The following is a 115,343-nucleotide window of genomic DNA, read 5'->3' as shown; positions in this document are numbered from 1 at the left end:
TTTTCCCGCACCGGTGTAGCTCGCGTTGGTACTGCTGAAGCGGTATATGATGCGAAAAATCGTGGTTTTATACCGTTTGTTGAGGGAAATGATTATGCTTTTGGCGTTTTACCTGCTCGGTATTCAGCCTACATCGCCGTGCAACTTAACGGAAACGAAGATGTTTTCGGACCGATGAACTTCAATTTCCGGCGCAAACGTCCCGAACTATTTGGACGGGGACAAGAAATTGACCAGAATCGTCAGTTTTGGGTACCCTTGCATAAAATTTTTGAAGGTGATGAGTGCATTCGTGGTTTAGATTTACATGTGAATCTTGAAGCGAATCATTTGAATGAAAAGTTACGCAGAGTACATTTAGAACTGAGAAAGAAAGGTCACGATACCGGTTGGAGCGAGCCTGATATCAATAATCCACCCTTTGTTTTTACCGAGAGAATTGCTGAATGGTCAAGTGACCCCGACTACGGTACGGGACTATTGATGCCTGTGGTACATGCTAATTTAGTTGAAGCAGCTACATATCAAAACAGACCTTTAACTTTTACAGTACCACCAAGTCCTGCTAATGGTTTTGCTCCCAGTTTATTAATTGAGTCCAATGGACCTTCCCGTCCCGCTCCCGAATACGTTCACGTCCGTCACTTAGTACGACCGGATGGTACGATTGTAGACTTAAACGACCAGGCGAATGTGGCAGAGGAAGTACGTCGGGGTGGTTACCAAGCCCAACATTATCTTGACTTTACTGCTGATGGTTGGATTGATGCGATCGTACCAGAATTAGCTAATGCATTTCCCCGGCAAATTCCAGCCTATTCTATGGTAACTGCTCCTGATTTTTATCCCAACTGCGATCAAAGAGAATTATTGGAATGGTGGTTACAAAGGGTTCCTAGTGCTTTGCGATCAAGTATTTGGGGACAGGTACCTCCGCTAACCCTTTCTGACGAACGTTTAGCTCCCAATTTACAGTTAGAAGGAGCAAACTTCAGAGCAGAAGATGATACAGTTACAACTATTGTCTCTTTACCTTCAAGGGGTTTTGTGCGACAAATGCCCTTAGAAGTTGCTCAAACTACGAGACATGCTTATCTTCCCGATGCTGCAGCCGGCGTGTTTGCTCCGGGATGGGATACGAGTGTAGATACCACGGACAATACAAATCATTTAGCTGCCTATGGACTTGGTAGTCCTTTCCCAGAAGATGCTAAACTATGTGCGGCTTTAAGTGCATTTTGGCCTGCTGTAGCTCCCGATACTGGGCGTAGTTTCTCTGCAACTTTTGCTACAGTTAGTCCGATGACAGATGCGGAAATTATTGATTTACCATGGGATGGAGTTGCAGGTCCGAAAGTTGTAGTTCGTAACAATCAAGAACTGGTTGAATATACTCGTTTTCAGCATGTTGACTATGTGGATAGCAGCTTAAATCAGAAGTTTTCTCTAGCTTTAACTGGACAAGTAGATGTAAACGAGTATACTTCCAGGGTATTAGCAATGGCGAGAGCATATCAAGCCATAGGAATTAGTAGCAATAGGGAAGCATTAGCTGTTCTATCATTCCGTGCAGTCGATCCTAATGAAGGGGAATTACAGGAAGCACAAGCTCAGACTGGAGTTCGTTTGCAGGGTAACTTATATCGTTTTGAATTCTACCGTCGCGGTAGAGAACTGCAACACGATAGCGACATAACCAAAGTTTACTATGAAATGCTCGATAGAATAGTCCTCTTTGTCGGCGCTCCACCGAGAATTATTGCTCGCGTCAATAATGGTGCTTGGCAAACTGTGAGAACGAATTAAAACAGTGAACAGTTATCAGTGAACAGTTAACAGTGAACTGGTAATCGGTAATTGGTAATCGGTAATTGGTAATCGGTAACTAATAACTGATAACTGATAACTGACACCTGACACCTGACACCTGATAACTGTAGCCCGCAAGGGCGTGGCGTTAGCCATAAACTGATAACTGATAACTGATAACTGATAAATGTCTCCAGACGTACTTATAATTGGTTGCGGACCTGCTGGTTCTGCTGCTGCAATTTCTTGCGCCCAGCGTGGTTTATCGACTGCGATCGTAGATAGTTTAAAGTTTCCCCGCGAGCGTCCTGGAGAAACTTTTCACCCTGGTATGGAACCTTTACTCAAACAGTTAGGGGTTGCAGAAAAAGTTAATATGGCTGGCTTCCTACGTCATGAAGGTAACTGGGTACAGTGGGAAGGTAAAGGTGAATTTGTTCCCTTTGGAACTGATGAATCGGGGAATTGGCAGGGTTTTCAGGCTTGGCGTGCTGATTTTGATGCTATATTACTTGATCGCGCTCGGGAGTTGGGAGTTAGAGTATTACAACCCTGTCAAGCAAAAGAAGCAATTATAGATAACAATCGAGTTGTTGGTGTAGAGACATCCAATGGTTCGATTTATGCTTCCGTTACAGTTGATGCTGCTGGCTCCCGACATTGGTTAGCTCGACAATTGGGGATGGAAATTATTCCTTACAGTCCTCGTTTAACGGCTTACTATGGTTATGCTCAAGGGGAATGTCCGGTTCGAGATGATATACCTGCGATCGTTGCTGATGATTTGGGTTGGACTTGGACTGCAAGGGTACGTCCCCAACTTTATCAGTGGACGAGATTATTTTTTCAAAAGTCACATTTAGAACCAAAAACAAAAGAATCAGGAACAGAGTTAAAAACTGAATTGAAATTAGAGAAAGATTGGATTCCTGCAGAGTTTGCTGGACTTGTTCCTCAGGGTAATATTCGTAGAGCAGATGTGACTTGGCGCAGTGTTGCAACTCCTGCGGGTGAAGGGTATTTCATTGTCGGTGATGCTGCAACAGTTCTCGATCCGGCTTCTTCACATGGGGTTCTTAAAGCGCTGATGTCGGGAATCATGACGGGACATTTAATTACTCAAGTTAAACAGGGTTATAAGGAAGGTTTGGCTGCTGAAGCATATTGTAAATGGGTTGGTGAGTGGTTTCAGCAAGATGTGAAGAGATTAAGAGAACTTTATGGGAAAATACCTCAGAAAGTAAGAAGTAAGGAGTAAGGAGTAAGCCGATTTCCTCTCTTTGCCAAAGTAGAATCAATCGGTCTAAATCAGTTAATAAAAGAGGAATTACTTGGGTAGAGCACATGATGTAACTTTTGAACTAACGGATGCAATATTATTAACCCGTAATGCCTACAGTTTGGCAGATTTATCCTTATCACCAGTATTTAGACGTAAGTGGCCGGTTATTGGTACTCCTCCTCGTTCACCCAAACCTCGTTGAAAGTCCCCTGGTTGGAAGACTGGACAACCACGTAAACGTAGAATTCGCTATGCAACAGTCAAAAAAACTACATTTAAGCCTCGCAAACAGCAACCAAAATCTGCTTAGAATACTCAATTTTCATGCAAACAAGTATATTTCTTTTCTACCCAGCATTTCTGGGTCATTTCTTGTTGCTTAGTCTAAACTCCAACTGATGAAGCTGCAGAACTTATTGGTGCGGGTAAGAAACAAAATAGATATGTTCGAATAACAAATAACGGTATAGATACATCCACAAAAAGTAAAACAGGTTTTATTGAATTAGAAGCCGAACAAATAGAAGAATTAAAAGTTTTACGTAGCCAAAAACCATTTCTCTTACCTGATTTGTTAGGAGAACTTGGTCGTGAAAAACTTAATAATTTAATTGCTGTATGGCAATGTTTGACGGTATTCAAAAATGTACGATTATCAGTATTTATTCTGTCGATATAGAAAATGAACGAGGTTAAAAAAGAAAAAATAGTAATTTATTTAATACAGGATTAATATTTGAAACTTGAAAAATAAGAAAGAGTTAATACATTACCATACAAAGATTTACTTTTGAGTTTATATATCAAACATCAAGTATATCCATATTTTTAAATATTATTAGGACTTACGCAACGATAGCGCCTAGCGGCTAGCGTATACCGTAGGTGTTACGTGTCGCATCACACTGCACTAATGCGTGTCCTAAGGACATAGATTTGTCATTGCGACGGTCACTACGTGCAGGGTTAGCGGATCGATCCGTAGGTAGCGCAGCTAGAGGCTTCGACCACGCCAAGGGCGTAAGCGAAACCATACCGTAAGATTTAACGCCGACGCTGCAGGCTCTAGCATCTCCGTTTAGGAGATAGCAATCTCACGGATTTTGGCGTTCTCCGACATATACGTCGCTGTCGCTAGCACGCAGCAAAGTTGTTAGCACAGCAAGCGTGAAGTTAGTCACACGTAATGACGCAATTACGTTTATTTTGCGTAAGTCCTGATTATATAAAAATTCAATTTTGATTTCTTATAAAAATAAATATAAAAATACTTATTTTATGGCTATAAAATTAGGAGAGCTAATTAATATAAGGGAATCTAGGAGAATCTTTAATCTACAAAAGAATAGAACATCAAAATTATCAAAATTTTTGATGGTGTTTGCCTTGTCTGGATGGGGATTATTATTGGTAAGTTATGGAATTTATTATAGATCCAATATTATTAAGCAACCCCTGATACAGTCTTCTTCCCTTTCTGCTCAAAAACTACTAATTCCTTCGAGGGTAGCTGCCTTAGGTTATTTAGAACCTAAAGGAGAAATCACCAAAATATCAGCCCCTACTTTTCAAGAAGGGGCAACAGTAACTCAATTAATGGTTCAACGGGGCGATCATGTCACCAAGGGTGACATCATTGCCATTCTGAATAATCGCGATCACCTACAAGCATCTTTACAACAAGCCAAAACCAAAGTAGCAGTTGCCCAAGCTAATTTAGCGAAAGTAAAAGCAGGGGCAAAACAAGGAGATATCACTGCTCAAAACGCCCGATTTACGGGTACTCAAGCCGAGTTAGATGGGCAAATTGCCATACACAGGGCTTCTATTGCTAGCCTAAAAGCCCAATTACTCGGAGAAAGAAATACCCAACAAGCTACTATTGAACGACTCAAGGCAGAACTCCTTAACAATACCACTGACTGTCAACGCTATAAAAAATTACACCAAAATGGAGCAATTTCGGCTCAGGAATATGATCGAATCTGTTTACAGCAAGAAATTATCCAAAAACAACTTCAAGAAGCTCAAATAAATCTTCAGCGTATTATTAATACCCTAACCAACCAAATTAGTGCAGCGAAAGCCGATCTTAATCGCACAATTACTACCCTTGAAACAAAAATTATGGAAAATAAAGCTATGCTCAATGCTATTAGTGAAGTGCGTCCTGTTGATCTTCAACTCGCTCAGAGCGAATTAGTCTCAGCTCAAGCTGCCGTCAAACAAGCTGAGACCAATTTGGCATTAGCTTATGTACGAGCTCCCAAAGACGGTCAAATTTTAAAAGTTCATACTTGGCCCGGGGAAATGATTGACAATCAGGGTATTGTTGAATTAGGAAATACTTCGCAAATGTATGTCACTGCAGAAGTTTATGAAAGCGATATCACAAGAGTCCGTCAGGGACAATCTGTTACTATTACTTCTGATGGAGTAGTCGAAGAATTACAAGGAACTGTAGAAGAAATTGGCCTAAAGGTTGAACGACAAAAGGTTTTAGGAACTAATCCCACAGCTGATGTTGATACTAGAGTAGTAGAAGTGATAATTCGCCTAAATTCCAAAGATAGTCAACGGGTTGCCCATTTAACAAACTTACAAGTCAACGCTATTATTGATTCTTATGAAAATCAATGAACTTATCCCACTAAAATATACGTTCTTTGCTTTCCGCTACATTTAAACATGGTCTTAACCTCCTTGAAATGATTACTGACGCGCTAAAATACAATGTCTCTGTTTTCCTTTCCTAAAATATATTAACTAGGTAGTTACATTTAACCTATAGACTAGTAAACAACCAGTAAAAATACCAGTAATTTTTATCAAGTATTTTTCGTAAAAAAAGGTATATTTCTAGTTAAATATCAGAGTTTTAATTAAAAAACATCTACTGGATTCGCTTCCTTCAATTTATTAGTAGCAATAACTCCAGAAACTATACAGATTAGAAGAATTAAAAATAGGATAAATATTGCGATATTAAAACTCATTAGAAATTTCATTTTAGTAACATCAGCTAGAGCATTATAAACAAAACAAGATATGATAAATCCGGGAATATAACCTGAAATAGCAAAAATCAAGACTTGTTCTAACACGATATTTACTAAAAACCTATGACTATAACCAAGTGCTTTTAAGGTGGCATATTCTTTAGTAAACCTGGAAATATTCTGAAACAGCACCTGATACAAAATAACAATACCAATGATAATTGAAAAAATCATTGCAAAGAGAAATACGATCCCCATTGGAGAACTATATTCTATAAATGTCTTATCTTCTTTAATAAGTTCTTTTTTTGACATTACTCTGACATCGTTAGGAAGATAAGCTTCCATACGAGATATCAAGCTTTGAACATCGACTCCAGGCTTTACATGTACTAAGCCAGCTATAATTTCTCCTGAGCCTAAACCAAAAGTATTCAAGAAAGTTGCTTCACTAGTAATTAGATTTCCATTGTAATAAGTACTTGCTCCCATCTCAAATAAACCGACAATATCAATTCTCTTTCTTTCAAAACCAAAAGAGGTTATTTCGGTACTCACTTTTCCATTATTTTTGACTTCCGTAATTAATGAAGATAATTCTGAGCGAGACCTTCTATCCAATAGAAAAAGGTTATTTCCTTTTAAACTATCTAAATTTTCTATCACCCCTGGCAAATCAATAACATTAGGCTTTAGAGGAAAAGCAATAACTTGAATAGATGCCATAAATTTGGGTTGCTTTTCTAACCGTTTTACTGAAGTCATTGTGGCATAAATTGGTGTTACTGCTTCCACTTCTTTAAAGGCTAAAGCCTGATTTAAACGGCGTTCTGAAAAAGGAACTGCGAAAGAAAATGAAATAGAAGAATTACTGATTAAGACAATATCACTTTGAAAACTAGCAGCAAATTGAGTACTGCTCTCTAAGAGTCCAATACGGAATCCAACCTGCATAAATAGCAAAACTACAGTAAATGCAATGCCAAGAATAGTAACAATTGTCTGTACTTTTTGGTGTAAAAGTTGTGCCCAGGCGATAGATAGTGTTCGCAACATAATTATTATTTATTACATCGGTTCCGTCAGATTTAACTAAATGTCGGTGCAGACTTACCATTTTATAAAGTTGTGGGATAAGTGCCCAACTAAATCCCCTTGGAAAAACCTGCTCAAATCAGCAGCTAGCGTACCGTACCGTAGGTATTGCGCCTATCTTGCCCGCACTGCGTGAACAGAGCCGATCCGGAGCACTACCCGTTAGGCAAGAGGACGCGCTGCGCGAACCGCTAGACGTTAATGCGGCGCGGGGGTTTGATATATTATGAAAATAGTTTTATGTATAAAAAGTAATGCGCATAATTTAAAAATAGTAATTTTACTGATTAGATTTGAGTAAAGCTAGATAGATTTGAGTAATTTTTATGAAACCCCACGTCTTTTAGCATGGGGAAAATGTCAACAAAACATTAAAACAAATAAAGTAATGTCATTAGAATTCACCATTGTCGCCAATCACCTAAACCACTATTACGGCTCAGGACATCTCCATCGTCAAATATTATTCGATATAAATCTTGAGATTAAGCCTGGAGAAATTGTCATTATGACTGGACCATCTGGTTCCGGCAAAACGACACTGTTAACACTGATAGGTGGATTACGGACGGTTCAAGAAGGCAACTTATATGTTTTAGGACAGAAAATGGCTGGTGTTAGCAGCAGTCGTTTAAAAAAAGTACGTCGTCAAATTGGTTTTATTTTTCAAGACCATAATCTATTAAGTTCCCTAAATGCCATCAAAAATGTTGAAATGGCAGCGGCACTATATCCAATATCAGCAAAGAAATCACAAGCAAAATCAAAGTCAGCCTTAGAGGCAGTAGGTTTAGGAAAATATTTACACTCACACCCATATCAACTATCTGTAGGACAAAAGCAACGGGTTGCCATTGCCCGTGCATTAGTTAATCAACCCCAAGTTATTTTGGCTGATGAACCCACAGCATCTCTTGATGGACAGACAGGACGTGAAATTGTAGAACTAATGCAAAAACTGGCTAAGCAACAAAGTTGCACAATTATTTTAGTAACTCATGATAACCGTATTCTAGATATTGCTGATCGGATTATTAGCTTAGAAGATGGACGTTTATCCACATCGAGAGGCGAACTGCTCCTAAATTTGAGTAATCTCACCTCGTTTATTGCTGATACAGATAGCGAGCAGATCAAAAACTTAGTCAACCAACTTTCTAGCACACAATTTTCAGAGTTTTTGGGTAAACTAAACCGTGAATTAAAACAGATGGTAAACACGATTAATTTATTAACTAATCGCTCCTTTGACTTGAAATTGCAGACTACACTCCAAGTGATTTCCCTAAAAATAGCTCAATTGCTACAAGCCGAACAAGTGACATTCTTCATTGTTGATCGAAAACATCAGATTTTATGGTCAAAAAATGCTAGAGGAAAAGATGGTGAATTAATTAGTATTGAAATTCCCATTGATGCTGGAATTGCAGGGTATGTTGCGACAACTGGTGAAACCCTCAACATTCCTGATCCTTACAATGATGCTCGGTTTAATCCCAAAATTGATCGTGATTCAGGATTTAGAAGCCGCAGCATTTTATGTTTACCAATTATCGATAGCCAAGGCGAGGTTTTTGCTGTTATTGAAGCACTGAACAAACAAGGTAATATCCCTTTTGATAAACGAGATGAAGAGCGGTTTTATGAACTAACTCAATCTTTAGAGTTTGCTGTCCAATCAAGTATCCTATATGCCCAAAGCCTTTACTCAAATATTTCTCAGACTTTAGGGATGGATATAACTGAATTAAAAGAAAAAGTTAAAACGCTATCTCTAAAAGGATTCATAGATTTTTTAAATAGTTTAAATCAGGAATTTAAACTATTAATCAGTTCCGGTTTGACATTCGAATCTCGTGAAGTTAGAGATAAGATTACAGATTTATTTCAAGTTATTTCTTATAAAATTAGTCAGGTACTTAGTGCTGAATTCATTACATTTTTTATTGTAAACCGAGAAAAGCAAACGTTGAGAACTGATTGTGCCTTAAGTCAAGAAGGCAAGCTTTGTACAATTGAAGTACCGATAAATGAAGGTATTCTTGGATATGTCGTCCATACTGGAGAGCCAATCATCATCAATAATCCTCACCATAATGAGTGCCTTTACTCAAAACTCTATCAAGATATTGGTTTTCAAGCACGTCATATTATGTCCTTGCCAATCTTCGACCCAGAAACTAAAGAAGTAGTTGCGGTCGTTTACGCAATCAATAAATTCATGAGCGATACCGGCTTCGATATTACCGATCAACAACAATTTTCTGAATTGATTGATGCATTGGGCACTGTACTACAAGTGAGTATCATTGCTTTACGGAGTAGTTTTATTTATACGGACGAAAAGTAGAGAGAGGGTGAAAACGGGTGGACGAAGTATAATTAGAGTTTTGATGCTCTCTTTACCATAATTAAGGAAATTAATAACATATTTAACAAGTGTTTTCAGCTTATGGCACTTTCTGCACAATTGCCACTTAAACCTCAAGACCCATTTTTTTGATATGTCTTTGAAATGATTGATGAACTTCAATGAATGTTGTTGAAATATATGGAATATCATACTTATCACATACATTCCTAACTATAGGACTTATCTTTTTTAATAAAATCGGCTTAAAAGATGGAAATAAATGGTGCTCTATATGATAATTGAAATATCCATAATGAAATTCTATAAAAGATAATATCCAATTAGTGGGATACCAATTCCCAGATGTTCTTACTTGAATTTCAGCCCATGAAAATTTATTGTGATAAGGATTTATATTTTCATTTAGTGATAATACATTATGAGTTTCCTCATGATTATTATAAAGTAATATAAAAGCGAAAAAAGAGAAAGATATCGAATATATAATCAATAGCATGAGAGCCTTCCAAATCCCATGTAAATATCCGCAGTAAAAAATAAGTGAAATAAATACAAATTTTGAGAAAAAATGTCCAATTATCTCGTATTTATAACGTATAAATTCTCTATTCTTAATTAACCAAATAGTACTCATTGGGAAAGCACGTAAATGATAAAATAATATCCCTATCCAAAAATAAAGATATTGATATTTATGATGCCCATTAGGTTTAACATACTTATGAATACGTATAGGGATATATTGGTTGGTTTGATAATCTATGGACGAATGAGGTTGATTGTGATGTGTTTGATGAACAATTTGCCATTCCAGCCAAGAAAATCCGCTTAGATCCATAAAATGTAAAGCAATAAATCCTAACAATTGATTTTTTGTGAATCCAAAATGAGCAACCATATGAGACATACTTGCTGACGCACAAACCATATGAAACCCTAATAATATTGATGATAAAACGGAACCATTCATCCAAGTGATATATGATAACGATAGAAAGATTATAGAATGATATAATAAGTACATTATTCCTTCTTTCAATGAATAATGTGTTAATTCATTATTGTCTATTAAATATTGTTTTACTCTACTCTTTAGCTCTAACCAAAATTTATCATTATTTAGTTTTTTATAAACTATCCTGTCTAAATATTTGTCATCATCATCTTTATGTAAATTGTCTTTATTTGTGCAAAGATACCCTACTAAATTAATATTATTGTCTTTCAAATAACGCTCGTTTTTAAGGAGATTTTCCACATTTACATGGATGTGTGCTGATGAGAATAAACCACTACAATCTGTCCCTAGAATTCCTCTAAATGTGTCACCAAAAGGGTGTTCATTAATAAAGCTTGTAACATCGTATACAATTCCATCAATTGCAATCCATCCATCCGAATATGTAGAATGTTTTTTTAATTCTTCATAGCTAATAAAATTCTTTTTTTCAAAATTATCATCATCATCAGTATTAGCGATTTCTAAAAATTCATAAGTAGTCATGACTTAAATCTTCAGTATTATTGCTGGGTATAATTAATTACTGGTAAAATTTTAAGCGAATCAACTGGGGTTTGTCATCATTATTCGGTAAACACAGTAGTGAAGAAGGCAGTCCCAATGAAAAATAAGTTACACCAGCAATAGATCGCATTAGTTTACTTAACAATCCTGTCATACGATCTCCCATTGGTCTTTTACGGATAAAAGAATCGTCAATCCCTCCTAAAATTTATATTTGCGGAGGGTTATACCCCGGTATAGAAGATGTAACTACAGTTCCGATTACTACAGAAGTATTACTTAATTGGATGGAGAAGGCTTTAGAGCAAGAATCACCAGATCGAAAGAAATATAACATTCACTGGGGAGAAATACATATCTGGGCGGTTAGAGCAAGAATTATTGATGAAACCCCTTTTGATAAAAGAAAGTCTTTTCGGTTGCGCACTTCCATCGGAGATTTTGAATATCCAGTCTTAAGAAGAAGAGATGGTCTTTGGGTCTACGGACCCAAAAATAGAGTATTTATAGGTAGACCACCTTTTACGATACAAGCATGGAGTAATTGTGGCGCTCATACAATTAAAATAAATATTTTATTGGACAGCATGGTACTATGCTTCCTCACCTGGTTACAATGCTCTTAAAGAAGCTGTTGGCAGAATTATCGACCAAGGGTGGGAATTAAGTGAAAATACGCCATTGATAGATCCGACATTTGCGTAAATCGTGCTTCTTGAGTCTGGGATGCAACTACATATTAATCGTGTAAATATTATTGATTAGTAATGGTAATTTGCTTGCAACTATTGTTAAAGAAAATGGTGTTTGGGTCCGGGTCAACTTTAGAAAACAGAATAAATATGTATGATTGCGGGCTTTTACAAGCAGGAGAAAAATAAATATACCTAGATTTTTGCGATGAAGAAGATATTGATAATATTACTGAAATAATTCGATGTTTGAAAGCATTGAAGGAATTAACAAAAATTGTACAGCCACTTGCTGTTTAATCTAGAGTGATGTGCCAAGATAGCGTTAGTTGACTTAACATTAATAGCATTTAAGTTCAAAAGTTTAAAGAAAAGACATCATAAAATTCACTAAAATAGTTTATTTTCACTGTCTCAATATCGCAAATATATGTCATTTAAAATATAGTTTCAGTTTTATATTCATTTTTGTACAAAGTCTGATGTATAACAATAATTAAACTAAACTTAACTAAAAAATATTTGTTTGTTAACCATGGTTTTTTAGTATTTTAATGGAAGGCTAAAAATATAAAGGTCCAAAATCAAATTTATAAAGCTTACAAAGACCTAAATTACCTATTAACGTATTTAAATTACCAAGAAATCAACTGTAGTTTTTTGGTAATTTTAGGCGTTATTTAGAGTAAGTTAATAATTGTCATAAGTGAATTTAAAAGCTTGCTAATAGAAAGTTTTATTAGTTAGTAGTTAATTTGATTTGGAGCTTTTGTTTGACTGCAAAATATAAATATGATGGCAAGAATTTTTTAAAAATTCTAATCTCTAATTTTTTTAATGTTAGTAATATAAATAAATTAATCAAACTGTAAAATTCTACATATTAAACTATTTTAGCTACTAAAAAATATATATTGAAATTCTATTTCATCAATATAGGTAGCTCAGATATTTTTGCATCTTTATGAGATAACTATTAACTGGGAGAACATTTTTAGTGGCTACTGTATTTATTAATGAGTTTCACTACGATAACTCTGGTACTGATAGTAATGAATTTATTGAGATTGCTGGTCCTGCTGATATTGACCTTAGGGGTTGGTCAATCGTTCTCTACAATGGAAATAATGGAGCACCCTATCGCACTATTAGTTTAAGTAGAATAATTCCCGATCTAGATAATGGTTTTGGTACGGTTGCTGTCGATCTATCTACCAATGGGATTCAAAATGGTTCTCCTGATGGTATTGCTTTGGTAGATAATGGCAATAATTTAATCCAATTTCTCAGCTACGAAGGAAGTTTTACTGCTGTTGGTGGTCCCGCAGATGGAATAACTAGTACTGATATTGGGATTTCTCAGTCGGGTTCGACTCCTGTAAATAGTTCTTTGCAATTACAAGGTACGGGTACAGAGGATTCGGATTTCAAATGGGTTGCGGTTGATGGTAGCAATACTAAGGGAAGTATCAACACATCGCAGACTTTTTCTGATTCTGTCGGAACTTCGATTACTAAAATCTACGAAATTCAAGGTGAAGGTCATACCTCGCCATTTTTAAGTCAGTCTGTAACTACTATCGGTATCGTTACTGCAGTAGATAGTAACGGTTTTTATCTCCAAGACCCTACAGGGGATGATAACAATGGAACCTCCGACGCTGTTTTTGTTTTCACTGGTTCCGCTCCTGGAGTTACGGTTGGTGATGATGTAGAGGTTAGCGGAACGGTTAGCGAATTTACTCCTGGTGGTTCTAGTAGTGGTAATCTCTCCACGACTCAAATTAGTGGAAGTCCTAGCGTAACTGTAAAATCGAGCGGAAATAATCTTCCCGCAGCAACCATAATTGGAAATGGTGGTAGGGTACCTCCTACTAAAAATATTGATGATGATGCTTTTGCAAGTTTTGATCCAGATACGGATGGGATAGATTTCTTTGAGTCCTTGGAGGGAATGCGGGTAACTGCAAAAGATGCGATCGCGATCGCACCGACAAATCGTTTTGGTGAAATTTTTACTGTTGTGGATAATGGTGAAAATGCAACAGGAATTAGCGAGCGCGGTACTCTGAATATTAGTCCTGATGACTTTAACCCTGAAAAAGTCCAAATAGATGCTGATTCTGATATCCTTCCCGGTTTTGAGTTTCCCGAGGTAAATACAGGTGCAAAATTAGGGGATGTGACAGGGGTTGTCTCCTATGGTTTTGGAAATTTTGAGATTAATCCTACTGAAGCTTTTACTGTTACTCCTTCGGAACTTCAACCGGATGCTACTAGCTTGAAGGGTGATGCAGATAAACTTACGGTAGCTAGTTATAATGTTCTCAATTTAGATCCTAACGATGGAGATGGAGATACGGATGTTGCTAACGGTCGGTTTGATGCGATCGCTAAGCAAATCATTAATAATTTAAATTCTCCAGACATTATTGGTTTGCAGGAAGTCCAGGATAATAATGGTTCGGACGATGGAGGGATAACAGCTGCTGATGAAACTTTACAAAAGTTAGTTGATGCGATTGCTGCAAATGGTGGTCCCAAATATAGCTTTATTGATAATACTTTTATCGGTAATGATACTAGTGGAGGTCAACCTGTTGGTAATATTCGTACGGCGTTTCTATATAATAGCGATCGCGCTAGTTTAAATGAAGGTTCGGTCGAATCGATTCAAAGTAGCGACCAACAAACTAATCCTGAAAATCCCTTTTTTGATAGCCGTTTACCATTAGTTGCTAAATTTACCTTTAATGGTGAGGAAGTTACTGTAGTTAATAATCACTTTTCTTCGAAGGGTGGTAGCAGTCCCATTTTAGGTGTGGAGCAACCCTTTGAAGCACGTCAAGAAGATATAACTGTTAATGGTAGCTTGGATGAGCGTCAAGACCAAGCTCAAGCGGTTAAGGGTTATGTTGATGGTGTTTTAGCTGCAGATCCTGAGGCTAAAGTAGTTGTATTGGGTGACTTAAACGAATTTGAGTTTGTCTCTCCGGTAGAAACTTTAGCGCAGAGTTTGACTAATTTAACGGAAACTCTACCGGAGGATGAACGTTACAGTTTTATTTTCCAAGGTAATTCACAATCTTTGGATCATATTTTAGTTAGTAATAACTTAGCGGATACAGCCAAATTTGATGCGGTACATGTCAACTCTGAGTTTGCTGAAACCGATGAAAGAGCAAGCGACCACGATCCATTAGTTGCGAGTTTATCAATTCCCAAAAAGAACTCAAACATGGATTCTCAGCAAATCGAACTTAGTAAAATTAGTACGTTTTCCAGTGAAGATGGTGCAGAAATTGTCGCTCACGATCCAACAACTCAGCGCTTATTTATTACCACTGGTGACACCGTTGAAGTTATTGATATTAGCGACCCCAAAAATCCAACTAAGGTAAGGGATATTGATATCAGTGCGATCGGTGGTGGTGCTAATAGTGTTGCAGTTAAGGATGGTATCGTTGCTGTAGCTGTTGAAGCTGAGACTAAGCAAGATAATGGTAAAGTTGCTTTCTACAATACCGAGGGCGAATTTCAGGGTTCTGTAACCGTAGGTGCGCTTCCCGATATGCTGACTTTTACCCCCGATGGAAACAAAATAATTGTAGCCAATGAAGGGGAACCCAATGATGACTATACTGTGGATCCGGAAGGTTCGATTAGTATTGTTGATATTTCCCATGGTGTTGCTAGTGCAACTGTAAAAACAGCCTCTTTCAATGGTTTTGACGACCAAAAGCAAGCTTTAATTAATAAGGGAGTGCGGATATTTGGTCCTGATGCAAGTGTTTCTGAAGATTTAGAACCAGAATACATTGCGGTTTCCCCCGATGGTGCGACAGCAATTGTCACCCTACAAGAAAATAATGCTATTGCAGTTGTAGATATTGAAACTGCGATTGTCCAAGATGTTTTACCTCTGGGTGTTAAAGACCACAGCAAAGGTCAACCAACGGTAACTAACTATGAAGTTCAAGGTTTGGGAGCGATCGCTAATGGTGATGGTGTACCTCTCAAAACTCCTTCCGGTCAAACCATTGATTTGGGAGGTCTGTCTGGTTTGTATTATGCAGGTCAGGATGGTGACAAAATTAAGTTTGTAACTGTTCCTGATCGCGGTCCCAACCCTGATACATTTACAGAGGATAAAAACGGCGATGGTACGGCTGATACTGTTCGTCCCTTAGCTTTACCCGATTATCAAGCCCGAATTGTTGAAATCGAACTGGATACTTCAACAGGGGTTGCTAGCGTTACCAATGAGGTTTTTCTTACCCGTAATGATAATGGTGTAAGTAAACCCATCACAGGTGCTCCCAACTTTGTTTTTGATACTGAGGGAAACCAAGTTGATGAATTCCCCGTAGATGCTGCTGGTAATCCGATAGAATTAGATCCCTTTGGTGGGGATATGGAAGGTATTGTGATCGATCCAGATGGGAATTATTGGACGGTTGATGAATATCGTCCTGCAATTTACCAGTTTGATAGCGATGGGGTGCTTTTAAATCGTTTTATTCCCGAAGGTACAGCAGCATCAGCAGGTGAATCGGAGGGTACATACGGAACGGAAACATTACCGGAAGAATATGCAAATCGTCGTCGCAATCGTGGTTTTGAAGCCGTAGCTCTGGATACTGATGAGGGAATTCTCTATACATTTATCCAAACTCCTTTAGCAAATCCAGACCGGGATGCTTCCGATAATTCCGATGTGATTCGGATTTTGGGGATTAATCCTGCAACTGGTGAACCTGTTTCCGAATATGTTTATTTACTGGAAGATCCAGCAGTACGTTCTGGAGGACGGGTTGATAAAATTGGTGACGCGACTTATGTTGGTGACGGTAAATTCCAAGTTATTGAGCGGGATTCAGCAGTTGGTGCAAATGCGAAGAAGTTTATCTTTGAAATTGACCTTAAAGGTGCAACCAATGTTCTCGATACCACTTCCCTCTTACCTGGAAAAACTCTAGAACAGCACACAGCAGATGAATTAGTCACCCAAGGTATTAACCCCGTTCACAAAACTAAAATTACCAACTTACCTTCCATTGGTTATGATGCCGGTGATAAGCCAGAAGGTTTAGCATTATTACCGGATGGTCGCTTAGCTGTAATTAACGATAATGACTTTGGACTATTAGATGAAACCATTCCCCAAGACGGTTCGGGAAAAGTTGTACTCAATCCCAATCCCACCAAAACAATATTGGGGTTAATTGAATTCCCAGAAGGTAATAAACTGGATGCGAGTAATGAAGATGATGGGATAAACCTCCAGAATCACCCAGTTTTTGGATTGTATCAGCCCGATGCGATCGATAGTTTTGTTGCTGATGGTAAGACCTACTACATCACTGCAAATGAAGGTGATGCTCGTATTCGTCCCGATGGCGATATTGAAGATAGTCAAGGTAATGTTTTAATCGAAGAAGGTGACATCTTTAATGAAGAACAACGGATAGGTAAAGCAACTTTAGATCCTGATGTCTTCCCCAATGCTGAAGAGCTACAAAAAGATGAAAATCTCGGTCGCTTAAAAATTACTAACACCTTGGGTGACTTGGATGGCGATGGCGATTTCGATCAATTATTTAGCTATGGTGGTCGTTCCTTCTCTGTCTGGGATGAATTTGGTAACTCGGTATTTGATAGCGGCGACCAAATAGCGAAAATTACCGCAGAACAAACCCCAGAACTCTTCAATGCTAACGACGGAGATCCAGCCGAATTCGACCAACGTTCCGACGATAAGGGTGCTGAACCCGAATCCGTAACCGTTGGTAAGATTAATGGTAAACCCTACGGTTTCATTGGTTTAGAACGCGCTGGAGGTGGAGTACTAGTTTATGACCTCAGCAAACCCACCGCACCTGAATTCGTTCAATATATTCGCACCGAAGGTGACATTGCTCCTGAAGGGTTAAAGTTTATTCCTGCTTCCGAAAGTCCTAATGGTAATCCGGTATTGGTGGTTGCAAATGAAGAAAGCAAAACCACTACCCTTTATGATATTGAAGTTAATGATACTAAAGCTTCTAACTACACCCTGCAACTTCTCCATGCTGCAGATCAAGAAGCAGGAATTCCCGCACTTGAAGATGCACCTAACTTTTCAGCAGTTCTCAACGCTCTGAAAAATGAAGATGCAAACCAAGATGGAAATCCAGATTATGAAAATACCCTGCTTCTATCTTCCGGTGATGCTTATATTCCTGGTATCTTCCTAGATGCAAGTGCTGACCCTGAATTAGCTCCTTTATTAGGTAAAGAAGGTAGAGGTCGCTCCGACATCATCATTCAAAACGAACTGGGATTTGAAGCAATTGCTTTAGGGAACCACGAATTCGATTTAGGTACTGAATTTGTAGCTTCCGTAGTTGCTCCCGATGGTGACTATCCCGGTGCAAATTTCCCCTATCTCAGTTCCAACTTAGACTTTAGTAACGATGAAAACCTCAAAGATTTAGTTACTGAAGACGGACAAGAAGCTAGTACTATTTCCGGTAAACTGGCTAAAAGTGCGATCGTTACAGTTAATGGTGAAAAAATTGGGGTTGTCGGTGCAACGACGCCAAATTTAGCTAGTATCTCCTCCACCGGTGACGTAGTAATTTCCCCGAAAAACCCCGATGATATTGCAGCTTTAGCAGCTGAAATTCAAACATCAGTTGATGCATTACTTGCAGATAATCCAGACCTTAACAAAGTAGTCTTGGTATCTCACATGCAGCAAATCTCCATTGAAGAAGAATTGGCTGGTTTGCTCAGAAATGTCGATATTATTATGGCTGGTGGTTCTAATACCCTTTTAGCGGATGAAACCGATCGCTTGCGGGATGGAGATGAAAGTGAAGGTGTTTATCCCATTCTTAAAACCGATGCTGATGGTAAACCAGTTGCGCTAATCAATACCGATGGAAACTATAAGTATGTTGGTCGCTTGGTTGTGGACTTCGACAGTGACGGTAATATTATTCCTGAAAGTATTGACCCCAATGTTAGCGGTGCTTACGCAACAGATGAAGCAGGTGTTACAGCAGTAAATGGTACTCCCGACCCAGAAATCGTCGAAATTACCAACGCTTTACGGGATGTCATCACTGACTTAGAAAGTAACTTCTTTGGAATCACCGATACATTTCTCAACGGTACCAGAGGTGACGTGCGCACCCAGGAAACCAACCTCGGTAACTTAACTGCTGATGCAAATCTGGCGATCGCTAAACAAACCGATCCCGAAGTAGTAATTTCCATTAAAAATGGCGGTGGAATTCGTGACAACATTGGTAGAGTATTCACACCTCCCGGTGCAACTGAATCTGAATTCTTACCACCAGCAGCAAACGAATTAGCCGGTAAACCAGAAGGTGGAATTTCTCAGGTTGATATCCAAAATGCTCTGAGATTCAACAACGGTCTAACTTTAGTAACCGTCACCGCTCAAGAATTACTTGATATTATCGAGCATGGAGTATCAGCAAGTGAAGATGGTGCGACACCCGGACGTTTTCCCCAAGTAAGCGGTTTACAATTCAGCTTTGACGATGACTCACCAGTTGGTGATAGGGTAGAATCCCTCGCAATTGTGGATGAAAATGGCGAAGTTACAGATGTCATAGCTCGGGATGGAGAACTACAAGGTGATGCTAATCGTACCTTCCGGGTTGTGACCTTAAATTTCCTTGCTGAGGGTGGTGATGGTTATTCCTTCCCTGACCGCGATGTAGTGCAGTTAACCCAAGCAGAAGATGCTCCTCGTACCGGTGAAGCAACCTTTGCACCCGATGGTTCCGAACAAGATGCTTTAGCTGAATTCTTAGAAGCAAACTTCTCCCAAGAAAACCCTTTTACTGTAGAAGATGTCGCACTAGCAGAAGATACCCGGATTCAAAACCTTGATTTCCGTCAAGATAACGTATTAGACGGAGCAACGAATGGAGGTAATGCAAACGGTGGAGAACCTCAAAACCCATCAGGTGGTACCAAAGATGCAGACCTATTTGTCGTTGGAGACAACTTAAAGAGCAGTGGTAACATCCTATTTGCTGGTGCTGGCGATGATGAAATCGATCTAACTGGTGGAAGCAGAAATCGCGTCAATGCTGGTCGTGGTGACGATTTTATTTTTGTTGGTCGCAAAGATCGGGTATTTGGTGGTCCTGGTAATGACGAATTCGATGCTACCGATGGTATAGGTGGTAATCGGATGTCTGGTGGGAAAGGTAACGATATCTTCTTCCTGGGTAAATCCGATCGCGCTCTTGGTGGTCGAGGAAACGACCAATTCTACGTCCAATCCGGCGGTGACAATATTATTTCTGGTGGTAAAGGTGCGGATCAATTCTGGATTTTCAATACAGAAACCCCCCAATCTCCTAACACCATCCTTGATTTTGAAGTTGGTACCGATGTCATTGGTGCTTTAGGTATTGATGCAGGAGCTTTAACACTTAATGAAATCAATGGTAACACCGAGGTTCTTTTAGGCGAGCAAACATTAGCAACCTTAAATGGTGTCACAGGTTTGGATCTAAATGACAACAATCAGTTTGTTTTTGTAGATTTTGGTTAATTCTGAAGGATTTTGATTGGTGTTTGAGGCGATCCATTGGGTCGTCTCGTTTCTTTTCTTAGCAGAAATCAGGGATGATTTTTTTATTGAAAGCCATCTAACAGCCCCCTAAATCCCCCAATGCTGGCGGACTTTGAAATTTTATTCGCTAATGAATACCCATGATAAAAGTACCTTCTGTGATAGAGACCATTTCTAGGGTGATTTCATTACCTAAATCTTCTACAAAGTATTTATTTTGTCCGCGCGATTGCTCAACTATTTGACCTTGGGAGTTTACTTTTACTACGTCAAATGTGAACTCCTTGATAATTGCTTCACGTTGTTGAATCATCTAAGGTCATTTATTTATTGGAAATCGCAAGCTATTCGTAAACCACAAAAATAATCACTGTAATCAAATCTACAACAAGAACGCTGAGCAGAGCGGCAACCAATAGGATTAACTCTCCAATCTCCACCGCGCAAAATGTTACAGTTTCTAAAATTTAACCAATAATCATCTCGATGACAAATAGTTTCTGGTCCACCTGGATAAACATCGTAACTATCTTGACACCATTCGCTAATATTGCCATGCATATCGAATAAGCCAAAGGTATTAGCAACTTGAAAGTATCCAACTTCAGTTGTTTCTCTTCGATGTATACCTTGAGATTCATTTTTATAACTAACGTTACCGTTGTAATTTGCCAGATCGGTCGTAATTGTTTCACCAAAGTGAAATGGTGTTGTTGTACCTGCACGACAAGCGTATTCCCACTCAGCTTCAGTGGGTAAACGATAAATTTTTCCCGTTTTCTCTGATAAACGATTACAGAATTCTACTGCTTCCAATAAATCAATAGAGTCAACAGGTCGATTTGCTCCTTTGAATTCAGAAGGGTCAGCTTTAAGTTCATGCTTAACTTTAGGAAAAGAAGTAACTACTCGCCATTGTGCTTGGGTAATTGGATACTTTCCTAAATAGAAAGGAGTTACCTTTACTTCATGCTGGGGAGTTTCTTGGATCTCTGAGCCTTCTTCTTTTTCAGGTGAACCCATGATAAAAGTACCTCCTGGGATGGAGACCATTTCTAGAATGACCTCATGAGTTAAATTTTCGAAAAAGTATTTATTTTGTGCGCGCGATCGCTCAACTATCTGACCTTGGGAGTTTACTTTTACTACGTCAAATGTAAAGTTTTTATCTGTCATAGTTATAGATAACTTAGGTAAGAATAATTTAGATAGGCAGGTAAGCTTCAACAGGGAAAGGATGACCTAAGAGTCGATAGAACATTGGGGCATCTCTTAAAGCAATTTCGTAATTTTTACCTTTGAAAGTCACGACTGTTTTTTCATCACTTATATTTATAATCTTTTCTACTTCTTTCCTAAAATTTTCTGCTCCCATTTTTTGCTGTACCCTTCGCAGTTGAGCTTGAAGTTCATCTGGAGTTAATTTAATTGGATTGATATCTCTATCTCTTAAGAAGTTAGAAAATGCATAAGGAATTTGTGCCCCATGCTGAATATCGGAAGCAGGAGTAGGAAATTCATATATAGAACCAGGTGGTAAGCTTTGACGATCAGGCAACTGAGGAATATTTTTACGCTCAGCAGCAAATGCCTCTATTAAAGCATTAAATAATTCCGGTTTTTTTCTAGCTATGTGGTTGATATCACCAATTTGGTTAATGCTACCATCTGGTGACAACATAGCTAAAAGATCAATGTCTGAACCTACCACTTTTCCTTCCCATTCAGGTAATATATTATGCTTTTCGTCAAGTATATTGCTTTCTTTCTCTAACCGATAAGTTTTTCCTCCATCCTCACTAACTGCAAAGTATTTGACGTTTTGATCCCCTTGATAGAGACTTGTCCCCACCAAACCTTTTTCCTTACTACCAAGACTTGTACTGACAGGTGGTGTTTTCTGCGATGATATTGATGTTGTAATATCTCCTTCTGGTAGAGAAATTATATCTTTGCTATTCTGTAATAGATTGAGATTATCTGCTGCTTTAAGCCGAGCTTGGTAAGCAGCTTCTGCAAGCTCAAGTTTGATTGAACCTCTATCGTCAACAAAGACAAATGTTTGCTTAGAACCATTAAGATTTATTTGAACATCGTAAAATCCATGTCTATTGACGCTAGGTCCAGTATTCTTCGCAAGGTCTTTGAGCTTCATAGAGCTTCCCTTTGGAACTACGATTGATGCTGTACCTGGTTTTGGTAAAGTAATTTGCCTAGTCCTTGTAGCGTGAGCAGGATTGCTAGGTCTCATCATTACAGCTAACTGATTTAATTCTGGATCTTGAGCAATGCGTTGCAATACTTCCTCTGGAATACCGTGTGTAGCGAGATTTTCTACATGTTTAGAATTGCTCAGATAGCGAGTATACTTACCTGCGAACCACTCATTTAGGAATCTGTTAACTTCTTGGGGATACTGTTTGCCGTATTCTTCTACTACTCCTGCCACATTTAGTCCTTCAGCTTGAATAGGATTATTGCTAGCCCATTTAACCCAATCATCAGTAGTTTTAGGTAAATTATCTATATTTTTGACAAGAGTGTTAAGGTCTTTTTCTGTGAAAGTTTTGAGTAGACTATTATAGTCTGTACTTGGCCACCCTTGGACTTTGGCTACTTCTTGCAGGCGCTGAAGATCTCGAACTACCTGAGAACCATCTTTGTTCACACCTACAACAATTCCTTTTATTCCTGCTGCTGTGGTAACTTCTTCATCCAACCTAGGTTTTCCTTTTTGATTGCGAATAAGGTCTTTGGTTTCAATAAATTCAAGTTCTCCACTGGCTAAAAGCACCCAAGGATTGATCCGCCCCTCAAGCCTAAACTTGCGATTCTTAACCCGAATCCGGAACGCCTTGAACCGCATCCTGTTAAGCAATTCCTGACCCAAACCTTGCAGCCGCTTAAACTGCTTACCAACAGCAGAACCAGAAATCCCTTTAAACAGAACCTTACCTTGCTCAATAATATATTTTGCACCTTTAATAACCGCCTGGGTCGCCTTTTGAGCCAATTTAACCCCACCTTTAGCAACCCTTGCAGCACCTTTCGCTGCAGCTCTCACACCTTTGAGAGCAGTTTCTCCCACCTTAAAGGTTAATGCAGAAACAATTTCAATCGCTCCCCCAGCAAGTCCTTTGGCTAAACTTTTTCCTCCACCGCTAATATCTCCAGCCCAACCTTTGACTAAATAATCTCGGATGTTTGCAGCAATATTAGCAACCGTCATCCCGTCAAACAGTGGTGCTACTACACTCATAATTGCTGGTAATGCTGCCGTTATTGCTCCACCAGTAATAATATTGAGACCAACAAATCCACCAATTGCTGCCGTAGTTCCACCGATAACTAAAGGCCAATTTTGCGACCACCATTTGGCAATTCCCTGTCTCATCATTTGCCATTTGATGTCTGCTCGCTGTCTCGGAGACAAACCATCATCTAGATTTTGGGCTTGTTGTTGTTCCTTATCGTCCTTATCTTGCTGTTGTTGAGAAGCTTCAGAAATAATCGACTCCATGGAACGGCTTTGGTCGTTGGATTGACCGAGCATCACAGAGCCATCACCATTAGTTTGCTCCATCAATTGGGCTGCTAACTCTGGAGAAAGTTCCATATTGTTCTCCACAGAATCAACTCCCACATTTTCAGTTGTCCAAGGTGGACTTGGTAAATCTGCTTTACCTGCTTGTGGGTTGGTTCCATCTTCAGTATTAGGAACCTTAATTCCCATTGCTGCAGCTTGGGATAATTCTCCATTGGAAAGGGGTTGGTCGAGATTTCCTCCCAGTAGTTCTTCTAAAGCTGCGGTTTCAAACTGAGGTGGTGCAGCTTGAGCGGCTGAAATTAGATCCTTAACTTTTGCAAGTAATTCCTTAATCTCACCATTGATTACCATCCCAATTGCAGTGAGGATTCCGTTATATAAGCTTTGTAGCAGTCCGAAGATTTGGTCTAGAAAACTTGCTAAGGAATCCAAAACCAAAGAAATACTTTTCTGCAATGAGTCTGCTATTGCATTAACGGCTTGGACTGCTTTATTAATTACTTGGTCAATCTTGGCTGTAATCTTCTGTGCGATCGCCCCAAATGCAAGAAAAGCAACTTTAACTAGGGCTTTAAGAATCGCGCCATAACTTTGAATTAAAGCAATAATTGCATTGCGTGCGAGGTCAATTGCAGCGTTAGCTAACTTCTTCGCTGCTTCAAAGATGGCTTTTACTACTTTGCGTAGGTTTTCATAAATAGAATTGACAGCTTGTTTAACGCCATCAATTAAAGCTTTAGCTGCTGATTTTACCCAACCAAAAAAACCACCAGATTCTTTTTGGGCTTGTTGTTTTTTCTCAGCAGTTTGGCGTTCGGCTTTGTGTTTTTCTGCTTCTGCTTTACGGGATGCGTCTTCTAAATGTTTTGCTGCTTCGGTTTCACCCTTAGTTTTTTCCCCACCAATTTTATTAAGTTGTTCCTGAGTGGCTTGTTGAGCTTTTTGTTGATAATCGATTTGTGCATTATCTAACTCAGTTTGCCATTCTTGTTTGTGTTGAGCTACTTCTAATTGTGCTGAGTGACGTTGTTCTAGTTGTTTTTGTTTGCTTTGTGCGGTTAACTCACTAATTTGGTTATCTGTATCTGCTCGAGCATTAGCCGAATCGAGGTCAAACTTAATTTTTACCAACTTGATATTTTTCCTGTTCGGGTCCAATTTTTTCTCTTAGATATGGAGTGAGGGATTGATCTAAACTACCAGCCACTTCACCTGGTAATAGGGGATTTGCACCACCTTTACCACCAACACCCCCAATTGCAGATAACTCTTTATTTGCTTTGATAACACCATTACTAGCTTGGGGAGAAATCCTACTCTCACCAAAATCACGATCGATACCTTGTGCTGCTTGATTTTTCCCACCTCGTACCTGTTGGGTCGACTGTGCGGTAGTCAAATCCATTTGTGATGGATCAGCTTCACCACTCATATCAACATGAGGGCTTTGGGGAGCATGGGTACTGATTCGACTGCTATTTAAATGTATTCCTGCTAAAGCATTTTGGGCGCTTTTACTCAAAGCAGGGTCGGACTCTCCTTTTTGTGCTCCCTCAGCCTTTTGACTTGCTAAATGGGTCGCTGTTATCGGTGGTGCAGGGGGTGATTCTGGTACTGGAATGTTATGTTTTGTCCCTGAATTGCTCAACCCTTTGGGAGTTGGTTTTGTTGCTCTTAGTTGTGGTTCGGGTATTTCTTTACTCGCAGCAGCTTGAGAAGCAACTTTTTCAGCAGCTTTTTGAGGTTGTGGTGATTCCGAAGCTGGTAAACCTGTTGGTATTGGAATCTGGGGTATGCTTTCTTGAAGTTGTTGTTTTTGATGCTCAAAGGCTTGAGTTGAAGCACTCTGGGCTTGAGCATAGGCTCCAACCACCTGAGTCGGTCGTGTATTTTTTAACTCCTCGAGAATCTCACCGGGACTATCTGCACTAATTGCAGCAGCCTTTTGCGTTCCTGGAGCAGTGCTTTTATCTCCACTAGCAATTCCCATTGAGGTATTAGCACCTGGGCTATTGGAAGCTTGTGTTAGATTTTGCGTATTAGTTTGTGCATTAGATGTTGCTTTTGAGGTTGTAGCTTCTGTGGGAGTTTGGGATTGATTTGTTGCTTGGGAAGTATTTCCTACTTGTGAATCATTTTGAACTTTAGCTTCTCCAGAACCTAGATCGATTTGTTTGGCTCTTAATTGTTCTGTGTGTGGTTCATTCCCAAATGTTTGGGTCTTATCTTTATTAGAGACTGCAATATTAGGGCTTGAAATATTAGGGCTTGCGATCGATGAATTATTATCGCCTGTTTGCTTTGCTTGTATAAATTCTTGTGGTGCTTTTTCCCCTGACAGTTGAATTATTTCTTTATTTGCACTAACTGCCTGAGGGTCTTTTTCTACTTGCTTGGCTGTTGGCGAGCGCTGTAATCTTACCTTACCCTTCTGCTGGATCGTATGGGTTAACTCATGAGCGGTCAATTCATCATTTCCTGGAGATTTTCCCCCAGAGTAGTAAATATCATTACCATGGGTAAATGCTTGGGCTCCTAACTCCTTATTCATCTGTATCGCCCTGGAGTCATTATGCACTCGCACATCACTAAAATCTGCCCCGAATCTTGGTTCCATGAAACCACTTACATTTGAAGGTAAAGGGCTACCTCCACCCTTTGAACTTTCCAGCCGACTTTCTAAACTGGGAGCAACTTTACTATTCTCACCCTTTCCTTTTCTTTGTATTCCTAGTTCTTGTTTTTCTCCCCTTTCCAAAAGTGGAGAAGGGTTAGGGGTGAGGTCTTTCCCTTGACTTTGTTCTGTCTCATCCGACATTTGGCGTTGTAGAGTTTCATCAGACATCGCCATTATAGAAGCTGCTGTTGCGTCTGCTTGAAGCTCGTATTTGTCCCCAGGTTTCCCTACTGTTAATTTGGTTTGAATTGATTTTTTTTCTAATTCTTCTTGACTATCTTCTGAGTCTAAATCCGGTGAAACTGTTTCCGACTCAGATTTTAAATTAACTTTTTCTTCTGTATCTTCCTTAGATGCGATCGCAGATTCATCAGACTTGAGGTTTATGTTTGGTTCTCGTTCTTGGATCGGCAAACTTTCTTCTGGGTTTTGGCTTGCTTGTTGTTCTTGGAGATAAGCATAGGGAATCACTGGTTGGGGTTTGTAATTTCGTTTTTTCTCCAACCATTTCTCTTTATCCGTTGCTTTCTTCTTTTGCTGCGCTTCCCACCAATTTTGTTCTTTAGCTGTGGAAGATTTCACAGACGCTTGTTTCCCCCATCCAGAAGACTTTCGTCTGATGAATTCTCCACCCACATTTTTACTCCCGCCAGAAGAAATATTTTTTCTAAGATACAGTAATTCTGTTGTTGTTAAGCGTAAAGTTGCTGGTAAGTAAATATGAATTTTATTCAAAGATTAGCCATTGTCCGTAACATCTAACTCCTCAAACCCAACCTGCAATTTCTGAATCTGTCAGGGTTCGATCTATTTTTGTATATTCGCTCTTTGTTGCAATTTTGATATGTTTCATCATTACTGGTTCTCCCAAGTCTGCTGCAATGAAGGCTGCATTCAGTGCAATATTACGAATATTACTCCCCGCCACATTTAACCTTGATAATTTTATATAATCCAGATCTTTAGTTGGTGTATTTTTGGGAAAAACCCGTCGCCAAATCTTTCTTCTTTGACTCGCATCGGGGAAGCGGTATTCAATAATAAAACGGATTCGACGCAAAAATGCTCTGTCAATGGAGCCTCTTAAATTGGTCGTGAGAATAGCTAATCCTTGGTATTCTTCCATACGCTGCAGGAGATAACTTACTTCCATATTGGCATAGCGATCGCGGGCGTCTTTGACGTCGGAACGTTTACCAAATAATGCATCGGCTTCATCAAATAATAAGATTGCTCCTGCACCTTCTGCTGCATCAAAAATTCGCCGTAAGTTCTTTTCTGTTTCCCCAATATATTTGCTAACAGTAGTACTTAAATCGATGCGATACAGATCCAAATTTAATGCATTAGCTAAGACTTCAGCAGACATGGTCTTACCAGTTCCGCTCGTTCCAGAAAATAAAGCACTAATACCTAAACCCCTTCCCCCTTTACCGGCAAATCCCCATTTCTGATAAACTTTTATCCGTTGGTCGATATGAGCGGCGATACTTTCTAAAGTCTGTAGCTGTGATTCGTTTAAAACTAGATCCTTCCAAGTCGCTTTGAGAGTCATGCGTTGTCCTAGTTCATCTAGTTTTGGTTGCGCTTGGGTACGACAACTATTCCATAACAAAGAAAAAGAAGGATATAAGGGATCTTTTTCTCCTTGTGCTTCTGACTCTTGATTCTTTGTTAGTTTGTTATTCTCTGTTAATTCTTCATTTATTAATAATTTTTGCTCTCGGGCAATTTTATCTGCATTTAATGCTCTAGTATATGCAGACTTAATTTCTGGTGCAGTTAGATTGAAGTGTGATACAAGGTCATCTATGGCTGCAGTGGCTTCTGTTAATTGGTCACTTAAGATATTTTCCCAGATTGTGTGTTGCTCTTGACTTGTGGGTTTGTAAACCTCAAAGGTAATTATACTTCGTTGTTTGGTAGATATTCTGTCGGTGCTACTAATAAGTAAGGGACTGTTTATTGATTCAATAGAGGATTTGAGAATATGTTCTCTATTTGGATCCCCTATATTAATGTCATCACAATCTAATAATAGAATTGATTCGCCCAAAAGGGTTTCTCGCTCCCACATGGTTAAAAATCGGTCGAGTTCCAAGGGGTCGCTTGGTATATTGTTGGCAGATAATACGTACAATTTGAGTTGTAAATTAGTAGCAACTGCTTGAGCGATCGCTCTTTTACTTGCAATTTCACTTCCATATAACTGAATTCCTTGGGAGCGGTTGGATGGTTGCTTCCAATTGGTGACTATCTCAAGTACGATTTTTTGATGGGAATCTACCAGTATGGGAATATCATGAGTCTGTTGTTCTTTGACTATACCGATCAACTTCTCGTTGAAACAATGGTTTCCTAAGATGTAATGGAATATTTGTTCGTCAATTCGCAATGGTGCGTCCATCAAAGCACGAGCGACACCAACTTCAAGCAAACTCCACTTGCGCAGAGGTGAGTCCACAGTTACTCCATTCCAGTCAAAGTTATCTAATACTTTGTGTGCTAAACCAAAAGTTGGATAATCCCGGCTTTCTTTATCCATTACCACAGCACATAAATCAGACCAACTACGGTCCAGTTCCATCCCTGCGCATAACAGCAACATGGACCGCTCAAAATCTGACAACCCAAAAATATTGCATAAACGTTCCAATCTATATTCTGGATTGATATAACCATTGTGGGATGAATTATTTTCCTTTACTACTTCAGTGCTTTGAGGGTTAATATAATTGGTGAGGGCTTGATGTATGGGAGTTAAAGCTCTCATCAGGTAGTCTAAATTGGTTTTTTGCCAATCTTTTGTTTGAGTTGTGACAACCACTTATAATTCTCCCACTAAAAGATTATTGTGAAAAAAAATCAGCCACTTATAGTACGTAAGCACTAATTAACCTTCAATTCGTGAAATCGCTTCACTTACTTCCACATTTGATTCAATTACCGCCATAATCCCTGGTAAATATTCATCCATCATGGTCACATTAGCGTAAACCATCTGCTTAATTAAGGCAAAACTGAGTCTATCCCCTTCTACATCAATGCTGGTTTTGTAGCGAATTTCTCCATTAGTAAAATCAAATTCAAAGTTTCCCATAATCATCCCACTATTGGCGCGGGTGATGAACTCTATGATTGCTAAACTCTTATCTGAGGGTACTTTAACAGGACAAACTGAATAAAAAACAAATTGGGACACTTCTTCTCGAGCCTTACCGTAGCAAGTCCATTGTCCGTTTCTACCCCCACATAATAAACGTAAAGTTGATGTTTGTGGTATCTTGACAAATTGCCAATTGTCTAATTCAAAAAAGTCAACTACCCTATTGAAAATTGATTGCTTTGTACTAATAAGTTCTTCTGTATTAGAGAAGTTTTCATCAACTAATTCTCCAAAAACGTTGCTAATTTCCTCAAGAAACTCTTTGGTCACATTTTGGGTTACTTCAGATAAATTGGCTTGAGTCCACTGTTGGAAAAAGTCAACAATTTGTTTGGAAATTTGTTCGCTTGTGGCTTCTGGATGGTTAATGGTGGAAGGATTTACATAATTCCAGAAGGTATTGTAACCAACTGAACCTTGTGGTTGTTGCTGTTTGACTCCTAAGCATAACCAACTTTCTGTATTGAGTAAGGGATTTTCAATTGCTTCTGTTTCTTGACGAGTTTTTTGAGAAAGTTGAAGTAGATAATTAGCAATTTCTTGTGCGGTGGAAGCTTTTTCTAATAAAGAAAGATGGGATTAAATCCGGTTGGAGGGTAGTTTCAATTTGAATGTCGCGCTCGGGTAGGAAGTTACCACCATTCATGGGTGCGCGTACTTCTGTTTTGAGGTTGAATAGTTTTTCTCGTTCTATACGTTGGTAAAGTTCCAGCCTGATGCTATGTGTAAGGCGACATTCGATGATTTTATCGTTTTGTTTGATGAGGGATAGGGAGGTTGTGTAAATGGTTAAGGGATTGGAGGAGTTGTTTAAAGTTAACTCTTGCTCAAAGGGGAAATTTTCAACATTGTTACTCATATTGCTGATAAACAAAAAAATAAATATCTGAATTATACTTTCACTTGTTTATGGTTGCTGAATATAGCATTTTGCTTGTGTATAGTCTTTAGAAATAAAAACTGTTAAAATCCCGAATTCACCTAATTCCATATGAAAGGGGTAGAAATTGGGTTGTAAATTGTTCCAATATCCTTCTTTAGGGGCTAATTGCAATAGTAGTAACCATTCTTCTGAGGTGAATTCTTCCGGTGGAGTAGTTAGTACTTCTATGTATATTGGTTGACCACCGGTTTTATTTCCTGCTAGTTCGGGCTTGGAAAACCTAAATCCCGTGTCATAATCCAAATCATTCATTGCATATCTTTCTTCAATAGGAATCGAATTTTCGTCTTCTACAGGATCTAATAAAACCCCGTACTCCTTATAAACAGGCTGACGAGCTTCATTTAATTCGTATATTGCAGGACCGGTAAATCCAGATACAAACTCGATTTCAGAATCATCATTTGTATATACACTTTCCGAAGTTTGAATTACTATTGCTGTGGCTTCATTATAAAGTGGTTCACTTTCCCCGCTAAAGAAAATATAAACCATCGTGTCATTACTATTAGGGAACAATTCTTGAGTAAGATAAATTTGCCCAAGAAACACCATTTGTTCCCTTGTTTCGGGATCCAATGGCCAGTATGGTTGATTAAACCATACTGGTTGTCCGCCAAATTTAGTAGTAGGTTGTGAAATTTCAGTTGAACTCTCGACAATTTGGAATTGAATTTTCAGTGACATTGAATAAACTTTGCGACCTTAACATTTTAAGGTTCCCATCAAAATCTAGTCATCAATATCAAGGTTTTCCAAAGTCAAATTAAGTATGTACTCTAAATCTTTCTACTGCTTTTATATTTATGTCAAGGTATTTACTAACACCTAAAGAAGGTTGAGGTAAAGTTTTCAGAAAATTTTATACAGATGTAAGATTAATTATCAAAAAACATTAATTACAACCTCAACAACTTTGAAATTAAATTATTTTACAAAAAAATAGTAAGAGATAACTAATTATTTAGAGTGATACCATCGACTAACTTAATAAAATAGAAATATCTCAAATGGATTCAATAAATAATTAGCTTTTATTAAAAATAAAAACCTATTCCTCTAAGACAGCTAAAGCATCTTTCGGATTTTTACCGCCATAAACTACACTCAAAAAACCAGGTATATATCTTTCCATTGTTTTTAAAGCTGGATAAGCATTATTCTTAATGTAGCCTTTTGTTAAAGTTTCTCCACCAAAATCTATACATGTTTTGTAGCGAACTTCTCCATCTTCATAATCCATTTCAAAATTTCCAACTCGTAAGCCATAATTTGCCCTTGTAATGAATTCAGATATTATATTGAGTGATTCTTCTGGTATTTTAAATGGCATCATGACATAAAATAAAAATTGCTCTAAATCTGTTAGGATTTGGGCGTAGGCAATTCCAATACCATGCTCACTTTTAAAATTAATTTTATAAGCTTCTTTTTCTTCAATAAATTGAGGATTCCATCCATCTTCTTGTAAGAAATCTCCTAAGGTCTTTAATGCCTGTGGAGCATTATTTTCATTTATACTTTGACTAGAGTCAGTGTTGTCAGTTATTTGCTTATTGTTCATAAAATTTAATGCCTAGGATAACATTTAATTTAACTAGAAGTTTAAAATTTTAGTTTTTTTATCTTATCAAGTTTTACCTTTCCTAAACTGGGAACATCCATTAGTTCTTTCTCATCAATATCATTTCTATTTCTTTTACGGTTTTTTTCAAGTAAGTCGCCAATTGTTCTTGCTGTTTTTTCTCCTACACCCTCTACCTTGGTTATATTTGTTACGATATCCTTTACAGAAGCATTTCCAAAGTCTACAGAAGGTAATTTACCCACAGCTAAATCAGGAGGAAGATTATGACTCATTGATGGAGTAATATCAATTTTATTCGTTTTTTTCCAGCTTGATGCTTGCTTAGGATCTTTTCCTGATTCAACTTTCATCTCCCAAAGTTTAAATTTTAAAGAAGTTGCTAAATGTGCTTCTTCCGGAATATTAACTCTACCTGAATGCCCTCCATAATCTACATCAACTTCATAACTAACTACTTTTTTTTCTCCCAAAACTTTATTTTTGACTACGCTCTCTACTTCCCGTTCCATTTTACTATTCAAAGCACCTGTGATGGGTGTTAAATTATTTTTAGAACCCGGACCATGGACATGATGATTAAGTAGATGACCTCGTATGTAAGTAGTAGTTTTGGCATTATTTCTTGTAGATACTTTTTTCCATAAAGATGATTCTTCATAAGGCTCACTACCTTGTAAACCTCCCGGATCTAAACTTAAAGGTTCAGCTTTCATAGATTTACCATCTTCACCTTGCTGCGTCCATTTGACCTTCGACGGTGGTATACTTTCATCTAATATTTGAATACTAGCAAGATTAGTCGCTATTTTGTCTAATTCTTTTGATATTTCTCCTCCTACTCTTTTCCCTATAGATTTATTTGATTTAAGCTTATCAATATTATTTGCACTTAATTTAATAGATTCTAAATTTTTATTATTATCAAATTTAACTTTATCATCTGATAGTTTTTCATTATTAGCTTTAAGTTCAGATAAATAACTATCTAATACTTTTGGTGTACTGGCTATCATTAATACAGCAGAACTTTCTTGACCTCTGAAGAATAGTGTATGAGATTCACTATCTTTAGCTTTAAATTTCTTTTTTAATTTCCACCACTCTAATAGAGAATTTACTTTATTTTTCCCTTCTCTCACTGTTTTCTTAAACAACCTACTAGCCTTCAACAAAATCCGATCAATCGCCCGATCAATCCTTGAGCGAACCCGACCAATAATCCTCTCAACCCTGTTAGCCAAACCACCAACACCGAGCAAGGAAGCAAAGAAACCGATCGCAACCGGTAAAGCTCTCGCTAAAGCATTCTCAACCAACTTCGCAGCACCACCAACAGCACCATTTGCAATCGCACCAACCGCATCCACAACAGCATTAACTAATTCCAAAACCTGACTACCACGATTGACAAAGAACATCACAATGTCATAAATCGCCATTGCTGCTCTAACAAAAGCTGATGCAGGATTTAACAAACTCAGAACCCACTTCACCCCAGCAGTTATCACCTGGGTCACCAGCATATTTTTGATCTCTTCAATCACCGTTTCTTTGAGGTCGCTAAACTGTGCTTGAAGCTGCTCCCACAGTCCCATTACTCCTTGCTCTCGTAAAATCTGGAAGATTTCAACACTTGATTCCATTCCTAAAACAGTTCTTTCACCAAACCGTTTCACTGCTTTGCGACGAATATTACTGTATGTCAAACCCAATACTTGGGCTACCAAACTGAAAACTCCTGGTAAACTGAAAACATTATCGGGTATTTGAATTCCCATTGGAGCCATGGTTCCGGTCAACCAACTAATAAAACCGGATTCCAGGTGAGTGACAATATTACCTGCAAAGTTTTGGAATCCTTGTTTGATACCAGTTATTAAATTACCCAGGAATTTCACTGGATCTTTGAGGATATTACCAATTACACCATTGGCTCGACCCAACACACCCAAGAGCATTTGTTTGATATTGTTAATGGTGCTGATGACTTGGGTAATTGCACTGAAAGCTTTATTAACTAAACCTTGGTTTGCAGCTTTTAGTTGGTCAATGCGACTATCAATTGCTTGAAGATTTTGGTTGTATTTATTTGCAAGAGTATCAACGAGTAAATCTTTTTTGCTATCAACGCTTTGTTCCAACTCATCAAATTGAGTTTGAATATCTGTTGCTGCTTGATGACCCAAAGCTCTGAGATTTTGGGGTAATCCTGCTAAATATTGTTGAATTGTTTTGCGACCATTGGCAATATGGGCTTTTGCATTACTTAAACCAGTTGCAATAATATTAACGATGCGGTCTAAAACCCCGTCCATTTGTTGGAGATAAAGCCTTCGTCCCTGTTGATAAAAACTATTTACAACCGGTGGTAAACCTAGAAGTTTATCTTTAAGCCAACGTCCCTTACCAACTACACCACTGTAACGCTCTTGCTTGTAAGCCTTCATCCGTTGGTCAACATAATTCTCAAAGCTATGTTTGGCTTGTGCTGCACCACCATCGAAGACTTGTTGAACCCTGGAATCTAAACTGCTAAGTGTAGTTTCAACTTTAGTTTTACTTTGGTGATAAATCTTCTGAATCTCAGATGCAACTTTAGCCCTTTGTTGCTCATCCTTACCTTTGGTTTGGACTTGCTGACCCACAACTTGAGATAACAATTGAGACCGGGAACCATGCATCCCTTGCAATTGTTGTTGAGCAGTTAGTGCAGCTTCTGTTTGGGCTTGGCTTAATTGGTTTTGCTCGAACTGACGATATTCGGTTGGAGCGATATCTGCATTTGCACTAGCTTGTTTCTTGGCTGACAAAGCAGCTTGGAATTGGGGTTCGTTAGAATTAGCTAACTGTGGTTCGGTAACATGAGCATCAGCCATTTCTCGGTCGATGCTTTCGGTAGTTGCTTTGAGGGGTAGTTCTACTTCACTTGCTGTCTTGGGTTTGGGTACTGCTTTTTGAGCGCCAATATTATCTGTTGCTGCTCCGGTCTGAGTCGGAGGTAAAGGAGTTATGGATTTTGGTTTGATACCACTTGGATCTGGAGCTTCCTTAGCTTTTTGTTCTAATGGTGTTTGAGATGCTTGTTGTTCTTGTTTAACTTGACTTTCCATCTCGTTTTTAACACCACCGAGATGATTTCTTTGTTTGAATTGATCTGCTTGCTCTAGAGTTTGGGGAGTTTCTTGTTGAATCCGCTCCATTAATTGAGCTTTGAAAGCAGCAGGATTAAAACCAGGAGTGGGAGCATTTTCCATCTCACCCACTTGCTTCCCTTGTGCTCTACTTTCTACCTCGTTTGCTGGACTTTGGGCTGCATTTTGAGCATCTTTTGCTTTTTTATCGGCGCTTTGATGTTGTTTTTCTCCAGAAGCTACTTGGGACGCTTTGTTAACAACTGCTTGAAAATCTGGGTCATTATTTGGTGAAGCAACACCATTACTTTGCGCTCCTTTTTGGGAAGACTGTTTGTTTGGTTTTTGAGTAACTTTTCCAGTTGGATCGCTTATATTCTTGGCTGGAATATTTACTCCTTCCCCACCTTGTACCTTAGGTGTTTTTGCTGGTTTACCTGGTTTATTCTTGGAAACGGAAGTTTTTCCTGCTGGGGGACGATCTTGGGAAGTTTGAGATGGTGCTGTCTGATGAGCACTTTTGTTTTGTGCTGTCTTGTGGTGTTCTCTACCCTTTGATTCGGGTTGTACTTGTGTTGGTGAAGTTGTTGATGCTGCTTGACTTGGAGAAACTTCTTTCCTTTGGATTACCCCAACAGCAGATGGTTGAATTTTATTTTCCTTATTCTGTTTTTTATTAATTAACTTGGGTTTAAGCTGCTTTCCACCCCTTTGCTGAATCGTGTGGGTTAACTCGTGAGCAGTTAGTTCATCATTTCCTGGAGATTTACCTCCAGAGTAGTAAATATCGTTACCATGGGTAAAGGCTTGGGCTCCTAACTCCTTATTCATCTGTATCGCCCTGGAGTCAGTATGCACTCGCACATCACTAAAATCTGCCCCGAATCTTGGTTCCATGAAACCACTTACATTTGAAGGTAAAGAGCTACCTCCACCCTTTGAACTTTCCAACCGACTTTCTAAACTGGGAGCAACTTTACTATTCTCACCCTTTGCTTTTCTTTGTATTCCTAGTTCTTGTTCTTCTCCCCTTTCCAAAAGTGGAGAAGGGTTAGGGGTGAGGTCTTTCCCTTGACTTTGTTCTGTCTCATCCGACATTTGGCGTTGTAGAGTTTCATCAGACATCGCCATTATAGAAGCTGCTGTTGCGTCTGCTTGAACCTCGTATTTGTCCCCTGGTTTCCCTACTGTTAATTTGGTTTGAATTGATTTTTTATCTAATTCTTCTTGACTATCTTCTGAGTCTAAATCCTGTGAAACTGTTTCCGACTCAGATTTTAGATTAACTTTTTCTTCTGTCTCTTCCTTAGATGCGATCGCAGATTCATCAGACTTGAGGCTTATGTTTGGTTCTTGTTCTTGAATCGGCGAACTTTCTTCTGAGTTTTGGCTTACTTGTTGTTCTTGGAGATAAGCATAGGGAATTACTGGTTGGGGTTTATAATTTCGTTTTTTCTCCAACCATTTCTCTTTATCCGTTGCTTTTTTCTTTGGCTCTGGTTCCCACCAATTTTGTTGTTTAGCAGTGGAAGATTTCACAGACGCTTGTTTTCCCCATCCAGAAGACTTTCGTCTGACGAATTCTCCACCCACTTTTTTACTCCAAGAGAATAAATATCTTTTCTAAGATACAGTAATTTCTTCGCTACTAAGCGTAAAGTTGCTTGCAAGTAAGTGTAAATATTGTTTAAAGACTCCTTGTTTGCAGTTTCCTTAATAATTTGTTCGCCAGCTTTTTAAATTAGAAAATTTTATTTTCTCTTACCTAGAAGCCCCAACAACCGATCCAATATTGACACTAGGACCAATAAACTGCTCGTTCGCATCCGTATCCAAAGAACTTTCAGCACCATCTATTTGTACCCGCACCAGATATTCTCCCCCTTTAACGTCACGAATGGGGAATTTAAGCAAATTACAATTCACGTTGTAATCCTCGAAAACTGCAACAAATATATATGATGCGGGATCGGCAAAAGACTTTTCATTTAAAAATAAGAACACCCGTTGTTGCGAATTAACTGTGACATCTACTTCTACATTGAGCTTACCCGAGTATAAATCATCTCCATCATCTTCTAACTCTTCGATGGTTACTTCCGTTGTTATAGTCGGACACAAGATAAAAGGAATTGCATTGGATACAATTACCCGCTCGGGCTCGATTAATGTTAGTTTAGGTGCCATTGAATAAACTATTTGTAAACTTTGTACCCCAGCAAGTAGTAAACTTTTTTCCTCTACCGTTAGGGATGCTAAATCTAAATCGATTTCATTTTCTGTGATGTTTTGTGGGGTAAGTCTGGCCTTGCCAATTTTTACTTGCGGTTGTATTCTCGCTAATGGTCTTTTGCGTCTATTAGTTCTCCGATCTAACTCTGGTAATTCTTCCTCATCAATATCAGGAGCCAATTGCTGTCCTTGAATTGTTAATTTACTGGCAAAGCTAACTGGCTGATTATTTTCTCCGTCTGAAATTATCTGTGAGATTATTGGTTGATTAGCTGTAGTATAAAAATCAACACGTTTTACCGGTAAGGCTCTAGCACTTGGTTTGTCACCTGCGATTAAAATAGTACTAGCCTGACAAGCAAAAGATAGTACATAGGGTGACTGAAAGAATACTGACCAAATTTTTGATAATTCTTCTGTATTCATATTACTGGGAACTACCGTTACTTGTTCCACCCGTTTATCCAGACGAGAATTAAGTCGATTGCTAAAGGATTGACTTAGGGTTTCTTGAATCATCTGGGGCGATAAAATCGGATTATCGATAATCGTACGTACGGTACTACCTAACAGACATTGGGGTTCAAACTCTACCTCATTACCGTAAAAAGTCATAATGTAATATAAATCTAATCCTGCTTGAGCGTGTTTAATTAAGTCTCCTTTGGGGCGACGAGTACGTAAATCTGCGTTCCGCCAAGCTCGATTAGGAATTACTTGATACAAATAAATATTGACTCCGAATTCTGGTATATTGCTGCTGTTGGATTCAGGTTTTACTGTTGTTACCCTTGCACCGGGCATTTCTAATTGAAGAGCATCTTGTAATATTTTTTGTAAAGTTGCAGTGACGGCTGCGATCGCTAAATAATTACTCATAGTTATTTGTTAATTTTAAGTTGTTTGTTAATTTTAATTTTTGACATTGATTGTACATATACAGTCAAATGCAAGTATATGTTTTACCGTGCAAAAACGAGCATTGTTGTTAGCTACGAGAAAAATTATCAATCAATACTGTGATCGCTGAGCACGCGCTGACATATTCAGCACAGTTGGGACTTACGCGGAACACCTCTGAGGGGTTTATCGCACCCAAACAAGTTATACCAATTCAATAAATCATTGCAACAGATTCTCCGGTAGAGACGTTGCATGCAACGTCTCTACAGAAATTCATCTGTCTCATTATTTTTCCAAATTGGTATTAGTAAAATCCTTAGACAATCGTCAATGGGTAGATTTTATAAACCAAAACAATCATTCAGAAAATGTTGACAACAAAAAAACACAATAATTTTAGGGCATATCAGGGTAATTACTTAACCCATGACAAATGAACTAATCAATTAGTAAGTAATGCTCGCTTCTACTATTTGAAGTCATTATTGCAATCCCTTAACTTTTGATGGGTAGTCTCCATTGATTTCTTGTTGCAAAATATTAAGTAGTAGTATCTGGAGAGCAATTAGTGGTCATTAATGCCCCTCGCCCCAAGCCGAGTAGTCAAGAAATGCCGAACGACAGGAGCCAGAACTCAGATAATTTTGTCACAAGACATATTGGACCTTCCCCTGAAGATATCCAACAAATGTTACATGTACTGGGACTTTCCAGCCTCAATGACCTGATCGAGCAAACAGTACCACCTTCAATTAGACAACATAATTCCTTAAAATTGCCAGCAGCCCAAAGTGAATATGCTGCGCTGGCTCAATTAAAAGAACTTGCAGGTAAAAACCAAGTTTTTCGCTCTTTTATTGGTATGGGTTACTACGATTGTATTACCCCACCAGTAATTCAACGTAATATTTTAGAAAATCCCGGTTGGTATACTGCATATACTCCCTATCAACCTGAAATCGCTCAAGGAAGATTGGAAGCACTGCTAAACTTCCAAACTATGACGATCGATTTGACTGGTTTAGAAATTGCTAATGCTTCCTTACTTGATGAAGCTACAGCAGCAGCCGAAGCCATGAGCATGAGCTACGGAGTATGTAAAAAGAAATCAGAAACCTACTTTGTTTCCCAAGATTGTCATCCCCAAACAGTCGCCGTGTTACAGACACGGGCCAGACCTTTAGGTATTAAAATCATTATTGGCGACCACAGAGAATTCGATTTTTCCCAGCCGATTTTTGGTGCTCTCCTACAGTATCCTGCCAGTGATGGTACTGTTTGTGATTACGCTAAATTTATTGAGCAAGCACACGAACAAAAAGCTTTAGTGACGGTCGCAGCCGATCTTCTCAGCTTAACCTTACTTAAACCACCAGGAGAATTTGGGGCTGATATCGTTGTCGGTAGTACCCAAAGATTTGGAATCCCCCTTGGTTATGGCGGACCCCATGCTGCTTATTTTGCAACTAAAGAGAAGTATAAGCGCCAAGTTCCGGGAAGAATTGTTGGTGTTTCTAAAGACGTTAATGGCAAAACTGCATTACGTTTAGCATTGCAAACCCGCGAGCAACACATTCGCCGAGAGAAAGCTACCAGTAATATTTGTACCGCTCAAGTATTATTAGCTGTAATGGCAAGCATGTATGCTGTCTATCATGGTTCTAAAGGTATAAAGCAAATTGCTGAAAATATCCACCAAAAAACCAAAATTTTAGCAGCAGGATTGCAAAAACTCGGTTATAAAATCGTTAACGAATATTTCTTCGATACTTTAAGAGTTGATTTAGGAAAAATTTCCTTAGAAAGTATTCTGGAAGCTTCCCAAACTCGTGAGGTCAACTTACGGGTATTTAATAATAATACTGTCGGTATTTCCTTAGACGAAACCACAACAAATCGAGATTTAATTGACTTATGGGAAATATTTTCCCGGGTGAGCGACTGCGAATCCTTCTCTTCTGAAGAATTACTTACTCATTCTTCAATTCAAAAGTTAAAGTCAGTTATTCCCCATAACTTAACTCGCACTACTCCATTTCTTACCCATCCAGTATTCAATAGTTACCATTCAGAAACAGAATTATTGCGTTACCTGCACAAGCTTGAAACTAAAGACTTGTCACTAACAACATCAATGATTCCTTTGGGATCATGTACGATGAAATTAAATGCGACGGCAGAAATGATACCTGTCACCTGGGCTGAATTTGGTAACATTCATCCATTTGCACCACAAACTCAAACTCGGGGTTACCAAGTTCTGTTTGCACAGCTAGAGGAATGGTTAGCAGAAATCACAGGTTTTGCCGGAATCTCGTTACAACCTAATTCTGGCGCTCAAGGTGAATATAGCGGTTTGCTAGCAATTCGCCAATATCATGAAAGTCGTGGCGAATCCCATCGTAAAATTTGTTTGATTCCCACATCCGCACATGGAACAAACCCTGCAAGTGCTGTTATGTGTGGGATGAAAGTGGTTGCGATCGCATGCGATTCTGAAGGTAATATTGATGTCACAGACCTGAAAACTAAAGCCGAAAAACATAGCCAAGAACTAGCGGCTTTAATGATTACCTATCCTTCTACCCACGGCGTATTTGAGGAAAAAATCAAAGAAATCTGTGCCATTGTCCACGAACATGGGGGACAGGTATACATGGATGGAGCGAACATGAACGCCCAAGTTGGGTTGTGTTCTCCCGGAAATATCGGTGCAGATGTTTGTCACCTCAACCTCCACAAAACTTTTTGTATTCCCCACGGTGGTGGTGGTCCCGGAATGGGTCCAATTGGTGTTGCTTCCCATTTGGTTCCATTTCTTCCCGGACATCCAGTTGTAGAAATGGGTGGAGAGCAAGGAATGGGTGCTGTTTCTGCTGCACCTTGGGGTAGTGCGAGCATTTTAGTTATTTCTTGGATGTATATTGCGATGATGGGCGGAACTGGCTTAACCCAAGCCACAAAGGTCGCAATCCTCAATGCAAATTATATAGCCAAGAAACTCCAAGAGCATTATCCCGTTTTATATAAAGGCAAAAACGGATTAGTCGCCCATGAATGCATTTTAGATTTGCGATCGCTGAAAAAATCAGCTGGAATCGAAATCGACGATATAGCCAAACGGTTAATGGATTATGGTTTCCATGCGCCTACAGTATCTTGGCCGGTAGCTGGTACCATTATGGTAGAACCAACTGAAAGCGAATCTAAACAAGAAATAGATCGATTCTGCGACGCCATGATTGCAATTCGCCAAGAAGTTGCCGAAATTGAAGCAGGTAAGGTGGACACTGAAAATAACGTCTTGAAAAACGCACCCCATACCGCTGAAAGCTTAATCATTGGTGAGTGGAACCATCCATATTCCCGCGAACAAGCAGCTTATCCTGCACCTTGGACAAAAGATAACAAATTTTGGCCTAGTGTGAGTAGAATTGATGCGGCATTTGGCGATCGCAACTTTGTTTGTTCTTGTTTGCCAATGGAAGCATATTCACAATAGGTGATATTATATCGGTCAACAGTATAAACTGTGCATACAGCACATGGATTTATATTTTCTTCGGACTGATAGTTTTTTGGACGAATAGTTTTTAATGGGTAATTGTTGATTTGATATTTAGATTATCGATATTAGCAATTACCCATTACTAATTAGAAATTACCAATTACCAATTACCCATTACCCATTACCCATTACCAATTACCAATTACCCATTTTGAAATAAACTAAAATCCTTCCAATGGGCTTCTTCAACTAACAACCAACAGTATTTACTGAAATTTTTATGGGGTTATTTTTCGTTTGTGTTGTTTTGTTGTTGTGAATCAAAAAAATATGTTATTACAATCGACAAAATTGATTTTGTCTTGGTTTTCGGTGCTTATAGGTCATACTATTGTTTTATTAATAAGTATGGTAGCAAGTACTCTAATTGCATTACTCTTCTTTTTTATCCCCCTCAAATCTTTTTCGTTTCATTGGTTTGCTTCTTTTGTGGGAATTGTCTTAGGAGCCGCATTTGGTGGTGCTTTACTGGCTAGTTTTCAGAAATTTGCTTTCAAAGATTCTCGTTTCAAAAATTGGTTAGCCGCCAGTACTTTGAGTGGCGCAATTGGTGGTTTATTATTTGTTCTTTACATCCATAACGTACCAGTCAGCCATAAAATATTAGGAGCAATTTTCGTTAATGGACTACTAACTTTACCCATTAGTATTCCATTCGCAGGAGTTGCCCAATGGTGGATTCTGAGAAAGAGTTATAAAAAAGCTAAGTGGTGGTTATTAGCAAATTTATTTGGTGGGTCTTTTCTGTTATTTATATCATTACCATTAGGACTAGCATCTCACCACTACAGAGCTTTAAAAGACACTGTTGAACCATTTGATTTACTGCATTTTTGGATTCATTATGAAATCAATGGTAGCAATCATTATTTACCTTTAATTGTCAGTCATTTAATATTTTCTGCTTTGATTGCAACTGTTGTGGTTTTTGTGCCAAGAAAGGCTGGGTGATTGGTAATGGGTAACTGGTAATGGGTAATTGGAAATGTAACAATTTACAATAGCTTTGCCGGTTGATTTATCTTCTTGAAGGTACTTGGCTGCTGATTTCAAATTAACCTTTTCTTTTGTATCTTCATCTGCAAGCAGACAGCTACGACTATTTGCCACAAAACGTATGTATTATTTTAGCGAGAGTAAGTAAGTAGGCAAGAAAAAAGTAAACTATGTAAATAAATATAAAATATCTGTATTTGGCTAGTAGTAGCGCTTTAGCGCTAAAGCGCTATTACAAACAAGTTATGATTTTTCTTACTAACGTACTTATGTTTAATTAGTTTGACTCTAATTAATAATAATAATTAATGATGTATTTTGTTGTTCAAGATTTGATGGAACAATTTTTGGAAGGTGCATCAAAAAATGTGAGGGCAATGAAGTTATTGACTAACAGCATCATTACCCACTAAGTAATATTACTTATGTAACCCTAGTCTACTTGTTACTTGTTTGTCACTTTATTTTGATAATCTCTTCAAGAAGACAATAAATCTAAAATCTAGGAAATTTAAAGAAAGATTTTTTCTAAGTCAAATACTTGGATGTAGTTGACACCGAAGCTGCTGCAATTTAGGGAATATCTACTGATGCTTCTCCGGAAAATAGAGATAAGGTAACCAAATGTACAAATCAATATTCCAAAGCCGCACAAAAAAATTTTTTGTTATATTTGCTTCTGTTATATTTGCCTTACGATTAATTGCTGGTATCTTGAATGCAGATGTTGGTCTGGCGCAAGCGAATGGTTATGTAGATGCAAGCATTGACATGACCAAGCAAACTTTCAACGGGGTAAATACCTCAAGCTCAAGTGGTGGAAAAAAAGGTCTTCCTCCAGCTCCGTCTGGGATGATGTGGCAAGGAATCGATAGCTTATCTGATGAATTTAATGGAAACTCTCTCGATCCGAATAAATGGATTAATTATCATCCATATTGGAATGGGCGTCCACCAAGTAAATTTAAACGAGAAAATGTCTCAGTGGGTGGAGGAAACTTACGATTAAAATCAACCTCACGAATAAATAGTTTGTCACAAGTGAGAAATCCGGAAAAAGATATCTGGGTTGACTCTGCAGCAGTAGCATCTAAAGATCCATCAGCTTCATATGGATATTATGAAGCTCGAATTAAAGCATCACAGTTGTCAATGACCTCTGCTTTCTGGTTTCAAGCACCAAGGTCAGGTGAAATTGATGTACAGGAGAATATCGGTGCATCAACCAAACATCCAAATTGGCTTAATAACTTGATGCGTATGAATTCTCATACTTGGAAAGGTAGTTGGGATAATAATTTGAATACTCCCAAACAATATAGAATGCCCTACGGTGCTGCGGAAGACTATCATGTCTACGGTGTTTGGTGGAAAGATGCTCGGACTTTATGGTTCTATCATAATGGCAAGAAAGTTGCAGAGGTGCAGACAGGAGGACCTTTTTATGATCCACAATATATGTTTTTTGATACCGAAGTATTTACTTTCGATGGTCTTCCCACTATTTCTTCGTTAAAAGATGATACTAAGAACACCATGCTTGTAGACTGGGTCCGAAGTTACGAATTGGTACCTGACGATGGTTCTGGGTCACAGACACCGAATTCAAATGGACAGTTGAAATTACAGAGTAAAAACTCTTATACATTTGAAGTAGATTACAAGGCTGAACAACAACGAGATATTGTGGTTGAAATTTGGAATTCTAAAAAATGGCTTGGGGAAGGTAAAGCAACCGTCTCGGGTGGTTCTGGTTCAGCATTAGTAACAGTTAATTTACCCTCCGCTCCCACCCCCGGAAATGGCTATATGGTGAAAGCAAGTATGCGTCCAGTTGGAACAAATTGGCAACAGAATATTAAATTGGTGCAGTTCGGAGATATTGAAGTTTTGTAAAGTGTAAGGTTTTTGAGAATATAAATGCTATTACCTTGCACTTGTTTGGCAAAAAAAGTTTGTCCGTCCACGAGGAGACATCCAAAATCTTTATCTGCCATAATTTCCAATTTTATTCAGCAAGTCCTAGGTATATTTTCAAAATTAAAATGGGAATCATGTAGATTTATTTACATGATTCCCATTCTTTTTTCCCATTCGCTCAAAGAGAATAATAGCTACTTCTACAAGTATTAAATCTTCCAAGTATCAAATACTCAGACCATCGCGGAACTAGAGTGATTCGGAATAATTTCAATTGAATCAATTCTTGTATGTTCCGCAGTGAGAGGTGAACCTTGTTCAATTCCTTCTACTCGGAAACTGTCACCGGATGATATGAAGACATCTGAAATTTCCATAGATGTCATTGTTTGATCGTTAGCTAAAGGACTACCCAACTGCTTATCCAGTTTAAAAGATATTAATTGCTGATTTCCTTTTTCTACTTTCAAACTACCTACACCATCATTTTCATCAAAGTAATTAATTTTGAGGTCATAGGTACCTGTGGCTCCAGTAAAATCAAATGTTGCTGCGCCAGTGTCGTTATTATTCCCACCACGTAGACTTATAACTTCTCCTCCAGAAGCAGCATTGATTTTCTCAACTCTATACTCTCCAGAAAGCTTCATGTCTTCAGCTTCAATGAGCATGGAGCTACTGTTAACTGGAGGTTTAGGATTTGTAGGGGGGTTACCTCCGCCATTATTACTATTGTCACTGTTGGGAATAAACTCTATTTTGTCAACCCTTGCATGTTCGGCTGTTTTAGGAGAACCTTGTTCAATCCCCTGAATTTGGAAAACATCACCTTTTGATACAGAGACATCTTTAATCTCCATAAAGGTTTTGGTTTGCTCGTTAGCCAAGGGACTACCGAGATCTTTGTCTAACTTGAAAGATTTCAGCTGTTTACCATCTTGGTTTATTTTCAGCTGACCCACACCATCATTTTCATCAAAGTAGCTGATTTTGAGATCATAGGTACCTGTATCTCCTGTAAAATCAAATTTTGCGGTACCGGTATCGTTATTATTTCCACCTAATAAACTGATTACTTCTCCTCCAGAAGCAGCATTAACTTTCTCAACACGATACCCTCCAGAAAGTTGCATATCCTCTGCTTCAATTACCAGAGGATTCTCGCCAGTAGGAGGTTTAGGATCTGTAGGAGGTAAACCACCACCGGTATTATTGGTAAATGAGGGGGGATTCTTAGCAAAGTAATCTTTAGCATCGTTAGGATCGCCAAACTCTTTACCAGTTATGGCATAAAATAACATTCCAGCATCTGAAGGGTCATTGACCGCATAACCGGAATCTCTCATTCGCGATCGCATCTCTTTGAAAATGGGATTATTGGTGTTATCCAACCAATTCCACTTCTTGCTCTGAAAACCACTATCACCACGTCCATTTTGATCGCCAATATCTACATAGTTAATCTGGGGGAAATCTTTCTTTAAATCACTCCAAGTTCTGGTTTCTTTAATTCCTGGTCTGTTGATGACGTTGCGATTTTCATTCCAGCTAGAATGGGATAACAAAGTAATGTTTTTCAGGTTTTCGGGAGATGTTTGTTCTAACGCTCTGTAAACAGCTTCCATCGGACCACCCTCAATTGAGAGTACTTTTTTACCTGAATTGAATATTTGTACTAATTTGTCTGTCGTTGCATTTGTATTCTGTTGGTAGTCGAAAGTTTTAATCCCAAGTTTTTCGGCAAAAGCAGCACTTTCACGCATATCTTGCACCTGAGCGTTATTATTTTTTTCGCTCAAGTTGTTGTTATAAAACATAAACGATTTCTTTTCTAAACCAGCTGCATTTGCCAATGATGCTGTTACTGGTAATGCAGAAATATCGTCTCTATCGTTATTGTTACCGTCAAAGTGATAAACAATATAGTCTTGACCTTGAACTAAAGGATTCATAACAACTAACGCTAAACTCCTTTAGGGACACTATCAAGATAAAGTGACAAATAAGAGACAAAAATGACTAGTATTAGATAAATTTTCTGAGAGCAAAATTACTTAGAAGTTGCTTCGCACATAGATAACACTTATACCTTTTTTTACAGTTAGAATCAAGTTAAACGTTTTTCTCACCAATTTGAAATGCAAGTAGTAGTTTGTGAATCCTTATATGTATTATTTTAACTAATGTTGCATTTCTCTAGGAAAAGGACTGACAGACATTTCCAACTCTTCCTTTACAGAGAAAGGACTATAACCTAATTCAAAAGCTACAGAACTATCCAAAGATACATCACTTGGTCTGGGTGCAGCCATTTTTACGTCTTGTTGTCTTCCTGGTTTAATTTTTCCATTGGCTAACTGAAATATTTTTACCATCAACTTGCCAAACTCATAGCGGGAAATTCTTTCTCTACCACCTAAATGAATAGATCCGTTGATTTGTTTGTCTAATACCAATAAAATTCCTTGTGCTGCAGTTAAAGCACTAACTGGGGTCCGAAATTCATCGGTAAATAAATTTAATTCTTTTCTCTGTTGCAGAGTTTCAATAAAACCTTGAATAAAACTTTTTGCAGTTGGGGTCGCAGCACCAAACATCAACGGCATTCGGCAAACAGCAGTCATGGGATAACATTTGAGCATTTCCTCCTCTGCCATAACTTTTTGTTCGCCATAAGTATTGACCGGATTTACAGGATCTGTTTCTTTATAGGGAGCATTTTTCCCATCAAAGACTAAATCTGTTGATGTGAAAATACAAGATATGGAAGCACCTGCACAAAGTTCGGCAATATTTTTAGATGCAATAACGTTAATTTTGTAGGATTCTTGGGGATGGGTTTGACAAAAATTAGGTTGAGATAGAGCAGCAGTATGAATCACTGCTGTTGGTTGAATATCTTGGAATACCTGCTTTAGTTGATTCTCATCCGTCAAATCGACCTTTAAAGTCTTCGTTCCGGGAATTTCTATTTGGTGAGATAAGTAAGTTCCATATATAGAGTATTCTTTTCGAGCTATTTGGCAAAGATACCATCCTAAAAAGCCACTCGCCCCAGTAATCAAAAGTTTTTTTGACATTTAAGATTGATTAAAATATTTAGTGTTGTTGCGAACACAAGCATACATCAATATATTTGAATTATGTTGACTACTTGTATATCTTCGAACGACACTAAATATCATTATCTTTCCATACTTCAGCTTTAAGCCGATTAATTTGTTACTAAAGCCGCAACTTGTTCGTGATTCTCATTGCTAGTTTGCTTTTCGTAAGGATTTAATATCGCCAAACGAAAATCCTGCTTAGTTTCAGGTTTAATATAAACTTCTTGCAAACGTTGCCATTCTCCCCACAAACTATAACGCCGTTCCTCAATTAACTTCGCTAAAGTGGGAAGTTTATGAAGCAGTTTTGATTTACAAACATAGGATAACCAATCAGCCAAAACTACGCCATCATTCAGTTGCCCCAATATATCTTGTACATTCTTAACTTCTGCTAGATGGGTTTTATAACTATCGCCGTATAAGTCGGTAAACAATTCCATCTGGTAGCGCAGTCTTTTAGCCTGTTTACGTAAATTATGGAGATTTTCTCCCCCCGTTGTCAGAAATTTCTCTATTTTTTTTGTTTCCCAATTCTTGAGAACCACAACATCTGTATTTTCAATTTTAGTTCCGATTAACCAACCAGGATGTAATAAAAAATGGCTTACTTCTGGTAAGAGTAAATCTGGTACTACTTGCTGAATTGGTAATGCTGCCGAATCTTGATAAGTTGGTGCTTCCAACCATACTTTTAGAGATTCTTTTAAGGACTTGTAACTATCATCTTTCAATATTAATTTAACGCCAGAAACAGCATCCTCTCTTTGCTTATTTAATGTTTTAAAAACTGCTGCCAGTAAGACTTCTTCTTTATCTGGTAAATGAGGTTTATAAACTTTTTCTAAAGTTTCTTGAAGTACATCTAAATCTCTTAATTGACCAAGCCTACGTGCTATTCTCCCGATATTCTTATCACTAATAGCTTTGGGTACAACTATACCTAAAGAAAAACCGTTTACACTAGAACGCAAACGCCGCATTCCTACTCGCATTTGATGTAATGCTTCGGGATCTTTATCTTGCCTTACAGGTTTCTCCCACTTGAGAATTTTTTTTAAATGTTTTTGAATCGCTTGGTGCGCGTAGTCTCCTAAAGTATATGCTTGAAAATCTGTTGTTACTGTCATGTTAATTCACTTATTATGAAGGTCATTGCATGCTATTTTTCATCGATATGCGAGACTAATGCAAATATCCACAAGTATCTACAAATATATATAGCCTTGAAACATACAGCCTTGAAACGTTGAGATTGAATCTTAGCTTAAATTTGGCTTAAATTTGGCTTTGGAAATACTATTTTATATAATTTTTTTTCAGAAAAATCTAATTTTTATAAAATCGATACAATCTGCAATTAACAATAATAAATGACTTTATTAAACTAAAGACCATTAATCCTTATTGATTCCTATTAATTTATAAACTAATATGCATGTAATAATTTACAATAATTCTCAAGTATATTTACTATAGGCGGTTAAAATTCTTTTAGTCGAATATTTTTTTATTTACTAGTAATCAGCGACAAATTAAGAATTAGCAGTAACAATTGACAAAATATTAAGTGATAAATGACAAATGAAAGCAATATTAATGACAGGGGTAGGTAATTCAGAAGTCCTACAGGTGAGGGAATTGCCCAAACCCAAACTTACGGGCGATACTGAACTTCTAATTAAATTACATGCTGCAGGTATCAATCCAATAGATACTAAAATTCGTAAACGTGGTACTTTTTATCCAGAAAAGATGCCAGCAATTTTGGGTTGTGATGGTGCGGGTGTTGTAGAAGGTGTAGGTATAAATGTCAAAAATTTTCGTGTAGGTGATGAAGTATATTTTTGTCATGGAGGTCTAGGCGATCGCCAGGGAAATTATGCGGAATACACAACCATTGACGAGCAATTTGTTACTCTTAAACCTAAATCTATATCTTTTGCAGAAGCTGCTGCTGCACCTCTAGTTTTGATTACAGCTTGGGAAGCTTTGTACGAACGTGGGCGTTTGGAACCGGGTGAAAAAGTATTAATTCATGCAGGTGCTGGCGGTGTGGGACATGTTGCAATTCAACTAGCAAAGTTAAAAGGTGCTGATGTCTGCACTACAGTTAGTTCTCAAGAAAAAGCTAATTTTGTCCGAAGACTAGGTGCTGATTACCCAATTTTTTATCAACAAACTGACTTTGTCCAAGCTGCATTAAATTGGACTAATGGTGAAGGGGTGGATTTGTTATTTGACACTGTTGGTAAAGATACCTTACAAAAATCTTTTCCTGCGGTGCGGGTTTATGGTGATGTGGTCACAATTTTGGAACCAGGGGCTGATACAGTTTGGAAAGCAGCTAGATCGCGTAATCTTCGGATTAGTTTAGAATTAATGCTAACGCCGATGTTACAAGGACTTGTGTCAGCACAGCAGCACCAAACAGAAATTTTAAGACAATGTGCGAAATGGATAGATACTGGGGAACTTAAAATCCACGTAGCTCATCGATTTCCTTTAAAAGATGCAGCGCGAGCCCATCAAATGTTAGAGAATGGTTCGATGATGGGTAAGGTTGTTTTGATAATGGGTAATAGGTAATAGGTAATAGGTGATGGGAATAGATGAGATGAGCTATGCAAACACAATTTAGTCTTAAATATTTAATTGCAGTTAGCTGTACGATAATAATATTTTTCTTCTCTTTACCTGTACCTAGTGCGTATGCACAAACTGAACTTACACCTTTAACCATCGAAATATTAGAACAGAGAATAAATACACCGATACTTAGAGATGGAAAACTCACTGTAGACTTGCGGAATATGGAAATTGATTTGCGACCGCAAAATGGAAATTTCCGGGATTTATTCTACCAAAAATTGCAACAACAACTTCAAAAAAAACAATCTCAAAAACAACAGTCTCAAAATATTAGCTCACAAACTTTAGGCTTAGATCTAAGTCATTCCTTAATAAAAGGAGATTTTCTTGGAAGTAATTTAGGTTTTAGAACATCTTTATATTCCCAAGCAATCGCACCAATTCTTACACTGCAAGAACAAGAACAATTAGGACGCTTATACAACATTTGTTTAGATTCAATCGCCATAGATATTCCACTATCAAAAGACTGTCGTTCGCTTTTTAGTCAGTCAACTGTGAAAAAACAGCCAGCAGTATCGAGTGAAATTAATATTTTTCGCGGTTATTTGATATTAGCTCAAACCCATTTTGAAGGTAAAGTACAGTTCGCAAATACATTTTTTCTTCAATCAGTAGATGCTGAAGGTGCAGTTTTTCAGAAAAATACCAATTGGGCTGAAAGCCGATTTAGCCGTGGGACAGTTTTTTCTCATTCAACCTTTCAAGGTGAAACTCAGTTTCAAGGTAGCATTTTTTTAGAAACAGCTAATTTCAAGCAAAGTATATTTCAAAATATTGCTAACTTCCAAAACATAATTTTTACAAAAAGCACTAACTTTAAACAAGCGGTTTTTGCAGATGTAGCGAATTTCCAACATATTCAATGGCAAGGTTATGCTAACTTTGAAAACTCACATTTTCGGAATCAAATTCAGTTTAGCCAAGATAACTTTGATAGCTTCCTATTTCTCAATCATGTCACTTTTGACCAAACCGTAACCTTTCGCGAAGCAAAATTTAATCAACCAGTAAATCTCCGCAGTGCAAATATTATTGATTTAGCAGATTTTAGTGATGCAGAATTTGCACTTAATGCTTATCTAAATATTTCTGGTTTAGCTTTTAATTCTAATCGAGCTAAACTTCTGGGAAATCCTGATGAAATCGGTAAAAAGTTGGTAGTATCTGAACTGCAAGGTAATGCTAATGTTTTACGTAACTTAATTCAAAATTTTCGTCAGTTACAGCAAATAGCCGATGCTAACCAACTAGAATACAGAAAACAAAGATTGCAACTAATACAATTACATCGACGTTTACTCGGGAAAAATATTAACAGCGCCTCACCAAAGAGTCTCATAAATCTGGGTTTTTCTCAAACTCAAGCTGAATCAATTATCCATCGACGTCTCGCGAAACCCTTTCGCAATAAGAACGAGCTACTTGCGATCGCAGATATTGACCCAAATATGTACGCACGGTTGAATTCCCGTGTGGTTATTAGTGAAGAGTTTTCTGTTACTGGATGGTTAATACTAGTTTGGAAATATCTGACCCTAGCATCACTATTACTTCTAAGTGGTTACGGTACAAACTTTTGGTTGGTAGTTGGAATTGGAATTATTATTACCGCACACTTTGGTTTACTGTTTTGGTTTGTAGATCGTTTCCGTCGCTTACATCCAAAACCAATTATTCCCACAAGTTATGAAACCATTTCTATGTTGGTTAGTTTTAACATCCTTTTACTGTTTGGCTTTTTCGCAATCTTCGATAATACTTACAGTTTTGGACTAACTATCGGATATCTGACATTAATTATCGTTCCATTTCCAAGTCTCTTAATATTTCAACTCTACAAAAAAGGTCGTTTTCACAACTTGATGGATGTTTCTTATTTTAGTGAGGATGGTACCTTACGACAACTACGCTTACTCATTGGTAGGTTACCAGTAATACCAAGGTATCAATTATTTCGAGAAAGATTTATGCCATTATTATGGGAGCGTCGCTGGAATTGGCTTAATTACTACGATTTTAGTTTGAATAATTTACTCAAAATTGGCTTCAACGATGTCCGTCTGCGCGATGAAGATTTACCAGGTATTATTAGCACCATGGCATGGTATCAATGGAGTTTAGGAATATTATATATTACCTTACTTCTGTGGACTCTATCCCGTACAATACCTGGACTGAATTTACTATTTTATTTGAAGTAGATAACTAATAAAGATAGTTAATTATTAGTTAAGCTTAAACACCTGAAATTAAGTACTAGCTGAAAACTTATAATTTCTGAGAAAATTGTGTTGACGACGACGTTTAGGATTTAGAGTTGCTCCATTTACCACCTGTCCGATCAGATTTTGACCGGAATGTTCTAAGAATTCTTTCGCAAAGTATGCATTAGCAAGATCCACAACACCGGGACGAACAACAAATAATATTCCATCAGCTAAATTTCCTAAAATTCCTGCATCCGCAGCAATACTCAAAGAAGGTGCATCTATAATTACAAAATCATAACTAGCTGTAAAATCTTTGACTAAATTACCCATCTGCTTAGAATCAAGAATCAAACCGGGAGAAGGTGGTGAAAAATCATTATCAAAAATATGTAAGTTGTCTATATATTCTTTCCCTGCTGTCAGAATATCTAAGTTTGGTTTAACTTGTTTTACAGCTGTCTTTAGATCGAATTGTCCTAAAACTACATTACTTAAACCTTGGTTATCCGGTATTTTCCAAGCCCGATTTTGAACTGGACTATGAAGGTCACCATCTACTAGTAATACTTTACTTTCCATTTGTGCCATTACCATTGCCAAATTAGCAGCTACCGTAGATTTACCTTCGTTCGGAACTGAGCTAGTAACAACAATAATATTCAATTCTTTAACAGTACTAATAAATTTCAGGTTAGCCCGCAACATCCGATAATAGTCGCTTACAGGGGAATTTGGATGATTATTCATAACTAGATGAATGTTATCTGGTTCTACTTCTCCAATATCAGGAAAAAGTTCGCTAGACTTCCCAAATTCTGGAATTATTCCCAATAAGGTTAATCCTGTTAAGTTTTTGGCTTGCTCAACAGTACGGATCGATTTATCTCTGACTTCTAAAATACATATGGTAGTAACAAAAAATAAGGTACCTAGTAGTCCAGAACTAACATAACTCAGAACTCCAGAGGAAATAGGACGCTCGGGAAATTCTGCTTTTGCAACAATTTGAGCATTTCCTAGATTTTGATTTTCTGATATTTTATTGTCTTGAAGTTTTTTTAATAAAACTGAATAATTAGACTGTGCATTTTGAAGTTGTCGTTCTAATTGTCGCTGCTGTTGTTCTAATTTAGGTAAATTATTTAATCTTTGCTGATAAGAATTTTCTAAGGTTAATAAGGCTTCAATCTCACTTTTTAAACCTTGTTTTTGTGCTTCTAAATCAATTAATTTCAAACTTAGTTGTTGTTTTAAACCTCCAAGGTTTAAACTTCTCCTAACTGCTTTTTTTCTTTCTCCTGCAACTTTTTTAATTCTTGTCCCTAGAGTTTTTTCTAAATTTATCAGTTTATTTTCTAAATTAAGTAGTTCTGGATGATCTACTTTTAAAATCGTACTCTTTTCTGCAATTTTACTTTCGACTTGCTGAATATTTTGTAGTATTTTGTTAACACTATTGGATTGAGTTAATGATGTTAAAACTATTACTTCTTTTGCACTAATCCCTAAACTATTCTGTATAGTCTGAGACTGAGCTTTTATCCCAGCAAGTTGAGATTTGTGTTCGCTTATTTTTGTTTGTAGGTCTCGTAGAGAATCTATTAATTTTACTGTTTCTTCCCGTGATGATAAAACTTGATTTTTTTCTTTGAATCTACGTAAAGCTAATTCAGATTTGCTAACTATATTTTCTGCTTGAGGTAGTTGTTTTTTAATTAACTGACGATTTTCTAATACCTTTTCTCGATGAAGTGATGAAGTATTATTCAAATACAGATTCATTAAAGTATTAACAACATTAGCAGCAATTTTGGGATTAACATCTTGATATGAAACCAATATTAAATCAGTCCCTTTAATCCTATTGACATCTAATCTATTATTGATGATATCCTGTGCTCGTAAATATTTACCTTTACTATCTTTTAATTTTAATTTATTAATAGTCTGTTTGACTAAAGGTACGGAACCAATAATTTCTACTTCAGTTTTAAAAGAAATATTTTTTTGTTCTACACGTGAATCTGACTTACTTAAATTTGTTGCGGCATCACTTGTATTAGAAGCTACATTTATTTTTCGTAGGCGCAATTTACCTTCTGCAACAAATATAGGTTTTTTCATCGAAACAAATATAAATGAGGAAGAAAAAATAATTACAAATACTATTGATGCAGGTACCCATCTCCTTCTCAAGATATGAATATATTTTTCTAAATTAGAAGAATACTCTTGATATTCCATGTTATTTTGTTCGAACTCGTTACTTTTACCAAAAAAATGAGTGATTTTTCTCAATCAAAATACAACTAAAAATTGCAATTTTAGTTTAAATTGATTTTTAATTAAAAATATTTTTCCTTATCAGTAAATATATTAATTAAGGAAATAAGTAAGCAGGAATAGTTTGAAAACATATCGCCTCGTAAAATTAAGCCAATCTAAACACTTAAAATTTTCAGTGAGTATTACTAAAAAATTGAATCGATATTATAGTTATTCATGTAATTTATTTGATTTATCGCAATACACTGATTCTTTACTTATCAAATCACATCGAATTATGTTGTATTGAAATGTAATTGAAATGTAAACGCACCATAAATATTCTCAATTACAATGAATTGACTTTTAGATACGCCTAAAACAATGCAAACATCAGGCTATTATTATTCTGTTAAGTGGTATATTCAAGTCTAATCTCCAGTAATCTGTGGGTAAGAAGCGAAGACTTATATTCAATAAGTGTGATAATCGCAACCTATATAGACTAGTTTTGCACGCTGATAAGTTACTGTTTTAACAGTAGTAATAAAATTCCAAATGAGATGTGGCATTTTCTCCAGCTTATATAGTAATTAGTTTACAGGATAGATTAGCAGGAGAAGTTTCAGGGCTTACTGTGATCGAATACCCTGGGTTTATAAGCTGACATATTTCTGTCTCAAAAACATTAACATCATAAACAATTGAGGTCATTCAATTTGTATCAATAGCTTCTTTAAAGAATAAGAACCTAAATTTCCTCCTGTAAAAAATTGATAATGGAATTTATTTCTTCTGTATCTAACAGCATTTTGGTTGACCTATCACAATCTAGAAAATAAAACTACTTACATTTTTGATTAAAAATTTTAATATTTTTATATCAGCAATAATATTAATACATTTTTTATCTTTTTTGCGAACTTAATGTAAATTTCGCTAATTCTTATTAATATCTCTTATAATAGTCTTTTAAGCTTATGGGGTTAAAAATAATTATTAGTTTTAAATTACACAGAATAGATAAAAATAAATTAGTAAGAATTGTCTTAAATTAATTTTGTTGAATGCATCAATTTTTAATTTCATTTTTTGTATTTCATTTAATTATATAATGACTATATTTTTAGTTTACCGTACTCATACCTGTATAAAAAATCGCTGTATTTGATGTGGATAACCACAAAATCTAAATTAATCTATTGAAATTAATTAATTTACATTTAAAATTCTAAAATTTAAATTTTACAGAACCATTAATTTTTTACATTCTAAATATTTGAAATTGCTAAATACTTCGAGACAGAACGTCTAACAGAAAAATAATTTGCTCTGCGAACTAGCAGTTCGGTTCGAATAGGAGTTTCTAAAACCTTTAACATCGCATAAGACAAAGTAAATACATCCTCAACAGGGACTAAGATTCCATATTTACCTGCGGCTAAAATTTCTCTCGGACCATGGGGACAATCGGTTGATACTACAGGACAACCACAAGCCATGGCTTCAATTAATACGTTACCTAGACTTTCCCAACGAGAAGACATGACGAATGCACTAGCATTTTTCATATACACATAAGGGTTTTTCACAAAACTAGGGATTGCGACATCTTGAGCAATACCCAATTTCTTGGTGAGATATTCCAACTCACCCCTTAGTTCTCCTTCTCCAATGATCATTAAACGAGCCACTTTATTACTTCTCAAAATAGAAAAAGCTTTGATCAAGGTTGCAAAATCTTTTTGTTGGGTTAATCTTCCCATAGCTAAAAAGACAGGTGGAGCTCCTTTTTGAAACCAAGGATGATTAAAAGATTCATTTGCTTGAAAGGTTAACTGGGAATCTACAACTGGGTTATATATGATCTTTACTTTCCCCGTTCTCAGACCAAGTCGAGATTCCAGATCGCGTGCTGTAGCGTAGGAAACTCCCACGATTGCATCTGCATATCGATAAAGTAACTTCATTAAAATAGGAAAAAATTTCCTTTGGAACGACTTAGATTTCCGTGCGAATAAAGTATTATCTTCTACTAGTACTAATCGAATTTTTTCTTGAACTAAAAACCTAGCTAAAACAGCGATCGCATTAGTATGAGTCGTATGTGAAATTAGAGTATTAGGCTGATGTTCGCGTAAGTATTGGGATAAGGAAACAATTGCTTTGAAAGTTCCATGGCTTTCTAAGTTAATAATACGAACTTGTTTTGGTATTTGATTTAAATACCCTCCTTTTTTATTAGCTACTACTAAATCTAAATAAACATCTTTATCTAGTTCTAGTATTCCTTTTAGTAAGTTTATGACTAATTTGTCTGCATCACTATGTAAATTAGTCATAAAAAAGGTAACGTGTTTTTTCATAAATTTTGTATTTAATTAACTCAGCAATAACTGATTTATCTCTTAAAATTTATTAAAATTGTGAGCTATATAAACTTAGCAACTAAAAATTTAAACAATTATTGTACAGTGTGATTTTATACATTAATTTATGAGTTAATTAAATTGCAACATAATTGCAATTACATAATACCTGTAAAAATAAAATATTGATATACAAATGAGCAATTATTTAGTTTTTAGTGGTAATAAAATATGATTTTATTTATCGAAACATGAAACCATGAATTTTATGCAGCCAGAATTATTTGATGTTAAAGTTCTTATATCTCATGAGTTATAAACTTACAATGTAAGTCTAATCAAATATCAAAACAAGCTGAGCATTAGTAATAGATTGACGAAAACTAATAGTTGTTTTTTATGCGGTGACTCTCACATTAATCGTAATATGATAAATCCACTAACCCTAGAATAAGAGAATTTAGGGTAAATAATGCATTTTATAAACCTAGCCTTGAATCAATAATAATAAATTTAATAACCCGGAATTTTTCCTACTTGATATGCTTTCAATATTTTGCAACTTTGTATTTTTATTCAGTCACTGCTAAAGTAATTTCAACAGATAAACACACCAAAAATTTCTGTTTGATTACTTTTTATATTTTTCTCAAATTTTTCTAAACTTAACTTTCAGTTATAATTGGAAATCGTTTCATATTTAAACTAACTGAAACAATAATTTATTTATTTATGAACATTACATTAATTATTATCCATTTTGAACCCCCGAAATATATATCACTCCGAAACATACATAACTATCAGCGTACATATTAGGATCATTAACTTGAAATTGTTAACTTTCCACCAAGAACCACAAGTTATATTAATAACTAATTCACCATAGTTTACTTTATCATCATATGTGCCAATACATGTATAGAAGCGAGCTATTTTGACTAATGAGCGATTTTAATATAACTTGTTACATTTTCTTTTATCAATATTATCAATCTAAATAATGCCAAATTGGCATTATTTTTATTCTCTTTATCAATAGGTTATTGTAAAGGATTTAAACGTAGCTATAAATAGTATGTTAATAGATGTCAGTTAGATGTTTTATTAGAATAATTACTATTAATTTTTTTAGTATTCCCTTGCATCTAAATTTCTAAATTTATATTATTTAAGTTCATGCCAATAATATTATTCCTAAATATCAAAATAGTATTGGCGAAAATATTATTAAACAATAAAATTAGGGTTTAAATCACATATTGATAAAACCCTATATTCTTTGATTTTCCAAGTAAAAAGTTCTTAAGACTGGATTAAACTTTAACTTCTACAGACTTGAGATATTCAGTGTTAACTCCCGATTCTCTTGTAAGAGCAATTTTGCCAGTACGAGCAATTTCCCTCAAACCAAACTTTTGTAACACCTGTACGATCGCAACACTCTTTCCAGGATCGCCAACAATCTCCAAAGTCAAGGAATCCTCTGCAACATCTACCACTCTGGCACGAAACATCTGGGTAATTTCTAGAATTTCCGAACGAGTGGCGCTATTGGCGTTTACTTTAAGTAACATCAACTCCCTCTCTACACAAGGAGTTTCCGTAATATCTTGTACTTTCAAGACATTAATCAGCTTATACAGTTGCTTGGTAAGCTGTTCAATGATGCTGTCATCACCATGTACCACCATCGTAATTCGGGAAATTCCCATTTGTTCGGCAGGTCCAACAGCGAGACTTTCAATATTAAAACCTCGGCGAGCAAATAAGCCCGCAATGCGGGATAAAACACCCGCTTCATCTTGTACTAGTACTGAAATTGTGTGTTTCATGATTTGTCAATTCATAGGGCAAAATCTTGCCAATAACCCAGATAGATTTACACTGTTGCAGTGTGAGCCCTAAAACAATAAATCTATGTCGATGTAGCGCACCTACACTGACCGCAAGCATTACAGTTAAGGCTTCTCGGTGAGTTACTTCTGTTACCCATCGGATATTTTCCAAGCTTTATTTTTAAGTCCTGTTGCTATCCAACGGGGACTAGCAAATTGCTCTACCTTTATCCGTAACTTTTATTGCCCCGGATGAATGTACAGGCTTATTTGCAATAGTCACAATGCTACTGAACAGAGGCTTATCAGTCACCATATAGGTGAGGTAACTCAGTTATAAATATACATTTCGATTAACAATTTGTCACCGACCTGATTAGCTACTTGCTATTTTTTAGCACCAGAAGAATATGTACCTGACAGTAAAAAATTATGTTAAGGCGTCAATCATTATCTTTTAAGTTCTCTCAACTGACTTTGTTGTACTTGCTTTAATAGCTTTTCCCAACTATCAGCAGCTGGAAGACACTTAAAGCCTTGACAAACTACACCAATACTATTTTCTGGTAGTTCGGGCTGATTAGCAAAAACAACGGTGGGGAAATAACTCGCTAATAAAGAATTTATATGTCCTTGTGTGGTACGAACTAAAGTTGAGTGATAATACCAATCCAAGGCATTTAATAAGCTCGGACAGGCTTGGGGAGCACGACTCATAACGCTTCGAAATGCTTTTAAACCTTGTTCGGCAAAATTAAGATACTGCAGATTATCAGTCAGTAAAGCAAGACGAACCAAATTCGCGATCGCAATTCCATTTGCCGATGGTGTCGCATTATCTGCGTAACTCCGCTCTCGAATAATTAATTCTCCCCTAGTATTGCTAGTACTGTTGTAGTATCCGCCAAGTTCCATACTCCATAAAAACTCATCAAATTCTTCTTGAAGAGAAACAGCAGCTTCCAACCAATACTGCCGATCTGAACAGCAACTTTGCAAATCTAAGAGAGCTTTAATTAAGAAAGCATAATCTTCTGACTGGGCAAAAATATCTGGCTTACCTGCATAATTTATCCTGTGTAAGCGCCCATCCACAAATTGATTTTCTAGGATAAAATTTGCAGCCTTTGTTGCTAGTTGCAAATAAGATGGAACTTTAAAGACAGCATATGCCCGAGCCAAACCAGAAATCATTAAGCTATTCCAGGCAACAATCATTTTAGTATCTGTCACTGCTGGAATACGTCCTTTCCAATTGGAAGATTTTGCTTCTTGATTATCCCTTGCAGGAGGAAAATAATTTAGTGCAAGGGGTGTTTCGCCATACCGAGCAATAAATAATTTGGTCAATGCAGCTTCTGCTAAGGAAGAAATTTTTCCCGGATTTCGCCTTTGTAGAACATTTTGAGCGATTGTTTCCGTAGAAGCTGAGTCAGCAAAATTTCCCTCTTGAGTGACTGTAAACTCCTGTTGCAATTCTGTTAGTTCTTCTGGGGTCAAAAGTTTTTGAAGTTCTTGATAGCTCCAAACATAAAAAGCTCCTTCTTCCGGTTCTAATGCTTTGGAGTTGGTGAAACTATCTGCATCTTGCGCCGCATAAAAATATCCTTCTGATGCGGTCATTTCTCGCTGTAACCATTTTACAGTTAGATCGATTGATCTTTTAAAAGCAGGTTCTTTGATGCCGGCGCTCCATAAATTCGCTAAATACTCGACAATTTGACCGTTGTCATAGAGCATTTTCTCAAAATGGGGTACAGTCCAAGTTGGGTCAACTGTGTAACGATGAAATCCACCACCAACATGGTCAAAAATTCCACCATTAGCTAAATCTAATCCCCTTCGACGACAAACTTGCTTTCCATCACATTCAGATTCAAAATTAAACCTGTTTGCTCCCAGTGCAAATTGGGTGTAGGGAATCATGGGAAAACTGTTACCGCGATCGTTGGGAGTAACAATCCCAATACAGGTTTTCCAACCTCGCTCCAATAATTCTTTATCTTCAGATTCAGTTTGATTCTCAAATTGCAAAGCGGTAGATGTTTGCAGCGAATTTAGAATAGCAGAAGAACGTTCTCTCAAATCTTCCTTTTCAGAATCATAATAACCGCGAAGTGCTTGCAAAACCTGCAAAAAACCTGGGCGACCATAACGAGGTTCTACAGGAAAATAGGTACCGGCATAAAAGGGGACTAAATTTTCTGGCGACAGAAAAACATTTAAAGGCCAACCCCCCTGACCGCTAATCATTTGCAAAACCTGCATATAAATGCTGTCAATATCGGGTCTTTCTTCCCGGTCTACTTTAACGGGAAGAAAATTAGCATTCATATATTGGGCTATTGCCAAGTCAGAAAACGCTTCACCTTCCATGACAGTACACCAGTGACAGCTAGAGTAACCAATGGAAAGAAAAACTGGTTTGTCCTCAGCTTTTGCTGTAGCGAGTGCTTCGTCACACCAGTACCACCAATCGATTGGATTTTCAGCATGTTTACGAAGGTAAAGACTTTGAGAAAGAGCAAGGCGATTGGTCATGACTGCGACAAGAATAATTGCCTACTTTGCCCAGTCTAACCTGATATCTACACTTCACAATCAAACCACTTCAGATTTATCTCAGACTTAGTACTTTGCAGCAGAAACAGTTCGGTTACAAGAACCTAGGAACCAGAACTTAGTAGAAAAATTATCAAAAATAACTTAATAACTGGAAATTAGCGACGAGAACGCACAAATCTAGCGATCGATTCGGGAAATGGTTGTAAACGTTGTCTTGTCCTGACATTAGTTGAGTTTCTGCCACTCAATCCCAGGGTTAAATTAAGTAGGAAAGTAATGATAATGGCCTGTACAAGTTTTTCTAACATATTTTTACCTTTATATATCTTAAGATGGATGACAATTACTCCTTTTATTAAAAATTTCCGAGGTGGGAAGATTATATCCGGATTTTCGTCAGTGAAAATGCTTAAAAGTTACATTCCATAGCTATTTCCTTAATTGTCCGTTACCAATTACCATATGGCTCTTAGCATAGCGTGACGTTAGTCATACGCCACGCTGGACCGCGCGGCGGGCGTATACCAATTTGTCAATTCCAAAATAAACGGCTTTCCCTACCTACGATCGGCCAGCGAATCGATAGAATGTTTTTAAAATAACTACAAGAAAGCTGCATGATTCCTATCGTTATTGAACAATCGGGTCGTGGCGAACGTGCCTTCGATATCTATTCGTGTTTGTTACAGCAGCGCATTATCTTTTTGGGACAACCGATTGATAATAACGTGGCTAATTTGATCGTTGCTCAACTGCTGTTTTTAGATGCTGAAGAACCAGACAAAGACATTTATATGTATATAAATTCTCCAGGTGGTTCAGTGACAGCTGGTTTGGGTATCTTCGACACCATGAAGTACATTCGTTCCGACATTTGTACTGTTTGTACCGGACTCGCAGCAAGTATGGGAGCTTTCCTCCTCAGTGCTGGAACCAAAGGTAAGCGTATGAGTTTACCTCACTCTCGAATTATGATTCACCAACCCTTAGGTGGTGCTCAAGGGCAAGCAACTGATATTGAAATTCAAGCCCGTGAAATTCTTTATCTCAAGCAACGGTTAAATGGATATTTAGCCGAGCATACAGGTAAATCTCTGGAGAAAATTACCGAAGATACTGAAAGGGACTTTTTTATGTCCCCAGAAGAATCTAAGGAGTATGGCATTATTGACCAAGTAATTGACAAAACTTCTGCTGGTAGCCGTCCCATCGCAGTCGTATAAAGCCTCTGGGGAAACGATTGCTAGTAGCTAATAGTTAAAGTTACTGTCATTTTAACTTGTATATTGGGGGTGAACTGGTAGAGGTTCCCCCCCAAATTTTTATTTAGAACATACTCAGAACAACATTTTTGCGTAAGATTTGCGATTGATTGTATGGACAAAGCGGGCGCTTATCGCAAAATCTGGCAAGTAAAAGGGAAAAACATCATCTTATATCGAATCCGATTTCTAAAACCCCTTTCCTTTATATTTTCTGGGATTTCCCCCACACCTCTCACACCTCCCACACTTTCCACACCTCCCACACTTCTCCTTTCATTCTTAAAAAGAATTAAGCCCAATATTAGTATTAATTCTCATTCCCCATCCAGGTAACGCCAATACCCAATCAAAATCCGGGATCCAATGGGTCTGCAGGTGTGGGTTGAGATTTCAGATATTCGAGGAATTCTAATAGCTGTTCGTCAGTGAGCAAACTACGAGCGCGTTTGTTATAAGTCTGAATTAAATGTTCTCTTCCTTGTTCCCTTGTCCAACCCAAACGGCGCATTTCCACATCAATTTCTGCAATTGGGTCTAGTAAACTTTTAGGTTGTGTTGAATCCTTGGGCTCAGTTTTTTTCTTTTTCCTAGTAGTTGATGAAGATTTTTTTTCTACTGATGCTGTCACTTTTCGTTCTTCCTCTACAGAATATTCGGGTGACATAAATGACTGCACATTAGTGGAAGACATTAATGGTAGCTGATTTTGAACCACACTTTCGTCTGGGGTACTAACTCCATTTTCTGGAAGTGGAGAATCAAATTTAAGCTGAGAATCAACATTAATACTCCCAGAATCAAGACTGGGTTGATTTATTTCTTGGGGTGGAGCATCAATATTTGCCGTTAATCCCGAACCTTGATAACTAGAACCTTGATAACTATATGTTGACTTTGCAGCAGTAAATTTATCTTCATCTCTAGCTGATAATACTTCATCAGCTTGGGCTTTAGTCAGTTCCCTTGGGCTAGGTTCAAATTGTTTTGCAGGGGTCACCTCTTTGACCATTGGTTTTTCTGGAACTGGGGGTTGGTTATGTTTAATAGCCCCAGTTGCTGTTTGACTTTCTGTCGCTTGACTTATTTTCTGCCGATCTAGATCTAATTGTGCTTTGACAGCAACTTCCTGGGTATTAATTTCCTTAGTATTAAAATGAGGGGAATGTCCTTGAGCTTCTTGAGCCTGAATAGCAGGATTTGTAGAATTATTCTGTGGGTTTGTTTGCTTTAAAACCATCAAAGCCCTCTCTCTTGCCCGATCTTCCGCTACTTCAATGGTTTCCGCAGCCGCCATACCTGTGATGCGAGTTACACCTTGAACTTGCACATTCACCCGAACAATATACTTGTCATGGTGAATTTGGATTAATTCAGAAATGATACTACCTTCAGGATACAAGCTCTGAAACTGAGCCAAAATCATACCTTCACCGTTCTAAAATTGCATGAATTACAGATAAAATTTGGTTAAAAAATATAAACTAATTTCACTAAACTTTGCTTACTCCCTACATAATGATTTGCAATTAAGCCTGGGAGATTATTCCTTTATAGATTATTTTAAATTCATATTAATGTTGCTTACCAAGCTCGAGTCAACAGCAAGAGTATGAAATAATTTTGTAGAGAATAATGAGGCAATAATTTAACTCCTCAATCTCTTAAACAACACTTAATGAATCAGATAAATTGCGGTTGTTTGAAAGGATAACTTTGCCTATCGATTACTTGCAAGGCTTTTGGTTCTATTGAGTTGAGACTAACTGCAAAATTGTTATGGTTAATAATTTTGTATTTGGCCGTAATCTGCTATTTTAGTGCCAGACTGTCAAATATCATGCCTTTTATTGCTTGGCTTTCAATGTTCCCATTGTAGCATTAGGTTTTTGAAGAGATGTTTGGCTGCCAAAGCACGATTGTTAAGTATTCCGGCAAGTAATGCTATACTGATCACCCAACTGGACATCCAGAACTATTTTCTGGAAGTACGCTCTAAATCTACAATAGTAAAGGTAAGGTTCGCCTTTTGAGTTATTTGACCTACTTGCCTGATTGTTATCGATTCTACATATGGAACAATTCGGTTTGTCGGCAATATCTCCTAGTTGAAAATCAGAGTTGGATGGTGTAAAAGCACCTTTGTAGCTAAGATAATCAATAGCTTACGGTTTCTCTTCCCGTTTTCAGAAGATACCGTATTTAATGATTTATCCCAGCTCTACTACCAGAGAAAATCCCTTGCATAACTACCACTAAGGCGCACCTTACAGGACTGCGTGCTTCACCGGATTGTCTGGATGAAGGAACTGGAACCAAAAAAACTCTGATGAGACTAACAGTACCCTTCGATTGGGGCAATTTGCCACAAGTTTCTGTCGGTTTTAGGGGTATCAAGCCTGCGAACCACAATTGCACAAAAAAATGATGTTTTGACCAAAGGTCGTTTCACTGCATGGAATTTTCAATCGCCACACTGCTTGCCAATTTCACCGATAATAAATTGGTAGCTCGCAAGTTATTAGAAAAGAAACTTGGTTGTGAAGATGAGGAAGGTTTACAAAAACTTCACATCACTTTGGACGTTCTGGAAAAAATTGGGCTTTTGCTCAAAGAACGCGGTAAGTATCGGCTTGTTGCGGAAGAAGAACTAATTGAAGCAAAACTTCGTTGTTCCAGTAAAGGTTTTTGCTTTGCTATTCAGGATATTGAAGGTGCTGAAGATATTTATATCCGCGAAAGTCACCTGTCTAATGCCTGGAATGGCGATCGCGTTTTGGTTAAAGTTCTTAAAGAAGGTAGTCGCCGTCGCTCTCCAGAAGGCGAAGTTAAATTAATTTTAGAACGTTCCAATCACACCTTGTTGGCGCGGATCAAACAAGTTGAAGGTGGCTATCGCGCCGTACCTTTGGATGACCGTTTATTGTTCGAACTCAAACTAGCTATTAACGGGATGACTTTGGAGGAGTCAATCGACCACCTCGCTCATGTCGAGGTAGTTCGCTATCCTTTAGCGCAGTATCCACCAATCGGTCGGGTGGTGCAAATCCTCGGTAGCGATGCTGAAGCAGCAGCCGATATTGATTTGGTCACCTGTAAGCACGACCTTTCCCGTAATTTTTCCGAGACAATAGAAGCACTAGCATCTAAGTTACCCAAAAAACTTCTTAAAGCAGATCTAAAAAATCGTCTGGATTTACGCAAGCAATTGACCTTGAGTATCGCTAATGCTTGGGGCGATCCCAAAACAATTGAGAATGCTTTTAACTTAGAGAAAAATGATGATGACACCTGGCAATTAAATTTTCATATTTCTGATGTTTCCCATTACATCCAACCAGACGAACCCCTCGACCGGGAAGCGATGAAGCGGGGTAGAGCGGTATATTTGGGAGATTTATTTTTACCAATGTTCCCAGATGCTGCGATTCAACGGTGTTCTTTACTGTCAGATAAAGACCGTTTAACCTTATGTTTTTCAATTAACATCGATCCTGACACAGGAAAAGTTTTGGAATGGGAGATTCAACCGAGTGTTGTCAAAGTAGATTTAAATTTGAGTCAAAAAGAAGCTAAAGCAATTATTGCTGGCGAAGCTACTAAGCGCTCGGATGAAATCGTGGAAATGTTGCAAGAGTTGAATGCTCTGCGATTTGTGTTGGAAAAAAATCGTTTGAGTCGGGGTAGCTTGCAATTAAACTTACCTATCAATCAAAATCCTTATTATGATGAAGGGATTTTGGGTTGTGTGGTATCTACCGATTCTCCCCTACAGTCGCTATTAACTGAGTTGGTAGTGCTTGTAAATCAATTAATGGCATCCCATTTACATGCTTTAAATATCCCTGCAGTTTGGCGAGTTCAAGGTACTCCCGATCCTGAAGATGTTCAAGAAATGCTCAAGTTAGCAATCAATTTGGGTGTGGAGTTAGCATTACCGGAAGATGTAGATATTCAACCCTTAGATTATCAGCATTTAATTAGGGTGTTTGCAGAATCTGCTTCTGAGCAAGTTTTAACTTACTTGTTGCAGGATACCCTAAAGCAAGCTTCTTACACTACTACCCAAAGTGCACATTTTGGCTTAGCGTTACCAGAAGGTTATACCCACTGTACTGCTCCATTACGTCGTTATCCAGATTTACTCATGCAAAGGGTATACTACACCTTGTATGAATATGGACGCGATCGCCGCAATACCCGCGTTAAAGAACGAGTCAATTTGCGTTCTTCTTCCTGTCATGGCGATATTAACTGGAATGTTCTACCACCGGAATTACAGCAAGAACTACAAAGCGATTTAACCCGAGTTATTACCCAACTTAATGATCGGGAAAAACAAGTCTTAGAAGCAGAAGCAGATTTAGAAGGCTTACAACGTGCTTCTTTGATGAAACAACGCATTGGAGAGGTTTTTAGTGGTGTAATTACTGGAGTTCAATCCTACGGATTTTTTGTGGAAATTGAAGTTCCACCATCCAGTTCCAAGAAAGGTAATGATTTACCGCTAAGAGTTGAAGGATTAGTACATGTCAGTTCTCTCAAAGATGACTGGTATGAGTATCGTGCTCGACAGCAAGCATTATTTGGACGTAAGAACCGTGCTTCCTATCGCTTGGGAGATAGAGTATCCGTACAAGTTAAAAGCGTCGATTATTATCGTCAGCAAATTGATTTAGTAACCGTTGGTAGTGATGGTTTACCCATTGGTCGCGATATCAATGTGAATGATGACGAGCGAGGTGACATGTATTACAGCGATCGCTTAGATCCTGAAGATATGGACGAATATGATGATGATTAACTTCTGAATAAAAGATTGAATTCAAAAGTACGATCTTGTATTCATATAAGCGTCCAGAAAATTGGACATGACCTAGAAAAAGAGTTAAAAGTGTTAACGCTTTACAGAAGTAAGGCAAAAACAGACAATGAAGAAAGGTAAAGGAGTTTAAATATTCCTATCCCTTTCTTCTTTCACAAGAATGTGTTTATTAACCAATGGGTTTTGGTCTATCTGGGCGCAATAAATCCTATTACCTCAAGTTAAACACCCTTTCAGGACAATATTCAAGAAAACTACTACTTCAACGTATAGTTCCCATTTCTTCCTTGGGGAGATGCTTGTGCTAAAAATGGGGGCTTTTATTTTTTGTTCTAATTTCCTTCCCCATTGCCATTAATTAACCCCCAAAAACTTTAGATAATTTTGAATCTGAATCAATAAAACGTGTCAAACAATAATAAACTCTCAAATAACAAACCCCTGATTGTTGGTGTATCTGGTGCATCTGGATTGATTTATGCAGTACGCGCCCTCAAATTTTTATTAGAAGCTGATTACGAGATTGAATTAGTTGCATCCAAGTCCAGTTATATGGTTTGGCAATCGGAACAAAGTACCAGGATGCCGGTTGAAGCCGTTGCACAAGAACAATTTTGGCGAGAGCAAGCAGGAGTAGAAACCTCAGGTAAATTACGCTGTCATCCTTGGGGTGATGTGGGAGCTAATATCGCTAGTGGTTCTTTCCGGACTTTAGGAATGGTTATTATGCCATGTAGTATGAGTACCGTAGCAAAACTCGCCAATGGTCTTAGTTCCGATCTGCTGGAGCGAGCTGCAGATGTACAAATCAAAGAAGGACGTAAACTAATTGTTGTTCCGCGAGAAACTCCTTTTAGCTTAATTCATTTGCGCAATTTGACCATGTTGGCGGAAGCTGGAGTAAGAATCGTCCCTGCAATTCCTGCTTGGTATCATAAACCGCAGACCATTGAAGACTTAGTTGATTTTGTTGTAGCTCGAAGCTTAGATCAACTTGATATTGATTGTATTCCAATTCAAAGATGGCAAGGTCGTAATATTTAAAGTGAGCGAATAGGGAACAGGGAACGGGGAACAGCGCCAATACCCCGCAAAGCGCTAGTTTGCCATCCAGTACAGCCACCCCGTAGAGTGGGAAAGAGCGCAAGACAGGAAACAACTTATTAAATTCCATACTAAATCTGGGTTGATTATCCTTCTTTTAGTAATAAGAAAAGTGTGGGGAGTGTGGGAAATGTAGGAAGTGTGGGAAATGTAGGAAGTGTGGGAAATGTGGGGGGAAATCCCAACCTAATCGCTAATAGCAAAGCCTCTGACTTAACGTCACGCAATACCTAGAGCTTTTATGGCGACGGCAGATCCGTTCGGAACGTAGCGCAGCAATGCCGTAAGCCGCGTGCATTCGTCTTTAGACGCGTCCAAACCGGTACGCTTACGCTAGCCGCTAATGCTAACGCCGTTAGGCGCGGACGTATACCAATTACCAATTACCAATTACCAATTACCAATTACCAATTACCAATTACCAATTACCAATTACCGATTCCCTGTCCCTAACTTATATCGAAATCAAAGATCTAAGATAAAAATATAGGAATAATTAGTTTAATATTCCGGATCTCCTGCAGACGCGTTAGCATCAAAGTCAAATAAAGTACTTATAGCTTTAAATTATGTAATTTTTGAGCGCGTACGATGTGTCGATCGGGACATATAATCGCGTGTATGCTGACTTCTGTTATAAATCCCTCTTTAAATTGCTATGTCTGTAAATCGCTGGATTTTTTTGGTAGTGGTACTTGGAGGACTAACGTTATTTATAGCGCAAAACTTGTCAGTCGTCCCACCACTCCCACTAGTGTTTTTGGGTGTACAAACTCAAGCACTTCCCTTATCGATATGGATATTAATCAGCATTATTGCTGGTGCGATCGCCTATGAGTTTATTGCTAGTTTGCTAAAATTACCAAATCTTCGCCAACCCCGAGACACCTTTAAATCTTTTAGTAACCGCCGCAATCGCCAAACAAAAACTTCAACTCGCGGTTATTCCCAACGTTACTCTAGGGAAGCGGAATCAAGGTCTGAGGATAATAATACTTCACCACCTAGGGGTACAACTAGAAATCAAACTCGACAATATGACGATTATGACAGTTGGGAAAATGCAGGAGAAGTAGATGATTGGGATTTTGAAGATGAAAGAGAAGAAGCATCAGATTATTCTCGAGACACAAGAGTAAGGGATACAGATACTTCTCGGAATAACCAAACAACACAAAGCAATGATGACTTTGATTCTGATTCTGATTCTGATTCTGATTCTGATTTCGATTACGATCCTGGCTATTCATACAACTCACGCGAAGCGAAAAATTCGGGTGTAGGGAGAGTTGAGTCAATTTATGATGCTGATTACCGCGTGATTACTTCTCCTTATAAATCATCCAGCGCAGAGCAATTTGATGAAGCAAAAAACCAAGAAGATGACTACGACGATGAGTGGGATTTTTTAGAAGATGATGATTTTGAGGTTAAGGATAAACGACCTCAAAAATAGGAAAATATTAGCTGATACGACAATTTTCGCGTGATTCTTGCTTGACTCTGCCTGCCATTGCCGCTTCTTGGAGAGACATAAAGGCATTCAGGTCTTCTAGATCGTACTTTTGGCTAAGTAACTCGCGCAATTTATTTTCTGCTTCGAGCGTTAAACAACCTTTTGCTATGGCTTGTTGTACAACGTCACGAATTCGTGTCATGGTAAAAACCTCTCAACACCACATTTGTTTATTCGGACTGTCTTAAATACGATATGCATACTCGGTTATGTAATAACCGTGAAATTCGCAACGCTTTTGATTGAATATTTTATAATTAGTCATTTTTACAGTTGTTTATTAAGCAAATTATTGTTTTTTTTAGATTAGATCGAGTAACTTGGTAACTAGTAATACTGTAGCGATCGAAAACTATATTATTTATAGTTAAAATTACCCTACTAGAGTTTAGTGTTAGTTTATTTATATTGACTTGTCGGAGCTTGATAAAGTTTCAAATAATTTATTTTAATTACGGTCAAGTATTAACATCTGGAATAAACGACTTACATATTACATAACAGACGTTATTAAATACGTTATCCATTATTTATTGTTCCATTTATTGACTTGTAGCTACTTAATGAAAACGTCGTTAAGATAGTACTCTTTAGTTAATTTAAAAAAGAATCCGCATGAAAGCACAAGAAAAAAATAACTTTGAAGAAGAATTTATAGAAGCTAAAAATAATTGGGAGTTAGAAAAGTTATATGTGGATTTAGCATCGGCAAAAGGAAAAGCTCTAACTCCTGTAGAAAAAAAGTTTTTGAGAGGTTTACTTTGCGCTTTTAGTCCCGCAGAGATTGCCAAAACTGTTTATAACAGTAATAGTAGCAGCACTGTAAGAGTATATCTATCTAATGGTTTATATAAATATATAGAAGAGATGCTGGGCAACCAAATGGGATACTCAGTAAAAGTAAAAAATTGGAGTCGTGTAACTCCTTTATTAGAAAAAGCTGGTTATAAAAAAAATTGGATGCCCAGCAATGGTATAAATGGGATTAATGGAATTACAGTACATCAAGACCGAGTAAAAAGTGATTTATTTAGTATAGAATCGTCTGCAAAACTAGATTGGGGAGAGGCAATTGATGTTAGTAGTTTTTGTGGGCGAGATGAAGATTTAGCCCGAGTTAAACAATGGATTATCCAAGATAATTGTCGCTTAGTTTTACTCTTGGGAATTGGAGGAATCGGCAAAACAGCTGTTTCTGTCAAGCTTGCAGAGCAAATATCACAAGAAAACTTCGATTATGTCATTTGGCGTTCGCTTCATTTATTGCCGTCATTAGATGTACTTTTAAAGCAGATATTACAAATCATATCTCCAGATTATGAAGGGATGATTTCTGACAACATCGATAATAATATTTCGTTGTTGATTGATTGTTTGCGTTCGTCTCGCTGTTTAATTGTTTTAGATGGTTTAGACTCTATTTTATGTAATGGTTGTTTGAGAGAAGTAGATTATCCGAATTTAACAACTGATATTTTGGATGAGACAAATAGTATTGGTTATAATACAGCTCAAATTTGTTATCGTCCAGGTTATGAAGGTTATGGAGAATTAATCAGACGTTTGGGAGATTCTCAACATCAAAGTAGCTTGCTGTTAACTAGTCGTGAGAAACCACAAGAAATTGTAGTTTTAGCCGGACAAACATTACCAGTTCGTTGCTTAAAATTAGATGGCTTAAATTATAAAGAAAGTGCTGAAATACTCAAATCTAAAGGATTCAAAAAAATAAAAAATGATGAGATTAAGCTGTTAATTGATTGTTATGCAGGTAATCCTTTATTTTTAAAATTGGTGGCAACAGCTATTCAAGAATTATTTAACGGAAACATTTATGAATTCCTCGAGCAAGGAACTATAGTTTTTGGTGATATTCGCGCAGTATTAGATCGACAATTTAATCGTTTATCAAACTTAGAAAAGCAAATTATGTACTGGTTAGCATTGAATCAAGATTTTGTTTCCGTGCGTAAATTACAAAAAGAAATTTTGCTAAGGGTTTCGCAAAGATTAATTTTAGAAGCAATTGATTCATTGCAAAGACGTTCTTTAATTATCAGACAAGAGTCTAATTTTTATATAGCACCGGTAATAATAGAGTATATAGGCGAAAGATTAATTGAGGAAAACTTCAGATTAATGCGGGATAATAGCGGTCTATCTTTAATTAACCAAACAATTTTTGAAACTCAATTAAAAAACTACATTCGCGACGAAGCTCTTAAAAGCAGATATCTAAAATGATATAACTGTAAAATAAATTTCATACTGCATTCTAGTTATCTTCCCGCTTTCTGGTAAATTTAAAAGTTAAGGTGGTAAAGCTTTTAACCTGCAATCTTAATTCTAAAGCGGAGCGCAGTTGCTTGTGAATAATTTATTACAAGGAATTAACTTGTACCTGATTGGCATGATGGGTGCTGGTAAGACTACTATAGGTCGCTTGTTGGCTCTTGAGATGGGGTATAGCTTTGTAGATACTGACGAAGTAATAGTTCAAGCTGCGGGATGTACCATTAATGAAATATTTGCTGAATCAGGAGAAGCAACTTTCCGACGATTGGAAACTGAAGTATTGTCTCAAATTTGTGCTCACACCAGATTAAGTATTGCAACGGGGGGAGGTATTGTACTGAATCAGAAAAATTGGAGTTATCTGCACCACGGTTTGATTGTATGGTTAGACGCACCAGTTGAATTACTTTACAACCGCCTTGCGGAAGATAAGACTCGACCTTTGTTACAAGATCCAGATCCCAAAGGTAAACTGCAGAGCATTCTCGAACAACGACAAAAACTTTATGCTGAAGCAGATTTACGAATTAAATTGAATGAAGGGGAAACACCTGAACAAATTACTCAGAGAATATTGGAGGAAATTCCCAGCGTTCTCAAAAATCCTGTTTCTGCAGATGGGTAGTGGGGATTGGGGATAGCACTGCGTGTCGCCTTGCGGCATATGGTGACTAGCGACTGGCGACTGGGGATTGGGAGCGAATTGCTATTTTAACTTTTTACTTTTTACTTTTGACTTGTACTATTGACCCCAAGCTGTGAGACATTGTTGAGATAATCATCAATAGATCGCACTTAAACTTTCTACCTTCTCCTCATGATTGTTAACGATTCCGAATTTATTCAAGAAGATGCTGCAACTCGCGTCCGGGTTCTGAGCGAAGCATTACCTTATATTCAACAATTCGCCGGTCGTACGGTTGTAGTCAAATACGGTGGTGCAGCGATGAAAGATAGCAATCTTAAAGATAAAGTTATCCGCGATATTGTCTTTCTTTCCTGTGTTGGCTTACGACCGATTGTAGTCCATGGGGGCGGTCCTGAAATTAACAATTGGTTGGGTAAAATCGGAATTGAACCTTTGTTTAAAGATGGTTTGCGCGTAACCGATGCTCCCACAATGGATGTGGTCGAGATGGTCCTAGTTGGTCGCGTTAATAAAGAAATAGTTTCATTAATTAATCAAGCTGGTGGGTCTGCAGTTGGACTCTGTGGTAAGGACGGTAATTTAATTACTGCTCGCCCCCAAGGTCAAGAAGGTATTGGGTTTGTGGGAGAAGTCAGCAGCGTAAATATCAAAGTTCTTGACACATTAGTTGGAAATGGTTATATTCCCGTTGTTTCTAGCGTAGCAGCAGATGCAAATGGTCAGGCTTATAACATTAACGCTGATACCGTTGCAGGGGAAATTGCAGCAGCCCTCAACGCAGAAAAATTAATTTTGCTAACTGATACAGCAGGAATCTTAAAAGATTATAAAGACCCTTCAACTCTTATTCCTAAAATAGATATTCAAGAAGCTCGTAGTTTAATTAAAACGGGTGTAGTTGCCGGTGGAATGATTCCTAAAGTGAATTGTTGCGTGCGATCACTAGCCCAAGGTGTCCGTGCATCCCATATTATTGATGGTCGAATACCCCACGCTTTGTTATTGGAAATCTTTACCGATGGTGGTATTGGGACAATGATTCTTAGTTCCCAGCTTGATTTTTAGAGGTTTGGGATTAGGGATCGGGGATCGGGAATTGGGCATTGGGAATTGGGCATTGGGGTGAGCCCGCGCCTAACGGCGTTAGCGGTAGCGTGGCGTATGACTGGCGTCACGCTTCCGCTAAGAGCCATAAGCACTGCGTGCCCGCCTTGCGGCATAGAGCCTGCGGCGTCGGCGGAGCCTCTGGGGATTGGGATTAGGACTTGAATGGGAGTGATAATTAAAACTTAATAAGTTATTTCCTGTTCCCTATTCCCTGTTCCCCATTTAATCAGAAGTGAGAAAATAAAAACAGCAGTGCGCTGTTTATGTAATAAAAGTGACTTCAGAAAGTTTAGAACTTGCCAGAGCTAGATATAAAACTGGAAAAGCAGCATTCGAAAATGGTAAATATCGGGAAGCTGTAGAAAATCTGGAAAAATCTTCCGCGTTATTAGCCCGAAATAGCCGGTTTGCAGGTGAAGTAGAAATTTGGTTGGCGACCGCTTACGAAGCTGCAGGACGTACTGAAGATGCGATCGCTTTGTGCGAACGACTCAAACGTCATCCTTATCCAGAAACTAGTAAGGAAGCCAAGCGTTTGCAATATATTCTTCAAGCACCCAAACTCAAACGCCCCGAAGAATGGATGACGAAAATTCCAGATTTTACAGATGTACCTGATAATGACTCAAAAATTCGTCTTTCAGTTGCTCCCAAAAAATCTTCTGGACAACGCAAAAAACCTGAGCCAGAATTAGTTGACTTAACTCAAGTAAACACTAAGGATAATCGTTTTATTACGATTGCATTAGTTGCTATTGCTTTAACTGTGTTTAGCTTAGTATGGTTTAGTATTTGAAGCTTCAAAAGTTAAGTAAAAATATTTTCTGTTTTTCACAATTGCGCTTATGTCAAGACTAAGCAAAAAAAATTCATTCAATACATTGTCAGTTATAGGAAAGCTCTTGTGGCGAATGCGCCGTGTGATTTGCATTGTAGCAATTGCCCTACTACTATCGGGTTGTGTAGAATATGATGTCGGTACAACCTTTTATAACGCTAATAGTGGTGAGTTAGTACAGAAAATCCAATTAGGAGACAGATTAACCAGCTTTAGCGGCGAGTCAGTTTATGATTGGTTAGATGATATTCAAAGTAGTGCTCGTCAGGTAGGGGGAAAAACCAAACGAGTTTCACAAAAAGAACTCATCGTTACAATACCTTTTAGTAGTGGACATGAGTTACAGGAGAAATTTAATAAATTTTTCCACCCCGAACGTAAGAAGAATTCTAAATCTAAGGTCAAGTCAAAAGATAATCGAGCTAATTCAGAATTCAATCAGATTGAATCAAACTTAGTAGTATCAGATAATAACTTTATTTTCTTTAATCGCGAACGCTTAATTTATAATTTAGATTTGCGTTCTTTGGGCTTAATTTCAAACAAGGGTAATGCCCTCGTTAATACTGATTCAATTCTCGATTTGGAATTTGTTCTCAATACACCCTGGGGTGCAAAGAACATACAGAAATCTGAAAATGCACTTCCGGCAGACAAACAGGAAGATAAACTTGTTTGGGAACTAAAATCTGGCAAACTTAACCATGTTGAGGTTGTTTTCTGGCTTCCCAATCTTTTTGCGATCGGTACATTGTTGATAGTTTTATTTGTCTGGGGTGGAATTTTCCTGAGATATACTGTCATTCCACTTCCTGCGATGGATATTCCTCAGAAAACAGCAACTGAGTAAGGATTAATAGCGTTGCATTTTGGGAAGATAAAATTAAATATTATCGATGGTTTTTTATCTTTAATGAGCGTGCAACGCTCTATTTTTTTTGATTTTTTCAATTATCATATAGCGTTACGCGCAAGTAAAAAGTAAAAAGTAAGAAGTGAAAAGTAACAAGTAAAAGCTTATAAATTGCAGCTTTTAGCACGTCTACGACGTTAGCATAGCCTGTCCTAGGACAAACAGAATTTACGGATATCCTAACTTTATTACTTAGTGCCGTATGCATTCATAACTTAGTTACGTAGCAATACTAAACAATTCGTGTTAGCCGCATCAAAGATGTTTGCATGCAGAGCTGTGAGGGGCACCGGAGGTGTTAGTAGGCATACTACGGATGAACAGCTTGCTGCGTCCAAACGCTGTAAGCGCGTTCCGTCCAAACGCGTAAGCATACCGTAGGTAAAGATCAAGATTGTAGAGACGGGATGTTATAACCTAACCATTACACAATACCTACGGTGGGCTTATGGGCTTGCGTTAACGCGTCTTTGCAGAACTTATCTGTTCATAAATTAAATAGGAACCTTAAATTATTATTGATGATAATGGAAAAATTCTTTCATGTGTGGTTTAAATACAGCGTTCTTAATATCTGCTTGATGAATTAGCTCTTACAATTTGAGATAACAAATTGATTTGGAAATTTAGATAAGTACCAAAATAATAAAGAGTAAAACAATGAATAAGCGGATTTTACTACTTGCTATCTTATTTATATTTGTATTTGGATTCGTTTCATCCCAAGAAACTAGTTATAGAGCGTTTAAAACAGATATCAATACTCCATTTACAGATTGGGTAAGAAATTTAGAAAGTTTAGAAAAAAGTATTACTACTATTCTTTTATTTTTAGGCAAAGTAGCCCTAATTCTACTAATTTCTATTATTATTCAACGCATTTTATTTTTAATTTGGAACCGTTATTCACAATTAGTCATTGATAACTTTAAAAACGCTTCTGGAAATGAAGAACTTGATAGCGTACTACCAGGATTGAGTCAATTAGCTCGAGAAAGATTGTTGCGGGAAATGAAAGGGGTTCACAATAGACTCAGGGAACATGTTGATAAAGTAGCGCCTAAAAGCTACCGCCCCAATGACAGGTTAGCATTACCACGAGCTACCCCAGACCAAAGATTAGCAAATTTAGTTGACTCCCTCAATGAATTCACACCCGATCAAATCGATCCAGTCGTGCAGCTATTGAATGTGATTTTTCCAACCTATGGAACAAAAGTTACCAGTATCCTGCAAAATCGAGGAAATAATAACGAAAAAATTGGTATTACTTTTGAAATTACAGATATTGAAGGTCACCTAGCCTCAAAACTTTATACTGTATGGGAATCACCCCTAAACTTAGAAAACAACCACGAGCAAAAATTAGAAGGGGAAGAAGGGGAAGAAGGAGAAGAGGAAACTAATAATGCATTCCCATCTCTCAAAGAACGTTACCGATTACTATTAAAACCGGCTACTCGGTGGTTAGCAATAGAACTATCGCGACGAGAAATGGTTGCAGCAGTCCCCCAATTTTACTTTGGTAAAAAACGCATGCGCTACCAAGCTCAAATTCATAATTTTTTTGGCGTTCTTTATTATGCGAGCGCTCCAACTCATGGTTTCTTTTTCTATAAGCTAGCAATCGAAGATTTCCAAGCAGCAATCACATTATGCCCTAACTGGTATCAACCCCATGAAAATCTTGCCGATATTTATAGTACTAAAGGACGCCAAATTAGCAATGTTAAAGATAGAAAAATTGAAGGGTATCTTAGTGATGGAAGAAATTTACAAAGAAAAGCTATTTTGGAATATGAGAGTGCATTAAAAAAATGTACAGATAAAGAGTCAATTCGCAGAATAAGAGTTGGTAAAGCAATATCTCAATTACTTGTAGGGGATCTAGTTCAAATTCAAGAAGCTAAAGATGAAATTGAGTATCTCGAGAAAAATTGGGATGCGACTCTAGAAATGAATGGACGATTTATTTACAGTATGGCAACTTGGTATGCAATTACTTTCACTCAAGGTTATGGGGGCGATTCCATCAAGAGAATAGCTCAAACTTATCTTGTTTATGCTCTAGTAAGAAATACTGAAAATGATTTTTGGAAGTGGGCTGGACAAGATCCAGATTTGCAAAAAATTCGAGGCAATTTTGCGGAGTTACAGTTTGTGCTCTTGAAGGAACTTAATAGATTTTCGCAATTATCTAATCTGAAAGGTGAGGAGTTTGCTAAAGCTATAGAAAAAATACTTGATGAAAGTAAATGGTTAGAGTGAGGTGATTAGTTCCCATGAATGAAAACAAAACTTCCAAATTAAATACAAAAAAACTTACAACAAGAAAATTTAAGGGGAAGAGCTTAAACTTGAATAAATGGCGCTGGCTATTCTTGACCTTAATGAAATACCCTTGTGCTCAGCGCCGAATTCAAAACATGAAAAAAAATAATCCTACTCAGTCATCAATTGCTAAAGACATTACGCCTTGGGATGATGATGAGAGTAAACTTTTTCTCAACTAAAAAAATATTGAAAACTTTGATATTCAAGGTGATAAACGTTCTATTTCCCAAGTGTCATCATCGTGTCTGCTGTATAGTAAGCGGTCATGTAAACGACTGGAGCGTCCCTGCCAAAACTCAATTTCTGCAGGGATGACTCGAAAACCTCCCCAATGGGGTGGACGTGGAACTTCTAAATCTTGATACTTTGCTTGAAGTTCTCGTAAGCGCTGCTCTAAAGTTTGGCGACTGGAAACTATTTCGCTTTGATTAGACGTCCATGCTCCTAGACGACTGTTAAAAGGACGACTGTGAAAATATTCATCTGATTCTTGAGCCGAAATTTTCTCTACACTACCAGTAATGCGAACTTGACGTTCGAGTTGTGCCCACCAAAAAACTAGCGCAGCATGGGGATTAGCTATTAGTTCTTGACCTTTTCGACTATTGTAATTTGTATAGAAAACAAAACCCCTGCCATCATAGTCTTTAAGCAACACCATCCTTGCTGAGGGCTTACCTTCAGAACTAACTGTGGCAACAGTCATGGCATTGGGTTCCGGTATATCGACCGAACATACTTGGTCAAACCATTTCTGAAATTGTATAACAGGGTTAGGGTCTACCTCAGTTTCATTTAACTCTTGCAGGGTGTAATCTTTGCGAAGATCGGCTACTGTTCTATCCATCGGTGTTTTTATTCTTGGCGACTAGCTAAAGTTAATCAACCTACTTGTAAAGAGTTTAGTTTGTAAAGTGTCTAATCCGTAGAAATTTAATCTATAAAAGTTCAATCTGTAAAAATTTAATCTGTAAAAGTTTAATCTGTAAAAGTTTAATCTATAAAAGATTACATCCTGCCTAACCCACATCACACAGATTGCTCCTATGCGCCTTTCAGCCTCTGTGCAAAATTTATTATTCTATGGTCTAAGTGGTCCAATTATTGCTCTCAACATTTGGCTGCTGTCTTTACTATTTAGGTATTTCCAACACCCAATTACTCTTGTCGGTACAGCGGCTATTTTTGCTTTTTTACTTAACTATTTAGTCAAATTTTTAGAGCGCGCTCGTTTTAGTCGAACTCAGGCTGTAATTACTGTTTTGGGAATCTCCTTAGCATTGTTAGTAATTTCAGTTATTACCCTTGTACCAATAGTTATAGATCAAACAATTCAGCTACTACACCAAATTCCTGATTGGTTAACAGCTTCCCAAACTAATATAGAACATTTGGCAGACTTAGCCAGAAGGCGACGATTACCTTTAGATTTTAAACAAATTAGCGAGCAAGTTAATACTTACATTCAAAATTTAGTTCAGCAAATTCCTGAGGGTGCTGTGGGATTTGCAGGAAGTTTGTTTTCATCGCTAATTAATTTCATATTAATTGTTGTCTTAAGTTTTTATATGCTGCTTTATGGTAAAGGAGTGTGGCACGGTTTAATAAATATACTACCAAAAAAAATTCGCGTCCCTTTTGCCAAGTCATTACAACTTAATTTTCACTATTACTTTTTGAGTCAAATTTTGCTTGCACTATTCATGGTAGTAACTCTCACACCTATTTTCTTTTTGCTAGGAGTACCATTTGCCCTATTATTTGCCATAACTATTGGAATTTCCCAACTCATCCCTTTTATTGGAGCAACCTTAGGTATTGGCTTAGTGACTTTATTAATTTTGATGCAAAGTTTCTGGCTAGCGATTGAAGTTGCAGTGGTAGCAATCTTGATTCAACAACTTAAAGATAATTTGCTCACTCCAAAATTACTTGGTGATTTTATTGGCTTAAATCCTGTTTGGATTTTGGTGTCTATACTGATTGGATTTGAAATTGCCGGATTGTTTGGGACACTAATTGCAATTCCTATTGCTGGAACAATTAAAGATACATTTGATACTTTAAATAACAATAGATCTTAGGGGGAAATGGGAATAAATAGAGGTTAAGTCCTATTACTTGTTTAACCAAATATATTATCTACAGTTTTTTAACCGTAAATTCCAAAAAACTAAGCATCAAAAATAAATAAACCTGGAATTTTCCGGCTCTTTAGCTTAATATCAAAAAAACAATAAACCATCTTTATTTAAATTTATCTGGGCTCTACTCAAATTTCCAAAAAATCTCTATACTTGTAAAAATTCTATTAATTTTTATATTAAATTTAGATAAAAATATCATGCTATACTTGATTCGTTGATTTTATGCTCATATTATCTTGCCGTGAACTACAACTAAAAGGTTTATCTAAACAGGAAAAATCAAAAGTTGTATGACCATAAAGTTCTATTGGCTAAGAAGCTGATTGTCAGTTTCAAATAAAAACTTAAACCTAACTAATTACTTCCTAAATTTAGTGCGATGTTTCCAGTCAGGCAATTAAACTTTGTTATTATTTTTATTCTTGGTTTGGGTTTGGTCTTATTTGCCATCCAGAACAGCGAGCCAGCAACAATTCAAATTCTTCCCAACCTTGAGGTGAAAGCACCAGTTGTTGTGGAGTTCCTACTAGCGGTTGGCTTGGGGGCGATTTTGGCATGGTTATTTAGTGTCTGGACCCAATTACAACAAAATTTAATCTCCAGCCAAAAAGTTCGGCAAAAAAATATGGAGATTCGAGAATTAAAGAGCAAGATAGAAAATTATCAAGAGGAAGTTCAATCCTTAAAACTTGCACTTCCTCCAGCCGGTGAAATGCAAACAAAAGATTTGCAAGAAGCCAACGCTGAGTAAGAAATATGAAAAATAAGGTTATCACCTCTTCTATTGTGAATGTTGTGAATTTTTGACTCTGGGTGTATAAATGGATGCTTCGGAGCTTTTGGAGACAATTCAGCAATTAATTTACCAAGCAGAACAAGGAAAAATCGATCCTTGGGACGTGCAGGTAATAGAGGTGATAGATCGATACTTGGAATTAATGGCACCCCAAAAAAGATCGAGAAATTACGAGACCGATCTATCTCAGTCGGGGCAAGCTTTTTTGTCGGCTTCAATGCTGGTTTTATTCAAGGCAAACACCTTAATGCAAATGCAACTTGCTCCAGAAGTTGATGAAGAAGTTTTGCCAGAAGACGAATTAGGAGGGGATGAAGATAATTTATTACTTTATAAAACTGCCAGACTCCCACTAGAACGACAACTTCGCCGTCGCCCTGCCGCAATGCCGCCCGCCAAACGTCCTGTAACTTTGCCAGAATTAATCGAGCAGTTACAGATTATGGCGAGCCAACTCAAATTAGTGCAGAAGGGGAGTAAGCCTCCCCGTCGCAACCGAGTTCCGACCGTTAGAACTATGCGGGCGGCACTCGATCTGGCTCACCAAGAAAATCTTACGGAAGTAGCAGGGGAATTAGAGCAAGTTTTATACCATTCTGCTGCGGAGTTACAATTAGAACATAACTGGGTCAACTTAGAGCAATTAGTAACATTATGGACTCAGAAAACACAGTTACAACTTAAAAACCCCGGTCATGATTCCCCTAACTCTCATACGGTGAGCGTATTTTGGGCATTGTTATTACTATCAGCACAATCAAAAGTCGAATTATTTCAGGAGGACTTTTACCAAGAGGTAAAAGTTCGCTTGCTTGCTCGAACTATCAATCCCGAGCAACCTATAGATATATCGACGAAGTAATTTAGGTAGAAGTAATGTAGGCGAATTTGTGACCCAAGTTTTATTTCATGGAGTTTTTTTTAGTAAAACCCAAAATCTGAGTAAATAGGTTAAAGATAGATAATGGATTTTCCTGTAACTACTTATGAATTGAATAAGTGAGGAGTTGCATGCTAATCCATCCGGCACAGTGATGACTAAGAACATAAATAAACTGATGACTAAGTATCACTTGACGATCGTACACTGGCTTTTGGTTGAGGAATAAATATTTATGAAGGCGATGATTCTAGCAGCGGGTAAAGGAACTCGCGTTCGTCCTATTACCTACGTCACACCCAAACCAATGATCCCCATCCTACAAAAGCCAGTGATGGAATTTTTGTTGGAGTTGCTGCGTCAACATGGATTCGATCAAATTATGGTCAACGTTAGCCATTTGGCTGAGGAAATAGAAAGTTATTTCCGTGATGGTCAGCGCTTTGGCGTGCAGATCGCCTATTCTTTTGAGGGAAGAATTGATGATAATGGCAAATTAGTAGGGGAAGCCATTGGTTCTGCAGGAGGGATGAAACGAATTCAGGATTTTTCTCCCTTCTTTGATGATACCTTTGTGGTTTTGTGTGGGGATGCTTTAATCGACCTAAACTTGACAGAAGCTTTAAAGTGGCATAAGTCCAAAGGCTCAATTGCAACTATTGTGATGAAATCTGTTCCTAAAGATCAGGTTTCTAGTTACGGGATCGTTGTTACTGATGAAGAAGGTCGCGTCAAAGAATTTCAAGAAAAACCTAAAGTAGAAGAAGCCAAAAGTACTAACATTAGTACTGGTATTTATATATTTGAACCAGAAATATTTAAGTACATTCCCTCAGGGGTAGAGTACGATATTGGTGGGGAGCTATTTCCTAAATTGGTAGAAATCGGCGCTCCTTTTTACGCAATACCAATGGACTTTCAGTGGGTAGATATTGGTAAGGTTCCCGATTATTGGCAAGCAATTCAAGGAGTATTAACAGGGAAAATTAAGAACGTTAGCATACCCGGTCATGAAGTTGCACCTGGAGTTTATACTGGCTTGAACGTAAATGTAAATTGGGACAAAGTAGATATCCAAGGTCCTGTTTATATCGGTGCAATGACTAAAATTGAAGATGGGGCAAAAATTATTGGTCCAACTATGATTGGTCCGAATTGCTGGGTGTGTAGTGATACGACTGTAGAAAATAGCGTAATCTTTGAATATTCTCGTTTAGGAGCAGGAGTTAGATTAGTTGATAAATTAGTCTTTGGACGCTACTGCGTGGATAAAACTGGCGCATCAATTGACGTTCAAGCAGCATCTTTAGATTGGTTGATTACAGATACTCGTCAAACACCACCATCTACCACTCCTATGGAAAGACAAGCGATCGCTGAATTGTTGCAAACTAATGGCAGCTAACACAAGTAGTCGATCGCAAATTAACGTCCCCATATTAATAAATACGGCTTGATTGGGGTTTTTTAATCCCCATAACATCAGCAATATACCTTTCTGGTTTTATTTCATGCTGGTGAATTATCTCTCCCTCCCCACAAAGTTTGCGGGGAGGAGTCGCTTAGGGTGAAGTTAAAAGTCAAAACCCAGAATTCAAAATTCAGAACTCAAAACTCAAAACTCAGAACTCAAAACTCAGAACTCAAAACTCAGAACTTTCGTTGATTTCTAAGTTATGGCTAAATTCTAACTTTTGAGCAAATAAGTATATCGACTCAAACTTTGCTCGTAAGTTTGTAATAATTTTTGGGATTCTGACAAGGTAATCTGCTTATCTTCCAAAGCAAGTTCGCAGCGTTGGCGAATTTTTTCGACCAAATCTTCTGAGTCATACTGCACGTAACTTACCACTTCACTCATTGTGTCACCCTTAACAACATGTTCGATTTGATATCCTTTGGGTGTTAGCTGGATATGAACTGCATTTGTATCCCCAAACAGATTATGTAGGTTCCCCATTATTTCTTGGTAAGCTCCATTCAAAAACATACCCAAGTAGTACGGTTCTCCAGTTTTAAAAGCATGCAGTTCTAATACCGACTTCACATCTCGAAGGTCGATAAAGCGATCAATCTTTCCATCGCTATCGCAGGTCAAATCTGCTAAAATCCCTCTATGGGTTGGTTCTTCATCCAAACGGTGAATGGGCATTATTGGAAATAACTGGTCAATAGCCCAGCAATCTGGAGCAGATTGAAATACTGAAAGATTGGCATAATAAATGGAAGCCATTATTTCTTCTAAGTCTTCCAAATCATCAGGGACATATTCCTGTTGTCTGGTAATACTAAGAATTTTATGACAACAAGCCCAGTAAAGTCGCTCTGCTTTTGCACGTTCTCTGAGTGGTAAAATTCCTAAATTAAACCGACTGATTGCTTCCTCTTTAAATTGAGCTGCATCGTGATATGCTTCCTGATAATTTTCTTCACTAATTAATTGATAAGTTTCCCACAGATAACTAATAACTTGAGATTCACCTTCCCGTGGTGCTTCTGGAGCTTCAAAAGGTACTTCAGATGTGCTGAGTACATCAAAAATTAAAACTGATTGATGGGATGCAACTGCTCGTCCACTTTCACTAATAAGTGTCGGTACAGGTATATTTCTTTCAGCGCAGGTATCTTTTAACTCTGCCACAATATCGTTGGCATAGTTTTGCATGTTGTAATTTTTGGAAGCATAAAAATTAGTTTGGGAACCGTCATAATCCACACCCAAACCACCACCAACGTCAAGATACTTCATGTTTGCGCCCAGCAACGCCAGTTCCACATAAATTTGGCTGGCTTCCTGAATGGCGTCTTTAATTACGTTAATTGCGCTAATTTGTGAGCCGACATGAAAATGTAACAATTGGAAAGAATCTAACAGATCGGCATCCCTGAGCTTATCTGCTGCATTAATAATTTCGGGAATTGTCAAACCAAATTTAGCACGATCTCCAGAAGATGTTCCCCAACGTCCCATTCCTCTAGTGCTAAGTTTAGCTCTAACACCAAGGATGGGTTTAATTCCTAATTGTTCGCTGACTTCAATTACCAGATCGACTTCTTCAATTTGTTCTAAAACTATAATCGGCATTTGCCCAATTTTCTGGGCTAACATAGCCGTTTCTATGTATTCGCGGTCTTTATAACCGTTACAAATTAATGGTGCACCCGGAGTGTCAAGTAACGCTAAAGCAATCATTAATTCCGGCTTAGAACCAGCTTCTAAACCAAATTGATGGGGTTTACCAAAGCGAACTAAATCTTCAATTAAATGACGTTGTTGGTTACACTTTACGGGGAAAACTCCACAATAATCGCCGGGATAATTGTAACGGGCGATCGCTTTAGCAAAGCAAGCATTTAAAATTTCAATCCGATTTTCTAAGATATCAGAAAAGCGAATTAACAGGGGTAAACCCAAATTTCGTAGCTTGAGAGCATTTACTAACTCATATAAATCTAGAGAACCACCACGATCTCCTTTGGGAGAAACAGTCACATGACCAGCAGCATTAATTGAAAAGTAAGGTTGTCCCCAACCTTCTATTCGGTAAAGTGCTTCACTCTTTTCTATTGTCCATTGGTTAGGTGGTACTTCCTGAACTGTAGACGGCGGTAACATCTGTATATCTTGTTTCTTCCTACCGCCATTGAGTGAGACTGGCGTCTTATCTGAATGTGAATTTACCACCTCAGAGGAAGCAGCAGTTGACTTAACACCCATTTCTTCCTGACCTTTATGTAACACCGGCGAGCTTGCAATTTAACCTATTTATTTTTGAGGAGAATATCAAAATTGGCTATCTTTCTTATACGTTGTAACATAGACCGTTAGCATCAGTAGATACTTGACAAAATATACTCAATAAATAGGTAATAAAATTCATTTATAAAAACTCATCTATAAAAAATTAATTTACAAAAAGTCAGAAGGAAGAACAAAAAAATTTAGGACTCAAAAATTTAGATTCCAAAGATTTAGATTCGAAAAATTTAGGTTTTGGTAATTTAGGCTCCTCAGTTTCAGATTTCTTAATTTTAGGTTTCTCAATTTCAGGATCCTGGACTTCAAGGTTTTAAATTTCAGCACCCTGAATTTCAAAATCCCAGACTTTAGATTCCAAAATCTTGAAACTATCAAATTGAAACTCTCAAATTGAAACTCTCAAATATTTTATACAGGCAGTTGATACTAAATCAATAAATTCATGTCCTCTTGCATAACAAGCTTGAAAAATAAAAACTTCAGTTACAGCCTTTACGTTGGTGTTCGTATTGCAATTTCTGAGATAAACTACACTCTGATCGGTCATCTGTCATCTGTAGCAAGCAATTAGTCGAGGCTCATAGTAATTTCATCAATGACTAAGAGTAAGGACAAGGGGCTAATGGCACATGATAAATGACGACTACGTACATCAAAATATTAGGAGATAGCTTTGGAACGCACTTTTTTAGCAATTAAGCCCGATGGGGTTCAGCGTGGATTGGTGGGTGAAATTGTCCGACGCTTTGAAACCAAAGGTTTTACACTTGTCGGAATGAAATTTATGAAGGTGAGTAAAGAATTAGCTGAATCCCACTATGATGTTCACAAAGAAAGACCATTTTTCTCTAGCTTAGTAAATTTTATTACTTCTGGACCGATCATCGCCATGGTTTGGGAAGGAGAAGGTGTCGTTGCTGCAGCTAGAAAGATGATTGGAGCAACCAATCCATTAACAGCAGAACCAGGAACTATCCGAGGTGATTTTGGTGTGAATATTGGTCGCAATTTAATCCATGGTTCGGATGCAATTGAAACAGCCCAAAGAGAGATTTCTCTGTGGTTTAGTGATGAAGAACTGGTTACTTGGGAATCACAGATGAAACCTTGGTTACAAGAATAATTCACGATTAAATTCACACTTAGAAAATGGGAAATGGGGAATAGTAAAGTTAGATTATATTTTTGCAAGAGTAAATTATAGCTTGCGATTATCGCAAGCGTGTATTTTCTCCAGACTTATTACACTCAAAACTTCCTCATCTCCCATTTCTAGGTGAAGGGTTAAGCTAACACCCACTCATCTTCAGGAATAAGTTATTACCCTTTGATTGGTTATCCTTGATTGGATGCTTCGCTATGTTCGCTTGTTTTTGTTAATTCGGAAACATTTCGTTTAGAAAATCCCCAAGCAAGAATCACAGCAATGATACTGACCATTAACCATTGTGGGGGTACAAAAGCTTCGTTAAATACCTTTGCTAATAAGCGTAAGCCCACCAAAGCAACTGTTATGTAACCAGCATCTTCTAAATTAACAAATTCATCCAGCCAACGGATAAATAAACCAGCCATAAACCGCAAAGTGATTACTCCGATTGTAGTACCTGCTATTACTAACCAAGTCTCATCAGAAACAGCAATTGCAGTGGTAACACTGTCTAGGGAAAACGCCAAGTCCGTTAAAGCAATTATTGGTATAACCTGTGACAAAGAACTAAAACGAGGACCGTGATGGTGATGTTCGTCATCTTCCTCGGAAGAAAAATGTTGAAATACTAGCCACAGTAAGTAAGCTGCACCCAAAAGCTCGAATTGCCAAAAATTTTCTACCCAGGTGGCTGTCAAAAGTAAACCAATTCGCAAAATGTAAGCAAATATTAAACCAATATTAAGTGCTTTTTCTTCTAGTTTTTTATCTTCCAAACCTTGAGCGATCGCAGCTAATGCAATTGCATTATCAGCAGATAGAACTGCTTCTAAAAAGACGAGTAACAGCAGAACTATAGGAGCTTCTACACTGAAATTAAAGTGGAGGTATTCAAAAATTTGGTCTAGCATCCGAATTTTTAAGCAGCGCGAATGAAAAACGATCGGGTATAAAGCTTTTGATGTAAATAGCGCAACACATCCGGGAAGGATGCTATTTCCGACAAGAAAGGGGGTTTTGGGAAGAGTCAAAATCTCAAAACCTTTATTCCTTGGTTAGAGAAAGCGTGAATCCCGTAAATGGCTACTTTAATCCAGCTTAACTTGCAGCAGTAAGTTTATGTATTAATAGTTTTTTTCTTTTAATAAGGTTTTCCCTGTCGCCAAAATGATGCTAAGAAAAAATTACAATCAAATTATCTAAAGTTGGTTGCCAAAAAGTTATTTCTGCTTAAGATATCTGCATAGTTCTAAGTTTAGACTAGACTAAAATATCTTTTACTATATTTTATTTAAGTTTAATTGGTATAACTCCCCCATCAGTCTGATGCTCGGGTAATCAATAGATACAAAAGATACAAAGCTTCCCCCTAGCAGCTTAATAAGCAATTATATCGATGTTAGTAAACAATTATATGAATAAATTGACTTGATATCTGCTCAAGAATATAATCCTGCCCTGTGTGAGTATAGTGAATAGCTATATAAAGATATGAAAACATCAGGGCTAGAGCAACTTCAGTACATACCAGGTAAAATCAGGCGAGACCTACTTAATTCCGAACCTTGGAAAACAATTGCCGGAAATATGCGAAAAAAGCATTTTCTCGAGCACGCAAATTCTTTACCTTCTCTCCCTTATATGGGGAAAAATATACTCACAGGTCTATTGAATGAAGGTATATTTGTTAGTTCTTTAGAAACTTTAGAAGCCGAGCGAACAGAATATTTTTTCAATACTGCAAAAAAATTATCATCTAAGCTAGGTAGGATGCCCAGTAACGGTAATCACTTGGTTAAATTGCCGATTTCAGAGAGTTTAAAATATCGAGAAATTTTTTCTTGGAGTCTACAAGAAAAATTGATAAATACAATGGAAAATTATATTCAATTACCATTACTTTATCACGGTTATGAATTTAAGCGAGAAGTTGCTAACGGTAAACTAGTTGGTGCGAGAAGGTGGCATCAAGATACAGAAGATTACCGGATGGTAAAAATCATTATCTATTTAAATGATGTAGATGAAGATAACGGACCGTTTGAATATATTCCCAAACATATATCTAAATTATTAGTGAAGCTACTGAGATATAAGTCTGGGTTTGTTAAAGACGAAACAATGGCAAAACTTTTATCTCCAGAGCATTGGCAAACTTGTACCGGAAAGGCTGGAACAGTAATAATTACTGATGTCTGTAACATGTTTCATCGTCTGAAAGCCCCAATCAGATCGGATAGATTATCCCTTACCTACAGCTACACCTCTTTCAAGCCTTTAAAATTGCGTCAAAAATTTAAATTATCTCAAGCTGATTGGATAGAACTCACCAGCGAACTTACAGAACGTCAAGTTAAATGTTTGAGTTCGATGATGCCCCAAAACTGATAAGATACAGGTTCAAATCAGAATGATACTGCTAAACTTAGAGAGACCTGAAACAATAGCGTCATTATGCTCAAGCGTTCCAAATTCGAGACAACTCAGTCTCAGATTATGCACCGTGCTGAGGACTTGATTAGTGCTGCCTCAAATCGTTACCGAATTACAGTTCAGGTAGCAAATCGTGCCAAACGTAGGCGCTACGAAGATTTTGAAAGTGCTGAAGATGCGATGATGAAACCTGTATTGCGGGCAATTATCGAAATGTCAGACGAACTGACGCAACCAGAAATCATTGGTGACATGTAGATTAGATCGAAACAATAAACTTTTTAATCTCAAAGGATGAGCAACAAATTGCAATCGCTCGCAAAATTGCTCAAACCAGAAAAAGCTCAAACCCAGCCCCCTTTTAAGCGGGGGTCCATTCTGGTTTTAACAGCAGCAGCAATTTTTAATTTTTGTGTAGTTAGTTCTGAACTAGTAAATCATCAAGCAGCACTAGCTCAATTTACTAGTTCTGGCAATGTTTGGCGACAAGTTTATCAAAAATTGCCTGACTTCCCCAAAGAAAATAAATATGTCGCAAAAGGAAAGCGTAAAGTAGCACAAAACAATACTTTAGCTCGACGGATGATTCAATATCATCTCAACCAAAAAGGACGCGCTCCAAATTATCGCCTGGATTGGAAGTTAACATTAGCTGATTATTTGGGTGCAAATGAGATTATGTACGATAATCAGTACCCGGGTCACGACACTTTAAGAAAAAATCCTTTAGAGGGCGATCGCGCTGCTATTGCTAGTTTAAGTCGTTCTGAGCGCAACGCCTTGGTACAAGTTCTCGTAGATATTTTTACTTCTAGATCTCAATAGTCAGGAGTCAGGAATCAGGAGTCAGGAGTCAGGAATCAGGAGTTAGAAGTCAGAAGTCAGAAGTCAGAAGTCAGGAGTAATACTCTTACTCAATACCAATTACCAATTACCAATTACCAATTACCAATTACCAATTACCAATTACCAATTACCAATTACCAATCTCCCGATGGAACGTGTAGTAAAAAGTGGATCTGGTTGGCGCATAGGCTGGAATCCAAATGCTCCCATATATCAAGGTTTAGTTGGTACGGATGATTGGGCGATCGAACTCACAAATCAAGAGTTAGAAGACTTTTGTCGGCTACTACAACAATTAGCCCAAAGTGTAGAAATAATTGCTTGTGAGTTAATGGATGAGGAAAAAATTGCTTGTGAGGCTGAAAGTGATTTGTTGTGGATGGAAATAGAAGGCTATCCCCACGCTTATGGTTTACGTTTCATTCTTAATACTGGACGTTGTGTAGAAGGTGAATGGGAAGCTTCTGCAGTTCCTGGTTTATTGCAAGCTGCTGGAATGTTGAAGGTTTTTTAGGGAACAGAATGCCGCAAACTATTATGTGGTGTAGCGATGTGAAAAATGAATCTTTCTGATTTAAATTTAGTTAATCAACTCTGTTCTTGATTCCCAATTATTAATACCCAGTCGCCAGTCCCTAGTCGCCAGTCGCCAGTTCCCTATCGCTTTTTCAAAAAATCTATTGTTTTCTTTGAAGTTTGTGTTAATATATTTTAGTTGGCTTGATAAGCTTGGATATTCCCTAATATTTTTTCAAGATTTAGGCGAATTTTCCGGGGCGTAGCGCAGCTTGGTAGCGCGCCACTTTGGGGTAGTGGAGGTCGTGGGTTCAAATCCCGCCGCTCCGATTAATGTATTAAGAAACATAATTCGTACAGATACATATATCTGACAAATTTTATTACTAAGTATATTCTCTAGAAGTATGAAATTAGAGGACTTTCTTGGTAGATATTTGATTCTGGTAATTGTTGCGATCGTTATTAAATAATTAGTGGTTGCAAAATAATTTTAAGAAATCTATTGTCGCACAGTAATTTTTGCACAATTATTCCTATATGTAGATATGTTATGTAGATGTGTGATACTGCAGTTATTGCAAATAATATCTGACCTCTAGGAGATTTCTATTTGAAAAAGAAATAAAGTAAAGTGGTTATTAGTGTTTAGTTTCTTCTAGTTGTTACCTTACTTTTTATAAATTTAATAAATGATACCTTAACCTGGTAAACGTGCGTTTACCTAGGTGATTATGTATATGCTATCAGCCCCCAAACTGCTTACAGATCCATTTTTACAGTTACCGACAGAAACTTCCGTAAGAGTTGTTTGGTTCTCGGAGTTTGCTGGTGATGGACACCTAGTAGCATACGGTGAGAATCTTGCTCAAACAGTGTTTGCCAAAACAACTCAACTCAGTCGGGTGCGAGAAGACCAAAAATCAAGAGTTGGAGACCAAACAGAAGACGGACAAATTTACAAACATCCTGTAAAACGAGATATTTGGCGACATGAAGCCGAACTAACTAACTTAACTCCTGGGAAACGGGTTAGTTATCGCGTCACCAGCGTAATGGAAGATGGAAAAACAATAAGTAGTAGTATATTCACACTTACTCCTTCACCACCACCCAATGTTCCTTTGAAAATACTTTTGACTTCCGACCATCAAATCAAACCGATGGTCGCAGCAAATCTTCAAAAAGTAGTAGAAACTATTGGGAGAGTTGATGCGGTTTGGTTTGCTGGAGATTTAGTAAATATTCCCGATCGCGCTAGCGAATGGTTTGATGATAATCGGGGTAATGGTTTTTTCCCTTGTTTACAAGGTCGTGCTAAATATGCGATCGCACATGAAGGTAGAGAAAACATTTATACTGGCGGACAAATTATTCAATGCGCACCCATGTTTACCTGTATTGGGAATCATGAAATTATGGGACGTTTTGAACGAGAGAAAAGTCTAGTTGGTGAATTTAACGATACCATTCCCCGCGAATTTGCCCGCAAGTTTTATGGTGAAAAATCTTTAGATGACAAATCTTTAGATGACCAATCTCTAAAAAATAATTCTTTTAATAGCGATACTTACGAGGAAATTTTTACTCTTCCTCAAAGTCAAGAAGGGGGTAAAACTTATTATGCTGTTACTTTTGGTGACGTACGTTTAGTTGTTTTATATGCAACTAGAATGTGGCGTTTTCATACCACTGATAATGGGAGCAAAGGAAAGTACGCAGAACCAGAAGCAGATTTAGATAATCCGGAAAACTGGGGTTACGGACAACATATATATGAACCAATTAATAAAGGTAGCGCTCAATATAATTGGTTAAAATCAGAGCTTAATAGTCTGGAATTTAAACAAGCCAAATATAAAGTTGTGATGCTACATCATCCTCCCCATACTTTGGGAGGTAATATTGTCCCAGCATATACCAATCCTGTGCAAGTAGTTACATCGGATGAAGATGGTCGGACAAAAGAGGTGCGTTATGAGTATCCCAAAGAGCAAGATTATATTACCCAAGACTTAATTCCTTTACTTGAAGAAGCAGGGGTACAACTAGTTTTTTACGGACATTCTCACCTATGGAATCGGTTTGTTAGTCCCGAAGGAATGCACTTTTTAGAAACCTCGAATGTTGGTAATTCCTATGGTGCGAGTTATGGAGAGCAAAAGCGAAAACATGTGCCGAAAAAGAGTGATGGAAATGCTGACGTAAATTATGTTGAAACTGGCGATCCCTATGGTTTAGAACCCGTAGTTCCCACAATTGCACCAATGGTCAGCGAGGATGGCGAACTTTTACCTTATATTTCTAGTAATGAAATTACAGTTTTTAGTATTTTTGATACCGGTAGCGGTAGGGTAAGTAGTTATTTATTTGATACTCGTAAACCTGAATCTGAAGCAATTAAGTTTGACGAATTTGAATTAAAGTAAAGCTGTTTCTCCTCACATCTGTTGAAATTACTACAATAAAATTACACGTATAAACGAGACGAAGGGAGAATAAGTATGGTACAAGTCGCAATTGCAGGAGCAGGTCCGACTGGTGCTACACTTGCTCTATTGCTCGTAGAACGTGGTATTAGTGTCACATTAATTGAAGCAACTACAGATTTTCACCGAGTGTTTCGTGGTGAAGGATTAATGCCAAGTGGTTTAGATGCGTTAGAACAAATGGGATTATCTCATTTACTGGAAGGGGTTCCGCATCGAAGATTAGATGGATGGGAATTTATTTTAGGTAAGAAATCTTTATTTCGGGTTGACGAACCGATAGAAACTGGAACTAAAGCATGTACTCTGGTATCTCAACCACCCCTATTAGAAGCTTTAGTTAATCAAGCTAAAAAATACGAAAATTTTGAATTTCTTCAAGGCGTTGCAATAAAAGATTTACTGCGTGTTGATAATCGTGTTGCTGGAGTAAAGCTAAACGACGGTAGGGAAATTACTGCTGATGTTGTGGTTGGTGCAGATGGACGTAATTCTGTTGTTCGACAACGTGCTGGATTAAAGTTGGAGCGTCAACCAAAGGATATGGATGTTCTTTGGTTCAAGCTTTTAGCCCATCCTCGCTTTGTAGAAAATAATCTGTTTTGTGCGATCGGTAACGGTGAAGAAGCTTTTGCTGTATTTCATGGAGCCGATCCGGGAAAACTACATCTCGCTTGGACTTTAATGGGAGATACAAATACCGACAGAACAAAAGTTGAATGGGCTGAAATTTTTGCATCACTCTCACCATCATGGCTTGCAGAACATTTTGTTACCCATGCTGATACAATCGAACGACCCATTAAATTATCAGTTGTTATCGGTCGTTGTCCGTCCTGGTATGCTCCTGGAGTGATACTTTTAGGTGATGCTGCTCATCCAATGGCTCCTGTACGCGCTCAAGGTATTAATGTTGCATTACGCGATGTAATTGTTACTGTTAATCACCTGGTACCGTTACTAAATAAAAATACTCGGTTTGAAAAATCTAATTCTGAAGAATGTGAATCTGAAAAAAATGGATCTGAAGAATTTGGATTTGAAAAAACTAGTCCCGAAAAAACTAAATATGAATTAATTGATGCTGCATTCGCCAAAATTCAAGCAGAACGAGAGGCAGAAATTATTCGCGTTCAAGAACTCCAAGCAACGGAAACAGAACAAAATAAATCAATTCCAAAAAATCCATTATTGCGAACGCTGATATTTAAATTGGCTCGGTTATTCCATTGGAAAATTCGCGAATCTTGGATCGAAAGACAACATCAAATGCGTCATGGCGTGACAAATGTAAAATTAACTGTTTGAGATGTTGAGTATAAATCATCTTTAAAAAAAATTTATAAGTTTAGTTTTCTTTGACAGCAATATTAATTACATTGTATTAGTTGGTTTTGCCCTATAAATTAGCGATCGCTAACAGTTACCAATTACCAATTACCATATGTCGCTAAGAACGCGCGGCTGCTAACCCAGTGTACCGTAGGTATTGCGCCACGTTCATCCATAGGATGCGTCCAAACGCGCAGCACCTTCTCAGCGGCGGCACGCAGTGCTTATGGCTAACGTCACGCTACCGCTAACGCCGTTAGGCGCGGGCGTATACCAATTACCAATTACCAAAGAAAATAAAAATTAGATCTAAACTCGAAAAAACTTTTTAAAATCGTTTTACCAAGCCAAAATATATTTATTAAGTCAAAAGCAACTAACGCAAAGTGTCATATTTAACATTGCGATTATTGTATTTAATGTAATTTTTTTATCCTAAATATTATGTGTTTACCAGATTGTACTTTTTCTCAAAAAACTCTAGCTTCTGTATTAACTGCTTTCAATTTGCTTTGAATCTTGATAATAAATTGATAATAAACTAATGTAATAATCTAATTGCTTAAATAAATTAATTTTTGGCAACTTTTATTATTGGGAAATTTATTTCTGGAATAAAACCTATAATTTATTTTTTGTAGATAGTAGATAAAAATTTTCCAAGTATCTGTAACTACTTGGTACAAGAATATTGTAAATTCTAAAATGGTTAATCAATCTTTTCCCCCACCATTTCCTCAACCCTTACAACGCCTTCATGTCTATGACGGTTTGATGATGAATGCAGAACGTTGGGGATTAGCTCATCGTTATCATCGACATCGACAAAATGTTCACTATCAGTCTCTAAACGAACCAGGTATTGTTTGCGGTTTAGGAGTAAGAGTTATTCAAGCTCCATCGGAAGCAAATGCAAGATTTAGGGACAAACGTTGGGTAGAAATTCAACCAGGAATAGCGATTGATTTAGATGGAAACCCAATCATTGTCGATCCATCCATAGACCGCAAGTTTAGAATTGCTACCAGTGCTCCCACAACAGGAACCCTAACAGTATATTTAGTTGCAAGCTATGTCGAACCGGATAATCCAGGAGAGAAAGTAAACTCGAGTCATTTGCTTCGAGAGTGGTTTCGATTTGATGAAAAAACCACTCCACCCACAGATCGAGAAGTAGAATTATGTCGCATTGAGTTACGCTCGGGGATAGTAGAACTAGAAAACCCAGAAGATATACTTTTCCCAGGATACAACCAGATAAATTTACACCATCGTCGTTTCGCAAAGGCTAGACCACAAGCGATTATCAGAGTTGCAACAACCCTTACTGCAACTTGTGAAAATCTTCTATATTTAATGCAATCCGTATCTAGTCTTTATCCGAACTTCCATGGTTCAACGGAGGTTGGACAGGTTAATCTTGATACTGACCTCAACGATTACGATCTGGTTTATGTTGCTGGATTACAAGCTATGAATTTGTACGATACAGAATTAGAAAGGTTCACCCAATATTTGAAAACGGGTGGTGTAATTCTTATTGAACTTCCTTCTCCAAATAGCGATCGCTCAGAGAAAGTGAAGAAAGCAGTTGCATATCAGTTTCAAATTTCTTTGCAATCTTGGCGAAGACTTAGTGCGAATCATCCATTGCGATCGCAACCTTTTTTATTTGCAAAACCTCCCCAAATCAATCAACAGTCTGTCCAGCTGTGGAATGGTGGTGGAATAATTTTAATAGAGGGCGATTTATCTGCAGCTTGGGGATTGGATGAAAATTTAGATTTAGAACGTCATGAGATTCGTTCGGCTCAAGAGTTTGGGATTAACATACTTAATTTTGCTTTGCAAAGACGACATATGACTCAGTTATTACAAGAGACAAGTATGGATTCTAATAAATCTTATCTTCGTTAATGAATTTTAGGTAATAGGAGATAATACTAAGTCCGGGTTAATTACCCCTTTTTAGAATGAGAGGGTGAAGTGTGGGAGGTGTAGGAAGTGTAGGGGAAAATCCAAAAAAATATAAAGGGGTTTTAAAAATCGGATTTGGTATAAGAAATAGGTAAAAGGATACAGATAATTTGAAATTTAGGTTTATCTTTTAACAAAATAATAAAATTAAATTTATCAAATTAATTTATCGATAGAGTAATACATACATCAATAAAAAACTATTTTTTACTGCTCTATCTCTTTTCAGATTCATAGTTTTTGTTTTTAATGTTATTTTTCAACTAATTTAATTATTAAAATATTTTACTAATGATAAGCAAGGTAACAGCAGTAGTCTCAAGAAGGCAGTTAGAATTTACCCCAGATAATTCATTTGATGCTTATAACTCTAGTATTAATAGTGAAAATACATTTGAAGTTGAAGTTACTAATAACAGTGATAAATTTGCTAGTTTTCAATTAGAGTTATCCACACCCGGTATGGATGAAAACTCTCAGGTTAAATGGTGCAACATCGAACCAGAAGTTTGTGCAAAAAAACCACCTGGTAGTAAGACAAAATTTCAAGTAGCTATTACTAAAGCACCAATTCCAGCTTACGATACAACAATTGATTTAATTTTGAGAGTTTTTTCCGTTGAAGATGCTAACTTATATACGAGTCAAAAACTAAAATTAAAGATTAATAAACCTTTGAGACCTTTACGTGTAGAAATGCCTGTAAAAGTATTCAAAGTTGCTCCAAATGATAAATTTGAAATTCCGGTATTAGTATATAATCTCAGTTCAAAATTTTCTCACATCACTTTAATCTGTTCGGGATTAAATCCTGATTGGATGACTAAGGGAGTTAAAAGAAAATTAGATATAGAACCAGGAGATTTTGAAAAAACAATTTTTTGGTGTCAACCATCTAAGCTTAGTCTGAGTAAAGAATATAAGTTCAAAATAGAAGTTAAGTCAGATACTACTCAATATCCTGCAAGTGAATCTGGTGTTTTAGAAATTATTCCTGACGGGGTAGTTGAATTTAGTTGCAGTGATAAACAACAAATAATTCCAACCAAAAAAAGTCTTATCCCTGGGGAAAAAAGCAAAAATTCTCAAAATATAAACTCTCAGAAGACAAACTCTCGGAATATAGCAAAGTACGAACTCACATTTTGGAATGACAGTAATTTAGTTACCCAAGTAGATATTACAGTTCCCGAACAATATCAAAAATTATGTAATTTAGAAATACCAGAACCAATAAAAATTACTCCGACAGAGACAAAAATAATGTCTCTCATTGCTGCAGCTAAAAGACATTGGTTCGGTAGAACAAAAAACCATAAATTTACAGTTTCTCCTATTTTAAGTAGCCCTGTTTCTGGAGAATTGATTACAGATGTTTACCCCAAACCCAGTACTGAAGTTTTAGAACTTAAAATTTTACCGATAATTCCTTTCTGGGCTCAACTTGGGGGGTTAATGTTAATTCCGTTATTAATATTGTTGAAAATATTAATGCATGAGCCAACCTATCATACAGGACCTGTTAATTCTGTCAGATTTTTTGGTAATGGTAGCCTAGTATTCAGTGGTTCTAGCGATCAAACTATTCGACGTTGGCAAGTTGAAGAAGGTTTTTTGTATCCAGGACATACTTATCTTAAGGCTAAAGGTGAAATTGCAGATGCCAAAAGTTTAGGAAAAGCTGTACGAGTCATTCGTCAAAGTCCAAAAGATAATGATGTAATTGCAGTTGGACTAGAAAATGGGGAAGTTAAGTTATGGGATATTTCTGCAAATAAACTGAAAAATTCTTTTAGTTTGAACAAAGCTAACCGCGTCTTTGATTTAGTTTTTACCCAAAATAGTCATGACTATTTATTTAGCGCCCATGGTAATGGTCTGATTAATCAATGGGATCTTAAGAGAACTTCTAATACAAATTCCAATACAAATTCCAATATAAACACAAATAAAACTAGATCAAATCCCATTCAAAGTCGAAATTTTGATTTTGCAATTTCTGCTTTAGCTATTGATGAGAGTAAAGATAATAATCCCCTAATTATAAGTGCGGGACGTTTCAATAAAATGGTAGCTTGGCAACCAAAAACAAATAAATATATTCCTATTCGTTATGAATGGAAAAATCAAATTCGCGCATCTAAAAAGAAAAATTCTTTTATCCCAGTAATGGGTCAACAACATTATATAACTAGTTTATCTATAGAAAATAATGTTTTAGCAAGTGCAGATAACCAGGGTTATATTACCCTATGGGACCTAAATAAAATTCGTCAATGTATACTCAAAATTACTAATATAAGTACAAAAAAAGCAGTAATAAAAAGTAAACTAGATATTATTAAAAATAATAATAATCAATCTGAAAATACAAATTATAGCTGTGATAATGCAATTATTGAACAATGGCATGATGGTCACGATAAACAACCAGTACGTTCCGTCGCTTTAACTCAAAATGGGGATTATTTGGCTAGTACCGGAGATGATGGACGGATAATAATTTGGAAGTTGAAAGAAGGTGGTTTAAAAGCTAATTGTCAACAGGAAGTTGCTTATTTACCCGATATAAAATTCAATAGCGTTGATATTAAAAAATTAACGCAAGGACAAGAACATTATTTTCTACTAACTAGTGGTGATGATGATAACAACGTCAAACTATATCGTAAAGGGATGAAAGATAATGCAAATTGCCAGTAGCCCCATTTTGATTGAAGAACGCTCTGGAATTAGCCATGATATTAAACGGGGAAGTAGCGTTAAACATAATTTTTATGTTAAAAATACTAGCGGTCAAAAAGTAGAAGTTGACCTATGGATATCTGCTACTGATTCAAAATCAGAAACATTATTAAGATGGTGTACTTTCAGTGAGAAAAATCCTTTAGTAATAGATGCTAATGATTTTAAAGAGGTAACATTAAACTTTCAAGTTCCCACCTCCGCAAAGCCAGATTTATACAACTATGAAGTTTTAATTGAATCTGCAGCTCAATACCCAGGGAAAATTTTTCGTCGTCCCCAACATATTCGAGTTTTACCATCAGACAGGGACTCTCAATGGGTCAATGAGCCAAAATTTAATATTTATCCACCAACTAGTTCGACTAATCCTAAAATACTTAAAGCTGGAGAAAAATTAGAAGTTAAAGTAAGAGTTGAAAACCGTTCCAGAAGAGTAGATAGATTTTATATCTCATCTGAATTAACACCTGAATTCTCCGCAGCATGGTACACCATCAAATATCCTGAAAGTGAATTAGATATTCCTGGATTAGTTAAAGAAACTGATGGTTTAGAATTAAACCCAGGTAAAGAAGGGGAAATAACCCTTATTTTGCATCCACCAAAATATACATTTGCTGGTAATTATTGTCCGACAATTCGTTTGATATCAAGTAATAGAGAAGATTTAGTATTGTTAGATATCCTTTACTTACGGATTTTATCTGACGATAGGTTGGATGTGGAAATGTCTCCCAACTCCCGCAAAGTACCGTTAGAAGAAGGTGAATTTGAAATTGAGTTAACCAACCAAGGAAATATCAAACGAGAACTTAAACTAGATATCAAAGATAAAAAGGGTATTTTCAACTATTCTTTGCGACCTTCAATTGTCAAAATATTACCCGGAGTAACCGAAACAGTTGTTTTAAAGACAGAACCCAAAAAATGGTTGCGATGGCGTCGTCATTTACGAGGTAAAGGATTAGAATTTACTTTTGATGTTGATGTTAACAACACCAAGAAGTTTCTATTACCAGAAACCAAGGAAGAATTAGCGATACCTCAGAGTTTACCTCAAGGTAAAATTCTCTGGCAATCTCGTTCTTGGTGGGTATTATGGTTATTGGTCTTATTAGCTCTATTAGGTGTTGGTGGGATAATTGTGATTATTTGGTGGGATGTTTTACAGAGTAAAATTCCACAAGTACCCCCAAAAGTTGAAAAGTTTGAGACTAAAGATAAAAAATACGAAAAGCAACAAAAAATATATCAGCAAGGTGAATATACTGAAATTCCTCTTTACTGGGAAATTAGTGATTCGGAAAAAATTGATAAAATAACTCTTATTCTTTTAGAAAGTAATGTAGAGCGGAATAGGATAAATTACTTTTTATCAGATAAAATCTCTCAAGATAAAGAAAAAAAGGGATTCGCATTAGAATTTGGGGACTGTAATTTTATTGGAGATTCTAGTCAAGCACAATCTGCAAAGAAAAATCGTTCCAATCAAAATAATCCTCTATCTTTAGATAATTTTCTCAATATTCCCATGCCTTTTATGGACACAAATAATGATGATGATATTAATACATTAAGTTGTGATTTCTCCGGTCAAATGCCTCAAAAAGCAGGTAAATATAATTATAAATTAGAAGTATTCTCCAAACAAAATTCAGAACGACCATCTTCATCTCAAATTACCGATACAATAACGATTAATCCACCACCACCGTTACCATCACCAAATATTCTTAAATTATCCTCTTCCCAATCTGTTTATGAAGAAATAGATGCTAATTTGTCAACAGCTAAACAATCATCAGTCAAGAAATCATCAGATGATATTGCGATCGCTCCGATTAAGCTAAATTGGGAAATTGGTATTCCCGAAAATATTCAAGAGCTGAGATTGGTAGGAAAAACACCTGATGGTTTAGTCAATAGTGCAGAAAAGATTTACAAATTTACCGATGGTAATCTTCCGACAGAATTGCAAACATTTTGTCAATTTCAGACAATACTGAATGAAGCACAAAAATTAAAATGTAGCGATATACCCATCTATGATGCACATAAAGCAGGGGAATATATTTTCACCCTGACGGCGATCCCAACAGCAGAAGCAATTCCACAGGATGATAAAGATAAATCTGTAATTTCTAAGCAAACACCAAAAATCAAAATTCAACCTCCACCACCGAAACCTGCAACCCCGATCGAGATAAGTTCCTTTAAAATTAATGGTCGTGAAGTAAAAAATCGTCCCAAACAGACTTTTGTTCTCAATAAACAACGCCTCAGTGCAAATATAGCAGTATCTTGGCAAGTAAAAGACGGTGAAGATATCAAAGTGGAAATACTTCCTGCACCAGGAGTTGTTAGTAATCAAGGTTCTATCAGCAGGTATCCCCTAAGTAGACCACCAAGTAGTGAAGTAATTAAATTGAGGGTAACCAATAAAGCTGGAGAGGAAAAAATTCAATCAGTGGTAATCGAAACTATTGAATCGAATTCGCTGAACAGATCGCAACCTTTTACTCCTGGAAATAATTCTGGGGGATCCAACTCTGGAGTATCTAATGGAGCATCTAATTCTGGGAGGTCTGACACTTCTATACCTGGCGATCGCACAAATTCATCACCACCAGATTCCTTACCGGTCGAGTCTGATGGGTTACCACCTATTGAATTACCACCTCAAGCAAATTAGTCATTCTTGATGTTTAGGATGAAAGAATACCAGTAAATTATTTTTTGGAAAGTCGATAAGAGAGCTTTCAACTGTATTAATATCTTTTCAAGTTTCAGACTTTCTTCGTCGGTTGGAATTTTAGCTAAAGTTTGATTGACTACTGCACCAAGTTTGGTGATTGGTATATCTCCACTGTGGATACCTGCTTCAATTCTTCTTCTTTAGACATATCAATAAAACTTAAAGTTTTTACTATTTACGAAGGCAAATATTTTTTAAACCAAATACTTTACAAATAAATACTTTTACAATTAAATCTCAGTTTCATAAGGCTCGCAGTATCTTACTATGTCAATAACCTAATAAAAATAAACCGAAAGATATTTTTATTCTTCTACAAAAATAAGTAAAATCTAGTTTATTTAAAATTAACGATTCTCTATGACCTTCACCCTATTCCATCAAGTCAGTCAACAAGATTTAATTTATCTTTTGGGTGCGATCGATAACATCCGTCAAAGACTCCACTAAACCTGCTTGCCGAAGAATAAAGTGAGATAAAATAACATACGCAAGCGCGGAAAATTAACTGCAATGCCAGAAGAAATTGATTATCTAGAAGAACCAGATTATATTGGTGCGGGATTAGGTTTCCCAATCAGAATGAACGTACAGGGTGGAATCCAACTCAGCGCTGACAAACCAAATATAGAAGAATCGATCGCAATCATCCTCCGGACAGATTTGGGAGAACGGGTATATCGTCCCAATTTTGGTTCGCGGTTATCTGAGTTAGTATTTGAACCTCTCAATACCCAAACATTATTACTAATTCGTCTGTATGTGGAAGAAGCATTGGAAATGTGGGAACCGCGCATTACTCTTCAAGGAATCCGTACAGATCCAGATCCAATTCGGGGAAAAGTAGATATTGTCATTACCTACAAACCTAAAAACAGCCCCGACATCCGTAGCTTAGTGTATCCCTTTTATCTTACACCACGAGAATAATATCCTTTCTAGAGGAAACGGGGAACAGGTGAGTGGTGATAAGTAAGGAGTAATGAGTAATGAGTAATGAGTAATAAGTAATGAGTAATAAGTAATGAGTAATAAGTAACTGATAACTGATAACTGACAACTGATAACTGATAACTGATAACTGTTAACTGTTAACTGATAAAGCATGGACTTTGATTTTTTACCCAAATTACCTAAATCCGATCTTGACGATCGCACCTTTAAAGACTTGGTAGAAGAATGTATTCTTCGCATTCCTCGCTACTGTCCCGAATGGACAAATCATAATCCCAGCGATCCGGGAATTACTTTGATTGAGTTATTTGCGTGGTTAACTGACCAAATGTTACTGCGTTTTAATCAAGTCCCCCGACGCAACTATGTATCTTTTCTAGAACTGTTGGGAATCCGACTTAATCCTCCATCTCCTGCAACATGCGAACTTACTTTTTATCTATCCTCCGCTCAACCCCAAGAAGTAAGAATACCCTTTGCAACGGAAGTTGCGACTGTAAGAACGGAAACAGAAGAGGCTGTCATTTTTACTACCGATAGGGAATTAGTTATCGGTAATCCCCAACTCAAATATTTATTGACTGCAGAGACAAAAGACAATATTACCCAAGAATTGCTTCATGACTGTACCCCATCTAATTTTCAGTGGCAAGACTTAGATGAAACCGAACTTTTCGAGCAAACTATGGTGGGTAACTGTTTCTATGTCATTTTAGAAGACCAAGAAGATTCAATTGAAGGTAACATCATAGCCCTCAAATTTAAAGGAGAAGCTGCTAGAACTACAGGTATTAATCCTAATAATCCTCCCTTAAGTTGGGAAGCATGGAATGGTCAAAAATGGCAAAATATTCTCCGGGTCAGAGAAGATGACCGAACTAAAGGTTTTAGTTTTAACGAAATTGCACAACCATTAGAAGGAGCCGATGTAATTTTACATTTACCTCAACAATTACCCATTACTAGCTTCGGTACAAGCTATCGTGGTAACTGGATACGTTGCGTATATACTCAGACTGATGCAGACCAACAACCCTATGCTTACTCACCCAGTATTGTTGGTTTAGCTGTCAACTCTATTGGTGGTGCGATAGACGCTACCCAATGCATCAGAATCGAAAATGAACTACTGGGGGTGAGTAATGGTAAAGCAAGCCAAGTATTTGAATTACAAAGTAAACCGATCTTGGAACGAACTCCTGACGAACATATTCGCATTAAACTTCCAGGTGAAAAAAGCGAAAACTGGGAAGATTGGGAACGTTGGGAAGAAGTCCAAGACTTTGCAGCATCTTCTCCTGAAGACCCACACTATACTATTGATTCCCAAACTGGTACAATCCAATTCGGACCATTGATTAGAGAACCTTCCCAACTTAGGCAACAGACATATCAAAGAGGACGAATTCAACCGCTAGGAAGAATCGTCAGGCGAACAAACTATACAACTGATAATAACCTAGCAACTTACACGCCTCCTGCAGCAGAAAATGATGGAAGTGTTGCTTTAGAACTGCAATATGGTAAAGTTCCCCCTCCAGGTTCTGAGATCTATATGATGGCTTATCGTACTGGTGGCGGTACTATTGGCAACGTCAGCAAAGGTAAAATTACTGTTTTAAAGAATTCTATCCCTTACGTTAAACATGTAATTAACTATCATAATGCTTTTGGCGGAACTGACTCGGAATCTCTAGATGAAGCAGTTTTGAGAGTACCTGAGTTATTACGCACCCGCGAATGTGGGGTTACTCCAGAAGATTTCGCCAGGATTGCAAAGGAAGCTTCACCGTTAGTTGCTCACACTTATTGTCTAACTAGACCGGAACATACTACAGCAGGAATCGTACGCTTATTAATAGTACCCCAAAAACAAAACCTATCTAATTTTGACTTTAGTGGTGGGATAAAACCAAGCGATCTTGCACTCGATCGCGAACTAAAAACCGAAATTTTAAATTATATGAGCGATCGCAAACCTTTGGGAGTGCAAATAAAGTTAGAGGAACCTGAGTATGTTGGTGTGAGTGTGAAAGCAGAGGTAATGCTTGAGGTGCAATACAATAATATCCGCGCCCGTGAGAAAATACTTTCTAGTGTGCTCTGGCAAATATATCGTTTCTTAAATCCTTTAGTTGGGGGATTTGAGAAAAAAGGTTGGGATTTGGGACGACCGGTTTATTCTTCTGACATTGTTGCAGTCTGTCAAAAAATACCAGGAGTGCGTTATTTAGGAAGAGTAGAGTTATTTAGTTTGCGTAAATTTGGTGATGAATGGTTGCGTGACGATATACCAACCCAAGAAATCGATCCGGGTTCATTGGGATTGATATGTTCTTGGAAAAGTGATAATTCCCAACTAGCTTCAGAACATGTCATTGAATTTATTTGATGTTCGCCATATACAGTTATCAGTTAACAGTTTATGACTAACGCCACGCCCTTACGGGCTACAGTTATCAGTTAATAATTGTAATTACCATATGACGCTGTCACCTCATATCATGTCCGATAAAACACTTGCGATAAGGCTCGTAGTAGCGCTTGAGCGCCAATATCTTTACTATGGCGCTATTAGCGTTAGCGTGTCCGTCAGGACATAGCGCTACTACAAGCAAGCATATTTTTTCATAACTAATTAGACGGACATGATATCACGCTATAGCACAGACTACGTCTGTTTAACTTTTTACTTTTTACTTTTTACTTTTGACTTGCGCATAGCGCCATATTTGTGCGACTACAATAATGTTTGACTCAAATTTTTGACTTAGCAATGAAATATAACAAGATTCTTCTAATATTATTGACTGCGGTATCGATTTTATTTCCCATCTCTGCAACGGTTGGGAATATTCGAAAATCTAGGAAATCTTTACCAACAGCAAACATTATTAGTGATGGAACCGAGTTAAAAATCCAAGATGGTCAAAGAACACAAATTATCAAAGCTAGTCGCTTGAATTTAAGAGTGATTGATGGTTTAAATTGTCAAGCAAGAAAAATTTTTCCTAGTCAGAGATTAGCTGGAAGAAGATTTCTTCCCCAAGGATTCAGTTTCAATCCCAAAACTGGAAATCTTGCAGTTGGAGTAGTATTACAGGAATGTTTTGATATTCAGCAAAGTGCTGTATTTATTTTAGAACCACAGCGTAGTTGGCGCAGTTATGCTATTTACCGAGTGCAATTACCGGGAAGAAAAGCTTTACCTGATGAATTTTCTAGCTATCCTTTTAGAAATATTATCAAAATAGGTTTTTTTGCTAATGATTTGCTGGTCAAACATGGTGATGCATCTGATTCACAAGGATTGTTAGTGTTTGGGAATTCAGGGAAGCCAGCGGGAAAGTATGATGGCTGTGTAGTAACTTCTGTTGGGGAAAACCAGAATATTTGTCCAATTGTCATATCAGATTAGTTATAGAATAGATTCTTTTTTCTTCCTGTTCCCTATTCCGTGTTCCCGACATTTGCTGCGATCGGATAAAAATGGATTAATGACTTAAATTACGAAATTTACTTCAAAAAAGTACGAAATTTACTTCAAAACAGATGTATTTTAATTTGTACCAAAAGAATTATTGTTCGTAAAAAAGTGAAATATCAAAAACTTTTACCAATATTTTTAACAGCAGCATCAATTTTATTTTCTGTTGCAGCAAATGCTCGTAATAATCAAACTATTATCTCTCAAAAATCACCTCAATCTTTGCCCACAGCAAATATTGTTAATAATGGGACTGAGTTAAAAATTCAAAGTGGTCAGACAACACGAACCATAAAAGCTAGCAGCTTGAATGTTAAAGTTATTGACGGTGTGAATTGTGAAACTCTAAAAACTTTACCCGTTCAAAATGTATCCGGTAAGAGATTTGTACCCCAAGCAGTCAGTTTCGATCCAAAAACTGGAAATCTTGCAGTTGGAGTATTGTTGCAAGAATGCGTTGAGAGTCAACAAAGTGCTGTATTTGTGCTACAACCACAAGCTAATTGGCGAAATTATGCGACCTACCGCGTCCAATTACCAGGACCAAAAACCTTACCCGATAAGTTTTCTACTTATTCCTTCAGAAGCATCTATCAAATAGGTTTCCTCAATAATGATTTACGAATCAAACATGGTGATGTATCTGAAGCAGAAGCACTGGTAGTGTTTAAACCTTCTCAAACACCAGCAGGAAAGTATGCTAGCTGTGTAGTAACATCAGTTGTAGAAGGCGGGAATCTTTGCCCAAATGTTAAACCAGATTAGTTATAGATTTAGTTATAGATATAGATGAGCGATCGCTTTCATCGTTATATGTAAAAGCAAAAAGTAATACATCTTGTAGAGACATAATATATTACATCTCAAGTAATATATCTTGTAAAGACGTAATATATTACGTCTCTACATTGCATGACTTTCACTCAATCCCAATTCGATATTCGCTGTGAATGGGGTCGAAATGGAGTTAAACAGTTAGCTCCCATCAGCGATGTTGTCATTATCATTGATATTCTGTCGTTTTCAACCTGTATTGATATTGCTACTAGTCGAGGAGCAACGGTTTTCCCTTATCAATGGAAAGATGAATCTGCTTCACGGTTTGCTAAATCTATGAATGCGGAATTAGCCCAAAAACGAGGTGGTAATGGTTATTCTCTTTCCCCAGCTTCATTAACACAAATTTCTCGGGATACTCAGTTGGTACTACCTTCACCCAATGGTTCATCCCTCAGTTTAGCAACCAGAAAAACTCCGACTTTGGCTGGATGTTTGAGAAATTGTCGAGCGGTTGCTTTAGCAGCGATGGGTTATGGAAACAAAATAGCTGTAATACCTGCGGGAGAAAGATGGGAAGATGGTAGTCTTCGCCCTGCATTTGAAGATTTGGTTGGTGCAGGAGCAATTATTTCTCATCTAACGGGTAGTTTATCACTGGAAGCACAAGCTGCAGCTAGTGTATTTCACAGTACTAAACCTAATCTAAAAACTTTGCTGAAACAATGCGGTTCGGGGAAAGAGTTAATTGAGCGGGGTTTTGAGCGTGATGTTGATTTAGCTGCAGAATTGGATGTTAGTGAATGTGTTCCCGTGTTGGTAGATGGAGCGTACAGACAGCTTGGGTAAATTGGCAAAAAATAACTTGTAGTAACCTCGTTTAGCCTAAATTCCCACCTGGAAATCAATTTCCAGGCTAACAGTCTAAGTACGTTAAAACGCACTCTTAGCGTAGCGTGTCCGCAGGGCATAAACCTTACCCAGTCTGCTTTAGAAGACTATGGCTTACGCCACGCTACGCTAATGTCTATGAGCCTGGGATTTTAATCCAAGGCGGAACCTTGGGTTAATGGAGTCCGGGAGTAACTGCGTTTAGACCAAATTTCCACCTGGAAATCAATTTCCAGGCTAACAGTCTAAGTACGTTAAAACGCACTAAAAAGCTTACCCAGTCTGATTTATCAGACTATGGCTTACGCCACGCTACGCTAATGTCTATGAGCCTGGGATTTTAATCCAAGGCGGATCCTTGGGTTAATTGAGTCCGAAATGCAAATTGTTAAATAACCAATAACCAATTACTCATTACTTCCCTCACCTTCTCCACCGTCCACCCAAATAAATGCGCGACTGCTGGCAAAATACTCTCATCCTTTGTAGCGTCATAGATGCGAGCAAGATTACTTAGAGTAACTCCTAAACTATGCTCATCATTAAATTCAGCAAAAATTTCCAAAGCTTGCAGTAAGTTTACTTGAGCTTCTGCAAAATCTTCTAATTCTTCTGCTAATAAACCTAATTGTCCATAAGTTCGAGCAGAATTATAACGATCGCCAAATTCGAGTAAAATATCCAAAGCTTGTTGGTAATTGTTTTTTGCTTCCTCAAACTCCCGTAAATTTTGGGCAACCCATCCCAGCTGGTGATAAGTGTGAGCACAAGAATAGCGATCGCCAAATTTTGTATAGATATTTAAAGCTTGTTGATAATAGTTTCTTGCTTGTGCAAACTCTCGTAACTGTTGTGCTAAAATTCCCAACTGATGATAAGTACTCGCACAAGAGTAGCGATCTCCAAATTCGATCTTGAGAGCCAAAGCTTGTTGGTAATWWTTTYYCGCTAATTTTAACTCTCGTAAATCTTGGGTTACTATTCCCAAGTTGTGATAAACCCCAGCACACTCGTAGCGATCGCCAAATTTTGTATAGATATTTAAAGCTTGTTGATAATAGTTTCTTGCTTGTGCAAACTCTCGTAACTGTTGTGCTAAGATTCCCAACTGATAATAAGTGCTCGCACAAGAGTAGCGATCTCCAAATTCGATCTTGAGAGCTAAAGCTTGTTGATAATAGTTTCTTGCTGATTCAAACTCCTGTAATTTTTGGGCTACTATTCCCAAGGCTTCATAAGTGCTCGCATATTTATAGCGGTCGCCAAATTTTCTGTGGATATCCAAAGCTTGTTGATAATAGTTTCTTGCTGATTCAAACTCTCGTAAATGTTGGGCTGACATTCCCAACTGGTGATAAGTGCTCGCACAAGAATAGTAGTCTCCAAGCTCGATGCTGATATCTAAAGCTTTTTGGTAGTAGTTTTTTGCTTGTTCAAACTCTCGTAATTTCTCAGCAACTATTCCCAACTGGTGATAAGTACTCGCACAAGAATAGGAGTTCCCAGATTCGATACTGACATCTAAAGCTTTTTGGTAGTAGTTTTTTGCCTGTTCAAACTCTCGTAATTCTTCAGTAACTCTTCCCAAACTGTGATACATCGCAACTAGTGTTGATTTTATCCATATTGTTTCTACACCGTTAATATATTGGAGTAGTTCTATAACTTTTTGATAATACGTTTTAGCCTGTTGGTAATATTGCGTATCTAAATAGGAATTTCCTAAATTACCGAGCGATGACGCAATTTCGTAAGCAATTTCACTTGTTTTAATGTCAGACGGGTAAGATTCATGGACTTCGCAGACAGATTCTGATAATTTCAGCTTACTTTGAACATCATGAATCAAATCAAAGTATTGGTACAAGCAGAAAAAAATACCAAAACTTTCCTGCTTTTCCAAGCAAATTTGCAAAGCATGATAAAGATTTTCATATTCCCACCCACAGAAAGCAATACCCAATTGTCGTTCCTGCGGATCTTTCGATTCCATCAGATTTCCATAGTCAACTGCTAACCTGCGATAATAATTTTTAAAACCCTCCCGCAACGCTTCGCGGATTTCTCCATCGAGTTCTTTTAATCTAGCTTCTAAAAAGTAAGGAAATAGAGGGTGAATATTGAGTAAATTCGGTAAATCATAATCGATGGGGGAAAGTAAACCCCAGTCAACTGCTGCTTGAATCGCGTCATCAAATTCGTCAAAGGGATAACTTTTAAATACTTCTAATTTTTGTAACTCCTCAATATATTCGGGTATCCTTGAACGATAAATAAATCCACTAAAAGGAGCTAAACACAGTAATAACTGCTGTGCTTCATCTGATAAATTATTGTAGGAATATTCAACGCATTTAATAATACTTTCCGTTTTATCTGTACTAGCACTATCTAAATTCATATCTCCAGCTTGCACTGCTGCTAAAACCTCTCCCGGAGACTGATTTCTCAAGTTTGCTAATACTACCTGCATTGCTAAAGGATATCCCGCTAAGACTTTCATTAGTTGTTGAAAATCATCATCTTCACGGATTTTAGGAATGCGACGTGCTAACACATGACGTTCTAATATCTTCTCAGCTAACACCGTGCGGGATTCTCGATCTAACCCGCGCAACTGATAGATATTTTGTTTAAATGTCGTCTTTTGTAACCACTCTTCATTACTGCGGGAACCGATGACAACGTAAGTCTTTCCACCCGCTAACTTAGTTAAAAAACCTTGAATTTCTTGGCGTTGTTCTGAAGTCAGAGTATTTTGAATTGCTAATTCTTCTCCCGTTACTGACTCAAAGTTATCTAAAACAACCGTATAGTTATCAGCCCGGAGTGTTTTGACTAACTTTGCAATTTGAGCTTGCTGACCCATCGCTTGAAATCGTGCAAACTCAAACTTGTTATAAACTGACTTCCCAATATCAAACAGAATTTGTGTCAGCGTCCAAGCTTTGCGATCGTAACCAAAGTAAAATACATCTTGAGTAAAACTTGTAATTTGCCACCATTGGCGCAAATAATTGAGCAGAGTAGTTTTACCTGTTCCCCCCATTCCCTGCAAAAGTAAAATATTGTGGCGCAGTAAAGCTTTTTCAACTTTGAGAATTGCTAAATCCCGTCCCACAAAACCATATTCTGGTTCTAAGAAAGAATACTTACTACTAACAGACTCAAAATATTCCTCTTCTTCCTCCGGTGTAAATTCCCGCAAGTTGAAATTAACAGCTTTGTTGGTGTAAACCAGAGGTAACAGCCAATCTTCTAAATCAATTGTTTTATTAGGGTAAACTTTGCGTTCTTTTCTCCGGAATAATTCTCCCCTACCCAAACGGATCGCTTCATTGATACTTTTGTTATTAAATAAATGGCGATAAAGCTGTTCCATCACGATCGCAGCAGCAGAAACCGTCACCGAATACCCCATCGCTACCACCATCTGCATTCCCGCAGTCATCAAGCGACTTCCTAAACTGGTTTCCCTGGTATCTATTTTTTTTCTCTCGTCTTTTTCTTCCTCGTCTTCCTCATCCCCTAACTTAACTTGCTTCGCTGACTGACAAGCATTCAAAATACACACAGAAATACCCTTACCTGTCAGTAAATCTGCTAACTCCTGCGCTTCTACCGGGTCAGCTTCTCCCTTGCTTTCCCCTTCCAAAAACAAAAATGCTTTTACACCATCATAAGGTTCTAGATCGTACCTACCGTATCTGTTGTTATAAACATAGCGATTTCTTTGTATCTCTTGCTTTACATCTTTGTACCTCATTAGTGCGCCATGACAATCAAAATGAATTACATGGTAAAAACCTGTACCTTTAGCTTCCAAGTATTCACACAAAGCTTTATAAGTAGCAGGGCGCAATAAATCCACATTTACCCGCAACTGACAATTTTCAATTAATTCAATTAAAGGGCGAGAAATAGTACGATATCCAATATCATCTTCCTCATCCGGACGCGCCGTTACCACCAACAAATTAATTACCGGAGATGGTTCGACGTATGTCGATGTACTCGTCAGTTTGACACTTTTACGCACCATAATACAATCTACCGCCAAAGGTCGTGGTAAATCTGGATCTCTTATTGCTTCCCAATGCAAACTATGAAAATCTGGGGTTTTGCTAACTATTTCAATTTGTAACTGACTTAAATTACCCCGCAGTTGGCGATATGCGCTGTAAGCGTCAAAATCTGCTTTGAAAACTTGCTGAAATAAACTTTCTCCGTACAACCTTATGCTACTTGCTGCTCTCTGAGCGATTGTAGTATCAGTAAAAGGGAACCTCACCCAGTCTTCGAAATACCACTCTAATTCTTTTTCTTCCTTCGCTGTAAACGGTTCAATAACACTAACTGAATATTCTGCACCATCAAAGCTTAAACAAACCTCAAATCCGTTATCAGTTTTGCGCTCCTCTCGAATGATGATGACTGGCATAGGGTTAATATATAAGTATTAATATTTGCATACAGTTTCTCATACAAATTATTGTTGTTAATTCCGGGAAAAACATGCAATTTGCTGGTTGTCTATTAATTTAAGTTCTTAATTACAAATATATCGTCTCGCCCCTAGCGTATTTTCAGACTGTGTTACATCCCCCCTAGCCTTGAAAAAGTCAAAGTCCCCCTTTCCAAGGGGGATTTAGGGGGATCTTCCCTTGGAAATTTAAGAACTAATCAAAGTCCTTACCAAAGGGGATTTAGGGGCATTTTTCTTACTCAATTATTAGATTCACTGTCAGGCTCAGTATACTTACAATAAACATTTACCCCAATCTTGAGAATATACAACGCTACTACAGTAGCAATCGCCCCATCAATCGGAATTCCATTTAAAGCAGCAACTGTAACCAAAGAACCAATAATGCTGTTGAGTAAAGAAGCACTCTTTGGGTCTTTAGTATGTTCCTTGATTTTTCCCCGCAAACCCTCATCACCACAGATTTCAGTGCGAATTTCCTCTAGGGTTAACTTTAACAAAGACTTTTTCGCACCGTAATTAACCTGACCAAATTTTTCTTGCCAAAGTCTATCAAAAGCCGCTTCCAGATCGCCATCATTATCTTCAATGGTTGTAAGTGCTTTTTGTATCTGAGTATCATTAGGAAGAAGCTGTTGATAATCTTGGATTTCCGATAGTTCTAGCTGAGTAGTCATGAGAAATTGGTGAGTAATGTTAGCGTAAGCGGGGCGCGACAGCGCACAGTAAGAAGTAATTTGGTCTTCCCCATCCTCCCACACTTCCCACACCCCCCCCCACTTCCCACACTTCCCACACTTCCCACACTTTCCCAATCCCCACCCCAAATCATTGTCAAAATAGAAAATATTTGATACTTAAGAAATTGATTCATCTAAGTATTTGAGAAATATATTTAGAGAAATATATTTGTAAATATATACAGGGTTACATAAAAATGAAAATTGGTATTGATATTGGACATAATGCACCTCCTGATACAGGAGCTAAAGGCATTAAATTTGAAGACCATTTAACTACAGAAGTAGGCTTAATGGTGATGGAAAAACTAAAAGCCTTAGGTCATACAGTTGTAGATTGTAAACCTCAAAAAGTATATTCCGTAAAACAGTCCCTCGTTCAAAGAGTAAATATTGCCAATTCAGCGCGAGTGGATGTTTTTGTTTCAATTCACTTTAACGCTTTTAATACTAGAGCATACGGTACAGAAATCTTTGCAACTAGTAGTAAAGGTAGACAATTTGCCAAACCAGTATTAACAGAAATTGTTAAATTAGGATTTTTTAATCGTGGAATCAAAAATGGTTTCCACTTATATGTTGTCCGTAATACAAGTATGCCTGCAATCTTAGTTGAATGCTGCTTTATCGACTCACAAAACGATATGAAGTTGTATAATGGCGAAGCGATGGCAAATGCAATTGTCAAAGGTTTAACAGGAGAACTTCCACCACCACCAGTCGAACCAATACCTGATGAAACTAACAATCCAGATACCTCTGTTCTTCGTTTACAAAAATCATTAAATAGACTAAAGATAAGCGATAAAGATGATAAGATGCTCGACGAAGATGGAGACTTAGGTCCAGCAACTAACTCTGCAATTGAAAATTTTCAAACAACTGTGGGAATTCAAATTACTGGAGTTGCAAGTAAAACTACATGGGATGCTCTTAATGAGATTTTATCCAAACCAATTGTGAGACAAAATCACGCTGCTGGTACATTAGTTCAATATTTGCAATACCGTTTGGGAGCAGATATGGACGGAATCTATGGTCCACAAACAGAATTAGCAATTAACACATTTCAACGAGATACCGGCTTAGTTATTGATGGAATTATTGGACCCCTAACTTGGGAAAAATTGATCGGATAAGTACCGCTGCGCGGAAGTAAAAAGTAAAAAGTAAAAAGTCAAAAATTACCAGTTATACCAACTCTATGTGAAGTTGCATATAACTGTAGAATAAAGAATGAAGAAATAAAAGAAGCAAAAGCGAACAATGGGGCGTCCC

General features: G+C 37.4%; 74 protein-coding genes and 1 tRNA gene (1 of these 75 running past the window's edge). 44 read left to right on the top strand and 31 right to left on the bottom strand.

Going from position 1 to position 115,343, the window contains the following annotated elements; all coding sequences use genetic code 11:
• A protein-coding gene (locus BC008_RS14290; RefSeq protein ID WP_027845662.1) for a hypothetical protein crosses the window boundary here: on the top strand, positions 1-1,806 show its 3' portion. It extends 453 nt beyond the left edge of the window; only the last 1,806 of its 2,259 coding nucleotides appear in the window; its start codon lies beyond the left edge, outside the window; the stop codon is at positions 1,804-1,806.
• Positions 1,807-1,821: 15 nt separating this feature from the next.
• Here the strand turns inward: BC008_RS14290 and BC008_RS50495 are convergent, their stop codons facing one another.
• Positions 1,822-1,965 carry an alpha/beta hydrolase gene (locus BC008_RS50495; protein WP_201026125.1) on the bottom strand — a complete coding sequence of 48 codons (144 nt, stop codon included), beginning with the start codon at positions 1,963-1,965 and terminating at the stop codon, positions 1,822-1,824.
• 31 nt (positions 1,966-1,996) lie between these two features.
• Here BC008_RS50495 and BC008_RS14285 point away from each other — a divergent pair, with 31 nt between their 5' ends.
• Both BC008_RS14285 and BC008_RS51330 read left to right on the top strand, forming a co-directional pair.
• On the top strand, positions 1,997-3,067 hold the full coding sequence (locus tag BC008_RS14285) for an NAD(P)/FAD-dependent oxidoreductase (RefSeq protein WP_027844085.1): 1,071 nt from the start codon (positions 1,997-1,999) through the stop codon (positions 3,065-3,067).
• Between the two features lie 73 nt (positions 3,068-3,140).
• On the top strand, positions 3,141-3,293 hold the full coding sequence (locus BC008_RS51330; protein WP_235595864.1) for a hypothetical protein: 153 nt from the start codon (positions 3,141-3,143) through the stop codon (positions 3,291-3,293).
• 182 nt (positions 3,294-3,475) lie between these two features.
• Here the strand turns inward: BC008_RS51330 and BC008_RS49480 are convergent, their stop codons facing one another.
• On the bottom strand, positions 3,476-3,733 hold the full coding sequence (locus BC008_RS49480; protein WP_161938117.1) for a hypothetical protein: 258 nt from the start codon (positions 3,731-3,733) through the stop codon (positions 3,476-3,478).
• Between the two features lie 732 nt (positions 3,734-4,465).
• Here BC008_RS49480 and BC008_RS14280 point away from each other — a divergent pair.
• Entirely contained in the window at positions 4,466-5,731 is a 1,266-nt protein-coding gene (locus tag BC008_RS14280) for an ABC exporter membrane fusion protein (RefSeq protein ID WP_058183620.1), read from the top strand.
• 242 nt (positions 5,732-5,973) lie between these two features.
• Here the strand turns inward: BC008_RS14280 and devC are convergent, their stop codons facing one another.
• Positions 5,974-7,146 (bottom strand): ABC transporter permease DevC, encoded by a 1,173-nt coding sequence (devC, locus tag BC008_RS14275; protein WP_027844083.1) that lies wholly within the window; start codon positions 7,144-7,146, stop codon positions 5,974-5,976.
• Positions 7,147-7,573: 427 nt separating this feature from the next.
• Here devC and BC008_RS52710 point away from each other — a divergent pair, with 427 nt between their 5' ends.
• Positions 7,574-9,535, top strand: a complete 1,962-nt coding sequence (locus BC008_RS52710) for an ATP-binding cassette domain-containing protein (RefSeq protein WP_153009587.1) — start codon at positions 7,574-7,576, stop codon at positions 9,533-9,535.
• 127 nt (positions 9,536-9,662) lie between these two features.
• Here BC008_RS52710 and BC008_RS14265 read toward each other — a convergent pair whose 3' ends face one another.
• A complete protein-coding gene (locus tag BC008_RS14265) occupies positions 9,663-11,063 on the bottom strand; it encodes a fatty acid desaturase (RefSeq protein ID WP_027844082.1) in 1,401 nt (466 codons plus the stop codon).
• A gap of 308 nt (positions 11,064-11,371) precedes the next feature.
• Here BC008_RS14265 and BC008_RS14260 point away from each other — a divergent pair, with 308 nt between their 5' ends.
• Positions 11,372-11,710, top strand: a complete 339-nt coding sequence (locus BC008_RS14260) for a hypothetical protein (RefSeq protein WP_058183619.1) — start codon at positions 11,372-11,374, stop codon at positions 11,708-11,710.
• Between the two features lie 1,063 nt (positions 11,711-12,773).
• Positions 12,774-20,357 (top strand): choice-of-anchor I domain-containing protein, encoded by a 7,584-nt coding sequence (locus tag BC008_RS14255; protein ID WP_036265974.1) that lies wholly within the window; start codon positions 12,774-12,776, stop codon positions 20,355-20,357.
• Between the two features lie 148 nt (positions 20,358-20,505).
• On the opposite strand, the gene BC008_RS14250 is transcribed toward BC008_RS14255, so the two are convergent.
• From BC008_RS14250 to BC008_RS14205, 11 genes are all read right to left on the bottom strand, one after another.
• The gene (locus BC008_RS14250) at positions 20,506-20,691 is read right to left on the bottom strand and encodes a hypothetical protein (RefSeq protein WP_058183618.1); all 186 of its coding nucleotides are present in this window, start codon (positions 20,689-20,691) and stop codon (positions 20,506-20,508) included.
• A gap of 14 nt (positions 20,692-20,705) precedes the next feature.
• Positions 20,706-21,554: a formylglycine-generating enzyme family protein gene (locus BC008_RS14245; RefSeq protein WP_058183617.1), complete on the bottom strand. Its 849-nt coding sequence runs from the start codon at positions 21,552-21,554 to the stop codon at positions 20,706-20,708.
• A gap of 28 nt (positions 21,555-21,582) precedes the next feature.
• Positions 21,583-25,056 (bottom strand): hypothetical protein, encoded by a 3,474-nt coding sequence (locus tag BC008_RS14240; RefSeq protein ID WP_027846523.1) that lies wholly within the window; start codon positions 25,054-25,056, stop codon positions 21,583-21,585.
• Complete coding sequence (locus BC008_RS14235) at positions 25,043-27,337, bottom strand: eCIS core domain-containing protein (protein ID WP_058183616.1); 2,295 nt, start codon at positions 27,335-27,337, stop codon at positions 25,043-25,045. Before BC008_RS14235 ends, BC008_RS14240 begins: the two co-directional genes overlap by 14 nt.
• A gap of 31 nt (positions 27,338-27,368) precedes the next feature.
• Positions 27,369-29,429, bottom strand: a complete 2,061-nt coding sequence (locus BC008_RS14230) for an ATP-binding protein (protein ID WP_321170078.1) — start codon at positions 29,427-29,429, stop codon at positions 27,369-27,371.
• Positions 29,430-29,495: 66 nt separating this feature from the next.
• The gene (locus tag BC008_RS50490) at positions 29,496-30,038 is read right to left on the bottom strand and encodes a type III secretion system chaperone family protein (protein ID WP_201026124.1); all 543 of its coding nucleotides are present in this window, start codon (positions 30,036-30,038) and stop codon (positions 29,496-29,498) included.
• 259 nt (positions 30,039-30,297) lie between these two features.
• Positions 30,298-30,627 carry a hypothetical protein gene (locus tag BC008_RS50485; protein ID WP_027845829.1) on the bottom strand — a complete coding sequence of 110 codons (330 nt, stop codon included), beginning with the start codon at positions 30,625-30,627 and terminating at the stop codon, positions 30,298-30,300.
• A gap of 48 nt (positions 30,628-30,675) precedes the next feature.
• Positions 30,676-31,398 (bottom strand): DUF1963 domain-containing protein, encoded by a 723-nt coding sequence (locus BC008_RS14220; protein ID WP_027845828.1) that lies wholly within the window; start codon positions 31,396-31,398, stop codon positions 30,676-30,678.
• 364 nt (positions 31,399-31,762) lie between these two features.
• Positions 31,763-32,275: a type III secretion system chaperone family protein gene (locus BC008_RS14215; protein WP_027845827.1), complete on the bottom strand. Its 513-nt coding sequence runs from the start codon at positions 32,273-32,275 to the stop codon at positions 31,763-31,765.
• Between the two features lie 41 nt (positions 32,276-32,316).
• On the bottom strand, positions 32,317-37,023 hold the full coding sequence (locus BC008_RS14210) for an eCIS core domain-containing protein (protein WP_058183615.1): 4,707 nt from the start codon (positions 37,021-37,023) through the stop codon (positions 32,317-32,319).
• Between the two features lie 168 nt (positions 37,024-37,191).
• On the bottom strand, positions 37,192-38,541 hold the full coding sequence (locus tag BC008_RS14205) for a DUF4255 domain-containing protein (RefSeq protein WP_027846973.1): 1,350 nt from the start codon (positions 38,539-38,541) through the stop codon (positions 37,192-37,194).
• Positions 38,542-39,133: 592 nt separating this feature from the next.
• Here BC008_RS14205 and gcvP point away from each other — a divergent pair.
• The 3 genes from gcvP (at position 39,134) to BC008_RS14190 (ending at position 45,025) form a co-directional block, all read left to right on the top strand.
• Complete coding sequence (gene gcvP, locus BC008_RS14200; protein WP_027846740.1) at positions 39,134-42,067, top strand: aminomethyl-transferring glycine dehydrogenase; 2,934 nt, start codon at positions 39,134-39,136, stop codon at positions 42,065-42,067.
• A gap of 414 nt (positions 42,068-42,481) precedes the next feature.
• On the top strand, positions 42,482-43,084 hold the full coding sequence (locus BC008_RS14195; protein ID WP_153009586.1) for a hypothetical protein: 603 nt from the start codon (positions 42,482-42,484) through the stop codon (positions 43,082-43,084).
• Between the two features lie 669 nt (positions 43,085-43,753).
• On the top strand, positions 43,754-45,025 hold the full coding sequence (locus BC008_RS14190; protein WP_058183614.1) for a family 16 glycosylhydrolase: 1,272 nt from the start codon (positions 43,754-43,756) through the stop codon (positions 45,023-45,025).
• Positions 45,026-45,282: 257 nt separating this feature from the next.
• Here the strand turns inward: BC008_RS14190 and BC008_RS14185 are convergent, their stop codons facing one another.
• From BC008_RS14185 to BC008_RS14175, 3 genes are all read right to left on the bottom strand, one after another.
• Complete coding sequence (locus BC008_RS14185; protein ID WP_027843136.1) at positions 45,283-47,001, bottom strand: carbohydrate-binding protein; 1,719 nt, start codon at positions 46,999-47,001, stop codon at positions 45,283-45,285.
• A gap of 228 nt (positions 47,002-47,229) precedes the next feature.
• Positions 47,230-48,129 carry an SDR family oxidoreductase gene (locus BC008_RS14180; RefSeq protein ID WP_027843135.1) on the bottom strand — a complete coding sequence of 300 codons (900 nt, stop codon included), beginning with the start codon at positions 48,127-48,129 and terminating at the stop codon, positions 47,230-47,232.
• A gap of 134 nt (positions 48,130-48,263) precedes the next feature.
• Positions 48,264-49,286, bottom strand: a complete 1,023-nt coding sequence (locus tag BC008_RS14175) for a CHAD domain-containing protein (RefSeq protein WP_027843134.1) — start codon at positions 49,284-49,286, stop codon at positions 48,264-48,266.
• A gap of 454 nt (positions 49,287-49,740) precedes the next feature.
• On the opposite strand from BC008_RS14175, the gene BC008_RS14170 reads away from it, so the two are divergent.
• Together BC008_RS14170 and BC008_RS14165 are read left to right on the top strand one after the other, a co-directional pair.
• The gene (locus BC008_RS14170) at positions 49,741-50,745 is read left to right on the top strand and encodes a zinc-dependent alcohol dehydrogenase family protein (protein WP_027843133.1); all 1,005 of its coding nucleotides are present in this window, start codon (positions 49,741-49,743) and stop codon (positions 50,743-50,745) included.
• A gap of 35 nt (positions 50,746-50,780) precedes the next feature.
• Positions 50,781-53,012 carry a pentapeptide repeat-containing protein gene (locus tag BC008_RS14165; RefSeq protein ID WP_027843132.1) on the top strand — a complete coding sequence of 744 codons (2,232 nt, stop codon included), beginning with the start codon at positions 50,781-50,783 and terminating at the stop codon, positions 53,010-53,012.
• Positions 53,013-53,060: 48 nt separating this feature from the next.
• Here BC008_RS14165 and BC008_RS14160 read toward each other — a convergent pair whose 3' ends face one another.
• The 5 genes from BC008_RS14160 to BC008_RS49475 all read right to left on the bottom strand — a co-directional run bounded on the left by BC008_RS14160 (position 53,061) and on the right by BC008_RS49475 (position 62,366).
• Positions 53,061-55,145: a GumC family protein gene (locus BC008_RS14160; RefSeq protein WP_161938116.1), complete on the bottom strand. Its 2,085-nt coding sequence runs from the start codon at positions 55,143-55,145 to the stop codon at positions 53,061-53,063.
• A 1,412-nt stretch (positions 55,146-56,557) separates the two neighbouring features.
• A complete protein-coding gene (locus BC008_RS14155) occupies positions 56,558-57,652 on the bottom strand; it encodes a glycosyltransferase (RefSeq protein ID WP_036265303.1) in 1,095 nt (364 codons plus the stop codon).
• 1,319 nt (positions 57,653-58,971) lie between these two features.
• Positions 58,972-59,490: an acetolactate synthase small subunit gene (gene ilvN, locus BC008_RS14150; protein WP_027843130.1), complete on the bottom strand. Its 519-nt coding sequence runs from the start codon at positions 59,488-59,490 to the stop codon at positions 58,972-58,974.
• A 453-nt stretch (positions 59,491-59,943) separates the two neighbouring features.
• Entirely contained in the window at positions 59,944-62,034 is a 2,091-nt protein-coding gene (locus tag BC008_RS14145; protein WP_027843129.1) for a thioredoxin domain-containing protein, read from the bottom strand.
• 179 nt (positions 62,035-62,213) lie between these two features.
• Positions 62,214-62,366: a hypothetical protein gene (locus BC008_RS49475; protein ID WP_161938115.1), complete on the bottom strand. Its 153-nt coding sequence runs from the start codon at positions 62,364-62,366 to the stop codon at positions 62,214-62,216.
• A 309-nt stretch (positions 62,367-62,675) separates the two neighbouring features.
• Here BC008_RS49475 and clpP point away from each other — a divergent pair, with 309 nt between their 5' ends.
• Positions 62,676-63,281: an ATP-dependent Clp endopeptidase proteolytic subunit ClpP gene (clpP, locus tag BC008_RS14140; RefSeq protein ID WP_027843128.1), complete on the top strand. Its 606-nt coding sequence runs from the start codon at positions 62,676-62,678 to the stop codon at positions 63,279-63,281.
• Between the two features lie 388 nt (positions 63,282-63,669).
• Here clpP and BC008_RS51315 read toward each other — a convergent pair whose 3' ends face one another.
• Both BC008_RS51315 and BC008_RS49470 read right to left on the bottom strand, forming a co-directional pair.
• Complete coding sequence (locus BC008_RS51315) at positions 63,670-64,743, bottom strand: hypothetical protein (RefSeq protein WP_235595869.1); 1,074 nt, start codon at positions 64,741-64,743, stop codon at positions 63,670-63,672.
• Between the two features lie 779 nt (positions 64,744-65,522).
• Positions 65,523-65,738, bottom strand: a complete 216-nt coding sequence (locus tag BC008_RS49470) for a hypothetical protein (RefSeq protein WP_058183612.1) — start codon at positions 65,736-65,738, stop codon at positions 65,523-65,525.
• Positions 65,739-65,775: 37 nt separating this feature from the next.
• On the opposite strand from BC008_RS49470, the gene BC008_RS14125 reads away from it, so the two are divergent.
• The 3 genes from BC008_RS14125 to BC008_RS14115 all read left to right on the top strand — a co-directional run bounded on the left by BC008_RS14125 (position 65,776) and on the right by BC008_RS14115 (position 70,705).
• Positions 65,776-68,124 carry a ribonuclease R family protein gene (locus tag BC008_RS14125; RefSeq protein ID WP_027843126.1) on the top strand — a complete coding sequence of 783 codons (2,349 nt, stop codon included), beginning with the start codon at positions 65,776-65,778 and terminating at the stop codon, positions 68,122-68,124.
• A 426-nt stretch (positions 68,125-68,550) separates the two neighbouring features.
• The gene (locus tag BC008_RS14120) at positions 68,551-69,189 is read left to right on the top strand and encodes a flavin prenyltransferase UbiX (protein WP_027843125.1); all 639 of its coding nucleotides are present in this window, start codon (positions 68,551-68,553) and stop codon (positions 69,187-69,189) included.
• 718 nt (positions 69,190-69,907) lie between these two features.
• A complete protein-coding gene (locus BC008_RS14115; protein ID WP_027843742.1) occupies positions 69,908-70,705 on the top strand; it encodes a hypothetical protein in 798 nt (265 codons plus the stop codon).
• A gap of 7 nt (positions 70,706-70,712) precedes the next feature.
• Here the strand turns inward: BC008_RS14115 and BC008_RS14110 are convergent, their stop codons facing one another.
• The gene (locus tag BC008_RS14110) at positions 70,713-70,907 is read right to left on the bottom strand and encodes a hypothetical protein (RefSeq protein WP_027843741.1); all 195 of its coding nucleotides are present in this window, start codon (positions 70,905-70,907) and stop codon (positions 70,713-70,715) included.
• A gap of 473 nt (positions 70,908-71,380) precedes the next feature.
• On the opposite strand from BC008_RS14110, the gene BC008_RS14105 reads away from it, so the two are divergent.
• From BC008_RS14105 to BC008_RS14075, 7 genes are all read left to right on the top strand, one after another.
• Positions 71,381-73,009: an NB-ARC domain-containing protein gene (locus BC008_RS14105; RefSeq protein ID WP_027843740.1), complete on the top strand. Its 1,629-nt coding sequence runs from the start codon at positions 71,381-71,383 to the stop codon at positions 73,007-73,009.
• A gap of 124 nt (positions 73,010-73,133) precedes the next feature.
• Positions 73,134-73,685, top strand: a complete 552-nt coding sequence (locus BC008_RS14100) for a shikimate kinase (protein WP_027843739.1) — start codon at positions 73,134-73,136, stop codon at positions 73,683-73,685.
• A gap of 195 nt (positions 73,686-73,880) precedes the next feature.
• Positions 73,881-74,774 carry an acetylglutamate kinase gene (argB, locus tag BC008_RS14095; protein ID WP_027843738.1) on the top strand — a complete coding sequence of 298 codons (894 nt, stop codon included), beginning with the start codon at positions 73,881-73,883 and terminating at the stop codon, positions 74,772-74,774.
• A 316-nt stretch (positions 74,775-75,090) separates the two neighbouring features.
• Positions 75,091-75,612 carry a tetratricopeptide repeat protein gene (locus tag BC008_RS14090; RefSeq protein WP_027843737.1) on the top strand — a complete coding sequence of 174 codons (522 nt, stop codon included), beginning with the start codon at positions 75,091-75,093 and terminating at the stop codon, positions 75,610-75,612.
• Positions 75,613-75,661: 49 nt separating this feature from the next.
• Positions 75,662-76,504, top strand: coding sequence for a DUF3153 domain-containing protein (locus BC008_RS14085; RefSeq protein WP_082650550.1), 843 nt, complete (start codon positions 75,662-75,664; stop codon positions 76,502-76,504).
• Positions 76,505-77,227: 723 nt separating this feature from the next.
• A complete protein-coding gene (locus tag BC008_RS14080; RefSeq protein ID WP_058183611.1) occupies positions 77,228-78,835 on the top strand; it encodes a hypothetical protein in 1,608 nt (535 codons plus the stop codon).
• A 14-nt stretch (positions 78,836-78,849) separates the two neighbouring features.
• Positions 78,850-79,080 carry a hypothetical protein gene (locus tag BC008_RS14075; protein ID WP_027843735.1) on the top strand — a complete coding sequence of 77 codons (231 nt, stop codon included), beginning with the start codon at positions 78,850-78,852 and terminating at the stop codon, positions 79,078-79,080.
• Positions 79,081-79,103: 23 nt separating this feature from the next.
• On the opposite strand, the gene pdxH is transcribed toward BC008_RS14075, so the two are convergent.
• Positions 79,104-79,748, bottom strand: coding sequence for a pyridoxamine 5'-phosphate oxidase (gene pdxH, locus BC008_RS14070; RefSeq protein WP_027843734.1), 645 nt, complete (start codon positions 79,746-79,748; stop codon positions 79,104-79,106).
• A 199-nt stretch (positions 79,749-79,947) separates the two neighbouring features.
• On the opposite strand from pdxH, the gene BC008_RS14065 reads away from it, so the two are divergent.
• From BC008_RS14065 to BC008_RS14050, 4 genes are all read left to right on the top strand, one after another.
• Entirely contained in the window at positions 79,948-80,985 is a 1,038-nt protein-coding gene (locus tag BC008_RS14065; RefSeq protein ID WP_036265709.1) for an AI-2E family transporter, read from the top strand.
• Between the two features lie 442 nt (positions 80,986-81,427).
• Complete coding sequence (locus BC008_RS14060; protein WP_036265708.1) at positions 81,428-81,799, top strand: LapA family protein; 372 nt, start codon at positions 81,428-81,430, stop codon at positions 81,797-81,799.
• 70 nt (positions 81,800-81,869) lie between these two features.
• Positions 81,870-82,706, top strand: coding sequence for a segregation/condensation protein A (locus BC008_RS14055; RefSeq protein WP_027843732.1), 837 nt, complete (start codon positions 81,870-81,872; stop codon positions 82,704-82,706).
• Positions 82,707-82,959: 253 nt separating this feature from the next.
• A complete protein-coding gene (locus BC008_RS14050; protein ID WP_027843731.1) occupies positions 82,960-84,129 on the top strand; it encodes a sugar phosphate nucleotidyltransferase in 1,170 nt (389 codons plus the stop codon).
• Positions 84,130-84,411: 282 nt separating this feature from the next.
• On the opposite strand, the gene speA is transcribed toward BC008_RS14050, so the two are convergent.
• Positions 84,412-86,442, bottom strand: a complete 2,031-nt coding sequence (speA, locus tag BC008_RS14045; protein ID WP_027843730.1) for a biosynthetic arginine decarboxylase — start codon at positions 86,440-86,442, stop codon at positions 84,412-84,414.
• Positions 86,443-87,157: 715 nt separating this feature from the next.
• Here speA and ndk point away from each other — a divergent pair.
• A complete protein-coding gene (gene ndk, locus BC008_RS14040) occupies positions 87,158-87,607 on the top strand; it encodes a nucleoside-diphosphate kinase (RefSeq protein ID WP_027843729.1) in 450 nt (149 codons plus the stop codon).
• Positions 87,608-87,819: 212 nt separating this feature from the next.
• Here ndk and BC008_RS14035 read toward each other — a convergent pair whose 3' ends face one another.
• Complete coding sequence (locus tag BC008_RS14035) at positions 87,820-88,545, bottom strand: TerC family protein (RefSeq protein WP_027843728.1); 726 nt, start codon at positions 88,543-88,545, stop codon at positions 87,820-87,822.
• A 580-nt stretch (positions 88,546-89,125) separates the two neighbouring features.
• Here BC008_RS14035 and BC008_RS14030 point away from each other — a divergent pair.
• From BC008_RS14030 to BC008_RS13960, 15 genes are all read left to right on the top strand, one after another.
• Positions 89,126-90,022 carry a phytanoyl-CoA dioxygenase family protein gene (locus BC008_RS14030; RefSeq protein ID WP_027843727.1) on the top strand — a complete coding sequence of 299 codons (897 nt, stop codon included), beginning with the start codon at positions 89,126-89,128 and terminating at the stop codon, positions 90,020-90,022.
• Positions 90,023-90,088: 66 nt separating this feature from the next.
• Positions 90,089-90,325 carry a DNA-directed RNA polymerase subunit omega gene (locus tag BC008_RS14025; protein WP_027843726.1) on the top strand — a complete coding sequence of 79 codons (237 nt, stop codon included), beginning with the start codon at positions 90,089-90,091 and terminating at the stop codon, positions 90,323-90,325.
• A gap of 36 nt (positions 90,326-90,361) precedes the next feature.
• A complete protein-coding gene (locus tag BC008_RS14020; RefSeq protein WP_027843725.1) occupies positions 90,362-90,892 on the top strand; it encodes a hypothetical protein in 531 nt (176 codons plus the stop codon).
• A 169-nt stretch (positions 90,893-91,061) separates the two neighbouring features.
• Entirely contained in the window at positions 91,062-91,427 is a 366-nt protein-coding gene (locus BC008_RS14015; protein ID WP_027846258.1) for a DUF1818 family protein, read from the top strand.
• Between the two features lie 258 nt (positions 91,428-91,685).
• Positions 91,686-91,759, top strand: a tRNA-Pro gene (locus tag BC008_RS14010).
• Between the two features lie 410 nt (positions 91,760-92,169).
• Positions 92,170-93,858: a purple acid phosphatase family protein gene (locus BC008_RS14005; protein WP_027846257.1), complete on the top strand. Its 1,689-nt coding sequence runs from the start codon at positions 92,170-92,172 to the stop codon at positions 93,856-93,858.
• A 75-nt stretch (positions 93,859-93,933) separates the two neighbouring features.
• Entirely contained in the window at positions 93,934-95,226 is a 1,293-nt protein-coding gene (locus BC008_RS14000) for an FAD-dependent monooxygenase (protein WP_027846256.1), read from the top strand.
• Positions 95,227-95,955: 729 nt separating this feature from the next.
• Positions 95,956-97,167 (top strand): DUF4159 domain-containing protein, encoded by a 1,212-nt coding sequence (locus tag BC008_RS13995; RefSeq protein WP_036268251.1) that lies wholly within the window; start codon positions 95,956-95,958, stop codon positions 97,165-97,167.
• Between the two features lie 351 nt (positions 97,168-97,518).
• The gene (locus tag BC008_RS13990) at positions 97,519-99,930 is read left to right on the top strand and encodes a WD40 repeat domain-containing protein (RefSeq protein ID WP_027846338.1); all 2,412 of its coding nucleotides are present in this window, start codon (positions 97,519-97,521) and stop codon (positions 99,928-99,930) included.
• A complete protein-coding gene (locus BC008_RS13985; protein ID WP_027846339.1) occupies positions 99,914-102,667 on the top strand; it encodes a COG1470 family protein in 2,754 nt (917 codons plus the stop codon). Before BC008_RS13990 ends, BC008_RS13985 begins: the two co-directional genes overlap by 17 nt.
• Positions 102,668-103,243: 576 nt before the next feature.
• Entirely contained in the window at positions 103,244-103,660 is a 417-nt protein-coding gene (locus BC008_RS13980; RefSeq protein WP_058183610.1) for a GPW/gp25 family protein, read from the top strand.
• Between the two features lie 175 nt (positions 103,661-103,835).
• Positions 103,836-106,076, top strand: coding sequence for a putative baseplate assembly protein (locus tag BC008_RS13975; RefSeq protein ID WP_027846314.1), 2,241 nt, complete (start codon positions 103,836-103,838; stop codon positions 106,074-106,076).
• 384 nt (positions 106,077-106,460) lie between these two features.
• Positions 106,461-107,102, top strand: a complete 642-nt coding sequence (locus tag BC008_RS13970; RefSeq protein ID WP_027846313.1) for a hypothetical protein — start codon at positions 106,461-106,463, stop codon at positions 107,100-107,102.
• A gap of 177 nt (positions 107,103-107,279) precedes the next feature.
• Positions 107,280-107,936: a hypothetical protein gene (locus BC008_RS13965; protein WP_058183609.1), complete on the top strand. Its 657-nt coding sequence runs from the start codon at positions 107,280-107,282 to the stop codon at positions 107,934-107,936.
• 147 nt (positions 107,937-108,083) lie between these two features.
• Positions 108,084-108,797: a 2-phosphosulfolactate phosphatase gene (locus BC008_RS13960; RefSeq protein ID WP_027846311.1), complete on the top strand. Its 714-nt coding sequence runs from the start codon at positions 108,084-108,086 to the stop codon at positions 108,795-108,797.
• A 430-nt stretch (positions 108,798-109,227) separates the two neighbouring features.
• Here BC008_RS13960 and BC008_RS13955 read toward each other — a convergent pair whose 3' ends face one another.
• Positions 109,228-113,280, bottom strand: a complete 4,053-nt coding sequence (locus BC008_RS13955; RefSeq protein WP_058183608.1) for a tetratricopeptide repeat protein — start codon at positions 113,278-113,280, stop codon at positions 109,228-109,230.
• 284 nt (positions 113,281-113,564) lie between these two features.
• Positions 113,565-114,095, bottom strand: coding sequence for a hypothetical protein (locus BC008_RS13950; RefSeq protein WP_321170077.1), 531 nt, complete (start codon positions 114,093-114,095; stop codon positions 113,565-113,567).
• A 167-nt stretch (positions 114,096-114,262) separates the two neighbouring features.
• On the opposite strand from BC008_RS13950, the gene BC008_RS13945 reads away from it, so the two are divergent.
• The gene (locus BC008_RS13945; RefSeq protein WP_027847080.1) at positions 114,263-115,204 is read left to right on the top strand and encodes an N-acetylmuramoyl-L-alanine amidase; all 942 of its coding nucleotides are present in this window, start codon (positions 114,263-114,265) and stop codon (positions 115,202-115,204) included.
• Positions 115,205-115,343: the final 139 nt, after the last annotated feature.

Source organism: Mastigocoleus testarum BC008 (assembly GCF_001456025.1).
GTDB classification, from domain to species: domain Bacteria; phylum Cyanobacteriota; class Cyanobacteriia; order Cyanobacteriales; family Nostocaceae; genus Mastigocoleus; species Mastigocoleus testarum.
This window is presented reverse-complemented; position numbering and strand designations above follow the sequence as displayed.

Excerpts from the sequence above, each read along its gene's own strand:
- BC008_RS50495 (WP_201026125.1), bottom strand. The coding sequence starts at position 1,965 with ATGGCTAACGCCACGCCCTTGCGGGCTACAGTTATCAGGTGTCAGGTG.
- BC008_RS14285 (WP_027844085.1), top strand. The coding sequence starts at position 1,997 with ATGTCTCCAGACGTACTTATAATTGGTTGCGGACCTGCTGGTTCTGCT.
- BC008_RS14280 (WP_058183620.1), top strand. The coding sequence starts at position 4,466 with ATGGTGTTTGCCTTGTCTGGATGGGGATTATTATTGGTAAGTTATGGA.
- devC (WP_027844083.1), bottom strand. The coding sequence starts at position 7,146 with ATGTTGCGAACACTATCTATCGCCTGGGCACAACTTTTACACCAAAAA.
- BC008_RS52710 (WP_153009587.1), top strand. The coding sequence starts at position 7,574 with ATGTCATTAGAATTCACCATTGTCGCCAATCACCTAAACCACTATTAC.
- BC008_RS14265 (WP_027844082.1), bottom strand. The coding sequence starts at position 11,063 with ATGACTACTTATGAATTTTTAGAAATCGCTAATACTGATGATGATGAT.
- BC008_RS14260 (WP_058183619.1), top strand. The coding sequence starts at position 11,372 with ATGGAGAAGGCTTTAGAGCAAGAATCACCAGATCGAAAGAAATATAAC.
- BC008_RS14250 (WP_058183618.1), bottom strand. The coding sequence starts at position 20,691 with ATGATTCAACAACGTGAAGCAATTATCAAGGAGTTCACATTTGACGTA.
- BC008_RS14245 (WP_058183617.1), bottom strand. The coding sequence starts at position 21,554 with ATGACAGATAAAAACTTTACATTTGACGTAGTAAAAGTAAACTCCCAA.
- BC008_RS50485 (WP_027845829.1), bottom strand. The coding sequence starts at position 30,627 with ATGAGTAACAATGTTGAAAATTTCCCCTTTGAGCAAGAGTTAACTTTA.
- BC008_RS14220 (WP_027845828.1), bottom strand. The coding sequence starts at position 31,398 with ATGTCACTGAAAATTCAATTCCAAATTGTCGAGAGTTCAACTGAAATT.
- BC008_RS14215 (WP_027845827.1), bottom strand. The coding sequence starts at position 32,275 with ATGAACAATAAGCAAATAACTGACAACACTGACTCTAGTCAAAGTATA.
- BC008_RS14205 (WP_027846973.1), bottom strand. The coding sequence starts at position 38,541 with ATGAGTAATTATTTAGCGATCGCAGCCGTCACTGCAACTTTACAAAAA.
- BC008_RS14195 (WP_153009586.1), top strand. The coding sequence starts at position 42,482 with ATGGTAGCAAGTACTCTAATTGCATTACTCTTCTTTTTTATCCCCCTC.
- BC008_RS14190 (WP_058183614.1), top strand. The coding sequence starts at position 43,754 with ATGTACAAATCAATATTCCAAAGCCGCACAAAAAAATTTTTTGTTATA.
- BC008_RS14185 (WP_027843136.1), bottom strand. The coding sequence starts at position 47,001 with ATGAATCCTTTAGTTCAAGGTCAAGACTATATTGTTTATCACTTTGAC.
- BC008_RS14180 (WP_027843135.1), bottom strand. The coding sequence starts at position 48,129 with ATGTCAAAAAAACTTTTGATTACTGGGGCGAGTGGCTTTTTAGGATGG.
- BC008_RS14175 (WP_027843134.1), bottom strand. The coding sequence starts at position 49,286 with ATGACAGTAACAACAGATTTTCAAGCATATACTTTAGGAGACTACGCG.
- BC008_RS14170 (WP_027843133.1), top strand. The coding sequence starts at position 49,741 with ATGAAAGCAATATTAATGACAGGGGTAGGTAATTCAGAAGTCCTACAG.
- BC008_RS14165 (WP_027843132.1), top strand. The coding sequence starts at position 50,781 with ATGCAAACACAATTTAGTCTTAAATATTTAATTGCAGTTAGCTGTACG.
- BC008_RS14160 (WP_161938116.1), bottom strand. The coding sequence starts at position 55,145 with ATGAAAAAACCTATATTTGTTGCAGAAGGTAAATTGCGCCTACGAAAA.
- BC008_RS14155 (WP_036265303.1), bottom strand. The coding sequence starts at position 57,652 with ATGAAAAAACACGTTACCTTTTTTATGACTAATTTACATAGTGATGCA.
- ilvN (WP_027843130.1), bottom strand. The coding sequence starts at position 59,490 with ATGAAACACACAATTTCAGTACTAGTACAAGATGAAGCGGGTGTTTTA.
- BC008_RS14145 (WP_027843129.1), bottom strand. The coding sequence starts at position 62,034 with ATGACCAATCGCCTTGCTCTTTCTCAAAGTCTTTACCTTCGTAAACAT.
- BC008_RS49475 (WP_161938115.1), bottom strand. The coding sequence starts at position 62,366 with ATGTTAGAAAAACTTGTACAGGCCATTATCATTACTTTCCTACTTAAT.
- clpP (WP_027843128.1), top strand. The coding sequence starts at position 62,676 with ATGATTCCTATCGTTATTGAACAATCGGGTCGTGGCGAACGTGCCTTC.
- BC008_RS14125 (WP_027843126.1), top strand. The coding sequence starts at position 65,776 with ATGGAATTTTCAATCGCCACACTGCTTGCCAATTTCACCGATAATAAA.
- BC008_RS14115 (WP_027843742.1), top strand. The coding sequence starts at position 69,908 with ATGTCTGTAAATCGCTGGATTTTTTTGGTAGTGGTACTTGGAGGACTA.
- BC008_RS14110 (WP_027843741.1), bottom strand. The coding sequence starts at position 70,907 with ATGACACGAATTCGTGACGTTGTACAACAAGCCATAGCAAAAGGTTGT.
- BC008_RS14105 (WP_027843740.1), top strand. The coding sequence starts at position 71,381 with ATGAAAGCACAAGAAAAAAATAACTTTGAAGAAGAATTTATAGAAGCT.
- BC008_RS14085 (WP_082650550.1), top strand. The coding sequence starts at position 75,662 with ATGTCAAGACTAAGCAAAAAAAATTCATTCAATACATTGTCAGTTATA.
- BC008_RS14080 (WP_058183611.1), top strand. The coding sequence starts at position 77,228 with ATGAATAAGCGGATTTTACTACTTGCTATCTTATTTATATTTGTATTT.
- BC008_RS14075 (WP_027843735.1), top strand. The coding sequence starts at position 78,850 with ATGAATGAAAACAAAACTTCCAAATTAAATACAAAAAAACTTACAACA.
- pdxH (WP_027843734.1), bottom strand. The coding sequence starts at position 79,748 with ATGGATAGAACAGTAGCCGATCTTCGCAAAGATTACACCCTGCAAGAG.
- BC008_RS14065 (WP_036265709.1), top strand. The coding sequence starts at position 79,948 with ATGCGCCTTTCAGCCTCTGTGCAAAATTTATTATTCTATGGTCTAAGT.
- BC008_RS14060 (WP_036265708.1), top strand. The coding sequence starts at position 81,428 with ATGTTTCCAGTCAGGCAATTAAACTTTGTTATTATTTTTATTCTTGGT.
- BC008_RS14055 (WP_027843732.1), top strand. The coding sequence starts at position 81,870 with ATGGATGCTTCGGAGCTTTTGGAGACAATTCAGCAATTAATTTACCAA.
- BC008_RS14050 (WP_027843731.1), top strand. The coding sequence starts at position 82,960 with ATGAAGGCGATGATTCTAGCAGCGGGTAAAGGAACTCGCGTTCGTCCT.
- speA (WP_027843730.1), bottom strand. The coding sequence starts at position 86,442 with ATGGGTGTTAAGTCAACTGCTGCTTCCTCTGAGGTGGTAAATTCACAT.
- BC008_RS14035 (WP_027843728.1), bottom strand. The coding sequence starts at position 88,545 with ATGCTAGACCAAATTTTTGAATACCTCCACTTTAATTTCAGTGTAGAA.
- BC008_RS14030 (WP_027843727.1), top strand. The coding sequence starts at position 89,126 with ATGAAAACATCAGGGCTAGAGCAACTTCAGTACATACCAGGTAAAATC.
- BC008_RS14025 (WP_027843726.1), top strand. The coding sequence starts at position 90,089 with ATGCTCAAGCGTTCCAAATTCGAGACAACTCAGTCTCAGATTATGCAC.
- BC008_RS14020 (WP_027843725.1), top strand. The coding sequence starts at position 90,362 with ATGAGCAACAAATTGCAATCGCTCGCAAAATTGCTCAAACCAGAAAAA.
- BC008_RS14015 (WP_027846258.1), top strand. The coding sequence starts at position 91,062 with ATGGAACGTGTAGTAAAAAGTGGATCTGGTTGGCGCATAGGCTGGAAT.
- BC008_RS14005 (WP_027846257.1), top strand. The coding sequence starts at position 92,170 with ATGCTATCAGCCCCCAAACTGCTTACAGATCCATTTTTACAGTTACCG.
- BC008_RS14000 (WP_027846256.1), top strand. The coding sequence starts at position 93,934 with ATGGTACAAGTCGCAATTGCAGGAGCAGGTCCGACTGGTGCTACACTT.
- BC008_RS13995 (WP_036268251.1), top strand. The coding sequence starts at position 95,956 with ATGGTTAATCAATCTTTTCCCCCACCATTTCCTCAACCCTTACAACGC.
- BC008_RS13990 (WP_027846338.1), top strand. The coding sequence starts at position 97,519 with ATGATAAGCAAGGTAACAGCAGTAGTCTCAAGAAGGCAGTTAGAATTT.
- BC008_RS13985 (WP_027846339.1), top strand. The coding sequence starts at position 99,914 with ATGCAAATTGCCAGTAGCCCCATTTTGATTGAAGAACGCTCTGGAATT.
- BC008_RS13980 (WP_058183610.1), top strand. The coding sequence starts at position 103,244 with ATGCCAGAAGAAATTGATTATCTAGAAGAACCAGATTATATTGGTGCG.
- BC008_RS13975 (WP_027846314.1), top strand. The coding sequence starts at position 103,836 with ATGGACTTTGATTTTTTACCCAAATTACCTAAATCCGATCTTGACGAT.
- BC008_RS13970 (WP_027846313.1), top strand. The coding sequence starts at position 106,461 with ATGAAATATAACAAGATTCTTCTAATATTATTGACTGCGGTATCGATT.
- BC008_RS13960 (WP_027846311.1), top strand. The coding sequence starts at position 108,084 with ATGACTTTCACTCAATCCCAATTCGATATTCGCTGTGAATGGGGTCGA.
- BC008_RS13945 (WP_027847080.1), top strand. The coding sequence starts at position 114,263 with ATGAAAATTGGTATTGATATTGGACATAATGCACCTCCTGATACAGGA.